This is a genomic window from Vibrio sp. KMM 9700 (assembly GCF_058545285.1).
Genome location: NZ_CM178589.1, coordinates 1960087 through 2075429, shown reverse-complemented (window position 1 = coordinate 2075429; position 115343 = coordinate 1960087). Strand labels below are relative to the sequence as shown.

Annotated in this window: 105 protein-coding genes, 9 tRNA genes and 1 pseudogene (2 of these 115 only partly in view); 61 read left to right on the top strand and 54 right to left on the bottom strand. The window is 41.7% G+C overall.

The features are described from left to right. The 7 genes from deoA to AC2VOY_RS09255 all read right to left on the bottom strand — a co-directional run. Positions 1-1159: the 5' portion of a thymidine phosphorylase gene (gene deoA / locus AC2VOY_RS09285; RefSeq protein ID WP_491831049.1), read on the bottom strand. Its footprint begins 191 nt before the window's first position; 1159 of the gene's 1350 nt are visible here — the first part of the coding sequence; the start codon lies at positions 1157-1159; its stop codon lies beyond the left edge, outside the window. A gap of 80 nt (positions 1160-1239) precedes the next feature. Further along, the gene (gene deoC, locus AC2VOY_RS09280; RefSeq protein WP_491831048.1) at positions 1240-2013 is read right to left on the bottom strand and encodes a deoxyribose-phosphate aldolase; all 774 of its coding nucleotides are present in this window, start codon (positions 2011-2013) and stop codon (positions 1240-1242) included. Between the two features lie 394 nt (positions 2014-2407). Continuing rightward, positions 2408-3670 carry a NupC/NupG family nucleoside CNT transporter gene (locus AC2VOY_RS09275; protein ID WP_491831047.1) on the bottom strand — a complete coding sequence of 421 codons (1263 nt, stop codon included), beginning with the start codon at positions 3668-3670 and terminating at the stop codon, positions 2408-2410. 216 nt (positions 3671-3886) lie between these two features. Continuing rightward, positions 3887-4723, bottom strand: a complete 837-nt coding sequence (locus tag AC2VOY_RS09270; RefSeq protein WP_491831046.1) for a TatD family hydrolase — start codon at positions 4721-4723, stop codon at positions 3887-3889. Between the two features lie 9 nt (positions 4724-4732). Next, positions 4733-4861 carry a DUF5363 family protein gene (locus tag AC2VOY_RS09265; RefSeq protein ID WP_491831045.1) on the bottom strand — a complete coding sequence of 43 codons (129 nt, stop codon included), beginning with the start codon at positions 4859-4861 and terminating at the stop codon, positions 4733-4735. Positions 4862-5016: 155 nt separating this feature from the next. Further along, on the bottom strand, positions 5017-6606 hold the full coding sequence (gene prfC / locus AC2VOY_RS09260) for a peptide chain release factor 3 (protein WP_491831044.1): 1590 nt from the start codon (positions 6604-6606) through the stop codon (positions 5017-5019). A gap of 112 nt (positions 6607-6718) precedes the next feature. Continuing rightward, positions 6719-7297: a TetR/AcrR family transcriptional regulator gene (locus AC2VOY_RS09255; RefSeq protein ID WP_491831043.1), complete on the bottom strand. Its 579-nt coding sequence runs from the start codon at positions 7295-7297 to the stop codon at positions 6719-6721. Between the two features lie 163 nt (positions 7298-7460). On the opposite strand from AC2VOY_RS09255, the gene AC2VOY_RS09250 reads away from it, so the two are divergent. After that, a complete protein-coding gene (locus AC2VOY_RS09250) occupies positions 7461-8000 on the top strand; it encodes a carboxymuconolactone decarboxylase family protein (protein ID WP_491831042.1) in 540 nt (179 codons plus the stop codon). A 138-nt stretch (positions 8001-8138) separates the two neighbouring features. Here the strand turns inward: AC2VOY_RS09250 and AC2VOY_RS09245 are convergent, their stop codons facing one another. The 8 genes from AC2VOY_RS09245 to ubiT form a co-directional block, all read right to left on the bottom strand. After that, the gene (locus tag AC2VOY_RS09245) at positions 8139-8330 is read right to left on the bottom strand and encodes a hypothetical protein (protein ID WP_491831040.1); all 192 of its coding nucleotides are present in this window, start codon (positions 8328-8330) and stop codon (positions 8139-8141) included. A 122-nt stretch (positions 8331-8452) separates the two neighbouring features. Next, positions 8453-10237 (bottom strand): ArnT family glycosyltransferase, encoded by a 1785-nt coding sequence (locus AC2VOY_RS09240; RefSeq protein WP_491831038.1) that lies wholly within the window; start codon positions 10235-10237, stop codon positions 8453-8455. 77 nt (positions 10238-10314) lie between these two features. Further along, positions 10315-11094 (bottom strand): glycosyltransferase family 2 protein, encoded by a 780-nt coding sequence (locus AC2VOY_RS09235; RefSeq protein ID WP_491831037.1) that lies wholly within the window; start codon positions 11092-11094, stop codon positions 10315-10317. A gap of 267 nt (positions 11095-11361) precedes the next feature. Further along, positions 11362-12141, bottom strand: coding sequence for a tellurite resistance TerB family protein (locus tag AC2VOY_RS09230; RefSeq protein WP_491831036.1), 780 nt, complete (start codon positions 12139-12141; stop codon positions 11362-11364). Positions 12142-12240: 99 nt separating this feature from the next. Then, the gene (gene rimI / locus AC2VOY_RS09225) at positions 12241-12711 is read right to left on the bottom strand and encodes a ribosomal protein S18-alanine N-acetyltransferase (RefSeq protein ID WP_491831034.1); all 471 of its coding nucleotides are present in this window, start codon (positions 12709-12711) and stop codon (positions 12241-12243) included. Between the two features lie 54 nt (positions 12712-12765). Next, on the bottom strand, positions 12766-13176 hold the full coding sequence (locus AC2VOY_RS09220) for a DNA polymerase III subunit psi (RefSeq protein ID WP_491831033.1): 411 nt from the start codon (positions 13174-13176) through the stop codon (positions 12766-12768). A 15-nt stretch (positions 13177-13191) separates the two neighbouring features. Then, the gene (locus AC2VOY_RS09215) at positions 13192-13707 is read right to left on the bottom strand and encodes a GNAT family N-acetyltransferase (RefSeq protein ID WP_491831032.1); all 516 of its coding nucleotides are present in this window, start codon (positions 13705-13707) and stop codon (positions 13192-13194) included. 24 nt (positions 13708-13731) lie between these two features. Continuing rightward, positions 13732-14271: a ubiquinone anaerobic biosynthesis accessory factor UbiT gene (ubiT, locus tag AC2VOY_RS09210; protein ID WP_491831031.1), complete on the bottom strand. Its 540-nt coding sequence runs from the start codon at positions 14269-14271 to the stop codon at positions 13732-13734. A 250-nt stretch (positions 14272-14521) separates the two neighbouring features. Here ubiT and ubiU point away from each other — a divergent pair, with 250 nt between their 5' ends. Both ubiU and AC2VOY_RS09200 read left to right on the top strand, forming a co-directional pair. After that, entirely contained in the window at positions 14522-15535 is a 1014-nt protein-coding gene (ubiU, locus tag AC2VOY_RS09205) for a ubiquinone anaerobic biosynthesis protein UbiU (protein WP_491831030.1), read from the top strand. A 54-nt stretch (positions 15536-15589) separates the two neighbouring features. Further along, the gene (locus AC2VOY_RS09200; RefSeq protein ID WP_491831029.1) at positions 15590-16459 is read left to right on the top strand and encodes a U32 family peptidase; all 870 of its coding nucleotides are present in this window, start codon (positions 15590-15592) and stop codon (positions 16457-16459) included. 430 nt (positions 16460-16889) lie between these two features. On the opposite strand, the gene AC2VOY_RS09195 is transcribed toward AC2VOY_RS09200, so the two are convergent. The 11 genes from AC2VOY_RS09195 to AC2VOY_RS09145 form a co-directional block, all read right to left on the bottom strand. Then, on the bottom strand, positions 16890-18425 hold the full coding sequence (locus AC2VOY_RS09195; protein ID WP_491831028.1) for a DHA2 family efflux MFS transporter permease subunit: 1536 nt from the start codon (positions 18423-18425) through the stop codon (positions 16890-16892). 12 nt (positions 18426-18437) lie between these two features. Further along, complete coding sequence (locus AC2VOY_RS09190) at positions 18438-19643, bottom strand: HlyD family secretion protein (protein WP_491831027.1); 1206 nt, start codon at positions 19641-19643, stop codon at positions 18438-18440. A gap of 80 nt (positions 19644-19723) precedes the next feature. Then, a complete protein-coding gene (locus tag AC2VOY_RS09185) occupies positions 19724-20209 on the bottom strand; it encodes a MarR family transcriptional regulator (protein ID WP_491831026.1) in 486 nt (161 codons plus the stop codon). A gap of 261 nt (positions 20210-20470) precedes the next feature. Next, positions 20471-21214 carry a 1-acylglycerol-3-phosphate O-acyltransferase gene (locus AC2VOY_RS09180; protein WP_491831025.1) on the bottom strand — a complete coding sequence of 248 codons (744 nt, stop codon included), beginning with the start codon at positions 21212-21214 and terminating at the stop codon, positions 20471-20473. Positions 21215-21348: 134 nt separating this feature from the next. Beyond that, entirely contained in the window at positions 21349-22608 is a 1260-nt protein-coding gene (gene murA / locus AC2VOY_RS09175; protein WP_491831024.1) for a UDP-N-acetylglucosamine 1-carboxyvinyltransferase, read from the bottom strand. Between the two features lie 47 nt (positions 22609-22655). Beyond that, on the bottom strand, positions 22656-22910 hold the full coding sequence (gene ibaG / locus AC2VOY_RS09170; protein ID WP_491831023.1) for a BolA family iron metabolism protein IbaG: 255 nt from the start codon (positions 22908-22910) through the stop codon (positions 22656-22658). Between the two features lie 2 nt (positions 22911-22912). Then, positions 22913-23245: an STAS domain-containing protein gene (locus AC2VOY_RS09165; RefSeq protein WP_491831022.1), complete on the bottom strand. Its 333-nt coding sequence runs from the start codon at positions 23243-23245 to the stop codon at positions 22913-22915. Beyond that, the gene (locus AC2VOY_RS09160) at positions 23245-23901 is read right to left on the bottom strand and encodes an ABC transporter substrate-binding protein (protein WP_491831021.1); all 657 of its coding nucleotides are present in this window, start codon (positions 23899-23901) and stop codon (positions 23245-23247) included. The genes AC2VOY_RS09165 and AC2VOY_RS09160 overlap by 1 nt, the downstream gene beginning before the upstream one ends. 26 nt (positions 23902-23927) lie before the next feature. Next, on the bottom strand, positions 23928-24443 hold the full coding sequence (gene mlaD, locus AC2VOY_RS09155) for an outer membrane lipid asymmetry maintenance protein MlaD (RefSeq protein ID WP_491831020.1): 516 nt from the start codon (positions 24441-24443) through the stop codon (positions 23928-23930). A gap of 2 nt (positions 24444-24445) precedes the next feature. Beyond that, entirely contained in the window at positions 24446-25237 is a 792-nt protein-coding gene (gene mlaE, locus AC2VOY_RS09150) for a lipid asymmetry maintenance ABC transporter permease subunit MlaE (RefSeq protein ID WP_491831018.1), read from the bottom strand. Continuing rightward, positions 25230-26030: an ATP-binding cassette domain-containing protein gene (locus AC2VOY_RS09145; RefSeq protein ID WP_491831017.1), complete on the bottom strand. Its 801-nt coding sequence runs from the start codon at positions 26028-26030 to the stop codon at positions 25230-25232. Before AC2VOY_RS09145 ends, mlaE begins: the two co-directional genes overlap by 8 nt. 280 nt (positions 26031-26310) lie before the next feature. Between AC2VOY_RS09145 and AC2VOY_RS09140 the strand changes: the two genes are divergently transcribed. From AC2VOY_RS09140 to mgtE, 12 genes and pseudogenes are all read left to right on the top strand, one after another. Next, positions 26311-27285 carry a calcium/sodium antiporter gene (locus tag AC2VOY_RS09140; protein ID WP_491831016.1) on the top strand — a complete coding sequence of 325 codons (975 nt, stop codon included), beginning with the start codon at positions 26311-26313 and terminating at the stop codon, positions 27283-27285. A 99-nt stretch (positions 27286-27384) separates the two neighbouring features. Then, positions 27385-28359, top strand: coding sequence for an arabinose-5-phosphate isomerase KdsD (gene kdsD, locus AC2VOY_RS09135; protein ID WP_491831014.1), 975 nt, complete (start codon positions 27385-27387; stop codon positions 28357-28359). Between the two features lie 11 nt (positions 28360-28370). Continuing rightward, on the top strand, positions 28371-28937 hold the full coding sequence (gene kdsC, locus AC2VOY_RS09130; RefSeq protein WP_491831013.1) for a 3-deoxy-manno-octulosonate-8-phosphatase KdsC: 567 nt from the start codon (positions 28371-28373) through the stop codon (positions 28935-28937). Beyond that, positions 28934-29530 carry an LPS export ABC transporter periplasmic protein LptC gene (gene lptC, locus AC2VOY_RS09125; protein WP_491831011.1) on the top strand — a complete coding sequence of 199 codons (597 nt, stop codon included), beginning with the start codon at positions 28934-28936 and terminating at the stop codon, positions 29528-29530. Before kdsC ends, lptC begins: the two co-directional genes overlap by 4 nt. Next, the gene (gene lptA, locus AC2VOY_RS09120; RefSeq protein WP_491831010.1) at positions 29511-30008 is read left to right on the top strand and encodes a lipopolysaccharide transport periplasmic protein LptA; all 498 of its coding nucleotides are present in this window, start codon (positions 29511-29513) and stop codon (positions 30006-30008) included. The genes lptC and lptA overlap by 20 nt, the downstream gene beginning before the upstream one ends. 3 nt (positions 30009-30011) lie before the next feature. Beyond that, positions 30012-30737 (top strand): LPS export ABC transporter ATP-binding protein, encoded by a 726-nt coding sequence (lptB, locus tag AC2VOY_RS09115; RefSeq protein ID WP_491831009.1) that lies wholly within the window; start codon positions 30012-30014, stop codon positions 30735-30737. Positions 30738-30792: 55 nt separating this feature from the next. Further along, positions 30793-32292 carry an RNA polymerase factor sigma-54 gene (locus tag AC2VOY_RS09110; RefSeq protein ID WP_491831008.1) on the top strand — a complete coding sequence of 500 codons (1500 nt, stop codon included), beginning with the start codon at positions 30793-30795 and terminating at the stop codon, positions 32290-32292. Positions 32293-32538: 246 nt separating this feature from the next. Further along, complete coding sequence (gene hpf / locus AC2VOY_RS09105) at positions 32539-32826, top strand: ribosome hibernation promoting factor (RefSeq protein ID WP_491831007.1); 288 nt, start codon at positions 32539-32541, stop codon at positions 32824-32826. A gap of 5 nt (positions 32827-32831) precedes the next feature. After that, positions 32832-33275, top strand: a pseudogene (gene ptsN / locus AC2VOY_RS09100) (PTS IIA-like nitrogen regulatory protein PtsN); the annotation flags it as partial. A 103-nt stretch (positions 33276-33378) separates the two neighbouring features. Beyond that, a complete protein-coding gene (gene rapZ / locus AC2VOY_RS09095) occupies positions 33379-34251 on the top strand; it encodes an RNase adapter RapZ (protein WP_491831006.1) in 873 nt (290 codons plus the stop codon). Between the two features lie 3 nt (positions 34252-34254). Beyond that, entirely contained in the window at positions 34255-34524 is a 270-nt protein-coding gene (locus AC2VOY_RS09090; protein WP_491831004.1) for an HPr family phosphocarrier protein, read from the top strand. A gap of 149 nt (positions 34525-34673) precedes the next feature. Continuing rightward, positions 34674-36044 carry a magnesium transporter gene (gene mgtE, locus AC2VOY_RS09085; RefSeq protein WP_491831003.1) on the top strand — a complete coding sequence of 457 codons (1371 nt, stop codon included), beginning with the start codon at positions 34674-34676 and terminating at the stop codon, positions 36042-36044. Positions 36045-36167: 123 nt separating this feature from the next. Here mgtE and pmbA read toward each other — a convergent pair whose 3' ends face one another. Continuing rightward, positions 36168-37511: a metalloprotease PmbA gene (pmbA, locus tag AC2VOY_RS09080; RefSeq protein ID WP_491833064.1), complete on the bottom strand. Its 1344-nt coding sequence runs from the start codon at positions 37509-37511 to the stop codon at positions 36168-36170. A 124-nt stretch (positions 37512-37635) separates the two neighbouring features. Here pmbA and yjgA point away from each other — a divergent pair, with 124 nt between their 5' ends. Beyond that, the gene (yjgA, locus tag AC2VOY_RS09075; RefSeq protein WP_491831002.1) at positions 37636-38157 is read left to right on the top strand and encodes a ribosome biogenesis factor YjgA; all 522 of its coding nucleotides are present in this window, start codon (positions 37636-37638) and stop codon (positions 38155-38157) included. Between the two features lie 115 nt (positions 38158-38272). Here yjgA and tldD read toward each other — a convergent pair whose 3' ends face one another. The 10 genes from tldD to csrD form a co-directional block, all read right to left on the bottom strand. Then, the gene (gene tldD / locus AC2VOY_RS09070; RefSeq protein WP_491831001.1) at positions 38273-39718 is read right to left on the bottom strand and encodes a metalloprotease TldD; all 1446 of its coding nucleotides are present in this window, start codon (positions 39716-39718) and stop codon (positions 38273-38275) included. A 74-nt stretch (positions 39719-39792) separates the two neighbouring features. Further along, positions 39793-40611: a carbon-nitrogen hydrolase family protein gene (locus tag AC2VOY_RS09065; protein WP_491831000.1), complete on the bottom strand. Its 819-nt coding sequence runs from the start codon at positions 40609-40611 to the stop codon at positions 39793-39795. 53 nt (positions 40612-40664) lie between these two features. Next, positions 40665-44546, bottom strand: coding sequence for a YhdP family protein (locus tag AC2VOY_RS09060; protein WP_491830999.1), 3882 nt, complete (start codon positions 44544-44546; stop codon positions 40665-40667). An 18-nt stretch (positions 44547-44564) separates the two neighbouring features. Continuing rightward, positions 44565-46034: a ribonuclease G gene (gene rng / locus AC2VOY_RS09055; protein ID WP_491830998.1), complete on the bottom strand. Its 1470-nt coding sequence runs from the start codon at positions 46032-46034 to the stop codon at positions 44565-44567. 10 nt (positions 46035-46044) lie between these two features. After that, positions 46045-46710: a Maf family protein gene (locus tag AC2VOY_RS09050; protein ID WP_491830997.1), complete on the bottom strand. Its 666-nt coding sequence runs from the start codon at positions 46708-46710 to the stop codon at positions 46045-46047. Positions 46711-46875: 165 nt separating this feature from the next. After that, positions 46876-47367 (bottom strand): rod shape-determining protein MreD, encoded by a 492-nt coding sequence (gene mreD / locus AC2VOY_RS09045; protein ID WP_491830996.1) that lies wholly within the window; start codon positions 47365-47367, stop codon positions 46876-46878. Next, on the bottom strand, positions 47360-48394 hold the full coding sequence (mreC, locus tag AC2VOY_RS09040) for a rod shape-determining protein MreC (RefSeq protein ID WP_491830995.1): 1035 nt from the start codon (positions 48392-48394) through the stop codon (positions 47360-47362). Before mreC ends, mreD begins: the two co-directional genes overlap by 8 nt. Positions 48395-48484: 90 nt before the next feature. Then, positions 48485-49528 carry a rod shape-determining protein gene (locus AC2VOY_RS09035; protein ID WP_491830993.1) on the bottom strand — a complete coding sequence of 348 codons (1044 nt, stop codon included), beginning with the start codon at positions 49526-49528 and terminating at the stop codon, positions 48485-48487. 374 nt (positions 49529-49902) lie between these two features. Continuing rightward, on the bottom strand, positions 49903-50436 hold the full coding sequence (locus AC2VOY_RS09030) for a hypothetical protein (RefSeq protein WP_491830992.1): 534 nt from the start codon (positions 50434-50436) through the stop codon (positions 49903-49905). Positions 50437-50627: 191 nt separating this feature from the next. Beyond that, positions 50628-52640 (bottom strand): RNase E specificity factor CsrD, encoded by a 2013-nt coding sequence (gene csrD / locus AC2VOY_RS09025; RefSeq protein WP_491830991.1) that lies wholly within the window; start codon positions 52638-52640, stop codon positions 50628-50630. 118 nt (positions 52641-52758) lie between these two features. Between csrD and AC2VOY_RS09020 the strand changes: the two genes are divergently transcribed. The 13 genes from AC2VOY_RS09020 (at position 52759) to AC2VOY_RS08960 (ending at position 62116) form a co-directional block, all read left to right on the top strand. Further along, complete coding sequence (locus AC2VOY_RS09020) at positions 52759-53319, top strand: SprT family zinc-dependent metalloprotease (protein ID WP_491830989.1); 561 nt, start codon at positions 52759-52761, stop codon at positions 53317-53319. A 102-nt stretch (positions 53320-53421) separates the two neighbouring features. Next, positions 53422-54207 (top strand): endonuclease, encoded by a 786-nt coding sequence (locus AC2VOY_RS09015; protein ID WP_491830987.1) that lies wholly within the window; start codon positions 53422-53424, stop codon positions 54205-54207. Between the two features lie 89 nt (positions 54208-54296). Beyond that, positions 54297-55031: a 16S rRNA (uracil(1498)-N(3))-methyltransferase gene (gene rsmE / locus AC2VOY_RS09010; RefSeq protein ID WP_491830986.1), complete on the top strand. Its 735-nt coding sequence runs from the start codon at positions 54297-54299 to the stop codon at positions 55029-55031. Positions 55032-55112: 81 nt separating this feature from the next. Next, complete coding sequence (gene gshB / locus AC2VOY_RS09005; protein ID WP_491830985.1) at positions 55113-56060, top strand: glutathione synthase; 948 nt, start codon at positions 55113-55115, stop codon at positions 56058-56060. A gap of 92 nt (positions 56061-56152) precedes the next feature. Continuing rightward, positions 56153-56716, top strand: coding sequence for a YqgE/AlgH family protein (locus AC2VOY_RS09000; RefSeq protein ID WP_491830984.1), 564 nt, complete (start codon positions 56153-56155; stop codon positions 56714-56716). 18 nt (positions 56717-56734) lie between these two features. Further along, positions 56735-57169, top strand: coding sequence for a Holliday junction resolvase RuvX (gene ruvX / locus AC2VOY_RS08995; RefSeq protein ID WP_491830983.1), 435 nt, complete (start codon positions 56735-56737; stop codon positions 57167-57169). 33 nt (positions 57170-57202) lie between these two features. After that, positions 57203-57907: a YggS family pyridoxal phosphate-dependent enzyme gene (locus AC2VOY_RS08990; RefSeq protein ID WP_491830982.1), complete on the top strand. Its 705-nt coding sequence runs from the start codon at positions 57203-57205 to the stop codon at positions 57905-57907. Between the two features lie 14 nt (positions 57908-57921). Next, a complete protein-coding gene (proC, locus tag AC2VOY_RS08985; protein ID WP_491830981.1) occupies positions 57922-58752 on the top strand; it encodes a pyrroline-5-carboxylate reductase in 831 nt (276 codons plus the stop codon). 160 nt (positions 58753-58912) lie between these two features. Then, positions 58913-59470, top strand: a complete 558-nt coding sequence (locus tag AC2VOY_RS08980) for a YggT family protein (protein WP_491830980.1) — start codon at positions 58913-58915, stop codon at positions 59468-59470. Beyond that, on the top strand, positions 59467-59760 hold the full coding sequence (gene yggU / locus AC2VOY_RS08975; protein ID WP_491830979.1) for a DUF167 family protein YggU: 294 nt from the start codon (positions 59467-59469) through the stop codon (positions 59758-59760). The genes AC2VOY_RS08980 and yggU overlap by 4 nt, the downstream gene beginning before the upstream one ends. Positions 59761-59870: 110 nt before the next feature. Next, a complete protein-coding gene (locus AC2VOY_RS08970; protein ID WP_491830978.1) occupies positions 59871-60497 on the top strand; it encodes an XTP/dITP diphosphatase in 627 nt (208 codons plus the stop codon). A 31-nt stretch (positions 60498-60528) separates the two neighbouring features. Next, positions 60529-61758, top strand: coding sequence for a radical SAM family heme chaperone HemW (hemW, locus tag AC2VOY_RS08965; RefSeq protein ID WP_491830977.1), 1230 nt, complete (start codon positions 60529-60531; stop codon positions 61756-61758). A gap of 169 nt (positions 61759-61927) precedes the next feature. Then, a complete protein-coding gene (locus tag AC2VOY_RS08960; protein WP_491830976.1) occupies positions 61928-62116 on the top strand; it encodes a hypothetical protein in 189 nt (62 codons plus the stop codon). Positions 62117-62181: 65 nt separating this feature from the next. Here the strand turns inward: AC2VOY_RS08960 and glsB are convergent, their stop codons facing one another. Beyond that, entirely contained in the window at positions 62182-63099 is a 918-nt protein-coding gene (gene glsB / locus AC2VOY_RS08955) for a glutaminase B (RefSeq protein ID WP_491833063.1), read from the bottom strand. Positions 63100-63180: 81 nt separating this feature from the next. Continuing rightward, the gene (trmB, locus tag AC2VOY_RS08950; RefSeq protein WP_491830975.1) at positions 63181-63909 is read right to left on the bottom strand and encodes a tRNA (guanosine(46)-N7)-methyltransferase TrmB; all 729 of its coding nucleotides are present in this window, start codon (positions 63907-63909) and stop codon (positions 63181-63183) included. A gap of 142 nt (positions 63910-64051) precedes the next feature. Here trmB and AC2VOY_RS08945 point away from each other — a divergent pair, with 142 nt between their 5' ends. The 11 genes from AC2VOY_RS08945 (at position 64052) to AC2VOY_RS08895 (ending at position 67126) form a co-directional block, all read left to right on the top strand. Beyond that, complete coding sequence (locus AC2VOY_RS08945) at positions 64052-65260, top strand: A/G-specific adenine glycosylase (RefSeq protein ID WP_491830974.1); 1209 nt, start codon at positions 64052-64054, stop codon at positions 65258-65260. 94 nt (positions 65261-65354) lie between these two features. Next, on the top strand, positions 65355-65627 hold the full coding sequence (locus AC2VOY_RS08940) for an oxidative damage protection protein (RefSeq protein WP_491830973.1): 273 nt from the start codon (positions 65355-65357) through the stop codon (positions 65625-65627). Positions 65628-65775: 148 nt separating this feature from the next. Continuing rightward, positions 65776-65851 (top strand) — tRNA-Phe (locus AC2VOY_RS08935). Between the two features lie 78 nt (positions 65852-65929). After that, positions 65930-66005 (top strand) — tRNA-Thr (locus AC2VOY_RS08930). 5 nt (positions 66006-66010) lie between these two features. After that, positions 66011-66086, top strand: a tRNA-Phe gene (locus AC2VOY_RS08925). A gap of 6 nt (positions 66087-66092) precedes the next feature. Continuing rightward, positions 66093-66168: transfer RNA gene (locus AC2VOY_RS08920), tRNA-Asn, on the top strand. Positions 66169-66629: 461 nt separating this feature from the next. Continuing rightward, positions 66630-66705: transfer RNA gene (locus tag AC2VOY_RS08915), tRNA-Phe, on the top strand. Positions 66706-66750: 45 nt separating this feature from the next. Next, a tRNA-Thr gene (locus AC2VOY_RS08910) sits at positions 66751-66826 on the top strand. Between the two features lie 18 nt (positions 66827-66844). Further along, positions 66845-66920: transfer RNA gene (locus AC2VOY_RS08905), tRNA-Asn, on the top strand. Positions 66921-66957: 37 nt separating this feature from the next. Beyond that, a tRNA-Thr gene (locus AC2VOY_RS08900) sits at positions 66958-67033 on the top strand. Positions 67034-67050: 17 nt separating this feature from the next. Next, positions 67051-67126 (top strand) — tRNA-Asn (locus AC2VOY_RS08895). 241 nt (positions 67127-67367) lie between these two features. On the opposite strand, the gene AC2VOY_RS08890 is transcribed toward AC2VOY_RS08895, so the two are convergent. Beyond that, entirely contained in the window at positions 67368-68297 is a 930-nt protein-coding gene (locus AC2VOY_RS08890) for a LysR family transcriptional regulator (protein WP_491830972.1), read from the bottom strand. Positions 68298-68418: 121 nt separating this feature from the next. Here AC2VOY_RS08890 and AC2VOY_RS08885 point away from each other — a divergent pair, with 121 nt between their 5' ends. From AC2VOY_RS08885 to AC2VOY_RS08875, 3 genes are all read left to right on the top strand, one after another. After that, complete coding sequence (locus tag AC2VOY_RS08885) at positions 68419-69426, top strand: NADP-dependent oxidoreductase (protein ID WP_491830971.1); 1008 nt, start codon at positions 68419-68421, stop codon at positions 69424-69426. 21 nt (positions 69427-69447) lie between these two features. Then, positions 69448-70599, top strand: coding sequence for an iron-containing alcohol dehydrogenase (locus AC2VOY_RS08880; protein ID WP_491830970.1), 1152 nt, complete (start codon positions 69448-69450; stop codon positions 70597-70599). A gap of 255 nt (positions 70600-70854) precedes the next feature. After that, positions 70855-71823, top strand: coding sequence for a transposase (locus AC2VOY_RS08875; RefSeq protein ID WP_491830969.1), 969 nt, complete (start codon positions 70855-70857; stop codon positions 71821-71823). A 134-nt stretch (positions 71824-71957) separates the two neighbouring features. On the opposite strand, the gene AC2VOY_RS08870 is transcribed toward AC2VOY_RS08875, so the two are convergent. The 10 genes from AC2VOY_RS08870 to arcA form a co-directional block, all read right to left on the bottom strand. Further along, entirely contained in the window at positions 71958-72242 is a 285-nt protein-coding gene (locus tag AC2VOY_RS08870; RefSeq protein WP_491830968.1) for a PaaI family thioesterase, read from the bottom strand. A gap of 176 nt (positions 72243-72418) precedes the next feature. Next, a complete protein-coding gene (locus AC2VOY_RS08865; RefSeq protein ID WP_491830966.1) occupies positions 72419-73012 on the bottom strand; it encodes a PqiC family protein in 594 nt (197 codons plus the stop codon). Next, positions 73013-74668, bottom strand: coding sequence for an intermembrane transport protein PqiB (pqiB, locus tag AC2VOY_RS08860; protein ID WP_491830965.1), 1656 nt, complete (start codon positions 74666-74668; stop codon positions 73013-73015). Further along, positions 74655-76148 (bottom strand): PqiA/YebS family transporter subunit, encoded by a 1494-nt coding sequence (locus AC2VOY_RS08855; protein ID WP_491830964.1) that lies wholly within the window; start codon positions 76146-76148, stop codon positions 74655-74657. Before AC2VOY_RS08855 ends, pqiB begins: the two co-directional genes overlap by 14 nt. An 8-nt stretch (positions 76149-76156) precedes the next feature. Next, positions 76157-77434 carry a sodium/glutamate symporter gene (gltS, locus tag AC2VOY_RS08850; protein WP_491830963.1) on the bottom strand — a complete coding sequence of 426 codons (1278 nt, stop codon included), beginning with the start codon at positions 77432-77434 and terminating at the stop codon, positions 76157-76159. Between the two features lie 190 nt (positions 77435-77624). Continuing rightward, positions 77625-79175, bottom strand: a complete 1551-nt coding sequence (locus AC2VOY_RS08845) for an efflux transporter outer membrane subunit (RefSeq protein ID WP_491830962.1) — start codon at positions 79173-79175, stop codon at positions 77625-77627. Continuing rightward, entirely contained in the window at positions 79172-82282 is a 3111-nt protein-coding gene (locus tag AC2VOY_RS08840; RefSeq protein WP_491830961.1) for an efflux RND transporter permease subunit, read from the bottom strand. Before AC2VOY_RS08840 ends, AC2VOY_RS08845 begins: the two co-directional genes overlap by 4 nt. Further along, the gene (locus AC2VOY_RS08835) at positions 82279-83424 is read right to left on the bottom strand and encodes an efflux RND transporter periplasmic adaptor subunit (protein ID WP_491830960.1); all 1146 of its coding nucleotides are present in this window, start codon (positions 83422-83424) and stop codon (positions 82279-82281) included. Before AC2VOY_RS08835 ends, AC2VOY_RS08840 begins: the two co-directional genes overlap by 4 nt. 215 nt (positions 83425-83639) lie before the next feature. Further along, positions 83640-84521 (bottom strand): LysR family transcriptional regulator, encoded by an 882-nt coding sequence (locus AC2VOY_RS08830; protein WP_491830959.1) that lies wholly within the window; start codon positions 84519-84521, stop codon positions 83640-83642. 370 nt (positions 84522-84891) lie between these two features. Next, positions 84892-85608 carry a two-component system response regulator ArcA gene (arcA, locus tag AC2VOY_RS08825; protein WP_491830958.1) on the bottom strand — a complete coding sequence of 239 codons (717 nt, stop codon included), beginning with the start codon at positions 85606-85608 and terminating at the stop codon, positions 84892-84894. Between the two features lie 621 nt (positions 85609-86229). Here arcA and thrA point away from each other — a divergent pair. From thrA to thrC, 3 genes are read left to right on the top strand one after another with little or no spacing between them, the layout of a single operon-like run. After that, the gene (gene thrA, locus AC2VOY_RS08820) at positions 86230-88689 is read left to right on the top strand and encodes a bifunctional aspartate kinase/homoserine dehydrogenase I (protein ID WP_491830957.1); all 2460 of its coding nucleotides are present in this window, start codon (positions 86230-86232) and stop codon (positions 88687-88689) included. A 1-nt stretch (position 88690) separates the two neighbouring features. Beyond that, entirely contained in the window at positions 88691-89734 is a 1044-nt protein-coding gene (thrB, locus tag AC2VOY_RS08815) for a homoserine kinase (protein WP_491830956.1), read from the top strand. Next, complete coding sequence (gene thrC / locus AC2VOY_RS08810) at positions 89731-91023, top strand: threonine synthase (protein ID WP_491830954.1); 1293 nt, start codon at positions 89731-89733, stop codon at positions 91021-91023. The genes thrB and thrC overlap by 4 nt, the downstream gene beginning before the upstream one ends. Before the next feature lie 325 nt (positions 91024-91348). On the opposite strand, the gene AC2VOY_RS08805 is transcribed toward thrC, so the two are convergent. Next, positions 91349-92122: a transporter substrate-binding domain-containing protein gene (locus AC2VOY_RS08805; protein WP_491830953.1), complete on the bottom strand. Its 774-nt coding sequence runs from the start codon at positions 92120-92122 to the stop codon at positions 91349-91351. Positions 92123-92140: 18 nt separating this feature from the next. After that, positions 92141-93259, bottom strand: a complete 1119-nt coding sequence (gene hisC, locus AC2VOY_RS08800) for a histidinol-phosphate transaminase (protein WP_491833062.1) — start codon at positions 93257-93259, stop codon at positions 92141-92143. Positions 93260-93644: 385 nt separating this feature from the next. On the opposite strand from hisC, the gene AC2VOY_RS08795 reads away from it, so the two are divergent. The 4 genes from AC2VOY_RS08795 to AC2VOY_RS08780 all read left to right on the top strand — a co-directional run bounded on the left by AC2VOY_RS08795 (position 93645) and on the right by AC2VOY_RS08780 (position 96398). After that, a complete protein-coding gene (locus AC2VOY_RS08795; protein ID WP_491830952.1) occupies positions 93645-94019 on the top strand; it encodes a DUF1499 domain-containing protein in 375 nt (124 codons plus the stop codon). A gap of 100 nt (positions 94020-94119) precedes the next feature. Further along, positions 94120-94815, top strand: coding sequence for a 5'-methylthioadenosine/S-adenosylhomocysteine nucleosidase (mtnN, locus tag AC2VOY_RS08790; RefSeq protein ID WP_491830951.1), 696 nt, complete (start codon positions 94120-94122; stop codon positions 94813-94815). 108 nt (positions 94816-94923) lie between these two features. Beyond that, positions 94924-95778, top strand: a complete 855-nt coding sequence (locus tag AC2VOY_RS08785; RefSeq protein WP_491830950.1) for a helical backbone metal receptor — start codon at positions 94924-94926, stop codon at positions 95776-95778. Next, positions 95778-96398: a TRIC cation channel family protein gene (locus tag AC2VOY_RS08780; RefSeq protein ID WP_491830949.1), complete on the top strand. Its 621-nt coding sequence runs from the start codon at positions 95778-95780 to the stop codon at positions 96396-96398. The genes AC2VOY_RS08785 and AC2VOY_RS08780 overlap by 1 nt, the downstream gene beginning before the upstream one ends. Positions 96399-96595: 197 nt before the next feature. Here AC2VOY_RS08780 and tyrS read toward each other — a convergent pair whose 3' ends face one another. Both tyrS and erpA read right to left on the bottom strand, forming a co-directional pair. Further along, positions 96596-97783 carry a tyrosine--tRNA ligase gene (gene tyrS / locus AC2VOY_RS08775; protein WP_491830948.1) on the bottom strand — a complete coding sequence of 396 codons (1188 nt, stop codon included), beginning with the start codon at positions 97781-97783 and terminating at the stop codon, positions 96596-96598. A gap of 242 nt (positions 97784-98025) precedes the next feature. Next, entirely contained in the window at positions 98026-98367 is a 342-nt protein-coding gene (gene erpA / locus AC2VOY_RS08770) for an iron-sulfur cluster insertion protein ErpA (RefSeq protein ID WP_491830947.1), read from the bottom strand. 355 nt (positions 98368-98722) lie between these two features. On the opposite strand from erpA, the gene hemL reads away from it, so the two are divergent. From hemL to AC2VOY_RS08715, 11 genes are all read left to right on the top strand, one after another. After that, positions 98723-100018: a glutamate-1-semialdehyde 2,1-aminomutase gene (gene hemL / locus AC2VOY_RS08765; RefSeq protein ID WP_491830946.1), complete on the top strand. Its 1296-nt coding sequence runs from the start codon at positions 98723-98725 to the stop codon at positions 100016-100018. A 223-nt stretch (positions 100019-100241) separates the two neighbouring features. Then, positions 100242-101330: an AI-2E family transporter gene (locus tag AC2VOY_RS08760; protein WP_491830945.1), complete on the top strand. Its 1089-nt coding sequence runs from the start codon at positions 100242-100244 to the stop codon at positions 101328-101330. 107 nt (positions 101331-101437) lie between these two features. Further along, positions 101438-102493, top strand: coding sequence for a 16S rRNA (guanine(1207)-N(2))-methyltransferase RsmC (rsmC, locus tag AC2VOY_RS08755; RefSeq protein WP_491830943.1), 1056 nt, complete (start codon positions 101438-101440; stop codon positions 102491-102493). A 112-nt stretch (positions 102494-102605) separates the two neighbouring features. Further along, positions 102606-106196 carry a response regulator gene (locus AC2VOY_RS08750; RefSeq protein WP_491830942.1) on the top strand — a complete coding sequence of 1197 codons (3591 nt, stop codon included), beginning with the start codon at positions 102606-102608 and terminating at the stop codon, positions 106194-106196. A gap of 675 nt (positions 106197-106871) precedes the next feature. Next, positions 106872-108536, top strand: coding sequence for an ABC transporter substrate-binding protein (locus tag AC2VOY_RS08745; RefSeq protein ID WP_491833061.1), 1665 nt, complete (start codon positions 106872-106874; stop codon positions 108534-108536). Between the two features lie 144 nt (positions 108537-108680). Then, positions 108681-109667, top strand: a complete 987-nt coding sequence (locus AC2VOY_RS08740) for an ABC transporter permease (protein WP_491830941.1) — start codon at positions 108681-108683, stop codon at positions 109665-109667. A 2-nt stretch (positions 109668-109669) separates the two neighbouring features. Further along, the gene (locus AC2VOY_RS08735; RefSeq protein WP_491830940.1) at positions 109670-110695 is read left to right on the top strand and encodes an ABC transporter permease; all 1026 of its coding nucleotides are present in this window, start codon (positions 109670-109672) and stop codon (positions 110693-110695) included. A 1-nt stretch (position 110696) separates the two neighbouring features. Continuing rightward, the gene (locus tag AC2VOY_RS08730) at positions 110697-111683 is read left to right on the top strand and encodes an ABC transporter ATP-binding protein (RefSeq protein WP_491830939.1); all 987 of its coding nucleotides are present in this window, start codon (positions 110697-110699) and stop codon (positions 111681-111683) included. A 9-nt stretch (positions 111684-111692) separates the two neighbouring features. Beyond that, the gene (locus AC2VOY_RS08725) at positions 111693-112748 is read left to right on the top strand and encodes an ABC transporter ATP-binding protein (protein WP_491830937.1); all 1056 of its coding nucleotides are present in this window, start codon (positions 111693-111695) and stop codon (positions 112746-112748) included. Positions 112749-113030: 282 nt separating this feature from the next. Then, the gene (locus AC2VOY_RS08720; RefSeq protein WP_491833060.1) at positions 113031-114836 is read left to right on the top strand and encodes a glycoside hydrolase family 9 protein; all 1806 of its coding nucleotides are present in this window, start codon (positions 113031-113033) and stop codon (positions 114834-114836) included. A 10-nt stretch (positions 114837-114846) separates the two neighbouring features. Further along, positions 114847-115343, top strand: the beginning of a protein-coding gene (locus AC2VOY_RS08715; protein ID WP_491830936.1) for a beta-N-acetylhexosaminidase. Its footprint extends 1435 nt past the window's final position; only the first 497 of its 1932 coding nucleotides appear in the window; it begins with the start codon at positions 114847-114849; its stop codon lies off the right edge, out of view.

The following is a 115343-nucleotide window of genomic DNA, read 5'->3' as shown; positions in this document are numbered from 1 at the left end:
CAACCGCATAATCTAACGTATCGCTTGGTTTAGAACGTCCACCACCCATTTTGACCACTGCCATACCAATTGCTTGGGTATCCATTGCATTTAAATTGCCAAATACTTCACTATAAACTGGACGAATAATTTGCGCTTTAGGTAAGTAAGCATCGTAATTTTGCATGAAATCACTTGGCCCACCCAAGGCTTCAACCATCTTGCCAAAGCATGCTGCCGCGCTGCCATCTTCAAGCGCAGCATTTAGTTTTGCCATCGCTTGGTCTTGATCATCGGCAAGCTTTGCTAAGATCAGCATCTCACTTGCAAGCGCCATGGTCACTTCATATAAACGCGGGTTGCGCAGTTCACGCGCGTTAACCGCTTCGCAATTTAAAAAGCGTACCGCTTCACGCACTTCCACCGCATTGCCAGCACTTGAAGCAAGCACTTGATTCATATCAGTGAGCATCGCTGTGGTATTCGTGCCCGCGCCATTGGCAACTGAGGCTATCGACTCAGCAAGTTCGATGGATGCTTCATCGGTTGGCATAAATGCGCCCGAGCCAAATTTCACATCCATAACTAAAGACTCAAGCCCTGCGGCGAGTTTTTTAGACAAGATAGATGCGGTAATCAATGAAATTTCATCCACTGTTGCCGTCACATCACGCGTCGCATAAACTTTTTTATCTGCTGGCGCCAAGTCACCGGTTTGACCAATAATCGCCACCCCGGCAGCCTTCACTACATCAGCAAAAGTTTGATTGCTTGGCATGATGTTATAGCCTGGAATCGACTCAAGCTTATCCAGTGTGCCGCCAGTATGACCTAGACCTTTGCCTGAGATCATCGGTACATAACCGCCACATGCCGCAACCAAAGGCCCAAGCATTAAAGAGGTCACATCGCCAACGCCACCGGTTGAGTGCTTATCGACAATCGGCCCATCAAACTGGCCTTGCCAATCTAAAGTCATGCCAGAATCACGCATGGCACATGTCAGCGCAATACGTTCATCCATGTTCATTTTTTGAAAGTAAATCGCCATCGCAAAGGCTGCGATTTGACCTTCGGAAACTGTTTCGTTTGCCACGCCTTGGATAAAGAAATTAATTTCTTCAGAGGTGAGCGTATGACCATCTCTTTTTTTTCGGATGATTTCTTGAGGTAAATACATACTGTTAATCTCTCGAAGTGAGCTGTTAAACATGATAAAGGCTACAACAAACAAGCTGCTGTAGCCTTAGATCTCAAGAATTAATAGCCGCCTTGCGCCGCTTCTTCGCCTTCACCTAGCGTATGCAATAGGTTTGCAAGTAGGCTTGATGCGCCAAAGCGATAGTGCATTTTATCAGCCCAATCCGCGCCTAGGGTTTCATCAGCCATTGCAAGATAAGCTTTCGCATCTTCAGCCGTACGTACACCACCTGCTGGTTTAAAACCAACTTTGTCTGCTACGCCCATTTCTTTGATCACATTTAGCATGATTTGCGCAGATTCAGGAGTTGCGTTCACTGGCACTTTACCTGTTGATGTTTTGATAAAGTCAGCGCCAGCTTCAATCGCAATTTGTGAAGCACGCTTGATTAGTGCTTCTTCTTTTAGCTCACCCGTTTCGATGATAACTTTAAGCAAAATGTCACCGCATGCTTCTTTACATTGTTTCACAAGCTCAAAGCCTGTTTTCTCATCACCAGCAATCAGTGTGCGGTAAGGGAAAACAACGTCTACTTCGTCTGCGCCATAAGCGACAGCTGCTTTGGTTTCAGCAACGGCGATTTCGATGTCATCGTTACCGTGTGGGAAGTTTGTGACTGTTGCAATGCGGATTTCTGGAGTGCCTTGTTCACGTAGCGTTTTTTTCGCAATTGGGATAAAACGTGGGTAGATGCAGATAGCAGCAGTGTTACCAACTGGTGATTTTGCAGCTTTGCAAAGATCGATCACCTTTTGATCTGTATCGTCATCATTTAAAGTGGTTAGATCCATTAATTGTAGGGCACGTAAAGCTGCTGCTTTTAAATCGCTCATTTCTTTTCTTTCTCCGAAAATAAAAATAGTCTACATCCAAGTATAGGCCATCGCTCACTTGGTGTTTGAAATGAACGGACTTGGTTCCTTGAAGACTCAGAACATGAATATTGGATTCACGTCTAATTGCTATCCTTGTCACCGCATTTTTTTAGATTGAATTTGCTCGCTATGATTGAGTTCAAGCTAAAAACATCTAAAGATGCATATGCATAAAAAGAGACTAAATTGTGATATAGCTCTCTTTTTATGATAATGCAGTTTAACATTTGCTTCAAAAAATTCGACTTAGTTTTATAAAGCAAACGTTTTACTTCTCAGTTTTTTACAAATAAAAAAGCCGCAACTGTAAAAGCTGCGGCATTTCGTTGTTCGTTATGGATAACGACTAGGATTACATTCCTTGTAAGCTAAGGAAGAAACCTGCAATTGTTGCTGCCATAAGGTTAGATAGTGTACCAGCTGCAATCGCTTTCATACCCATACGTGCGATATCAGAGCGACGGCTTGGTGCTAGACCACCTAGACCACCAAGTAGGATTGCGATTGAAGAAAGGTTCGCAAAACCACAAAGTGCAAATGAGATGATTGCTTTAGTTTTCTCAGAAAGAACAATCTCAGCACCGTCTTTTAGAAGTGGTGCAAAGTTAGAGTAAGCAACAAATTCATTTAGAACTGTTTTTTGACCGATGAAAGTACCAGCAGTCATTGCTTCAGACCAAGGCACACCGATTAACCATGCTAGTGGAGCAAATACATAACCAAGGATAAGTTCCATGCTTAGCTCAGGCATACCGAACCAGTTACCCACGCCACCTAAGATGCCGTTAACAAGCGCGATAAGACCAACGAAAGCAAGAAGCATTGCGCCAACGTTTAGAGCAAGAGATAAACCTGATGATGCGCCGCCTGCTGCTGCGTCAATCACGTTTGCTGGTTTGTCTTCTTCATCAACTAAACCTTCGATTTGCTCGATTGGCTCACCTGTCTCAGGTTTGATGATTTTAGCAAACAATAGACCGCCTGGTGCTGCCATGAAAGATGCTGCGATAAGGTACTCAAGCGGTACGCCCATTGCTGCGTAACCTGCCATAACGCCACCAGCAACAGATGCTAGACCACCACACATTACTGCGAATAGTTCTGACTCTGTCATTTTTGGAACGAAAGGACGCACAACAAGTGGTGCTTCAGTTTGACCAACGAAGATGTTTGCTGTTGCAGACATAGATTCCGCGCGAGATGTGCCTAAGACTTTTTGCAATGCACCACCAAGAACCTTGATGACAAGTTGCATCACGCCGATGTAATACAATACCGAAATAAGTGCAGAGAAGAAAATGATAGTCGGTAGTACTTTAAATGCGAAGATGAAACCACCGCCGCCGAATACTTCGAACATTTTATCAGAAACTAGGCCGCCAAAAATGAATCCAATACCTTCGTTACCAAAATCGATAACGTATTGAACACCATTTGTCATAGCATTTAGTACATCTTTACCCCAAGGGATATAAAGAACAAATGCACCCAAAAAGAATTGAATAGCAAATGCACCACCTACAGTGCGTAAGTTTATTGCTTTACGGTTGTCAGATAAAAGTACAGCTAAAAATAGCAGCGCAATCATACCAACAAGGCTCATAACCAGGCTCATGGTTTGTATCCTTATTTATTGTAAGTTTCTTGTGTAAATAAAATGTTATAGAACACATCTAAAAATTCGCGCTAATTATACGCATATAAAAAATAAAAAATACCTCTGAAATCACATTTAACCATGAAAAAAGATGATAATTTGCATTTTTTCGTGACAAATACTAAGAAGCACGAGCGATCAAGCAATCGTTTACCTTAACAGGTTAACAAAATGTTACACCAACTGAAACAAACGTTTGCTATTTTCGAGTAGTTTTTGCTGCAACTGAACTTCTTCCATCTCGTCATATTGAGTGACTAAATGGTAAAGGGCATCAAATATTTTGGGGATATGGTAAGAATGGTTGGTTTGGCCTTGATAACCACTTATCGGCATATCAGGCGCATCGGTTTCAAGAACGAGCGCATCAAGTGGTAAACGTGAAACTGTTGAACGCGTTTTTTGCGCCCTTTCATAGGTGATCACCCCGCCAACGCCAATATGAAAACCAAGATCGATAAAAGCCATCGCTTCTTGGAAACTGCCTGAAAAGCCATGAATCACGCCCTGATTGACCTTTTTACGACGTAAAATTTTTAGCACTTCATTATGGCTTTTATGACTATGGATGATTAAAGGTAAGCCAAAAAATTTAGCTAAATCAACTTGACCTTCAAATAGAGTATATTGCTTTTGAATTAAACTAGGGGTGAGCATTTCGCTATGATGCTGAAAATCTAGGCCGCATTCACCAATCGCAACACATTTAGAAGAATGATCGGCAGTGCGAGCTTGAAGTTTGGTGATTTGACTTGCGAGATCTTCGAGATCGCTCGATTTATGCATATCATTAAAATAAGGATGCATCCCGAAAGAGCAATAAACTCCTGCAAATTTATCCGATAAACCTAATACTTTTTGCCAGTTATTTTTAGCGATACTGGGCACACAGATTAACTTCACGCCAACCTCTGCAGCATCATTTACTTCTTGTGCTTGCTGATGTTGAAACGCCTCAAAATCTAGGTGGCAATGCGTATCAAAGTATTTAATATCTTGATCAAAATTCACAGTAAGTGTTTACTCCCGACTCGGATCTTTCTTATAAGGCACACATGAGCGCTTTTTCTCTGCAGTTAACCCCATCTCATCACACCATTTATCATAACGAGCAAGATAAACTTTTAGCTTTTCGATCAATCTTTTCATTTATCTTCCTATTTATCTCAACCCCAAATAGTGGCGATAAGCCTGCTTAAAAAAGCTTCTAATTAAATATAAAACCTTAATTTTAGGGATAAATAAAGAAAAACGAGATCCTAGGACCTCGCTTTGTGTTTGTTGTGTGAGCTAGATAGCCTTTCTTAGTGTTCGCGTGTCGCCCTGAACTCAACTTCTGGGAAGCGCTCCTGCGCTAAGTTAAGATTGACCATGGTCGGTGCGATATAAGTCAGGTTATCCCCGCCATCAAGTGCGAGGTTGCTTTGGTTCTTACGTTGGAACTCATCCAGCTTCTTACCATCGCTACATTCAACCCAACGCGCAGTCGCCACGTTAACGCCTTCATAAATGGCTTCAACTTTATATTCAGCTTTCAAACGTGCAACAACCACATCAAACTGCAGCACACCAACGGCGCCAACAATCAAATCATTGTTTTGCAATGGACGGAAAACCTGCACCGCGCCTTCTTCTGACAGTTGAACCAAGCCTTTTAGTAGCTGCTTTTGCTTCAACGGATCTTTGAGGCGAATGCGGCGGAATAATTCTGGCGCAAAGTTTGGAATACCTGCAAATTTAAGGCTTTCACCTTGGGTAAAGGTATCACCAATTTGAATCGTGCCGTGGTTATGCAAGCCTATAATATCACCAGCATAAGCATGCTCCGCGCGTGAGCGATCCCCTGCCATAAAGGTTACCGCATCCGAAATATTCACGTTTTTACCCGTACGTACATGATTCATTTTCATGCCTTGGGTATAAGTACCTGAAACAATGCGCATAAATGCGATACGGTCACGGTGTTTTGGATCCATATTGGCTTGAATTTTAAATACAAAACCAGAGAATTTTTCTTCTGTTGCGACGACTTCACGCTCATTCGCTTGGCGAGCCATTGGCGCGGGTGCCCACTCAGTTAAGCCATCAAGCATATGATCGACACCAAAGTTACCTAGTGCAGTACCGAAGAAAACTGGCGTGAGCTCACCGGCAAGGAAAAGCTCTTGGTCAAACTCATGCGATGCCCCAATCACAAGTTCAAGCTCTTCACGCAACTGCTCGGCTAAATCTTCACCGATTGCTGTATCAAGCTCAGGATTATCTAAACCCTTGATAATGCGCTGCTCTTGGATCGTATGCCCTTGGCCTGTGCTATATAAAATGGTTTCATCACGATGGATGTGATACACACCTTTAAACTCTTTCCCACAGCCAATCGGCCAAGAAATAGGCGCGCAAGCCATCTTCAACTCACTTTCCACTTCATCCAAAAGATCCATAGGATCGCGGATATCACGGTCAAGTTTGTTCATAAAAGTAACGATTGGCGTATCACGCAGGCGGGTAACTTCCATCAGTTTACGGGTACGATCTTCGACACCTTTTGCTGCGTCAATTACCATTAGGCAAGAATCCACAGCTGTTAGCGTACGATAAGTATCTTCCGAGAAGTCTTCGTGTCCTGGGGTATCAAGAAGGTTAACTAAGCATTCGTTATAAGGAAACTGCATCACAGATGTGGTCACAGAGATACCACGTTCTTTTTCCATTTCCATCCAGTCTGATTTTGCATGCTGAGCGCTACCACGGCCTTTAACTGTACCCGCAGTTTGAATCGCTTGTCCGAATAATAAAACTTTTTCGGTGATGGTTGTTTTACCCGCATCCGGGTGCGAGATAATCGCAAAAGTACGGCGTTTACCGACTTCTTGTAAAAAAGGAGAATTTGACATGAATTTGGCTCAAAATAGTAGTCGGCGATCGAGACAAGAGCGCTCAAGTGCCTTGAAAAATTGTTGCTATTTTACCTGTCTAAATAAAATAGGCAAATATTAGTCATTTTGCTTACAGGCTTGCAAATACTTGCTCAATCATCTGCTTAATTAAGTCTTTATCTTGCTGCAATTTGTTATAGGTTCTAAGGCCTGCGATCTGGACTTGAAAGTAACGCGCGAGCTGCTTGGGATCTTTCTCTTTATTTAAGTCACCTTGCGCCTGCGCCGTGGCAAGTAAATCTTCAAACTCAGCCTCGACTTGGCTCAAACTCGCTTTGACCTGATTTAACAAAGCTTGATTTTCAGGAGTGAGTTCTGCAAGTGTTTTCGCCAGCATACAAATACAGCTTGGCGCTTGATCCATGCTGTCTATGACTAAACTTGTGACAAATGCTTTCAAGGCTAAAATTTGATTCGTCTCTTGAGCGCGAAAACTCGCAAGACTTTGCTTGGCTTGCTCAGTGTAAGCCTCAAGGGCTAACTCAAATAAACCTTCTTTGCTTCCAAAAGCCGCATAAATGCTTCCTGGACGCATATCAAGCGCAGTTTGGAGATCGCGCATTGATGTGGCATGAAAACCTTTCTCCCAGAAAAGATTCATTGCCTTAAGGATCACATCTTGGCGATCAAACTTTATACTTTTAGCCATAATTCACGTCTTCTTAGTATATCGATAGAATTTTATTTGAACATTTGTTCAATTATAGCTTGAACGATCGTTCAAAACCAGTTATCTTAAAATCAATCGAGAAAACAGTACAAAATTCAAACCAAAAAAAGAGCTTTTTATTGTAAAGCTAAGGGAGATAGACATGAGTAAGTTTCAAATTCATACGCTAGAATCAGCGCCACAAGAAAGCAAAGCACTCGTTGAGCAATCACAAAAGCAAAATGGCTTTTTGCCAAACCTTCATGGCGTGATGGCCGAAGCACCAGGGCTACTTGAAGGTTATCAAGTGCTACATAAATTATTTAGCGAGTCATCTTTCAATGCTGAAGAGTTAACTGTTGTATGGCAAACAATTAATATTGAACATGAATGTCACTATTGCGTCCCAGCGCATACTGCAATTGCAGGCATGATGAAGGTTGACCCGCAAATTACACAAAGTTTAAGAAGTGGCGAAAAACTAGAAGATGAGAAGTTAGAAGTGTTACGTCAAACCACATTAAGCATGGTACGTAATCGTGGTAAAGTCTCAGATGCTGAAATTGAAACATTTTTTGCGGCAGGTTATAACCAACGTCACTTATTAGAAATCGTACTTGGTTTATCGCAAAAAGTGATGAGTAACTACACCAACCACCTAGCGAAAACACCGATAGATAAAGCATTCAGCAAATTTGCTTAAATTAGCTTTTAATTAAAAATCCACACAAAGGCAATGGATATATAAATTAGCCTCAACTTATTTGCGCTATCCTTATACTGGACGGCAAGCAAATAAGTTGAGGCTTTTTGCTCTTTACAGCTAAAATAATAGAAAGTTTTAATATTGAGAGTTGACCCAATCTCTTAGCGAGGATTTTTCTTTTTCAAATGATTTGATTTTCTTCATCATCACTTTTCCATCGACACAATGGGGGCAATTTGGGATAAAAACTTCATCTGATTCAAAATGATAAACCTCTTCCCAATCACACTTCTCACAATAAAACGTCACATCTCCATAAGGCTCCATGATTTCATCCTTGTATAACTACGCCTATTTTCATAGATATTATATATGATCGAAATCACGATTTAAGCACCTGATGTTTATTTTTTATACTAAATTAATACTTTTGACGCTTTATATCCTCTTTAAAGCAACTCTTTTGGCCAATCACCATAATGTTTTAAGTGATAGCGCCGCTTTTTCTTTGGTGCTTCACAGTTTGGCTGCATAGCCGATTTATCAAACAAAATATAATATTGCCCATAAGCATACCCTGCGACAATCTTTTTACTGCGATCAAAACATTTAAAGTCGAGCTTATTACTGGTAAATATATAGCGGCTTGGATCTTCTTTTAACCATTGCCACGCATTACGTTCTTGCTCTTCCTTTTTATCCAGATAACTAAAGTGAGTCAGATCCATTGGCGCAGCCAGTAAGAACTGCTCTTTAAAACCAAGCATTCCGACTTCATTCTTACCTACTATCTGCTGAACATTTTGCATGACTTTAAAATTATTTGCGCGCATAGGTTCAAGTACTGGCAATAAGACAAATCCATAGACTAGCCAAGTCAGCGCGAACACTTGTCCAAGCTGAACCACGTATCCTTGAGAAGCCTGTTTGAAAATAACCCACCAGCAAAAAAGCCCGATACTAAAGAAAGCTATACCGCCGCTTGAGGCAATCAACCCCATCACTTGAGGATCATTAAGCTCATCAAGCAATATATCCATAACAAAAGGTGCATGGAACATAAAGCACAGGCCGCCCAGAATAAAAATCACAGCCAAGGCATACAAAAGCCCTTTCAAGACCTTATCTGCCCACATAGGAAAACCAAAGTTTGTTAAATAATGACTAACAGCCACGGCTAGCATAGGTAGAGCAGGTAATAGGTATAAACTACGTTTGCCTGGTGTTGCACTAAAAAAGCAAATCACGCACAGCACCCAAATTAAAAGGGCTACAACTATAGGATGTTGCTTCGCATCTTGCCAAAAGGATTTAGCAAATAAAACAAAATAAAGAGGAAACCAAATCGTTGGGATAGTTTTAAGCACAAAGTAATACCAGGGCTGTATATGGTGCCAAGAGTGTGCGTAGCGATCCATGGTTTGACGCAGCAAAATATTATCACGATAAGCAATAAAATCTGGGTTACCTGAATGAGATGCAGCAACAAGCATAGGCACTAGCCAAGCAGCTATCACAGCGAGCATCACCAAGGGGCCAAGCCAAAGCTTTTTAGTGACTGCGCCTTGAAAGTCATGCTTAAACTTAAAGTGCAGCACAAGCACAGGAAGCAAAAAGAAAGCCGGCAAAAAGCCAACCCCTTTAGTGATAACCCCTAGCCCCATAAACCCCCAAGCTGCAAAATACCACTTCCAATTTGGCGCAACAAAAAAGTGGCGCACGAGGCCATACATAGCTAACGTGACCCAGCATGCAAGCATGGCGTCTATCTGAGCGGTTTTAGCTTGAAGAATAAACTGGGGTGCTAGCAAGAGTAACAAACTTGCTAACCGCGCAGTACGTATGTTCCAAAGCTTACTCGTCAAATCATATACGCAAGCTAAAGTGACTAGGCTAAGCAAAGCACTTGGTAGTAAAAATGCAATTTTCATATTACCAAGCAGCCAATACAAAGCGGCAATCGACCACATAAAAAACGGTGGCTTATCTGGGTATAACTCACCGCCACGCATAGGAAATAGCCACTGCCCTGACTGCACCATCTCACGGGCAACTTCGGTAAACCTTGGTTCATCTGCCGGCCAAGGCGTACGATAGCCCATACCAGCAAAAATCAAAACTCCAGCACCAATAAGTAAAAAGATAAGACTTGGCCAATAACTTTCTGAATTCCAATAATGATTATATTTATTCTTTACACAGTTAAAGCTCAGTTTTTTATAAGATTTAAACATTTAATTATTCTTTTATTATAAAGTACAACACTGAGTATTATCACTCGACTTTATTTAAACAAATAAAATCCATATAATTATGCTTGCTTAAGATTTGATTTATCATCTTGGTTAAATTTATTTCTGGATATTTTATTTGTGACGTACACTTTGGTACTATGTGTATATTTATTACGACGAATTAGCCAAGCGACACCAAACATATCAATAATCCCGACCCAAGCCCGATTCCAAGCATTATATTTTGAAGTGCCTTGTGTGCGATCTCTATGTTTCACATTATGGATAATAATACTACCATCTAAACGCTTGATTAATGCAGGTAAAAAACGATGCATATGGTCAAAATAAGGTAAGCTTAAAAAAGTTTGACGCGGAAATATTTTTAAGCCGCAGCCTGAATCAGGCACCCCATCTTGGAGGAAAAATTGGCGCACTTTATTCGCTATTTTTGATTGAAAGCGCTTCCAAGATGTATCTTTACGCTGCCAACGAAAGCCGGCGATACAAAAGTGTGGATTGGTTTGCTCATACGCAAGCGCAAGCATTGCAGGAATATCAGCAGGATCATTTTGCCCATCAGCATCAAGGGTAACAATCAACTCTCCCTTGGCATGTAATACAGCCGAATGCACCGCTGTGCTTTGCCCACGGCTTTGAGCATGAGCGACAATTTGCAACTCACAGCCCAATTCTTTGGCCATGTCGATCGCCTCTTGTACCGTTCCATCTGTTGAAGCATCATCCGTGATCACAATTTCATAGCTCACCAAACCTACTAATGCTTGATGAATTTCTTGAATGAGGCGGCCGATATTATTTTGTTCGTCTTTCGCTGGTAGTACAACAGAAATCACAATGTGTTCCTCAATTTAATAATTGCTTTCAACTTGCTAAAAAGTAATAAATAAAATTATATATATCAAGACGAATCAGGCTTTATTTTTATTTATTTTAAATTTTAGAGTTTCTTAAGAAAACATTAAGAATTAAGGCGTATCATTATAAAATTTAGATGTTAATTATTGAATTATATAAGACTAAGTAAAAACTTTAATTAAGAAAAAATAAAGCTGTAGCACTTATATATTATGCTACAGCTTGAGCTATTAAAACTTTTAAACTTATTTTAAGCTAGCTTCTAATGACTGAACTAAATCAGCATCAAGGTTTAGCGCTTGCGCTAGGCTTTGTAGATACGCAGTTTCGGCTTCGTTTTGCTCATCCACAATCATGTAAGAGGTGAGATAAACTTCAAGCGCTTCTTCTTGAGTATCCACTTCGGCTGCAAGTGTTGCAGGGTTAAGATCTTGCGCAATTTGCTCATTCACAAACTCAATCAGCTCATCACTACCACCCATAGAGCGCACAAGTGCTTGAATTTTTGCGCCTTCATCTTCACTCACATTGCCATCAGACTTTGCACCAGCAATGATAGTTTTTAAGATAAGCATTGCATGTTGCTCTTTGTTCTCAACTTTAACTTGCACATCTTTTGCTGGAGGCATTTGCATAAATTGATTCATTTGCGAGCGGTTGCTACTTGAGCTCTGCCACTGGTTAAATACTTGCATTGCAATTGAACCTAGCGCGGCAATCCCGCCAGCCGAGGCAAATTTGTTATTCGCAGCTTGGCCTTTTGAAGTGCCAAGAAGCATAGATAGCACGCTTGCACCGAGAGCGCCAATCGCATCACCGTTTGAGCCGCCTAACATATTAGACAAACCACCCAAGCCACCTTGAGTGCTCATGCCTGAGCTTTGCATTCCGCCAAGTAGACCGCCAAGCGCATTGCCAAGCTGGCCTAAATCTAGGTTTGCTGCGTTAGCGCCGGCAGAGCGACCGCTTTGGTTCATCGAACCTGTTGCTGAAATAACTTGAGTTAATAAGCTGCCAAAGTCCATCTTTTATTACCTTTATTAATAAGTTAGATTTTTAGTATACGCTTTAACCGCAGTTTTTAAACATCTATTACATTATTTTAACAAGAAAAAGAAATGACTTTAGAGGGAGAGTTGCATCACTAGTGCATCTTCACGCCCAAGTTGTGGGTGCGAATAATAATCTTTGCGCCTTGCAATTTCTTGAAAACCTAAGCTTTGATATAGCTTTACCGCAGCTGTGTTAGAAGGACGCACCTCTAAAAATGAGCAGACGGCGCAACAGGATTTGATTTCTTGAATATATTTTTCCATGAGCAAGCGCCCATAGCCTTGCCCTTGAAATTTAGGATCAATCGCAATCGTCATCAAGCTGCTTTCGTCCACAATAAATTGACTATAAAAATATCCAATCAACTCAGGCTCTTGGAGACTACCAAGCTCAGGTATTTGCCATAACGCGTAATTTTGCGCGCCAAAGGTATCTAAATTTTCAATCATCGAATATGACCAAGGCTGGATATGCGCAACTTGTTCGATTTGCCAAACTTTATCTAGATCGCTTGCGACAAGCGGAAGAAGTTTAAGGGACATAAGGGAGCTCCATAAAAACGCCTATAGTAAGGCGTTAAAGCTTATCTTAGAAGATTAACGAAGTGATTGAATCTGTTGCCATAAATCACGTTTAAAGTTTGGATTTTGCTGCATTTGCGCTAAACCAACAGATGTTAAGGTTTTAACCGATGGCGAAAGTTTATCATTTGTCACCGGCGTACTCCCCGCAAACCACAACCATTGCAATCCATCTGAGGTGATATTGGTAAAATCTGAAGTGGCAACAAAACGTGCATCCACAAGCCGAAGTTGCATGGTTTTGAGAATATTTTCAAATAGCTTTGCATCTTCACCTTGAGGTAAGGAATCCGCCACGAGAAGGAGTTTGCAGTCTTGATCAAGCGACACTGGCTGAGCTTGGTAGCCTTCAAGGTTTTCAGGCTGTACCAATTGCCAAGTCTCTATGCCAAGTTCGGCAAGATAGTCTTGTGTCGAATGCTGCATCTTAAATCCTTTAGATTAAACGAGGGAAAACTCAGGACTATACTCAATTCGGCCTTGGCGGTTATCAAAAACCCCATCCGCTAATGCTTTGACTTGAAATGCACCGGCAACATACTCATCCATTTGATGGTAAATTGAGTCAAATGCATACTCGGCTGCATCTTCAAATCCAAAACGAGTATAAAACTCTGGGCTGCCAAGTACAACACATGCTGGGTAACCAAGCTCTGCTAATGATTCAAGTCCAGATTCAATTAGTGCGCGCGCCACACCTTTGCCTTGCTGCTCTTTAGCAACCGCAAGTGGTGCAAGCCCTTGCCAACCAAGATCTTCACCATTTAAGGTCACAGGAGTAAAAAGCGCGTGACCAATAAGCTCGCCTTCATCCGTACAGGCCACCATGGAAACCGTAAATCGGCTGTTTTCACGCAGTTTTTTAACAAGCTTTGCCTCAGCAGGCGTCTCAAAGCAAGATTTAAGGAGTCTATCGACGGCGAGAATATCTACGGGTGCTTCGGTTCGGATCAGCATAATTTAGCCTTGGTTAAGTCGAGCTTAGTTTTGAGTTTGTTGCATATTTTGCGACGCCGAGTATATACGTTTGTCGGTGTGAGTTACACCTTTTTGCACAAAATCAGCCAACTTATCCATGGCAAAAGTTAGTGGTTTAGGCAGCGCATCTAGATCCACACTATCCATTAAATTTTTCACTTCAAGGCCAAGTTCAGTGTCCCCTTCAATCACAAGGCGGCGCTGGAAGAAAAGTGTATCAGGATCTTGTTTGCGCCCTGCAATTAAGACTAAATCATTCAAATTCCCAGAAAAACTCACATCTGCTTGCTGTTTTGTATCTGCCACAACGAGCTTCTCATCTTCAAAACTTATCCACCAATGTAAGTCTAAATCTTGGATGCTCACCTCTAGCCATTTACCTTCTAAAAACTCAAAATCACCATCTTCAAGCGCTTCATGAAAAACTTGTTGCAATGCTTCAAGCAAGATTTTTTTTTGAACTGGTTTTGGCGTCAATTGAGCTGGGATCTTAAAAATACTAGCAGCGTGTTCTACTAATTTTTGGTTAATTTTTTCAAACATTTTTATCTCTTTTCATCAAAGTTAGATTTACCTCTACTTTAGTGAGATAAGCAGAAAAAAACCTGTGGTGTATCAAAAAAAGGGCAAAAAAATCTAGATAGCCCGCCCTTAGATACAAAACAGAACTACCACTTTCGTAGATTTAAGCAAAAAGTTTGCCCAAAATCTGCCTTATATCAATTAAGGTTTTTAAAATACGCATACAATAATTCAACTTTTATTATTTAATTTTTAATACTTGAGTGAATACATGGAATTACTTTGCCCAGCTGGCAACCTCCCAGCCTTAAAAACAGCCATAGATTGTGGCGCCGATGCGGTTTACATTGGATTTAAAGATGATACCAATGCGCGTCATTTTGCCGGTCTCAACTTTGCTGGTAAAAAGCTAGAAAAAGCGAAGCAATATGTCTCGGATCGCGACAAGAAGTTGCACATTGCGTTAAATACTTTTGCTCACCCAGATGGCTTTAACCGCTGGACTAAAGCCGTCGATAATGCGGCCGCACTTGGCGTAGATGCCTTGATTGTGGCCGATATTGCGCTACTTGAATATGCCAGCACTCACTACCCAGATCTTGAACTACACTTATCTGTGCAAGCCTCTGCAACCAATGTGGCGGCAATAGAATATTACTTGAATAACTTTAATGTGAAGCGAGTGGTTTTGCCGCGCGTATTGTCTATCCACCAAGTGAAACAGCTTTCACGTAATATCCCAAGCAATGTTGAGCTCGAAGTATTTGCCTTTGGTAGCTTGTGCATTATGTCTGAAGGTCGTTGTTATTTATCATCTTATCTTACAGGTGAATCACCAAACACTGTGGGCGCTTGTTCACCGGCTAAATATGTGCGCTGGCAAGAAACAGATAAAGGTTTGGAGTCGCGCTTAAGTGAAGTCTTAATCGACCGCTACCAAGAAGGTGAAAATGCCGGCTACCCAACATTATGTAAAGGCCGCTTTACAACTGACTTAGATGCGCATCAAAAAAGCTTTCATGCGCTTGAAGAGCCAACAAGTCTGAATACCCTTTCAATGCTGCCAGAGCTATTTGCTGCCAATGTTTCTTCTGTAAAAATCGAAGGCCGCCAGCGCAGTCCTGCATATGTGGAGCAAGTGACGCGCACTTGGCGCGCAGCGATTGATGCTTACCTTGCGAATCCTGATGGCTATCAAGTTGAACATGCTTGGAACGCCGCACTCGCAAATGTTTCAGAAGGGACGCAAACAACTTTGGGTGCTTATCACCGTAAATGGCAATAACTCATACTTCATCGATTGAAGGGTTTTGAGTACAAGAATTAAATGGAAAACAACATGAAATACTCTCTTGGGCCGCTGCTGTACTTTTGGCCAAAACATGAAGTGGAAAGCTTTTACCAAGCGGCGATGCAAAGTGAAGCGGATATTATTTATTTGGGTGAGTCGGTGTGCTCAAAGCGCCGTGAAATGAAACCAAACCATTGGCTAGATTTAGCCAAAGAGGTTTCGCAATCAGGCAAACAAGTCGTGATTTCAACTATGGCTTTGTTAGAAGCGCCAAGTGAAGTCAACATCATGAAAAAGTATATTGAAAATGGTGATTTTGCGATTGAAGCCAATGATGTTTCAGCGATTTGGCTAGCGCAACAAAACAAACTGCCGTTTGTAGTAGGCCCTGCCATCAATGCTTATAACGCCCACACGTTAAAACTATTTGCTAGCCAAGGCATGATGCGTTGGTGCATGCCGGTTGAACTGTCACGCGATTGGCTTGCGAATACATTAAATCAATGTGAAGAGCTTGGGATCCGAGATAAGTTTGAAACCGAAGTCTTTAGTTACGGCTATTTACCTTTGGCTTATTCGGCGCGCTGTTTTACGGCTCGCGCGGAAAACAAAGCGAAAGATGACTGTGAGACCTGTTGTATTAAGTATCCAACGGGCATTCAGGTGAAAAGCCAAGAAGGCCAAGAAGTGTTTAATCTAAATGGGATCCAGACTCAGTCTGGGGATTGCTATAACTTGCGTCAAGATATTGAATCGATGCAAGGTTTAGTCGATGTGGTGCGTCTTTCACCGCTCGGTGTAGATACGCTGCAAACTCTTGAAGCATTTAAAGATCCAAATAAAGCAATGCCAGAGACTAAGCATAAGTATTGCAATGGTTACTGGCATCATATTGCGGGTATGGCGACTAAGGTTTAGCGCTTGCTGTGGATTTAACCTCTACAAACCCCACCTAGCCTCCCCTTACTAAGGGGAGGAATTGTATTGTGGGTAGCTGCAAACCCGAACTATCGACTAACAGTTACCTCAGAACTATCTCACCCTTTTCAAGGGGAGGAGCTGTATTGTGGATATTTGCAAATCTGAGCTATCGACTAACAGTTACCTCAGAACTATCAAGCTCTTTACTGGTTTATATCGATCAAAATAAAAAATGCCAGTGCCCAAGCGTAAATATTGCAATGGTTACTGGCATCATATTGCGGGTATGGCGACTAAGGTTTAGCGCTTGCTGTGGATTTAACCTCTACAAACCCCACCTAGCCTCCCCTTACTAAGGGGAGGAACTGTATTGTGGATAGTTGTCAATCCGAACTATTGTTGGAGTTAAAAACAACTAACACATCTATTAATGCGCAGCGCTCGCCGCAGAATCCGGCTTGCCACCGCCAATAAATGGCGCCTTTGCAAACCACACAATCAAGATTAGCATCAAGAATAGCCAACCTAGCATGAAGAAGTAGTCAATCGTAGACAGCATATAAGCTTGTTGATTCACCACAGCTTCCATTGCGCTCAAAGTTGTTTCATTAGCTCCACCGACTTGATCTAAATAGGTTCTCGCGGCTGGCTCATAATAACTCACATGCTCAGTTAAGGTTGCATGATGATAAGTCGCGCGACGCGTCCAGATCCAAGTGGTTAATGATGATGCAAAGCTACTGCCAAGAACACGTAAGAAAGTTGCAAGGCCTGAGCCTTCTGCTACATCTTGTGGACGCAGTTGCGACAAAATGATGGTAGTCAATGGCATAAACATAAAGGAAATACCAATCCCCATAAACATTTGCACTTCGGCGATGGTATAGAAATCCACATCAGTGTTAAAACGCGCACGCATAAAGCAGGACGCACCGATCACCATAAATGAAATCGTCACCAAGATACGCATATCCGCTTTATGCGCAAAACGTCCAACAATCGGCGTGAGTAATAAAGGCAAAAAGCCCATTGGCGCCGATGCAAGACCTGCCCAAATTGCTGTATAGCCCATATAAATCTGCAACCATTGTGGCAAAATAATATTCACCGCAAAGAAAGCTGAATAACTAAAGACAAGCGCAATGGTGCCGATCGTAAAGTTACGCGATTTAAACAGATATAAATTCACGATTGGGTGCTTTTCAGTTAGCTCCCAAATCACAAAAGAAATCAAGGCAACCGCTGATATACAGGCCATGGTTAGGATCTGCGTATTCGCAAACCAGTCTTTATCGTTACCTAAGTCAAGCACAACTTGTAGCAAACCGACGCCCAGCACCAACAAAGCAATGCCGATATAATCAATCGGTGATTTCACTATGGTTTCAGGTCTATCTTTTAATTGCTTCCACACTGTTAAGCAGCAGAAGATCCCAACTGGAATATTAATAAAGAAGATCCAAGGCCAAGAGTAGTTATCCGTTAGCCAGCCGCCAGTAATCGGGCCAACAATCGGCGCAACCACTGTCACCATAGATAAAATAGCTAGCGCCATGCCCCGCTTCATTGCTGGGAAAATCGCAAGCAACAAAGTTTGACACATTGGAAAAAGTGGCCCAGCAAAGAAACCTTGTAGTGCGCGGAAAACGATTAGCTCAGGCATGTTACGCGCGATACCACACAAGAAAGACGTGAGGGTAAATAGCGTTACCGAGAGTAAAAAGAGTTTTAGCTCACCTAAACGTCTTGCAAACCAACCTGTTAGCGGCAAGGCAATCGCGTTACTGACCGCAAATGAGGTAATAACCCAAGTACTTTGCTCTGAACTTACACCTAAGTTACCAGCAATTGTTGGCAAGGCAACGTTTGCAATCGTACTATCTAGCACCTGCATAAAAGTCGCAAGTGCTAGACCAATACAAGCAAGCGCAAGACTTGGCGGCGTGTATTGTTTATGCTCCATAAGTTCGCCTTATTAGTTTGCGTCTGCTGAGCTAGTATTTGTTTTACCAAGATTTTGGCTCATGATTTGAGCAACTAAATCATCCGCATCAGCAAGCGCATCTTGGTATACATCTGTCACATAACGGCTTTGCGCTGGCGTTTCTTTCGCCAGTAGGTGACCTTCAGCTTGGTGCAAGTCAACCGTTGCAAGCATAGATAAACCAATGCGTAATGGATGCTGCTCTAATACTTCTTTATCTAGAAGACGGATTTTAACTGGCACACGTTGCACAATTTTAATCCAGTTACCTGATGCATTTTGCGCAGGCAATACAGAAAAAGCACTCCCCGTACCAATGCCTAGGCTTTCGATTTCGCCTTCGTATATCACATCATCGCCATAAAGATCAGCAATGAGCTCAACTTTTTGACCAATGCGCATCTTATGCATTTGGTTTTCTTTAAAGTTTGCATCCACCCAAACTTCATCCAGAGGCACGATAGACATTAAGGTTGCACCAGTTTGCATTTGTGAACCAAGTTGCACGATACGTTTCGCAACATGACCACTTACAGGCGCACGCACTTCGGTACGTTTTAGGTTTAAGTAGCTTTGACGAAGTTTTGCCACTGCTGATTTGATTTGCGGATTCGCTTCTAACACATCATCATCAACGGCTGCCAATTGAGTTTGCAATGCTTTTTGCGCAGAGATTAACTCGCTTTTTGTCGATTTCACGGCATCACGATAGTGGATCAAATCTTCTTTTGAAATGGCGCCACGTGCAACTAAGTTTTTACGACGCTCATAGTTTGCAAGTGCTTGAGTATAAAGCACGTTTTTCGCATCGACTTGCGCACGATAATTATCAACATTGCTATATAAACCACGTACATCACGGATAGCGTTCGCAAGGTTTGCCTCGGCTTCTTGCAGCGCAATTTGTGCATCGCTTGGGTCAAGTTTTACAATCACTTGGCCTTTTTCAACATAGTCACCATCATCCACTGCAACTTCAGTTACACGGCCAGAAACTTGTGGTGAAATTTCAACAAGATTACCATTGACGTAAGCATCATCAGTCTCTTCATAGAACTGCCCATACTTTTCATGGTAAACATAAACACCACCACCTATCGCTGCCACAAGCAAAAATAAAATGAAAAACGAAAATTTGCGTTTGCTTTTTGGTGCTTTCGTTGGGGTTTGGTTTGACTCTTCAATCGTGTTACTCATGATCTCTCCATAAAAAGCGAGGTTTCGCTTCGGTATTACTTATAAATTGGGTCTAGTGAAACTAAAAATAGGTTAAAGAATTAAACTTTAGGTAGATGCTCAATGCCCAAACAAGGTAAATCATCAGGCAATAAGCGAATCAAAAGTTGCGCTAGCATTTCCACTTCTTGTTCGGATAATTTGTCGGTAAAGCGAACATTAAACTCAAGATCTATCTTCTTTTTGCAGTCAAGGTAAAGCTCAAAACCAACTGGGGTCAGCTCAATCAAAACGCTGCGTTTGTCATCAGGATTGGGTACCTTTTTGATCAAATTTTTATCCAGTAAGCGTTTCAGCATTCGCGTCATCGCCCCTGCATCTAAAGATAAATGCTGGCAGATACTTGCCGGTGAAAGTGCGCCACCATAGCTGTTATTCGGCGTACAAGGCTCAAATCCGAGTACTGCTAAAACTTTAAATTGCGCAGCCGTAATATCTATATCTTCAAAAACTTGGGTTAATAAACGATCTTTTTGTTGATTCACTAAGTGAATTAAGCGCCCAAGTGGAATGGCTTTATCTTGCATTAATCATTCAACCTATAAATTCAAAATAGCCATACAGATAAAGCTCGTTTTCACATAAGCCTTATCCATCACAAGGTATATACTTGCCTAGGCAATAAGATTGAGAAGAATAATACTGCCTAGGCAAGTAAAATGCAAATATTTTGTTACAAACAAAAAATCCCCCTTGCTAAGTCTAATAACAAGAGGGATTTATAAGTTTATGATTTTGATGTGTTTAATTTAAATCTATCGCGACACTTTAAATCTGTTGCAATAAGGTTATTTTTTATTGGTAACAGTTTCTTGATTTAAACTTTCAACTTCTTGATTTAATTCATCAAGTTTTTTACTCATGAGAGAGTGGCACGTTTGTGACAGTTCACGCACTTGGGACTTTTCATAACCTTCAATGGAAACCGGATCTAGCATCTCAACAATCACATGACCATTATTCCAACGGTTAAGTTTGATCCCATCTGTTGAGCTACATACGATTGGAATAATTGGCACCTCTGCTGCTAGCGCTGCATGAAATGCACCGGTTTTAAAAGGCAGTAAACCGCGACCACGCGAACGCGTACCTTCTGGGAACATCCATACAGAGACTTGGCGCTCTTTAATTTTTTCAGCCACTTGGCCGATGGTGCCTTTAGCTTTCGACTTGTTGTCTCGATCAATTAAGATATTGCCACTTAGCCAGTAAAGCGCGCCAAAAAGCGGCACCCATGCCAGACTCTTTTTACCTACAGTTACCACGCCTGGGGTCACTGCGCTAGAAATAGTAAATAAGTCCCAGTTACTTTGATGGTTACCGATATAAATATGTGCGCCACGTTTATAAGCATTTTCTGGAATTCTAAGCTCTAGCTTATAGCCAAAAATAGGCGCCATTTTGCAAAATAAACGCGCCACGTGGAATAAATTTTGTGGATCTCTTGGTTTTAAGAGGCAATAGCCACAACCAAAAATAAACATGCCAATCGCAAAGATTAAACCGCAAAAAATACGCAATAAGGCGATCATAATCATCTCCAATAAGAAGAGAAACTCTCTAATAAAAAGAAAATGCTAATCAAACACAAAGAAGCCGAAATCAACTGACTTCGGCTTGGCAGTGAGCGATGAGCTCTTTGAATCTTGGTAATCTAACTTACTTTTTAGATTCGTTCAATATTTGCACCAAGTGCATTCAGCTTATCTTCGATATGCTCATAACCGCGATCAATGTGATAGATACGATCAACGATAGTCTCGCCTTTCGCAATACAACCTGCAATCACAAGGCTCGCTGAAGCTCGTAAGTCTGTTGCCATCACTTGCGCGCCAGTTAAGCTCTCACTGTCACCACAAATAACCGTATTACCTTCGATTTCAGCTTTTGCGCCCATACGCATTAACTCAGGCACATGCATGAAGCGGTTTTCAAAGATAGTTTCAGTGATAACGCCGCCACCTTTTGCCATCATATTTAATAGCGTAAATTGGGCTTGCATATCGGTTGGGAAACCTGGGTGTGGCGCCGTGCGAATCGTTACAGCTTTTAGCTCACGACCAGTCATATCTAGGCTAATCCAGTCATCACCGGTTTCAATTAAAGCGCCCGCTTCTTCAAGTTTAGCCAAAGCTGCTTCAAGAAGAGAGGCTTTCGTGTTACGGCAAACCACTTTACCGCCAGAAACCGCAGCAGCAACAAGGAAGGTACCTGTTTCAATGCGATCAGCAACCACAGTATGTGCGCCAGAGCCTAAGCTCTCAACACCTTCAATCGTGATAGTGCCAGTGCCTGCGCCAGTGATTTTTGCGCCAAGTGCATTTAAAAATGCCGCGGTATCTTCGATTTCAGGCTCACGCGCTGCGTTTTCAAGCACAGTTTTACCTGTCGCAAGGGTTGCTGCAGACATAATCGTAATGGTTGCGCCAACAGAGACTTTATCCATCACAATATGCGCGCCAGTTAAACGACCATCAACTTTTGCTTTGACGTAGCCATCTTCAAGCGTGATTTGTGCGCCAAGCTCTTCCAGACCTTTAATATGTAGGTCGACAGGACGTGCACCAATCGCACAACCACCAGGTAATGAGACTTGTCCTTCACCAAAACGTGCGACTAATGGACCTAACGCCCAAATGGATGCACGCATGGTTTTTACTAATTCATAAGGTGCGCAGTAGTTATCAATTGGGGCCGCATCGACAACAAGATCATCCTTGTCATTACGCGATACTTTGGCGCCTAAACACTCAAGAAGTGCGGCACTGGTATTGATATCTCTTAGATGAGGTACATTTGATAGCGTGACTTCACCGTCGGCTAAAATCGCGCTAAAAAGAATAGGTAGCGCTGCATTTTTTGCGCCAGAAATATTAACTTCGCCAGAAAGCGGACGGCTTGAGCCTGTTACTCGGAACTTTTCCATTATTGACCTACAAGAATTAACCTACAAGGAATTGTCTAAAAGATATCTTATAAAGACATCAGTTTTTTATTACGGGCCCACTCATCAGGAGTAAAGGCTTTAATTGAAACGGCATGGATATCATTACGCTGAATATATTCCATTAATGGCGCGTAGATAAACTGCTGCTTCTTCACTCGGCTCATACCATCAAATTGAGCATCCACGGCGATGACTTCATAATGACTGCCTTCGCCTTTCACGTGGATCTCTTGTAAGTTTAATGCATCTTGTAGAAGCTGTTGTACTTGTGTGCTATCCACTTTTACCTCTTTTTTAAAAACTTGCTAATGTCATCAGCGACATGTTCTCGATATATGTTTGCGACATTACTTAGCTCAAGCAAGGTGACCAACTGTCTTGGTACCCCTGAGACTTCAACATGGCAATTGTGTTTTTTTTCAAACTCAATCAGGTGCATTAACATCACCACACCAGCCGAGTCGATTCTTTCAATCTTAGAAAGATCTATTAAGCATTTTTCAGGATGAGTCGATTTTTGTTTCCACTCATCCCAAAGCGCCATGACGGTTCCACGCGAAAGTGGTCCTGTTATCGAAGCTTTACCTTGAGAAAATTCCCAATCCGCTCGTAACATTACTTCACCTCTTTCTTAATTGGCGCTTTTGCAAGTTTAGCCATCTCTGTGCTTACGCTTGCAATACCTTGTTGGCGGATCTTGGTTTGCCATTCTGATTGCTTACTTGATAGCAAGCTAATGCCTTCGCCGATGATATCATAAACTTTCCAGTCGCCTGTTTTTTTATTTTTAATCAGCTTAAAATCCACAGCAACTGGTGGTTTACCATCTTGCAGAACGTCCACGCGAACAGTTTCAATACGCGCATCATCGGCAACCGGTTTGCCGTCATTGATACGGATAGTTTGACCTGAATACTCAGTAAGTGCTTGTGCCGCTGAAGTCACTAAGTACTCACGAAAAGTTGTGATGAACTCTTGAACTTCTTTCTTATCTGCGCCGCGCAGGCTTGGACCTAAAATTTTCAGCGCCGCATATTGATAGTCCACATAAGGCATCAACTCTTCTTCAAACATTTGTTTCAAGTAGTTTGGATCAGCATCAACCTTAGCTTGCTCAGCTTTAAAGCGGCTAAATGCTTTTTCAGCCACAGTGTTCATCATTTTATATGGGTCTTTTGCATCCACTGTCGCAGCTTGTGCTGAAACAGAAAGCATCATCAGTGCCATTGCAAGCATTGTTATGTATTGGCGCAATTTAAGTAATTTATGCATTTAGATAATCCTTTATATCATTGAATTTATTGAACAGCTTCATCTGCTGCAGCATCACTTGAGCCGCCTTGATCATTACTTGATACACTAAACAAGAATTGACCGATTAGATTTTCAAGTACGATTGCAGATTTCGTATCTTCAATTTTATCACCATCAGCAAGCATCTCGGTATCATCTAAGGTAAAGCCTGGGACGATACTAATGTACTGCTCACCAATTAAACCTGCTGTTAAAATTTCTGCGCTAGAGTTATCCGGAAATTGATTAAATTTGGTATCAATATCCATTTTCACAACTGGAGTAAAGCGCTCAGGATCAAGCTCAATCGAGCTCACACGACCAATCACTACACCGCCTACTTTGACAGGTGATCTAGCTTTTAGTGTCCCAATATTGTCAAAAGTTGCACTTAGGCTGTAGGTTTCACGTGCCGTTAAGCTGCTCACATGCGCTACTTGAAATAAAATAAATAAAATAGCTAAAACGCCAAGTAGCACAAAGCTACCGACCATAAGTTCCATTCGTCTAGTCTGTTGCATGATTAATTCCCAAACATCAAAGCAGTAAGTACAAAATCCAATCCTAATACAGCTAAAGACGAATGCACAACGGTACGCGTTGTCGCTTCACTTATTCCTGCTGAAGTAGGTGTTGAGTCATATCCGTTAAATAAAGCAATCCAAATAATAGTGACAGCAAACACGATTGATTTAATCACGCTGTTGCCTATATCGTATCCTAGCGTAACGCTCGATTGCATCGCCGCCCAAAAGCTCCCTGAGTCGATACCTTTCCACTCAACCCCAACAAGTTGGCCACCAAAAATACCAATCGCAATGAAAATGAGCGACAAAATTGGCATACAAACCACACCAGCCCAAAAACGCGGTGCAATAATTCGGCGTAAAGGATCGACAGCCATTACTTCTAGGCTTGAAAGCTGCTCAGTGGCTTTCATCAAACCGATTTCAGCGGTTAAAGCTGAGCCGGCGCGGCCTGCAAATAATAACGCAGTGACCACAGGCCCAAGTTCACGTAAAAGCGTGAGTGCAACCATTTGTCCAAGGCTGCTTTCTGCGCCGTAATCGACTAAAACAATATACCCTTGCAAACTTAAAACCATGCCGATAAACAGCCCTGAGACCATAATAATCGCCATTGACTGGACGCCAACGGTATAAAATTGTCGCAGTAAAAGCGGCATCATTTTGCGACCTTGCGGACGACCGACTAACGCGCCCCACAACATAAAAGTTGCGCGCCCCCAAGTTTCGCAATTTGCAAGCACACGCTGGCCAGTACGTGCGATAAAATCAACAACTAAATTAGCCATGAGCAAATAAATCCTTTTCTATTGGCGCAGAAGGAAAACGAAACGGCACAGGCCCATCCGCCAAACCAGTTAAAAACTGAACCACTAATGGGTCTTTATTGGCGCGTAGCTCATCAGGGCTACCTTGTGCAATGACTTTACCTTCAGCCAAGATGAAGACATGATCGGCAATTCCCATCACCTCTGGCACATCGTGAGTGACAATAATCGAAGTAGTGCCAAGTGCTTGATTTAAGCGGCGTATCAATGTTACCAAAACGCCCATCGTAAGTGGATCTTGCCCTGCAAACGGCTCATCATACATAATTAAGCAAGGATCGAGTGCAATCGCTCGCGCAAGTGCTGCACGTCTTGCCATACCGCCGGAAAGTTCACTTGGCATTAACTGATGTGCGCCACGAAGTCCAACCGCTTCCAATTTTAACATGACTAAAGTGCGAATAAAGTCTTCGCTTAAATTGGTATGTTCGCGCAATGGAAAAGCAACATTATCAAATACATTCATATCTGAAAACAAAGCACCAGATTGAAACAACATACTCATGCGTTTACGCAACTGATATAACTCTGAACGTGACGCTGACGTGATATCATTGCCTTCAAAGTTGATACTGCCGTTTTCTGGATAAATCTGACCTGCAATCAGGCGCAGCAAGGTTGTTTTACCTGTACCAGACGGTCCCATGATGGCAGTAATTTTCCCTTTTGGGATTTCTATACTAATGTCATCAAAAATCACTCTTTCTTGTCGATTAAAAGAGAGGTTTTTGATTGATACTGATGATGTTTCCATACATATCCTTGAAATCATTTCATCTGAATGTTTGCATGATAAGCGCAATTAGTTGATAGTTCAAAACATTCAACCCAATAAAGTGATCTTAAAACTTGCGCATTTCCACCAAATTTGTAAGAAAGTCGTGAAACAAATGTGAAAAGATGCATAATAAGTGGCAAATTACTTCCAATTTTACTTTGAACAAGTCAAAATTAACCGCTTAAATAATTTTTTATTTAGTCTTTAGTAGGGGAAAATTCTCTTCTACTAAATCACCAATCTTTATAGGTAATATATGCTTCTTACTCCTATTGCGCTACTTATTGTTGGCTTAGCTTTGCTCGTCTGGAGCGCTGATAAACTTGTATATGGCGCCGCTGGACTTGCGCGTAACTTTGGCATTTCTCCGCTTGTGATCGGCATGACAATTATTGCCATGGGTTCATCAGCACCTGAGATGGTCGTCTCTGCAACCGCAGCGCTTGCTGGCAAAACAGATACTGCCGTCGGTAACGTAATCGGCTCAAACATTGCAAATATTGCATTAATTTTAGGTATCACTGCTTTACTTAAGCCTTTATCCGTCAGCTCAAACGTGTTGCGCCGCGAAATCCCTATGATGTTTGGTGTGACTGCGCTAGCTGGCGTATTATTAATGAATAACTATTTAAGCTTTACCGAAGGCTTGATCTTAATGTTTGCTTTTGTCAGTTTCATTGTAATGATGTTAATGATTAGCAAAAAAGAGCAAAAAAGCTTAAAAGATGATCCTCTGACTGCGCAACATGAATCAGAGTTACCTGAAGGCTTGAGCAATGGTAAAGCCATTTTCTGGGCCGCGCTTGGGTTAATCTTACTTCCTATCGCCTCTACTTTACTTGTTAATAATGCTGTCATTATTGCGAAATACTTCGGCATGAGTGACCTTGTGATAGGTTTAACTATTATCGCTGTCGGTACCAGCTTACCTGAACTTGCGGCATCACTTGCCAGTGCTCTAAAAGGTGAAGATGATTTAGCTGTCGGCAACGTCATCGGCTCGAACATCTTTAACATCTTAGCTGTTATGGGGATCCCAGCTGTGATCAACCCATCAGCGATTAGCTTAGATGTGATGATTAGAGATTATTGGGTGATGTGCTTCTTCTCTGCCATGCTACTTATCATGTCGCTTGGACGCAACCACAGGATTAATCGTTTCGAAGGTTTATTGCTATTCTTAGGTTTTGTCGCTTATATCGTTTACTTGCTCTTCCATATGGCAAGCTAGTTTGATTTGCTTACACAAGACAAGGCGCATTTAATGATCTCTCGCCTGTCTCATGGTATAAAGGCAACAGAGATTTAAATAATTTTAGGATATACATATATGTCAGCACCATTTGATTATATTAACGCTGCAAAACAAGTGTTAAATATTGAAATACAAGGCTTAACTCAATTAGAGCAGTTCTTTAATCAAGACTTTGAAAAAGCTTGTGAGCTGCTTTTAACCAGCCAAGGCAAAGTTGTTGTCATGGGGATGGGGAAGTCTGGGCATATAGGTAGAAAAATCGCCGCCACCTTAGCGAGCACAGGTACCTCTGCATTTTTTGTGCATCCTGGCGAAGCAAGCCATGGAGATCTTGGCATGATCGCACCAGGCGATGTCGTAATTGCTATATCTAATTCAGGTGAGTCGGATGAAATCCTATCGCTTTTCCCTGTATTAAAGCGCCTAAATATTGAAATTATCAGCATGACAGGTAAGCCTGAGTCAAATATGGCAAAACTTGCGGATATTCACCTGCAAATTTCAGTCCCCGAAGAAGCTTGCCCACTTGGTCTTGCGCCAACAACCTCAACCACTGCAACCTTAGTGATGGGGGATGCATTGGCGGTTTCTTTACTCCAAGCTCGTGGCTTTACAGCTGATGATTTTGCGCTATCTCACCCAGGCGGTGCTCTGGGGCGTAAACTTTTGCTTAAACTTTCTGATATTATGCATACGCATACCGCTTTGCCGAAAGTCAAAGAAACCGCGCTGATTCGTGATGCCTTGATGGAAATCTCACAAAAAGGCCTTGGCATGACAGCCGTTGTGGATGCACAAGATACGCTTCTAGGCATCTTCACCGATGGGGATTTACGTCGTATTCTAGACAAGCGCATTGATATTCATGAAAATCGTATTGGCACTGTGATGACGAAAAATCCGAGCGTGGCACAGCCAAATATGCTTGCGGTAGAAGGCTTAAATCTCATGCAAGAGAAAAGCATTAACGGCTTATTGCTTTGCGATGAAAACAACAAGCTGGTTGGCGCACTCAATATGCATGATTTACTTAAAGCAGGCGTAATGTAAGGGACTTATTCATGACTCAAGATTCTCAATTTGTACAAACCCCTTACGGCCAAGTGGCGCAGCCAATTTATGCTATAGCAAAAGATATCAAACTATTAATTTGCGATGTTGACGGTGTTTTCTCCGATGGCTTAGTTTACATGGGCAATCAAGGTGAAGAGCTTAAAACATTTCATACACGTGATGGTTACGGTATTAAAACCTTAATGCAAGCTGGGATTGAAATTGCGATTATCACAGGGCGTAAATCTCAAATCGTTGAAAACCGCATGACAGGTCTTGGGATTCAGCTCATTTATCAAGGTCAAGATAACAAGCTGATTGCTTATCAAGATATTTTGAGCAAACTCAATATCGATCCGGCGCAAGTGGGCTATATCGGTGATGATCTGATTGACTGGCCAGTAATGGCGAAAGTAGGCTTAAAAGTTTGTGTTGCTGATGGCCACCCTCTTCTGCGTCAACGTGCCAATTATGTCACCCAAATAAAGGGCGGCTATGGCGCAGTGCGTGAAGTGTGTGATTTGATCTTACAAGCGCGCGGTGAACTAGAAGCTTATCAAGGTTTGAGTATATGAAGTTAAAAAGCTTTATTTACACACTGCTTGTCATTGTGATCGCACTTTCGACTTATCAACTTGTCAAAGATGATGACATTGCTGAAATTGTTGCTCCCTTAAGTGTGGAAGGACCAAACTTTAAGAGCCATAATTTGGTCAATACCTCATATAATGATCAAGGCCAACGCGAGTACACTTTATACTCTGATAGCATGGAATACTTCTCTGAAGAAAACCAAGGCACGATCGACGATAAAACAGGCAAAACTTATTTTGAAAATCCGATGATGAATATCTATGCAAAAGTAGACAGCAACATCATCGAATGGAAAGTAACGGCGAAAAAAGGCGTCATTGATAAAGACAAAAACTTAATCCTCACTGGAGATGTGTTGCTCGACAATCAACTTCCAGATGCTAGTTTTGACACCTTAGCCACACAAGAAATGACAATTAATCTAAATACGAAAGACTTTTATTCGAATGTCGAAGTGAAAATGAAAGGCCCATTATTTACCAACACCGGCCAAAGCATAAAAGGCAATTTCGAACAAAATATTGCAACTTTATCTAACAAGGTACAAGGTTACTATGAACAAACGACTCCTTAGTTTAATTTTTTGCTTATTGGTTGCGCCAACCTCAGCTTGGGCACTCAAAAGTGATACAGAGCAGCCTGTGTATATTGATTCTGATACGCAGACTTTAGATATGCAAAAAAACCAAGTGACCTTTGCAGGAAACGTGAAGCTAACCCAAGGCTCAATCAAGCTAGATGCCGATCGCGTAGTGGTTTATCGTGATGCCAAAACAGGTGAAATGGTCCGTGTGATGGGCTATGGCACACCTGCCCGCTTCCAACAAACTGACGATGATGGCAAGCTTTTAAAGGGCAAAGGCAACACCCTTGATTATAAAATCAAAGAAGATACTATTACCGTCACCACCAATGCCGAACTGCAACAAGATAAGAATATTATCAAAGGCAGCGAAATTGTTTATACCATTGGTAGCCAACACCTTAAAGCAAACAGCAGCAAGGGTGAGCGAGTATCAACTGTCTTGATCCCAACAAAGAAAGAGAAGTAACCGGTGGCGATTTTAAAAGCACAAAATTTAGCTAAAACATATGGGAACCGTAAGGTTGTAAGTGATGTTGGGCTGGAAGTAAAATCAGGTCAAATCGTCGGCTTACTCGGCCCAAATGGCGCAGGTAAAACCACATCTTTTTATATGATAGTGGGTCTAGTCTCGCGTGATGAAGGCACGATTTCTATCGATGACACGGATATAAGTATCTTACCTATGCACCAAAGATCGCGCATGGGAATTGGCTATCTGCCGCAAGAAGCCTCAATTTTCCGTAAGCTTTCAGTCGAAGATAATATCTTAGCTGTGCTGCAAACCCGTGATGAACTGTCACGCGAGCAGCGCCAAGATAGACTGGAAGAGCTACTCGATGAATTTAATATTGGGCATATCCGTCAAAATACAGGTATGTCACTCTCCGGTGGTGAACGCCGCCGTGTTGAGATTGCGCGTGCACTGGCAGCCAACCCTAAGTTTATCTTACTTGATGAACCTTTTGCTGGGGTCGATCCTATCTCTGTCATCGATATTAAAAAAATCATTGAACATTTAAGAGATCGTGGTCTTGGGGTACTGATTACCGACCATAACGTACGTGAAACACTAAGTGTCTGTGAGCACGCATATATTGTGAGTGCAGGCCACTTAATTGCAAATGGAACACCAGAAGAAGTTCTCAATAATGAACATGTAAAACGTGTTTATTTAGGCGAACAGTTCACGCTTTAATGCTTTGTAGAAGGATAGGTCTAAATTGGATCTATCCTTTATTTTTAGGGATATTATGAAATCTTCATTGCAGCTTAATTTTTCTCAGCAACTTTCAATGACGCCTCAATTGCAGCAGGCGATCCGACTTTTGCAACTATCTAGCCTTGAGCTTCAAGAAGAAATTAATCAGGCTTTGGAAGAAAACCCACTCCTTGAAGTTCAAGAAGCCAGCCAAGAAACGCTCGACACCGTCGCTGAGGCAAACACTGAAGCGAGTCTACCAACTGATTCAAGCTTAGAAAAAGCAAAATCTGAAGCCTTAGACACTCTTGATGAGCCTTCCAACTTAGAAGACAGTGCATCACATTTAGAGAATGCGAATTTAAGCGATGATCTTGACATTGATGCCAACTGGGAAGATGTTTACAGCGCAAATACCGGTTCAACTGGGCTAAGCTTTGATGAAGAAATGCCAATTTATCAAGGTGAAACGACTCAAAACCTGCAAGATTACCTCCTATGGCAACTTGAATTAACGCCTTTTAGTGAAACCGATCGCCATATTGCGCTAGCGATTATCGACGGCTTAAATGAGCAAGGCTTTTTAACTATTCCATTGGAAGATATCCAAGATTCCATCGAAGAAACCAATGTTGAACTAGATGAAATTGTCGCGGTATTAAAGCGTATTCAACAGTTTGATCCGCTCGGCGTGGCTGCGCGAAATTTGCAAGAGTGCCTATTACTGCAACTGGCGCACTACCCAAAAGACACGCCATGGCTTGAAAAAGCACAAGAGGTTTTGACTAAGCATATCGATTTAATAGCCAAACGCGATTACAAAGTGCTATGTAAAGTTGCTAAGCTAAACAAAGATGAACTCAAGCAATGCATGCAATTAATCCAAGAGCTAGATCCAAGACCGGGCAGCCAAATTAGTACAATTTCCGAGGCGCAATACATTACACCTGACGTACAAGTTGTAAAAATGCGAGGCAAGTGGCAAGTTGTACTTAATCATGAAAGCATTCCTAAGTTGAAGATCAATCAAACTTATGCTGCAATGAAGCCTAAGAGTTCACAAGACAATCAATACATCAAAGATCACTTACAAGAAGCCAAGTGGTTAATCAAAAGTATCGAGAGCCGTAATGATACGTTATTAAAAGTGGCACGTTGCATTGTCGAACATCAGCAGGACTTTTTTGAACATGGTCCTAGTGCGATGAAACCAATGATTTTAAATGACATCGCAAATGATGTAGACTTGCACGAATCGACTGTTTCTAGGGTGACCACCCAAAAATATATGCACACTTGTCGCGGGATATTTGAGTTGAAATATTTCTTCTCAAGTCATGTGGCAACCGATGCAGGTGGTGAGTGCTCTTCGACTGCTATCCGTGAGCAAATCAAGGATTTGATTGCCGCAGAGAATCCGGAGAAGCCTTTAAGTGACAGCAAGATAGAATCTGAGCTTAAAGCACGTGGAATTAAAGTTGCACGTCGCACTATCGCCAAGTACAGAGAGTCTCTTGGAATTGCTTCATCAAGCCAACGTAAGCGCTTATAACTAGTTCATCGAAACTAAGTCAAAGTGAAACTTCGGCTCATTTAGCAAATCAAAAGAGTAAAAAATTAAAAGTTACAAATATTTGGAAGGGAAATAAAAAGATTATTCATTCATGTGAGCTAGACTCAAAATCTGTGTCTACACTAAACTTATGTTTAGGGCAAAACCAAAAGACAAAATAAGATGAAGGGCTAGCTTGTTCAACAGAGTTTGAACCAATTTTGATAGGCAAGAAGAGGACATTCTATGCAAATTAATATTACTGGGCAACACGTAGAACTGACAGATTCAATGCAAGAATATGTGAATAATAAATTCCAAAAATTAGAGCGTTTTTTTGAACATATCACGAATACGCATGTGATTTTAAAAGTAGAAAAACTCCAACAAATTGCCGAAGCAACCTTGCATGTCAGCGGTGGTGAAATCCACGCGAGTGCAGAGGACGAGCAAATGTACGCAGCCATTGATGCCTTAGTTGACAAACTTTCGCGCCAATTGACTAAACATAAAGAAAAACTTAGTAGTCATTAGTTATTATGCAGTTAAACCAAGTATTATCACTGGATTGCACCAAATCAGCAGTCCAGTGTTCAAGCAAAAAACGCGCACTGGAAATCATTAGTGAATTAGCAGCAAGCCACACTGGCCTCGATGCCAATCAGCTTTTCCAGTGCATGTTAAACCGTGAAAAAGTTGGCACGACAGGCATAGGCAATGGGATTGCTATACCGCATGGCCGCTTACAAGATTCAGAAAATGCTGTTGCCATTTTACTTCAATGTGAAGAAGCAATTGATTTTAATGCGATAGATAATCGCCCTGTCGATATACTATTTGCACTTTTAGTGCCTGAAGATCAATGCCAAACACACTTGAAGACCTTGGCGCAAATGGCTGAGCGTTTGAATGATAAACAAACCTTAAAGCAGCTTCGTCGCGCTGAATCTGACTTGGAACTTTATGAAATAATGATTGGTGAACAAGCGGTTAGTCCATCATCGGATGTGACCCCTCTTGACGCATCGACCCAAGAAAGTTCAAAACTGGACTCAAAAACGCAGATCCCACCGAAGGCAAGCTGAAATGAAACTGATCATCGTTAGTGGCCAGTCAGGCGCTGGAAAGAGTGTGGCACTGCGTGTGTTAGAGGATTTGGGCTATTACTGTGTAGATAACCTACCGGTTAATATGCTCGATTCCTTTATTCAAAACATAGATATCAGTAAGCAAAATGTTGCGGTGAGCATAGATATTCGAAACTTACCGCAAAACACGCAAGACATTTCCCCGATTATCCAGTCCTTGAAAACCAAGTGTAATGTCAAAGTCTTGTTTCTCGATGCAGATGAGAAGACCTTGCTTAAACGTTATAGCGAAACAAGACGCCTGCACCCTTTGTCGATGCATGTTTCTGCCAATGGCAATATTCAATGCACCTTAGAGCAAGCGATTCATTTAGAGAAACAACTTTTACTTGATCTAAAAGAAGAAGCAGATCTCTTTATTGATACCACGCATCAATCTTTGCATGATCTGAGTGAAACCTTACGTATTCGCTTGGAAGGTAAACAGACCAAAGATCTCGTCATGGTGTTTGAGTCTTTTGGTTTTAAGTTTGGCTTGCCGCAAGATGCTGACTTTGTATTTGATGTGCGTTTTCTGCCAAATCCACACTGGATCCCTGATCTACGCAAACACACAGGTCTTGAAGCCCCAGTGCAAGAATACCTTGGCGCACAAGATGATGTGAACGAGTTAGAGTCCGACTTGACCCGCTTTATTGAGCGTTGGCTACCCAACTTGCAAACCAATAACCGTAGCTACCTCACCGTTGCCATTGGCTGCACCGGCGGTAAGCATAGATCTGTCTATATTACTGAGCAATTGGCTAAATATTTTAAAGCACAAGGCCAATCTGTACAGGTTCGCCATACAACACTAGAGAAGCAGACCTAATCCATGTTATGTAAAAAAGTCTTAATTCAAAACAAACTAGGTTTGCATGCCCGCGCGGCAATGAAACTCTTTGAATTAGCACAATCCTTTGATGCTAAAATTCTCGTCAGTAATGAAGAAAAACAGGTCGATGCTGAAAGCATTATGGGCTTACTTTTACTTGAATCCGCGCAAGGACAACATCTTGAAATTTGCGCCACCGGTGAACAGGCACAAGAAGCGCTTGATGCTGTGATCACACTGGTCGAGAAAAAATTTGATGAAGATGAGTAAGTTTCTTTAACTCGCGCAGTTAAATAACTTCATCAAGTGTATTTTTCGTGAATAATCAGATAAAAGCCTGACAAGCTACTATAAATTAAGCTAATATTGCCGCCATAGTTAGCACATACAAGAATTGTAATTAGATAGTAGAGGTGAGTATGGCGGAACAACAGGAATTTGATCTCACTCATCAAACCTTGAGCGAGGTGAGCGACGCACTCGAAAGCGGTCGCTTTGTGCATGTCCGCCGCATGCTTCAAGATATGGAGCCGGAAGACATTGCGCACCTACTTGAGGCTTCCCCGCATAAAAACCGTGATGTCTTATGGCAACTCACGGATCCCGAAGATTACGGTGAAATTCTAGACGAACTTTCGGAAGATATTAAAGATAGTATCGTTTCGAAAATGGAACCAGAAATGCTCGCCGAAGCAACCGAAGGTATGGATACCGATGATGTTGCTTATGTCTTACGTAGTTTACCTGACGATGTCTCACGTGAAGTGCTTGAACAAATGAGCACTGATGATAGAGAGCGTGTTGAAACCGCCCTATCTTATACCGAAGACACTGCCGGTAGTTTAATGAATACCGACGTGATCACCATTCGCTCCGATGTCGAAGTGGATGTGGTCTTGCGTTATTTGCGTATTCGCGGTGAATTGCCAGAAGCAACCGATGCCCTTTATGTCGTGGATGCAGACAACAAACTAACCGGTCATTTATCGATCACAGCTTTGCTGACAACCCAACCTGATGTGCAAATTGAAGCCATTATGGATCCGCCAGATGAAGCAATTGCCGTCGATACCCCAGATAGCGATGTGGCAAACCTGTTTGAGCGTCGTAATTGGGTGTCTGCGCCTGTCGTGGATGAAGAAGGTCATCTGGTCGGTCGTATCACCATCGATGATGTGGTCGACGTTATCCGTGAAGATGCTGAGCACTCCATGTTAAGTATGGCTGGTCTGGATGATGACGAAGATACCTTTGCCCCTGTGATGAAATCTGCGCGTCGTCGTAGCATTTGGCTTGGCGCAAATGTCCTTGCCGCGCTTGCTGCCGCATCGGTTTCAAATATGTTTGAAGAAACCTTGGCTCAAGTCGCCTCAATTGCCGTACTCATGACCATTGTCCCATCTATGGGTGGCGTGGCTGGTAACCAAACCGTCGCACTGGTTATTCGTGGTCTAGCCCTTGGTCACATTGGTGATTCCAACCAAAAATCTTTATTACTCAAAGAAGCCGCAATTGGTTTTATTAACGGTATTCTCTGGGCAACCATTATCGGTGGGATCATCGCGGTCTGGAAAGGCAGTTTTGTAGTCGGCGCGATTATAGCCGTCGCTATGATGTCCAACCTATTGGTTGCAGGTATTGCTGGCGTTGTGATCCCAATTATATTGAAGAAGCTAAATATCGACCCAGCCCTTGCAGGTGGGATGGCGCTCACGACCGTCACTGATGTCGTCGGTTTATCTGTCTTTTTAGGCTTAGCGACTTTCTTACTGCATATCAATATGTTGTAGCATACAAAAACGGGACACCACAAAGCATGGGTGTCCCGTTTTTATTTATGGCTTTTATAGACTGCTCACCGAAAAATAAAGGTGGGTGTCCTGCTTTAAAAGCTATTATTCTCTGCTTTAAAGCTACTCACCAGCCACTTTCATTGACTCAATTAAGACAGAGCCAGTTTGGATTTGAGAGCGGGTTTCCACATCAGAGCCAATCGCTACAATTTGTTGGAACATGTCTTTTAAATTGCCCGCAATGGTCACTTCTGAAACTGGGTATTGGATTTCACCATTTTCGACCCAAAAACCAGCCGCGCCGCGAGAATAATCACCCGTTACGCTATTTACGCCCTGACCCATTAATTCAGTCACAAGCAGACCTGTGCCAAGTTTTTTGAGCATGGCATCAAAATCGCCGGCATTGCTTTTCACAAACCAGTTATGAATGCCGCCAGCGTGACCTGTTGTGGTCATGTTCATTTTCTTCGCAGAGTAGCTTGTAAGAAGGTAAGTTGCTAATACGCCATCTGTGATAATTTCACGATCTTGGGTGTATACGCCTTCGTTATCAAAACTGCTTGAAGCGAGTCCGCGAAGTAGATGCGGTTTTTCTTCGATATTCAGCCAAGTTGGGAAAATTGTTTCACCAAGCTGATCAAGCAAGAAAGAGGCCTTGCGATATAAACTGCCGCCACTAATCGCCATGATTAAATGACCAAATAAGCCAGTGGCGACATCCGCTTGGAACATCACAGGATATTGACCAGTTTTGACTTGTCTTGGATCGAGGCGATCAACCGTGCGTTTTGCTGCCTGCAAGCCAACTTCTTGTGGCGTCCAGAGCTCGTCTTTATGGCGCGCAATAGTGTAGCTGTAGTCACGCTCCATATCACCGCCTTTGCCTGCACCAATCACGCTACAGCTCATGCTGTGACGACTTGATAAGTTACTTGCAATCACGCCATAAGAGTTACCATACACACGCACACCATAATGGCTGTCATAGCTTGCGCCATCACTTTGTTTGATCGAAGAGTGGTAAGACAAAGCCGCTTGCTCCGCTTCAATCGCACGCGCCGCCGCATAGTCAGGGTTTGGCTCATCAGGATGGAAAAGATCTAAATCAGGAAACTCTTTAACCATTAACTCTTCAGGTGCAAGACCTGCAAAAGGATCGTGCGAGGTGTATTTTGCAATATCTAATGCCGCATTGACGGTACGCGCGATCGCTTCATCACTTAAATCAGATGTTGATGCACTACCTTTACGGCCTTGATGATAAACCGAGATCCCAAGTGCGCCGTCACGGTTAAATTCAACATTTTCAACTTCGCAGTTATGACTCGTCACACTAATCCCAGTTGACTTAGTAATCGCAACTTCTGCTGCATCAGAGCCTTTTGTGGCTATCTCTAATGCTTTTGCAACAGCGCTTTCAAGTGCTGCTTTTTGTTCTAAAATCTGTTGTTTAGCATTCATAATTTGATCAACTTTCATTTTTATTCAATATTTTATTTAGAATACCAAGCTTGAAGGCGAATTTCTTGTTAAAATAGGAGTAATTGACCTCTAATGACAAAAAATTGTGAGAATAAAATAGATTATGGCACGTAAAAATCAAAAAGCGCCTTGGGAAGAAGAAGAGGAAATCATCTGGGTAAGTAAAACCGAGATGAAGCAAGATATGGAAGCACTACAGAAACTTGGCGAAGAGCTGGTTGAGCTGAAACCTTCTGTACTTGAAAAATTCCCGTTAGAAGATGAAATGCGTGAAGCGATTGCCAATGCGCAGCGTTTTAAGAACGAAGCCAAGCGTCGTCAACTTCAATATATCGGCAAACTGATGCGTCAGGTTGATCCTGAGCCTATCCAAGCTGAGCTTGATAAAGTGCGTAACAAGCATAACCAAGCCAGTGCGCATCTGCATAAACTTGAGCAGCAGCGTGATCGTATTATCGAAGAAGTGGATACCGCGATTAATGAGCTCATCGAAGAATATCCAGATCTTGATCGCCAGCGCATGCGTCAACTTGCACGCCAAGCGAAAAAAGAAAAAGATGGCAACAAAGCGCCAAAAGCATCACGTGAGATCTTCCAGATCTTAAAAAGCTTAGGCGAAGAATAAGATTATTTATACCCTGCATGGTTGAAACTATTTTGGGTATAGCTAACAAAAAAGCGGCATATCAATCATCACTTTGATATGCCGCTTTTCTATTTAATCAATGAGTAAGAATAACTTACTGCGTACCACCAACAGTAATAGCATCGAGTTTCAGCGTCGGTTGACCGACCCCAACCGGTACACTTTGCCCTGCCTTCCCACACACGCCAACACCTTTATCAATTGATAAATCATTACCAACCATAGACACTTGCTGCATGGCTTCGATGCCAGAGCCAACCAAAGTTGCACCTTTCACAGGTTTAGTCACTTGACCATTTTCAATTAAGTAAGCTTCAGAGGCTGAGAATACAAATTTACCTGAAGTGATATCAACCTGACCACCACCAAAGTTTGGCGCGTACAGGCCGTTTTCAATTGTTGAAATGATCTCTTCTGGTGAATGTTCACCTGCAAGCATATAAGTATTGGTCATACGCGGCATCGGCAAATGTGCATACGACTCACGACGTGCATTCCCTGTTGGCGCAACGCCCATCAGCCCTGCATTGTGCTTATCTTGCATATAGCCTTTTAAAATGCCATTTTCAATCAATACATTATATTTACCCGGAACACCTTCATCATCAACAGATAGTGAGCCGCGACGGTTATGCATAGTGCCATCATCAACAATCGTGCAGTGTTTAGATGTCACTTGCTCGCCAATCTTACCTGAGAATACAGAAGAGCCTTTACGGTTAAAGTCCCCTTCAAGGCCATGTCCAACAGCTTCATGTAGCAATACACCCGGCCAACCGCCACCAAGCACAACAGGCATAGTCCCAGCCGGCGCATCAATCGCTTGCAAGTTGACTAAAGCTTGACGCACAGCTTCATCGGCAAAGTGCAGCGCTAAGATTTTGCCATCTTCTTCAGCTAAAAATTCTTTATATGAGTGACGGCCACCACCACCTGAGCTGCCGCGCTCACGGCGATCGCCTTTTTCAACTAACACGCTAATGGATAAGCGAACCAGCGGGCGTACATCTGCTGCATAAGTACCATCACTTGCCGCAATTAAAACTTCTTCATACACGCCGCTTAGGCTAACTGAGACTTCAGAAATCAGTGGCTCTTTGGCGCGAATATAAGCATCAACTTGTTTTAATAAATCGATTTTTTCTTGTTTTTCAAGACTATCAAGCGGGTTAATAGCTTGATAATACTTTTTATAATCAACAGCTTTTAAGATAGGTTGAACAGCATTTTGACCACTGGTGGCAATCCCACGGGCAGCAATCGCACTTTGATTTAAACCGGTTAAATCAATTTGGTCTGAATAGGCAAAACCTGTTTTTTCACCGCTAATCGCACGCACACCGACGCCACGGTCGATATTAAACGAGCCATTTTTGATAATGCTATCTTCAAGCACTAAGCTTTCGTGCCAGCTTGATTGAAAATAAAGGTCGGCGTAATCGACATCACGGGTCAAAATGCTAGCAAGGCTAGATTCAAGATCGCTCGTGGTGAGGCCTGATGGCGCGAGTAGAGATTGTTCAACTTGATTGATGCTCATAATAGTTAATACTTCACCTTATGAAAAAACTTCTGTAATTATAAAATCATTCACTTAAGCATGACTCGCGTGATTTATTCAATCAACTTGGCTTGAAAGCGGCTATGCTGAGACAGTGGCATTTTTTGTGCAAGTGATTCATTTTGCTTAAGGTCTATGGTAGCGGTTATCTGGCCTGTTGTCTTTGATAAACTCGCAACAATTTCACCCCAAGGGTTAATCACCATGGAGTGCCCCCACGTTTGGCGACCATTTGGATGGGTGCCAGTTTGGCCGACACCAACAACCCAACATTGCGTCTCGATGGCGCGTGCTTGTAAAAGCGTTTGCCAATGCGCCTCACCTGTCACATAAGTAAAAGCAGCAGGCACAATCAAAACCTCAGCGCCTTGTGCTTTTAATGACTGAAACAGCATAGGAAAACGTAAGTCATAACAAATCGTTAAGCCTAAACGGCCAAAAGGCGTATCTGCTGTCACCACTTTATCACCAGCGACAAAACTATCGGATTCACGATAAGCGCCATGATCATCCGTGACGTCCACATCAAATAAATGCAGCTTGTCATAATGCGCTTGCAGCGCGCCATTGGCATCAAACAAAAGACTGCTTGTCGTGACGCCTTGCTGGGTTTGCAGCGGAAAAGCGCCGACTAAGATCCACACTCGATATTGCTTGGCAAGTTGCGCGATTTGGCGTTGAATTGGCCCATCGCCCAAAGCTTCTGCAGCTTGGTGATAGTCTTGTGTGGAGCCAAAAACGAGTGCATTTTCAGGTAATACAACCCAATCGACGCCTGTGGCAACGAGCTGTTTTAATGACTCTTCAATAAAGGCTAAATTCTCATCTGGGTTCGCACTTGAGGTCATTTGAATCAAACCAACTTGTGACATACGCTCTCCTTGCATCTCATTTATGATAAAACTAACTAATTGAAAGTATAGCCTTAGTTTTTAGCTTGTACTTCATCTTGCAATTTATATTCACCTTTAGTGCGTGAAAGCTCCGTCACTTTTGGCGAATCAAATGGCCCTTTCACCCCATATTCAACTTTAGTGATCACATCTACTACAGGATTTAATAGCTTAGTAATCGCAAATACGGCCACAGCAGTCGGCGGCGTCACAGCAAAGGCGGCAAGCACAGGAATGCTAGATGTTAAATCTGGTACAAAAGTCACCTCAGCATCCACTAAGCGTTTATATAAATCGGCGCGTCCTTTTAAGCTCATGTCACCGGCTACCGCTTCCATTTCAATATCATTGGTCACAAAGATACCTTTAGATATCTTGCCGGTCCCTGAAATAGATTTAAAGGCCAAGCCATCATCAAATACACCAGTAAAGTCCAACCGCATCTTACGCATAATCGAATCTAAACTGAAAATACCTAATAATTTCACTGCACCATTATTGACCCCAGTGATCACACCATCACTAAATTTGGTCGATAGGTTACCATTTAAACTTGGGACATCCATGCTCCATGGCGTGCCCTGCCAACGTAATTGCGCATCAAGGTTAAACTTGGCTTTTTGTAGACCGGAGCTTAAACCAAAGCGCTCCATTAACTCTGAGTTATTATCCCCAGCAATTCTAAAATTAAAGTTTGAGTTGGTATGATCGCCATTTACCTGCCAATAGCCTTTCGCTTCTAATCGATTCGAACCCGTGGTTAATTCTAACTTCTTCCAATCAAGGCGATTTTGCTCACGAGCAACGTGCATTTCAAGGTTTCCTAAGCGATACCCCTGTAGCCATAATGCTTTGATTGTTAAATTTAAATTAGGAAAAAATTCAAATAAACGACGCTCCTCTTGAGTCAAGCCAGGGTAACGACTTGGTTTTGGCGTTTGACTTGCTTTATCTTCGGGTAAATTAATATGTAAGCGCGTTAAATTAATATCTAATTGATTGTTTGGCTCTCTATTTCGCCAGAGCGCCGCCCCTTTTAACTCTTGTGAATCAGCGTTAAATTCCCAGCCTTGCGCCGTTGGTTTAGCATCTAAATTGACTTTATACCAATTTGTATTCGCGGCATTTAAATGCCCCAGCCTAGCTTCAAATTGATTTGGGGCAGGCAGGTCAAGCAAGCTCTTTTGTGTTTGCGCCTTGCTCACAGGGCCTTTTTTAGAAGTTAAAAAGCTAATCCAAGGATCAAGATGAAGCTCCCGCGCATTTAGCTCAAGCTTATGTGTCCCATTTGCCGGTAAAGATGAAGCAAAGCTGCCATTTCCCACAACCGCACGGCTCGCAGTAATATCTAAATCATCTTGAGTAAGATCCATCCGCGCTTGATATTTCAAATACGGCAGGTCTAGATTCAAATCTAAAGCTTGGGTGTCCCCTTTGACACTAAAGCCACCCTTTTGCTTATTTCCTGATGCTAAACCCAATGGGGATGGAAAATTACTCTGCACACGATTAAGATCCGCTTTCGTATTGATTTGATATTGCATCCCTACATCGCGCATCAAGAGGTCTAAATCAAGCTCCCACGGCATATCACCTTTAAGCGGTTTGAGCCATGGTTCTGGGACAGTTTTTTGCAGTTTGACTAAATCCCAAGTGGCTTTATTATTGAGTTTAACTTGATAACCTTTGGCTGTTTTTTTGCCGTTAAAAGCAATCACAACCGGCTGATTTAACCAAGTCGCGTTGAGCTTTTTCGCCGTCACCACATCATTAAGAAAATCAATTCGGCCTTTTACATCTGAAAACTGCATATCAGGCTTAGTGACATGAATTGGATTACCATCTAACAGGGCATAACCTGCAACTTTTGACTCTTTGTTATTAAACGGAATATTCAAATTCAAGCCGGCCTTAACTAAGCCATCGACCTGAACCGTATTTAACGCCGCGCCTACGGTTTCAACCAATGGAGATGCCGCCATATATTGGCGTACCGCTTGCCCTTCACCCTCTAATTTAGCTTGAAGCTCAATATGCCCTTGACCGTTTAAGTGTGGGATCACAGCTTCTAAACTCGTCGCGGTAACATCCATAGTTTTGGCATGCTTGGAGCTAAAATAAAGCGCGTCATTAATGAAATTCAGATCCAGTTGCGCATCTTCAATCGCAGGCCAAGTGGTTAAGAATGCATAACGGGTGTCCTGCAATGGAATGCTCGCCTCAAAAATCCCTTGCTTCTCTTTGTAAGGATACTCAGAAAGATCGCCCGACCAGACTAATTTAGCCGTATTTGCATAACCACCTTGAATCGAAGTAGAGAGGTAGTTCATCATGTACGGACTAATCACTTTCGCCGGTAAATAGCGCCAGATCTCGCCGATATCCATCAAGTCGGTTTCTGCGTACATAGACAAGAAAGGTGGGTGTCCCTTTTTAAACTGGACAGTAATCTCACCTAACACATTGATTTCAGGTGTTTTAATATCAACTTTAGGAAGAGTGAGAGTAAGCCCTTGCTCAGTTTTCGTTAGCGCTAACTCAATTGCAGCATGATCAACCTTAATCGGCTCTAAAAATGTCCCACCAAATGGCATGACGCTGTCTTCAAGGGCTATCAAAACTTGTGCGGATTTTTCTGTACCTGTCACCCTAGCAGATAGATTATTGACCCCTGGCGCTGATTGATATTGATTTGCTTTGACGTCATCTAAATCAAATGAATAATCCAAATGTTGTTTTTGATAGCGAAATCGTATGTCTTTAATTGAACCTTCAGGTGAGATATCTTGCAAAGGCGCCACATAATCTTGCGCAGCAGGGAGAATGCTCACTAAAGGCGTGACATCTTGGATTTGAAGTTGATTAATATTTAACAGCCAGTCTTTATCCTGACCATAAAGTTGCCAACTTAGATTCGGCCATTCTTGGGTATCGGTTTTGATTTGAAACCCTGTCGCATTAATTTTCCAAGGCGAGGTATATAAATCTGTTTTTTGGGTTAACCCTTGTGGCTGAATATCAATCAAGCCCTTTTCGATCGCAAAGCTTTGACGTTGCTGTGTCTTTGGGTTTATCCAAGAAAGTGAGGAAGGTTGCAACGCTAGGCTTGCACTTTGCATCTTGTTATCTTTTAGTGACAACCAAGACTCAAAGCTCAAGCTCGCACTTTCAATGCCTGAGTTTTTTTGAATCTCATCCGGTAGCCAAGGTAGTGCTTGCACCTCGGACGCAGCAAGGTAAACGTCCCCTGAAAGGGTTTTACCGCCGAAACTATCTTTGCTTTTTCCATCAATAAGATCAGCGATTAAGCGCACTTGGTTTAAATTGGCATCCGCAAGGCTTATCATGCCTTTTGCTTGGTGCCTTTGCTCCAGATTACGCCAAAGTAGCTCTTCAATTTCTAGATCGCGCACCTTACCATCTAAACTCATAAATTTAATATTTGAATCTAGAATCGAGAAGTTTGCCAATTGTTCAAAAAAGATATTTTGAACCCGTCTGAGTACCTTACTTACATCGGTTGACTCATCGGAATCGGCTAACACATCAAGCTGACTCGCATCAAAATAGACATTAGAGAGGACTAGATCTTTTACTTTAACTTCACGGTCCATTAAAGAACCGAGTAAATCTAAACGTAATTCGATCTGTTTGGCATATAAGTTGGCAGGAATTTTGGTCTTAAGATCGACAGAAAGATCATTTAGGACTAAAGATGGCATTAAGGTTTGCCATTTCGCATCTATTTTTCCAAAGTCAAAATCTAAACCAGTTTTATCTTCAAGATAGCTTTCAATTTGTGGTTTGTAATGATCAAGCTTTGGCAGCGTCAGACGTAAACCTATCGTAAGCAGTGCAATAACAACGCCTAAAATCGTTGCGCACAGCAAAGATAATTTTAATAGATTTTTCACCTGACGCACCCAAGTCTCCTACATCATGACAACATCAAACTGCTCTTGCACATATAAAGGCTCAGCTTTGATTTTTACTTCTTTTCCAATAAATATTTCAAGCTCACCAAGAGCATGAGACTCTTCACCTTGCAATGCATCAGCCACTGCTGGCGAGGCATAAACAACAAACTTATCGGCATCATAAGCTCGGTTTACACGAGTGATTTCACGCAAGATTTCATAACAAACGCTTTCAACAGTTTTGACACTGCCACGCCCATCACAAGTAGGACAACTCGAACACAACACATGTTCAATACTTTCTCTGGTTCGTTTACGCGTCATCTCAACTAAACCAAGTTGAGTAAAGCCATTGATATTGGTTTTCACGCGGTCAAAACTTAGCGCATACTCTAATGATTGCAGCACGCGATCTCTATGCTCTTGCTCTTGCATATCGATAAAATCGATAATAATAATGCCGCCTAAGTTTCTTAGTCTAAGCTGACGCGCTATCGCTTGTGTCGCCTCCACGTTAGTATTGAAGATCGTTTCTTCAAGATTACGTCTGCCAACAAAAGCACCGGTATTAATATCAACCGTCGTCATCGCTTCAGTTTGATCAATAATTAAATAACCACCTGATTTTAATTCAACTTTTCTATCTAACGAGCGCTGAATTTCGGTTTCAGTGTCATACATATCAAAGATTGGCTTATCGCCTTGATACAAAGAGATCCTATCGGTTAGCTCGGGCACAAACTCACTGCTAAACTCTTTGAGCTTTTCATAGGCAAGTTTTGAGTCGACTTGTAAATGACTAATTTCTGTACCGACAAAGTCACGTACAATTCGTTGTGCTAATTCAAGCTCACCGTATAGCATTGAGCGTGGTTTGCTTTTGGCCTTTCGCTCCATGACTTTTTTCCATAAACGCTTCAAGAATGCGGCGTCTTGGGCTAATTCATTATCACGCGCGCTTTCTGCTGCGGTGCGAATAATGAAGCCACCATCTTCGTCACAATACGGGGTGACGATTTTCTTCAGTCTTAGCCTTTCTGTATCATCTTCAATACGTTGTGAAACGCCAACATGTGAAGCCCCTGGCATAAACACAAGGTAGCGCGATGGAATCGTAATATCAGTGGTTAAGCGTGCACCTTTAGTGCCGAGTGGATCTTTTACCACTTGCACCACGATATCTTGGCCTTGACGAACCAGCTCTGCAATATCACGAACTTGAAACTGCTTTTGTTCATTTTCTGCCACGCATTCAGTATGTGGGACGATATCCGATGCATGTAAAAATGCTGCTTTTTCAAGACCAATGTCAACAAAAGCTGCCTGCATTCCAGGGAGAACTCGACTGACTCGACCTTTATAAATATTGCCAACTATGCCACGCTTTGCTTCACGTTCAATATGCACTTCTTGCAATTGACCTTGCTCTATCATGGCAACTCGTGTTTCACTTGGCGTCACATTAATGAGTAATTCTGCGCTCATATTTTTGCCTTTATGATCCTAAATTGAAAAAATGTTGTTTCGACACACCTAAGTGACGTAAATAATTCTGAATAAGTTCATCCGTATCAAACAAAGGCAGCCCCATGATCCCATGGTAATTCCCATCTATATGGGTCACAAACTTACCGCCAATACCCTGAATGCCATAACTGCCAGCTTTATCTTGTGGCTCACCCGTGAGCCAATAGTTAATCATTTCTTCTTCAGATAAAGTCTTAAAGCTTACTCGGCTTTCAATTAATTTAGTTTCTTGATATGGGGCGTCAAGTTGAGATTCAGCGATTAAGCTGACTGCGGTATAGACCTGATGGGTTTGACCAGATAAAAGAGATAAAATTCGTTTAGAGTCTTGAAGATCCGAAGGTTTTTCTAAAATTTGACCTTGGCTTACGACAATTGTATCTGCGCCAAGTACGGCAACTTTCGTCTCTGCTGATGTGGATGATTGCTTAAGTTGATACACAGCCTGTGCTTTTTCTTTTGATAAACGCTGCACGTAGTCGGTGGCAGACTCAGTGGCTTGCACCACTTCCTCAATATCCGAAACACAAACTTGAAATGGGTAATTAAGAAGACAAAGGAGCTCTTGGCGTCTTGGGGAGCCGGAAGCTAACCACAATTCACCCTGCAAGTTTTTCTCTAATTGTACGCTCATCAATTCACCTTATTCACTCACCATTTCAAGGTGAATTCTTAAATTTCAACTATCTATATTACTTATACCATAAAAATGATACAAAAAACGGTGACTCATTCGCCACCGTTTATATCTGTTGCTTTATTTTGAATTATTTTAGCATTCAGTGGCAATTTTATGCCGTTAACGCATTTTCCAGCGTCGTCTAAATTGGCGTAAGAATAAAAACAACCACGGCCAGAGGATACAACTGACCACTCCAGACCATAAGATGCCAGGGTTGAAACTGCCTTGATGGATATAATATTCACCACAAAATTCAATCACTTTGGCAAACGCTGCTAAAATCCCAAATACAATCGCTTGCTGCCATAAGGCAAGGTTACGTAGGACTTGAAAATTACTTGCTGCAATATAAATCAAAACCGACATGCTTAGACCGCGGATGCCTAAAGTTGAACCAGCAAGAAGATCACAAGCTAGACCAACAAACATAGCCGTTAAAACATTGGCACGATGAGGTAATGCAAGCGACCAATAAAAAAGAACCAAGAGCGCCCAAGGTGGACGATACATCTCTAAGTTGCCCGGCCAAGGAATGGTTTGTAAAATCAGCGCTAAGATTAAACTAAGCCAAATGATCAACTTGGTTCGAAAGGCGTGTTGATTATCCATTTGTTTCAGCCTCTAGTGATGTTTTCTTCTGATCTGCATCAGGTTTTTCTACCTGCACCTCCGTCACATCCGGTTCTGCATTTAAAATGGCTTCACGAACCGCATCCTCAGACGCTTGATTTTCTTGATTTTGAGCTTTAATCAACTGTTGAGTACTTGCATCTTGAGTATCTTGTGTCGCTGGAGTCTCTTGTTGCTGACTTTGATCTGGACTTGGCCAAACCAATAGCAAATAACGCAGACGATCAAGATCAACTTCAGGTTTTGCTTGGATCAAGGCAAACGGTCGATGACTATCATTTTCAACCGAAACAATCGTCGCTACAGGGTACCCTTCTGGATAGCGTCCGCCTAAACCGGAAGTCAGCAGCACGTCACCGACTTGAATGTCTGTACTGGTTGGTACATGCTCAAGTTGAAGCATATTCAAGTCACCATTGCCCGATGCAATCACGCGAATATCATTACGTACGACCTGCACAGGAATGGAGCTATTGGAATCAGAAAGCAATAAAACACGGCTATTATGCGCAGCAACAAAAGTTACCTGACCCACAATACCGTTTTCATTAATCACAGGTTGTCCTTCATAGACCCCATCAATACGGCCTTTATCAATCACAACTTGTTGAGAATAAGAGGTTGAATCCACTGCCATAACTTCGGTCACCATCTTACGCTCATCTCGAACATAAGGTGAGCCTAACAGTTCACGTAGACGATTATTTTCTTCTTTATATTGAGTAAGTAGAAGTGCATCACTTTTTAAGAGTAAAAGCTCATTTTTTAGTCTTTTGTTTTCTGATTGTAAGGTTTCACGCGAGCTAAAGCCTTGATAAAGACCATCAAGTAAGTTACGCGGAAGGTTGGCAGCATACTGCACAGGGGAAACAAATGAATTGAGGTAATAACGAACTTGCGAGAAAACATCAAGACGCGTGTCTGCTACGATGAAAGAGACTGAAATGATAATTGCAAGAAGCAGTCGAAGGTGTAGCGATGGGCCACGACCGAAAATTAGTTTCATTGAGTTAGACCGAATGAGAGTGAAGCAACTTAGTTAATAAATACAAATATACCCAAGCAAGCATACACCTACTTGGGTATTAAGGCTTTATTATTCTTCGTTAAATAAATCACCGCCATGCATATCGATCATATCGAGAGCTTTACCACCACCAAGCGCTACACAAGTTAGCGGCTCGTCAGCAACAACAACAGGAATACCTGTTTCTTCAGCCAGTAGACGATCAATATCACGTAGCAGCGCACCGCCACCTGTTAGTACCATGCCGTGCTCTGAAATATCAGACGCAAGCTCTGGTGGGCATTGCTCAAGGGCAGCCATCACAGCAGAAACGATACCAGTAAGAGGCTCTTGCAGTGCTTCTAGAATTTCATTTGAATTTAGGTTAAAGCTACGTGGCACACCTTCAGCTAAGTTACGACCGCGTACTTCAACTTCGATCATTTCTTCGCCAGGATAAGCAGATCCGATTTCATGCTTGATTTTTTCAGCTGTCGCTTCACCGATTAGGCTGCCGTAGTTACGACGCACATAGTTGATGATAGCTTCATCAAAACGGTCACCACCGATGCGTACAGATGAAGAGTAAACCACACCGTTTAGTGAGATCACTGCAACTTCAGTTGTACCACCACCGATATCTACAACCATAGAACCTGTTGGTTCTGAAACGCGTAGACCGGCACCAATTGCAGCAGCCATTGGCTCATCAATCAAAAATACTTCACGCGCGCCAGCACCTAGTGCTGATTCACGGATTGCGCGACGCTCAACCTGAGTTGAACCACAAGGCACACATACAAGAACGCGTGGGCTTGGTTTTAAGACGCTATTATCATGCACTTGCTTGATGAAGTGCTGAAGCATTTTTTCCGTCACATAAAAGTCAGCAATCACGCCGTCTTTCATTGGACGAATCGCAGAAATGTTTCCTGGAGTTCGACCTAACATTTGCTTTGCTTCATGACCGACTGCGGCAACACTTTTTGTTGAGCCCGCGCGATCTTGACGAATCGCAACAACTGACGGTTCATTAAGAACTATCCCTTGTCCTTTGACGTAAATAAGGGTATTGGCTGTACCCAAGTCAATAGACAAATCATTTGAAAACATACCACGAAGTTTTTTAAACATGACTCTTCGTTATCCTACTAACAATAGAAGAAAAATAAATTAAGCTAAATGTACCAATGCATAGGCGATACAGCAAGTATAAACGTATTTTTAAGGGGCAAACGACCAAAATAGTTGCTAGTTTGCGCTGAACCAGTGTATTGTCCAGAAAATAAACACGTCCGCAAGATCGGTAGGTCAAAATTCTGTCAAAAGATATGACTAAAAATTGGTGCATAAGTATACATAAAAACAAAGGAAGAATTCAAACGATTCATTCTAAGTTTTAATATTTTTTACTAAGTGAAATAATTTACAAACAGAAATCATGAAAATCCTTCGCTTTTATTCAACAAGACTGAAAAGAAATAAAAATCATTAGCTTTCAGTGTGCTTTATGCGCCATCACAAACCTCACCAAGCAGCTCAATTTGTGCAGGTTGCTTCATGCTTAAGGCTTCTTGATAACGTACTTGGCAGTCAATGCCTGGCAACGAATAAACAATATCGCTTGTTGAGATAGAATAGATATTTAAGGATTTCCACTCTTGTTGCAAGTCAACTGAGAGTGCATCAATCATATCTGAAAAATAACTTGCTTGCGGATAACCATAATTGAGGCGAATACGCTTTTTATTGATAGTAATGACTGCGCGAGGATCTGCCTTATCGAAGCGAGAAATACCTTTACTCGCAGCTTTTAGACGTATGATTGACATTGCACCTTGTGCATTTTTTACAAGCATCTGTAATTGTTCAGATTTTGTAGTGGTTTGATATCCCAAAAATGATGGTACTGCGACGAAAGTAAGCATAATCAAGATTAAAATGATTAACATTATTTCAATGTAAGCAAAACCAATACGCTTAACTTTAGCTTTCAAAACACCCTCAGCATAGACATCATTAAAGTGTGGGTATTTTAGCATTAGCTAGTATAAACTCGATCAAATCACTAAAAATTGAGCGACTTAAGCTTTAAGTTTGTGGGCTTTCTCAGATCTTATTTTGTAAAGAGAATAAATTATTCAAAAAAATTTGAAGTCAGACAAATAAAAACTAAACCCAAGCTTCATTGACTAACTCTAAAGCATTAGCACTAAACACAAAATGCAATGACTTACTGACGCCAACGATTACGTCTACCAGGCATGACACGTTTCACTTTATCAGTAATCTTACTTTTTTGGCTCGGATCTGGATAAACTTGCATCTCAGGGCTAAAATAACGCCCTTGTATGACATGAATGCCGACATCATTTAAGACTTTACACTCTTGTTCATTTTCAATTCCAACCGCATAAGCTGAAATTTCTATATCCTGACATGCCCCAATCAAACTACGAATAAAAAGTTGATTCTCTGAGCGTTTATCAATCTGCTTGACCAAGCTTCGGTGGATTTTAATTGCATCAACCTTGATGCCTTTTAAGTAGTGAGTACTTACAATAGTTCGCCCAACTTGCTCGATAATTACTTTTGCTCCCAAAGCGGAGATTAAGTGTAGTATCGGACGCATTTTATCTAAGTCAGCAATGATCTCCCCTTCAATAAACTCAAAAGATAAGCGTTTGAGTAAACTTTTTGGTTGTTGAAGTAAAAAGTCTCTAAACCAAGTTTTGTATTCTTTCTTCGAAAAAGGTTGGGTAAATAAGTTGAGACTATACTCCCTGTCTGATGGCGCAGTGCGAATATACTTAAATGCCGTTTCAATCGTGAGTTTGTCAAAACGCGCTTGGTAGCCAACTTGCTCTAATGCATTGCTAAAGTGGGATGCTTTAATAATCTCATTATTCTCTTTAATCCGTGCAAAGATCTCACGGCTAAAGATTTGTCTTTCATCACCTTCAACTGAATAAACAATTTGTTCAAATAAATAAATTTCTTTTTTCTCAAAGACTTGGTCAAACAGATTACGCCAGCGCACTTGCCCCTTGTATTCATCTGTTTTATTTATATTTTTCTTATACTTGCCCCAAGTGTTAACGCCTAGAACCTGAGCTTCACGCAGCGCCATTTCAGCTTCATTTAAGATCTTGCCGCGACGCTCCCCTTGACCAAAAAAGCTTAACCCAATATGGCACCAATTATCAGGGTCTTCGGGTAAGTCAGAGTTCAGTTTTTCGAGTTGTTTAAGTGATTGCTGAGCTAAACGGGTGATTTCTTTAACCGATTGGTGTGAAATAAGCAGTGCAAATTGCGCCTCATAATAACGCGAGAACACAGCTTGAGGGTAACGCTGAGATAAATTAGATAAGGTGCGCGCAACACTTAAAATAAAGGCATCACACTCCTGTGGTGTGTGCTTAGCTTTGATTTCATCCCAATCTCGGATCGCCATCACCATGACAGCGCCATTATTACCACTTTCTTGTAGCGTTGATTCAAGTTTTGAATCGAATAAAACCCGATTCGCAGCGCCTGTTAGCTGATCTAAGAAAGTATGGGTACGAATAAAGGTATCAAATCGGCTACGCTCTTGCCTTGCATCCTGAAGTTCAGCAACAAGCCGGTTTAACGCCTGACTGGCAGTATGTGGCCACTCACTTTCATCACCAACTGCATACTTTTCAAGCTCGCCAGCAAGCAACATCCGACCACGCTCCTCTAAAAGCTCAGATCCAATTAATTGCTCTTTTAACCACTTCACGCCTTTAAATAGACAAAATACGACAAAAAGTACAGCAAAGGTTAAAGATGCAAAGGCATCACTTGAATCAAACTGATCAGCATAAGGTGGTGACGCTTTAAAAGAAATTGAATAGCTCGGGTTTAATTGAAAATCATAAGATTGGGTAATAATTTTTAGATCAACTAAAGCTGTATCTGTCGCGTTGGGATCTTTGTATTGATAAAAAAGCTTTCCATTGCGCTCCATTTGCATTTCAATAATACTATGTGAGCGCATGAGCTTAGGCAGCCAGTAATCTTTTCCTGGTAGATCAGGATTGACTGAAACTTGCTCATCAATAATTTGCGTTACATCTTGAAGCTGGCTTGTCACATAGGAGACGCCCATTTTTTTTAAAGTTAACGTGCCGCCAATAAAAATAATGAACATAGCTGTGACAACAAACATAGTCACAAAGGCAACCAAGCGTGTACTTAATTTCAGCGCTGGGGTGGATTTCATTGAGTAATTCCGTTTATCTATCCAAAGTAAGATTAAGCCGCTTAATCTTTATATCCAAATAAGTATGAAGTGAACAAAGCTCACATCATAGCAATAATATCAGTAATAGAGAATATCCATGCAAACTGATTGGTTGACGAGTGCCAAACATCCTTTAATTAGCACACAAGTATTGCTTGCCTTAGAAACACGCTTATATGAGCTAATATCTAAAGCAAATAATTGTTTTAAAATAGAATTCCCATACCCTCAGATAAATTTCAAACTAAGAGGTAAAGTCGCAGGAAAAGCATATTTACAAGCCTGGGAGATACGCCTCAACCCTAAATTATTGATTGAAAATCAAGAGGCTTTTATAGATGACGTGTTAGCCCACGAACTTGCGCATTTAATCGTCTATCATAGATTTATTCAACCACATTTAACAGCAAAATCCCGCCCAAACATCAAACCTCATGGCAGAGAATGGTGCGCGGTTATGGAAAAAGTCTTTCAACGCCCAGCCCAAGTTACTCACAGTTTTGATGTAACTTCGGTACAAGGGCCTGTTTTTTCTTATAAATGTCATTGCTCAAATCACGAATTAACCAAACGACGTCACTTAAAGGTACAACGAGAGCAAACCAGATACTTATGCCGAAAATGTAATCAAAGCCTAGTCTTTACACCAGAGCTTTAGATCTTAATGTATTTTTCTTTCAAATAAGTGCAATGATACTGTGATAAAAAACAGTAAAATGTTAAGATTGTGACAATATTCTTTCATTTGTAATCTTTTTATATGTTGTCTACAAAAAAACGCTTTCAAACAACTCGTTACCATTCCAATTTAGAAACTAAAATAAATAATTCATTACGGATTATCTTTCCACTCCTAAGCTCATTAGCGCTTGTCAGTTTTTCTGCTCAAGCAGCTCGTCATCAAGAAGGGACACCCGCTTCTTCTTTTTCTCAAGCAAAACGTCTTTCTACCGATATCTACGCCGTCAGCAAACAGCCAACCTTTTATTGTGGCTGTGAGATTAAGTGGCAAGATAACAAAGGGACACCCATGCTTTCTTCTTGCGGCTATCAAGTACGCAAACAAGAAAAACGCGCCAACCGAATCGAATGGGAGCATGTCGTCCCCGCATGGCAATTTGGCCATCAACTTCAATGTTGGCAAGATGGCGGACGCAAGGAGTGTGCTAAAAACTCCCAATTTAAACGAATGGAAGCTGATATGCACAACCTCACCCCAGCAGTTGGGGAGGTTAATGGCGATCGTTCAAATTACAACTTTAGCCAGTGGAATGAAAACCGTGGTGTAAGTTATGGCAGATGTGAGATGCAGGTTGATTTTAAAGGCCGCGCTGTCATGCCGCCAGAGCAATCACGTGGCGCCATTGCACGTACGTACCTGTATATGAACTCAAAATACAAGTTCAATCTGTCACGTCAGCAAACTCAATTAATGAATGCTTGGAATAAAACCTACCCTGTCACCAAATGGGAATGTGAGCGTGATGAGAAAATTGCCAAGGTACAAGGCAACCACAATTCATTTGTGCATGATGCTTGCCAATAAAAACATGGGTGTCCTTTATCTGCCCCTTGTTTTTTGCCCTTATCGCACGCATATTAGGACATTATATATTTTTCAAAAACAGGTCTATTATGCGTAACCCTCGAATTTATCACCCCTCTCCTATTACTCAACTCGGCGCTCTGGATTTAAGTGACGATGCAGCAGGACATGTTGGTCGAGTGTTACGTATGCAAGTCGGTCAAGCATTAACTTTATTTGATGGCTCAGGGTTTGAGTTTTCAGCTGAGATTTCTCAAGTTTCGAAGAAGCATGTCTCAGTCAATCTTCTTGATTCAAAAGAAGTAAATATTGAATCACCTTTAGACTTACACCTTGGTCAAGTCATCTCTCGTGGTGATAAGATGGAGTTTACGATTCAAAAATCTGTCGAGCTTGGAGTCAATACCATTACGCCTTTAATTTCAGAGCGTTGTGGAGTGAAGTTAAACCAAGAGCGCATGGCAAAAAAACTCGATCAATGGCAAAAGATTGCAATTGCTGCGTGTGAGCAATCTGGTCGCAATAAAGTGCCATTGGTTCGCCCAGTGATGATGCTTGAAGATTGGTGCGCAGAAGAAGATCCAGAAGCTTTAAAATTAAACCTACATCCAAGAGCCAAATACTCAATTAACACCTTGCCGACACCTGTTTCAAAAGTACGTTTGTTGATTGGCCCTGAAGGTGGTCTTTCTGCAAAAGAGATTGAAATGACAGAAGAATATGCGTTTGAGGAAACCTTGTTAGGCCCACGCGTTCTGCGCACTGAAACCGCAGCATTAACGGCAATTACAGCGCTACAAGTTCGTTTTGGCGATCTTGGCTAATTTTTTATTTGCTTTGATTTGGCATAATAAGCTTTCAATGATCAAGGTAGACATTTTCGACGCATGCACAGGAGATAATTCATGCTAAAAATCGGGATCGTGATGGATCCAATCGCTTCCATCAATATAAAGAAAGACTCTAGCTTTGCGATGCTCCTTGAAGCTCAGCGTCGAGGTTATGAAATTCATTACATGGAAATGGCTGATCTTCACCTAGATCAAGGCAAACCGCTTGCAGATACGAAGATCGTTACGCTTGAGCAAAATCCTGAAAAATGGTTTGAATTCACCAGCGAGCAAACGATCAACCTAGGTGAGCTTGATGCTGTTTTAATGCGTAAAGATCCTCCGTTTGATACCGAGTATATCTATGCGACTTATATTTTAGAGCGCGCTGAAGAACAAGGAACACTCATCGTTAACAAACCGCAAAGTCTGCGTGATTGTAATGAAAAGCTATTCACAGCTTGGTTCCCAGAACTTACGCCAACCACGATTGTGACGCGCAAAGCTGAAACCATTAAAGCTTTCCAAGCAAAACATGGTGATATCATCTTAAAACCACTTGATGGTATGGGCGGCGCATCGATTTTCCGCGTCAAAAAAGACGATCCAAACGTTTCAGTTATTATTGAAACTTTGACTAACCAAGGTCAAATGTACGCAATGGCGCAAACTTTTGTGCCGGATATCTCAAATGGTGATAAGCGTATTTTAGTCGTTGATGGTGAGCCGATGCCATATTGCTTAGCGCGTATTCCTGCTGAAGGTGAAACACGCGGCAACCTTGCTGCCGGTGGTCGTGGTGAAGCGCGTCCATTAAGTGAAACGGATTGGGCTATTGCCAAAGCGGTTGCGCCAACGCTAAAAGAGAAAGGCTTGATCTTTGTTGGACTGGATGTAATTGGTGATAAACTTACCGAAATCAACGTCACCAGCCCTACTTGTATCCGCGAGATTGAAGCAGCATTTGATATTTCAATTACCGCCAAGCTAATGGATGCGATTGAAGCTCGCGTGCAGAAATAAGTCAGTGCTCGCTTTAACTCAAGCGCTAATTTTTAGTAGAAATATAGAGTTAAAGCGAGTTCCCATAAGGCTCATAAGCAAAAAGGATAAGTATGAATTTAACGAATCACTTTTTAATTGCCACGCCAAGTATGAAAGATACGCGCTTTGATCACAGCCTGATTTATATGTGTGAGCATAATGATGAAGGTGCCATGGGTTTAATTGTCAATCAAGCCGTAAACATTAATGTCGGCAAGATGCTCAAACAAATCGAAGTGGATCCTGTCCATCCACAAATTTGTTTAAAGAACTTAGAAAACCCAGTTTTTCATGGCGGTCCTGTGGCTGAAGATCGTGGTTTTATTCTGCATACTCCGAAAGATAGATATCAATCTAGCATTCAAATTAATGATCAAATTACCTTAACCACATCCAAAGATATCTTAACCGTTTTGGGGACAGAAGCTGAGCCGCAACAATATTTAGTCGCACTTGGCTATGCGGGTTGGGATGCAATGCAACTTGAAACTGAGCTGCTTGAAAACTCTTGGTTAACGGTTGAAGCTGATCCTGAGATTATTTTCAACACGCCAATACATCTACGCTGGAAAGAGGCACTTAAAGCGCTTGGGATCGATGAGATCCAATTGACTCCAGATGCGGGACACGCATAAATCAGGATAGACAAAATCATGTCAACACAAAACAACCAAACCATCATGGCCTTTGATTATGGCACCAAAAGTATTGGCTCAGCGATTGGCCAAACAATTACCGGGACAGCCAGTGCATTAAAAGCTTTTAAAGCCAAAGATGGGATCCCAAACTGGCAAGATATAGAAAACCAACTCAAAGAGTGGCAACCAGATTTAATCGTTGTCGGCCTGCCCACTGATATGCAAGGGCAAGATCTGAAAGAAATTACCGCGCGCGCACGCAAGTTTGCCAACCGCCTACATGGCCGTTTTGGCTATCAAGTGGAGTTGCATGATGAGAGATTATCAACAGCTGAAGCTCGCGCCGAACTTTTTGAACAAGGTGGCTATAAAGCGCTTTCCAAAGGAAACATTGACTGCCAATCTGCGGTGGTGATTTTAGAAAGCTTTTTTGAAAGCCTATACGAATAAAAGCCTATAAATAAGATAGATAAAGGGATGATTGTGATTGATAGTCAGGCAATACAAGAAAATTTAGCGCATATTTTACAAAACATTCGCCAAGATGAGCTAAATGCAAACAGACCAGAAAATAGTGTGCGCTTACTTGCAGTAAGTAAGACCAAGCCAATTGAAGCCATTGAAGCGGCGATTAACGCCAATCAATTTGAGTTTGGTGAAAACTATGTCCAAGAAGGCGTAGATAAAATCCTGCACTTTCAAAATCATCCCCAACATCAAGCTTTAACTTGGCATTTTATCGGCCCCATTCAATCCAATAAGACGAAGCTAATTGCTGAACATTTTGATTGGGTGCATTCTGTCGATCGCCTTAAAATAGCCCAAAGACTTAGCAATCAACGTCCTACTCAATTGGCCCCGTTACAAGTATTAATTCAAGTCAATACCAGCCAAGAAGCGTCTAAATCAGGCGTATTGTTGCAAGATGTCGCGCCTTTATGTGAAGAGATTTCAAAGCTAGAGGATATTGAACTAAGAGGCTTAATGTCTATCCCTGCGCCAACTGATGATCCTCAAAAGCAAAAGCAAGCCTTTGAATCTTTAGAAGAAGTTTTTGAATCGTTAAAAGTAAAATACCCAAATTTTGATACCCTTTCGATGGGCATGAGCGCAGACATGAGCGCAGCAATCGCCTCAGGAAGCACCATAGTTCGTATCGGCAGCGCTATTTTTGGCGCAAGAAACTAATTCAAGGAAGAAAAATGAGCACTCAACTAAACCCTCGAAAAATCGCATTTATTGGCGCAGGCAATATGGCTCGATCTATCTTTTCTGGCCTACTTGCAACCGGTTATGACGCGAATTTAATTATTGCCACTCGCACTAGCGAGCAAGGTTGCGATGAGTATAAAAAAGCTTTTGGGATCCAAGCCACCACAGATAACCGCCAGGCGATTATGGATGCAGATGTCATCGTACTTGGCGTCAAACCTCAGATGATGAATGAAGTCTGCCAAGGCTTTAGCGATTTAGATTTATCCCAAAAATTAGTGATTTCGATTGCAGCAGGGATCAATTGCACCCGCCTTACTCAAATGCTTGGGCAAACCTGCCCTTTGATCCGCGTGATGCCAAATACTCCCTCTTTAGTTGGATATGGCATGAGCGGCTTATACGCACAACCTAATGTTTCACAAGCCGATAAAGATTTTACTCAAGGCTTAATGAATGCCGTAGGTAAAAGTGCTTGGGTTGAACAAGAATCTGAAATAAATCATATTATTGCCGCTGCAGGTAGCGCCCCTGCTTACTTCTTCTTGTTTATGCAAGCAATGGAAGAAGAAGCCACTCGCCTTGGCTTTGACGCACAAACGGCGCGCACCCTAGTCAGCCAATCGGCACTTGGCGCAGCGCATATGGTTGAAGCTAATCCAGAGCTAAGTCTTGAAGCATTACGCATGCAAGTCACCTCTAAAGGCGGCACCACAGCGAAAGCGATTGAAACATTTCAAACTGAGAATCTAGAGCAAACCGTTGCCAAAGCAATGCAAGCAGCCATTACGCGCGCGCAAGAAATGGAAAAGCAAATCTAGTCAGCTTGGTCGATTTCAACTAAGATACGCAAAAATTACGACTTTAAGAATCAATCAGCGTCATGATTAAAATGCCGAAAAGATGAAGAAATCGTATTAACATTTCCTTTTTATCTTTATTCAACTAGGCATAACACCAACAATATAGGTTTTTAGATATATGAATTCATTAAATTTTTTAGTTTCTACTGTTGTAGATTTATACATTATGCTGCTCTTGATGCGTGTCTGGATGCAAGCGGTGCGCGCGGATTTCTATAATCCGTTATCGCAATTTATCGTTAAAGCTACTCACCCAATTGTTGGCCCACTGCGCCGCGTGATCCCATCGATTGGTAATTTAGATCTCGCGACACTCTTACTCGCTTTTATATTAAGCCTCTTAAAGTTTGTGCTGTTAGCGCTTATCAATTCAAAAGGCGCATTTGCCTTTGATCCAAGCTTTATCTATTTTGGATTTTTATCCCTAATTAAAGCCGCTGGCATGCTTATTTTCTATGTGCTACTTGTGATGGCAATTATGAGTTGGGTCAGCCAAGGCCGCAGCCCTGTTGAGTACGTCTTTAATCAACTGACAGCACCGCTACTTGCACCGATTCGTAAAGTGCTTCCAGCGATGGGCGGGTTTGATTTTAGCGTCTTAGTGCTCTTTATCATCCTGCAATTTATCAACTTCTTCATGGGCGATATTATTGGCCCAGTATGGTACAGCCTATGAGTCAAGCCGCATCTTTTGACGGTGATGACTTAGTGTTACGTCTTTATGTGCAGCCCAAAGCCAGTCGCGATAAGATTGTTGGTCTGCACAATGAAGAGCTTAAAATTGCCATCACTGCGCCGCCGGTTGATGGCAAAGCAAACGCACACATAACGAAATACTTATCCAAGCAATTTAAAGTTGCCAAAGGCGCTATCAGTATTGAAAAAGGTGAGCTTGGCCGGCACAAGCAAGTCAGGATCAGCTCACCTAGCCAAATCCCAAAAGAAGTTGAAGCGCTTATTTCTTAGGCTTATAAACAGTCATTTACTGCAGTAAAACATAGGACACCCATGTTTCTCATGGCTAGATTTCATAAAGTATAAATATGGGACACCCACACATTTGATTAGGTATTAGAATGCAAAATTTCTCCTCACTTGAAGCTATCTCAAAACAACTTGTCCTTGCGACAGGCAACCAAGGAAAAGTCAAAGAAATGGCTTCTCTACTCCAAGATTTTGGTTTTGAAGTGAAAGCTCAAAACGAATTTAATGTTTCAGAAGTTGCAGAAACCGGCACCACATTTGTTGAGAATGCGATTATCAAAGCCCGTCATGCAGCCAAAGAGACTGGTTTTTCTGCGATTGCGGATGATTCAGGCTTAGAAGTCGATGCATTAAAAGGTGCTCCTGGGGTTTACTCTGCAAGATATAGCGGAGATGATGCGACCGATGCAAAGAATAACCAAAAACTGCTTGAAGCAATGAAAGATGTGCCAGAAGAAAAGCGCAGCGCTCGCTTTCACTGCGTATTGGTTTTGATGCGTCATGCTGACGATCCAACGCCTATTATTTGCCACGGTAAGTTTGAAGGGCGTATTTTAACGAAGGCGCAGGGTGAGCATGGCTTTGGTTATGATCCACTATTTTGGATTGACGCTGAAAACAGCACTGCCGCGCAGTTGCCACCTGAGCGTAAAAAGCAAATCTCGCACCGTGGGCAAGCTCTAAAACAGCTGTTCGCTCAGCTTTCGAACACCCAATAATTCAAGCATTTATGCTTCTATCAGGTTCATCATGACAGCTCAAATTCAATTGCCACCACTAAGCTTATACATACATATTCCTTGGTGCGTGCAAAAATGCCCTTATTGCGACTTTAATTCACATGCGCAAAAAGGTGCGATCCCGCAAGATCTCTATATCAATGCTTTGATCCAAGATTTACAGCATGATCTTGCACGTTTTAAGCTTGAAAATGGTGTCCGCCCGCTCCATTCCATTTTCATCGGAGGGGGAACACCAAGCCTGATTGATCCTGACAAAATTGGTCGTCTGCTGCAAGAGATCCAAGCTTATATCCCATTCAAAGAAGATATTGAAATTACGATGGAAGCCAACCCTGGCACCATAGAAGCAGAGCGTTTCGCGCAATATCAAGCACATGGCGTGAACCGTATTTCAATTGGTGTGCAGAGTTTTGAAAATGAAAAGCTGCAAAAACTAGGACGTATTCATGGCGCAGATGAAGCGGTAAAAGCTGCCCAATTAGCCCATACCATTGGCTTAAATAGCTTTAATTTAGATTTGATGCATGGTTTACCCAACCAAACGCCAGAGCAAGCTTTAAATGATCTTGGGACAGCCATCAGTTTAAAACCGCCACATTTATCTTGGTATCAATTAACGATTGAACCCAATACTCTATTTTATTCAAAACCGCCGCGTCTGCCCGACGACGATGACTTATGGGAAATTTTTGAGAAGGGCCATCAAAAACTAACCGAAGCTGGATATGTTCAATATGAAGTTTCAGGCTATAGCCAACCAGGCTTCCAATGCCAACATAACCTAAACTATTGGCATTTTGGGGATTATCTAGGCATTGGTTGTGGCGCGCATGGCAAGATCACCTCCTTTGCTCATGAAGTAAATAAGTCAGAGCAAAGCGGGACACCCATGCTTTTAGATACTCCGCAACCTGTCATTATTGAGCGCACAACCAAGGTAAAACATCCAAAAGGCTATCTAAATTTACTCAAAGATTATTTGGACACCCATCATATTGTCGCACCTGATGAACTTGCTTTTGAATACTTTATGAATCGTTTCCGCTTGCTTGAAGCTTGCCCAAAACAAGAATTTGTTGCGCGTACAGGTCTTTCGTTAGCCTCTATAGCTGACCAAATGACAAGTTTAGAAAACCAAGGTTTTATTACTCAAACCTCAACCCATTGGCAAGTTACTCAAAAAGGTCGATTATTTTTCAATGATTTAATTGATGTTTTTATAACTGAAGAAGATTAATTGGTAGGAAAAATACATGGGTATCCTGTATTTATTACAGAGCAGGACTGAAAATACATGGGTGTCCCAAATTTAGTTCTAAACTTTATTTGAAAGAAAATGTAAAAAACTAGTATTTTCGATGCAAATCACATTATGATATAAATATGACTAAAAGAGGATTTATTTTATGCGCGTAATTAGCATCGTACTAATGAGCTTATTCTTAGCAGCTTGTGCACCACATCATCATCACGGTGGTAATCACCACCATTCTAAAGGCCATCACTCAAATGGGCACCATTCAAATAATGGTCATTCAAATAATGGTCATTCAAACGGTCATCATTCAGATCATGGGCACGATAAGCATCACTAAGCTTATAGGATAAAAAAGATAGATAAATCACTTCAAGATATAGAAAACCTTGAAGTGATTTTTTGTTAGAAAATTGAACGCCCAAGCTTTTTGGTTAGAAGCTCAAGCACTGCCGTGCCGGCTAAAGAATTCCCAGATTTATCAAGCTCTGGAGACCAGACTGCAATGCTCATTTCACCTGGAATAACCGCAACAATACCACCGCCAACACCAGATTTTCCTGGCATACCAACACGATAAGCAAAGTCGCCCGCCCCATCATACAAGCCACAGGTCGCAAGTAATGCATTTAGCTGCTTACTTTGGCTTGGCGTGATCACATCCTCACCACTAACAATTGAGTGCCCTTTATTTGCTAAATAGCTAAATGTTTTGGCTAAATCGACACAATTCATTTTTAGCGCGCAAGCATGAAAGTAGCTATTAAGCACGGGGATAACTTCGTTTTCAAAGTTACCAAAGGCGCGCATCAGATAAGCAATCGCGGCATTTCTGTCGCTATGCATCATTTCTGAGGCTGCAACTATCTTGTCATAGCTAATTAAAGGATCACCCGAAAGTTGCCTTGTAAAATCAAGCAGACGTAAACGTGGCGCAGATAGACGGGTTTGTAGCATATCCGCGACAACAATAGCACCAGCGTTGATAAACGGGTTACGCGGAATACCTTGCTCAACTTCCAACTGGATCATTGAGTTAAATGCATGCCCAGAAGGCTCTTTCCCTACACGTGACCAAAGCTCTTTTTCTGAATATAAACACATAGCTAGCGTCAAACTCAAGACTTTAGAGATTGACTGAATAGAAAAACGCTCATCTGCATCGCCAGACTTAATCACCTGACCATCGTTGGTAAAAATAGCGATCCCAAGCTTATCGTTTGGGACACTAGCGAGCGCTGGAATATAATCTGCAACTTTACCTTGGCCAATTAAGGGACGAACTTCTTCTAATATTTCATCAAGTAAAGCTTGAGTGGGCATTGGCATATACTATTCCTACTGTAAATCAACAAGGTATATACCCGACATATTGAACTGTTTGGGGTATAAAAATAACTACAATTAGCTTAAGCGACGGTATTTAATATCCCATACGCCATGACCTAAACGGTGACCACGGGCTTCAAACTTAGTTAATGGGCGCTCATCTGGACGTGGGATATAATCACCATCCGTTGCAATATTTTCAAAACCAGGCGCTTGGTTCATCACTTCAACCATGTGCTCTGCATAGTTTTCCCAATCTGTTGCCATATGGAAAATACCTGGATTTTCAGCATCTAAGATAAGCTTAGAGCGAATCATTGCAGCAAATTCAAGTTGCACAATACGGCGCTTATGGTGACGTTTTTTATGCCAAGGGTCAGGGAAGAATAGTTGCAATGTGTGCAAGCTTGAGTCAGGGATCATATTTTCAAAAACTTCCACTGCATCATGACACATCACGCGCAAGTTGGTTACGCCTGCTTCTTGCGCGCTCGCAAGGCAAGCCCCAACACCTGGGCGGTGAACTTCAATCCCGATATAGTTTTTGTTTGGATTTTTTTGCGCCATCTCAACCAAAGATGCACCCATACCAAAACCAATTTCAAGGACAACAGGGTTGGTGTTGCCAAAGACTTCTTGCCAGTTTAAAAGCTCAGCTTGGTAATCAACCCCCATACTTTCCCAGCATGTGTCGATTGCTCTTTGTTGTGCTTTAGTTAAACGGCCTTCGCGGCGAACAAAGCTACGAATTTTACGAATCACCTTGCCGTCTGCATTGGTTTCATTTGTGGTTACATCTGTCATGAGTCTGCCTGAGATTTTAGATTATAAAATAAAAGATCGAGAATTATCCAAAGTTATGGATAAGGTGCAAGTAAATTGTGCGTTTATTTTCACCTTATTTTGCTATGATAGCGAATAATTTATATTCAACCTATGATAAAAGATGTCTCAACACTCAAAATTACTTAGTGCGCAAACTCCACTTAATCTGCAACTTATTGATATAACTCCTAAAGAATTCCAGACAAAACTCATTCAATGGCAACAAGTACACGGTCGACTTGATTTACCTTGGCAAAAGCAGCCAAGTCCTTACGCTGTGCTTGTTTCGGAGATCATGCTGCAACAAACCCAAGTTGCAACGGTTATCCCCTATTTTGAGCGTTGGATGAATAAATTTCAGGACACCCATACATTAGCAAAAGCCAGTGAAGATGAAGTCATGCATTATTGGCAAGGACTTGGTTATTACTCGCGCGCTCGTAATTTACGTAAAGCTGCAATATATATTGAGGACACCCACCAAGGTATCTTCCCTTCCACCCTTGAGGAGATTTTAAAGATCCCAGGCGTTGGTCCTTATACCGCAGGTGCCATTATGTCATTTGCTTTTAACCAATACGGCCCAATTGTCGATGGAAACGTCAAACGCTTCTTTACCCGTTTATTTGGTATTGAGGGCGTCCCGAGTGAGCGTTTGATCGAAAAGAAAATTTGGCAAATTTCAGAATATATGACGCCAAATAAAATGCAGGACACCCATCTTTCTCAGGATGAGGTGAAAGACAAAGATCTGCAAGGGAAGATGCAGGACACCCACCTTTTGATTTTAGATACAAACATAGAAGAATCTCCTGCAAACTATACAACTGCCGCGCCTGATGTTGAGATCTCAAATCGTAGTTTTGCGCAAGGTTTGCTCGATATGGGGGCGACTGTCTGCAAAGCCAAAACACCTTTATGTGAAGCGTGCGTGTTTCAAACAAATTGCGTTGCGTATCAAGAAAATATTATTGATAAACTACCAACGCCTAAACCCAAGAAAGTCACGCCGACAAAAGAGGGTCACTTTATTTGGCTTGAAAAGGATAACCGGTTACTTTTAGAAAAACGCGCCGCTGATGGCATCTGGGGAGCTTTATGGTGCTTACCTCAAGTTTACTTACAAGCCGAAGAAATTGAACATATAGCGAAAATAAAAGGAAAGTTTAATCATGTATTTAGTCACTACAAACTAAAAGCACAAGTTTGGGAGCTGACGAATATGCCTCTTTCTGAAAACCAAAAATACTTTAGTTTAGATGAGATAAAACTGTTAGGATTGCCAACACCTATCAAGAAATTCATTGAAAAGAGCATCCGAGCAGAGTAAGGCTAATCCCGACTCAAAGTGCTGACTTTCATGACTTGAAGCACATTTAGGATGCCCTTACAATCAAGTAAATAATTCTATAAGCGAGGACGCTATGAGCCGCACAATTTTTTGTACTTATTTAAATAAAGAAGCTGAAGGCTTAGATTTTCAACTTTATCCAGGTGAACTAGGTAAAAAAATCTTTGATAACATATCAAAAGAAGCTTGGGGCATGTGGCAGCACAAACAAACCATGCTGATCAACGAAAAAAAGCTAAACATGATGGATCCTGAGCACCGTAAATTGCTTGAAGAGCAAATGGTTGCCTTTTTATTCGATGGTAAAGACGTTGTGATTGATGGATATACACCTCCTGAGAAATAATCATTACTAAACATTCAAAACAAAAACAGACGAAAACGTATAATAAAAGGCCATTACGCTTAAAATTAAGACAAACAAACACTTTTCCTGTCTTTTTTTAAAAAAAACATTGACCTTTGAACGTAAAAAACGTTTAATACGTCTCGTCGCCCGGATAGCTCAGTCGGTAGAGCAGAGGATTGAAAATCCTCGTGTCGGTGGTTCGATTCCGCCTCCGGGCACCACAATTTATTTTAAAGTGGTGCTTGACTAGATAGACAATTTTATTTAGAATTCGCATCTCTTAACGCATTAAGTGTAGTGCCGACTTAGCTCAGTAGGTAGAGCAACTGACTTGTAATCAGTAGGTCACCAGTTCGATTCCGGTAGTCGGCACCATTTATGCCTCGATAGCTCAGTCGGTAGAGCAGAGGATTGAAAATCCTCGTGTCGGTGGTTCGATTCCGCCTCGAGGCACCATATAATTCCCCCTTAGTTCAGTTGGTAGAACGGCGGACTGTTAATCCGTATGTCGCAGGTTCGAGTCCCGCAGGGGGAGCCATATTCAAATGCTTAGCATTGAAGCAAACAGCCTCACTATTGTGGGGCTTTTTTGTATCTGAAATACTTGTAAAGCCTTCCTGCTACCCGTTCATTGCACTACATGCAAATCTATTTTATCGCTTTAACCCAATCATATCGCCACTTTCTAAACCAAGCCCCATCTCTAAAGCTTATATTTTTTACTCGATTCAAACAGTTAACTTAATGATAGTAAATATGTCTTAAATAACAAAGTGAAAGACTGATTTAACTCCGTATAAGTAAACGCTATCCCCCAACATCTATAAACGAAAGCGCTAGATATCTTGTTTAAGTTGTTAAGTAAAGATATATGCAAGGTATGAATATCATCCGTTTATGCCAAAAAACGCTCAAAAAGAATAAAAAAACAACAAACAAACATTTTTTTTAAATTTATTATTGACCTAAAAGTCAAAAACGAGTTTAATACGCTCCGTCGCCCGGATAGCTCAGTCGGTAGAGCAGAGGATTGAAAATCCTCGTGTCGGTGGTTCGATTCCGCCTCCGGGCACCACAATTTATTGTTGGTGCTTATGCTTCAACAAAATAAATAAAATGTGCCGACTTAGCTCAGTAGGTAGAGCAACTGACTTGTAATCAGTAGGTCACCAGTTCGATTCCGGTAGTCGGCACCATTTATTTAAAAAGATAATTCCCCCTTAGTTCAGTTGGTAGAACGGCGGACTGTTAATCCGTATGTCGCAGGTTCGAGTCCCGCAGGGGGAGCCATATTTGAGTTACTTAGGTAACCATAGCAATTAAGATTGCCGACTTAGCTCAGTAGGTAGAGCAACTGACTTGTAATCAGTAGGTCACCAGTTCGATTCCGGTAGTCGGCACCATTTGCTAAAAAAATAATTCCCCCTTAGTTCAGTTGGTAGAACGGCGGACTGTTAATCCGTATGTCGCAGGTTCGAGTCCCGCAGGGGGAGCCATATTCAAATGCTTAGCATTGAAGCAAACAGCCTCACTATGTGGGGCTTTTTTGTGTCTGGAATATTCTCAAAACATAGAGCAAAACATAGGACACCCACTCTTTTAGCTCTGCTCTTCTCTATTAAATGCCTTTGCATTAGCGCTAAATAGAAAAAAGTGCCCTCGTTTCCCTTTCTCTAATAAAAGAAAAGAAACAGGACACCCTTCAAATTAAACCCAAACTAAATCTAAGTTATAGTGTTATAACGCTAGCCAAGACATGTCAAAATTCTTCTCAAAAGACTCTGCAATTTGACTTCTTAACCAACGATGCGCTTGATTATTATGCTGACGTGCATGCCAAACCATATAAAATTCAAAACCTTCCAACTCAACTGGAGGCGCTTTTAAGACCAAGCCAAGATCTTTTGCTAAATGCTGCGCAATACTTGCAGGCAAAGTTAAAAGTAAGTCTGTTTTTGATACTATATGCGGCGCAGCAATAAAGTGTGGCAAACGCAATGCGACATCTCTCTGATAACCTTTTTTAGCCAAAGCAACATCAACCGCCCCAAGATGATTACCACCTAAGGTAATAAGAATATGCTGATACTGACAATACTCTTCTATCGTCATCTCTTTATTGGCTAAAGGGTGGGTGTCCCGCATTACGGTGATAAGTTTATCCTGCCCAAGCTCTTGCGCATAAATATCCGCTTGAGCATCGACTTCAAGGCTGCTGAAAGCAAGATCAGCCTCCCCCTTAGCCAGTAACTCCATAAAATTTGGCGCTCGAGAAAAACACTCAAAATGAAGATTTGGAGCGTTGTTGAATAAGTCTTGATAGATCGAAGGCATAAATACAACCGCCCACAAATCATTCATTAAGAGTTTAAATGTTTTTTGCGAGTCCAAAGGGTCAAACTCTGGGGTGCTAAATAACTCCTCGGCCCTATCTAAAATAAGGTTAAGGTTAGCTTCAAGCGCTAGCACACGCTCTGTAGGCTCAAGCCCTGTACGCGTACGGATGAACAAAGGATCACCTAACTGCTGCCTTAACCTTTGCAATGTTCTGCTCATGGCTGACTGCGTAACGTTAAGTTGAAGCGCAGCTTTTGTTACGCTACGCGTTCGTAACAAAGCTTGAAGTGATATCAGCAGGTTTAGGTCAACTTGGTTTAGTTTGCTCATTTATGACTATTTCTCATAATAAAAATTTCAAATATGCATTAGTATTATACAATGAAGAAGCGTAAATTAACCTATTGATTATGTATCAAAATAAATTCCTACTACAAAAATGGAGACAGCTATGTTCACCAGTCAAGGAATCGTCCTAAAAAAACGCCCTCAAGGAAAACCTACCCAAGATTGCTTTGAAATCACTACCGAGCAAATCCCAACTCCAGCAGAAAACGAGTTTGTAATTAAAAACTTATGGCTTTCTGTTGATCCTTATATGCGTGGGCGCATGTCTGAGGCAAAAAGCTATATTCCTCCATTTGAATTAGATGCAATCTTACAAGGCAGTGCAATCGGTGAAATTGTCGCTTCTAATCACCCAGATTTTCAAGTCGGTGATAATGTCAGTCACATGCTAGGCTGGCGCGAATATGCCCTATCTAAAGGTGATATGGTACAAAAGTTGCCAGCTCTTGATTTACCATTACAAAGCTATTTAGGCGCAGCCGGTATGCCCGGTTTAACGGCTTGGATTGGCTTAATGGAAATTGCAGGCCTTAAAGAAGGTGAAACTGTCCTTGTTTCTGCAGCATCTGGTGCGGTTGGCAGCTTAGTATGCCAGTTTGCTAAACTTAAAGGCTGCCGCGTGATTGGTAGTGCTGGTAGCGAAGAAAAAGTACAGTGGCTCAAATCCTTAGGCGTTGATGGCGTGATTAATTATAAAGATTATCCTGATGCTCAAAGCCTTGAAAAAGCACTTGCAGCGCATTGCCCTGATGGGGTTGATGTTTGCTATGAAAATGTTGGTGGCGCGCACCTTCAAGCAGCCTTGAATCTAATGAATCGCTATGGACGTATCAGCGTGTGTGGCATGATCGATCTATACAACGAAACCGCGCCACAACCAGGTCCAAATAATATGACTGAAATTGTGAAGAAAAGCCTATCAATTAAAGGCTTCATCGTGTCAGATCATTGGCAGCATTATCCTGAATACCTAAAGCAACTCAACCAATGGTATTTAGAAGGTAAAGTTGAATTTAAAGAAACAGTACAAGAAGGCATTTCATCAATGCCAACGGCTTTTATTGGCCTATTTGAAGGCGCCAATACTGGCAAGATGCTAATTAAATTATAAATAACGTAACGGGAAGCAATAATGAATAAATTTACTTATCAAAATACAACACGCGTTCATTTCGGTGAAGGCCAAATTGCAGCAATTGCAGCCGATATCCCGAAAGATAAAAAAGTTCTCGTCACTTACGGTGGTGGTTCTATTAAGAAAAATGGTGTTTATGATCAAGTCGTAGCGGCATTAAAAGATCACAACTGGGATGAATTCTCAGGTATTGAGCCAAACCCACAATATGACACACTAATGAAGGCTGTGGCGCGCATCAAAGAAGAAGGTTTTGATTACCTGCTTGCTGTTGGTGGCGGCTCTGTTGTCGATGGCACTAAGTTCATCGTTGCAGCGGCAAAATTTGAAGGTGACGAACCTTGGGACATACTAACAAAAAATGCTGAAGTGAAAGATGCACTCCCACTAGGTTGTATTCTTACACTTCCAGCAACAGGTTCTGAAACCAATACTGGCGCAGTTGTCACTCGCGGTAAAGACAAACTAGCATTTGGTAGTCCATTTGTGCGTCCTCAGTTTGCTGTGCTTGACCCACAAACAACACTTAGCCTATCTGAGCGTCAAACAGCAAACGGCGTTGTGGATGCGTTTGTGCATGTTATGGAGCAATACCTAACACAGCCAGTAAATGCAAAAATTCAAGATCGTTTTGCTGAAGGTGTTTTATTAACGCTTATTGAAGAAGGTCCGAAACTTCTTGAAAATCCAAATGATCTTGAAGCACGTGCAAACATCATGTGGTCAGCAACGCAAGCATTAAATGGCTCACTCGGTCTTGGCGTTCCACAAGATTGGGCTACCCATATGCTAGGTCATGAGCTAACTGGTAACTTTGGCATCGACCATGGCCGCACATTAACTATCGTATTGCCTGCGATGATGCATGTACGTCGCGATGTGAAGAAAGGCAAACTTCTTCAATATGCTGAGCGTGTTTGGAATATTACCCAAGGCACTGAAGATGAACGTATTGATGCTGCTATTCAGAAAACAAAAGACTTCTTCAGCCAAATGAAAACACCAGTATCATTTGCAGAAGTTGACCTAACTGAAGCTGACGTTGATACAATCATGGCAAGCTTAGAAGCACACGGCATGACAGCTTTAGGTGAAGACTCTAACGTTGATCTTGAAATGTCACGTAAAATCTACATGACTGCGCTATAAGCTAGATATACCTTCCAATCAAGGCCCAACTATGGTTTAGACTATGGTTGGGCTTTTTTATGTTACATACTTATGGGACACCCTAGCTTTATAATTTAGACGTTTTAAGCTCATGACAAATAGAAATATAGGAAGAAATATAGGACACCCACCTTTTTCTGCATCACTTACAGCTTATGTCTTAAAAATAAGCCAACATTCACAATTATTATTGCCCAAACTTTAACTTCATTTATAAACATTATGAGGTTAACGATGACGCAAGCCCGCTCCACTCAAATTTCCCTACAAGATACTTGTTATTACCATTGCATTTCTCGATGTGTTCGTCGCGCCTATTTATGTGGTCAAGATCCACTGACAGGAAAAACATTTAATCATCGAAAACAATGGCTTCGTGAACGACTTCACCATTTAAGCCAAGTATTTTGTATTGATATTTGCGCCTACGCTATTATGTCTAATCATTATCATCTTGTTTTATATGTAAATTTAGAAGATGCCAAACACTTATCAGATATTGATGTTGCGAAACGTTGGTGCAGTTTACAATCTATGCCTAAAGTCATTGAAAACTGGTTATTTGGTGAGAAGATGACAGCAATTGAGTTAAAAATTGCCGCAAAAATAATTGCAACTTGGCGTGAAAGGCTAACGAGTATTTCGTGGTTTATGGCGTTGCTCAACCAATATATATCTCTCAAAGCAAATTTAGAGGATGACTGTACAGGACGGTTTTGGGAGGGCAGATTTAAATCTCAAGCCTTACTCGATAAAAAAGCACTATTGCAATGTATGGCTTATGTCGATTTAAACCCTATTCGAGCAGGGATAACGGATAAGATCGAAGAAAGTGAATTTACTTCAATCTATGAACGTATCCATGAAAGGAATCCAGAAAAAGCAATAAGCCTATCCCATATTCCTTACCTTTCAAGCAAGCGATTAAAAAGCTTAGAACCTCGTCAAGATGGTGAAAGTATACCGTTTAGCTTAAAAGATTATTTACAACTGTTGAAAATGATGGTGATACTCAACACCCCTTCGACTAAAACTGAAAACTTAAACTCAAGCACTTCACAATTCCCCCAAAGGAGTTGGATGAGGTTAAAAATGCGTTTTAGTATGTGTACAGCTGTTGGGGAGCTCAAAGTCTTAACTAAATATGCTCAGCACACTGGTAGACGCTGGGTATTTGGCTATAAAAAGAGGTTAAGTATTTAGCTTTCACTAAGCGGCAATATTGTTCCTTGCGCAAGTGCGACTAATGCTTCATTGCCACCTTGGATACAAAAGATCTCACACTGGCAAACACTTTGCCGGCGACTCGTTGCGACTATTTTTGCTCTCGCTTCTAATTATTCACCAATAGCAGGTTTTAAATAGTTGATTTTGTATTCAGATGTAACTGAATCCCCCTGAACTGACGCTGCAGCAAAATATAAAGCATTATCTGCCAGATACCCGATTACCCCACCGTGTACAAAACCATGTTGCTGCTTTATCTCATTTGAAATTTTCAAACGAAGGACAGCCACGCCTTTCTTTAGTTGCAACAATTCCGCGCCCAATAACTGGCTAATTGGTTGATTCGACAAAATATCTTGGCCAAATTTAGCTAAATCCATATCATCAAACTTCATTTACAATCTGTATTTAATTAAGCAGAAAAGCTAAGAAGAACAATATTATAATTAGGTTTGTCTGAATCCTATCCAAAAGAAAAGAGCAACATTTCTGCTGCCCTTTTGATTAAACTGCATATTTAAAAATACATGGGTGTCCTTTATTAAGACACTTTATATTCAAGCTTGATGCTTTATAAGCTTGCCGCTAACTCATTTGATAAATCATCAACCGTTAAAGACAAAGCTTGCACCAAAGCATCATAGCCGTCATTTAATAAAGGCTCAGTGATCATAAACGGCTTCATTTTTACCACTTTATCTTGAGCATCTTTAATTTGCCATTGCCCAGCTAGCACCGCATTTCCATCATAGTGACCATAAAAGTCAGATACATATACAAATAATCTGTATTTTGAATCACTTTTAGTGTCAGCTAAAAGATGGGTGTCCAATACTTGGTACTTCGACTGAGCCGCTTGCATATTTGCCACCAGCTTATCTTGAATTTGATCGCTCACGTCATCTACCCAGATATTATTTTGCGCTTGAATATACTGAGTTTCCGATGTTTTAAGAACAATTCCATTACCCGTTAAATAAGCAGACATCTCCACAGGCTCAATCTCGACAATCGGTCGAACACCAAGATCTGAGCGTGTATTAGTCATACTTGGCATATCCTCAACCAAAGCATATGTCTTAATTGGATCTGGACTTGATGCGCATGCACTAAGCGCTAAGACGATAGGCAAGCCAAGCGCTGCATAAATTGATTTTAATTTCATTTAGTTACTTCCTTTTCTTGGCATTGGATCATTCGCTTGTTTTTTGCCCATAATTAAAGCATTTGGTTGTGTATTTATTTGACGTAGCACAGATTGCAACTCTTTCGTCACTTGATTTAACTGCTCCATAGTCATATTTGTATTTTGATACACAGGGCTATCAGGACCAAAGCCATCAACTGTTTGACTCACTTCTTTGAGAGTTTGTTGCATATCTTTTGGCAACTGCTGGAACTCTTTTGAGCTCATCATAGTGCCTAATTTTTCTGTCACAACAGCAAGTGAATCAAATGCTTTTTCTGTACTATTCATAGTGTTAGAGAAAGAATCTAATGCACGCTCAAGTGGCAGTTCATTCATTTTAGCAATCAACTCGCTAAATTGTTTTTGCAATTGACCCACGCCACCAAGCTCTGTCGGGAAGATTTCATATTTTCCAAATTTTGCTGGTTTATATTCAAGATCTTCGTGGAAATTAACATCCACAAATAACGAACCTGTGATAAGACTACCCGTTGCTAAAGAAGCTCTTAAACCTGAACCGAACTCTTCTTCAAACATACGTTTTAAATCATCCTTTGAAACGTCTGCTGAAGAATCAAAGATTCGTCCTAAGTCTAGTCGAACTAATACAGGGATCTCTTTTCCATGGAAAGAGCCTTTTGCGCCAAGCATTTGCAAAGGAACTTTCTTCACGCTACCAATTTGAATACCACGGTACTCAATCGGAGCCCCGACTGTTAGACCGCGCACTGATTCATCAAACATCATCACATAGTCTACGCCACGAGAATATAATTCATCATTGATTTGGTCTCGATTATCATAAAGCTTGTACACATCATGTCGACGCCCAGAATCTTCTGTTGCTTTTAATTCATCCGGCACTTTAAAGCGAACGCCGCCGCTCATTAAAGTCTCCATAGAATCAACGTTAACATCCAAGCCTTCAGAAGATAATTTGACGCGAACCCCAGAAGTGATCCAAAACTTAGTTTGATTTTTAACTAATTGATCATAAGGGGAGAAAACAAATAAACCGTATTTGGCCTTCATCTCTTTCGCATCAAAACTTACATTTTCTACGCGTCCAACGGTTGCTCCTTCAAAAATAACCGGATCACCTACTTTAAGTTTTCCCGCTTCTTTATGCTCAAGCACCAAACGGCGACCTTGATCCGTAACAGAGGACACAGGAGGGTTCTCTAATACCGTAAAAGAAGTTGCACTTTTATCGCTTGTACCGGGTTGAAGTTCAATATATGAGCCAGATAAAATCGTATCTAAGCCAGTCACTCCACCCGAACCAATTCTTGGTTTCACGATCCAAAGTTGGCTGTCCTCTTTTAGCATTCTTTCTGCTTGTGGCGTCATCCGCGCAGTAGCGATAATTGAACCATAATCATCACTTAAGCTAATACTTTGAATCACGCCAAGATTGACATTACGCGCCTTAATTTGGGTTTTTCCTGCTTCCATACCTTCAGCTGTATTAAGCTTTAAAGTAATTAAAGGCCCCTGATTCTGATAATAGGTAAATGCCATCCAAGCACCTATTAATAACGTGACAAAAGGCACTAACCAGATCCAGGAAATCTTCTTCACTGGCTTCACATTTGCACTTTGCGTCTGTGGTTGATTTTTATTCGTTGACATACGTCATTCCTTTATTGCTTTTGTTCACACTAGTCATGCTAGCTTCAAATAAATTGGTGGGCGTACTTGGATGAATTGAAAATATTTTAGGCATTACTTTGCTTTGCATTGGCTGCATAATCGCAAAGGTGTGGTTATTAATAAGAGGCTTTACTTGGCTTGTTTGACTTTGTAATGGGTGGGTGTCCTGCATTTTTTCCTGCATCTTGTGCTCATGCTGAAAGTGCCAAAGACTTCTTGGATCAAATAAATGAGCAGAGATCATAGTTAAAATAACCACTAATCCAAAACATACCCCAGCCATACCAGGTTCAATCGACATTGCACGTCCTAGTTGCACCAGAGCGGACAACAAAGCAACCACAAAGATATCTATCATCGACCAGCGACCAATAAACTCTGTAATGCGATACAGTTTAAGCTGCTTTAATGCCTCTTCTTCCGTCGTCACCTTCTGCTTTTGCGCATTCCAATATATCCCACACAAGGTCATTACCTTAGCGATTGGGATGATGATACTCACCAAGAAAATAACCATCGCCACAGGGTAAGATTTATAACTCCATAGCAATGCCACACCGCTCATAATCGTTGAAGTTGCAGTGCTCCCAACACTCGTTGTATACATGATGGGATAAAGGTTAGCTGGAATATAGAAAACTGCGGCAGCAATCAATAACGCCCATGAGAATTGTAAATTCTTCATTGGATCAAATGGTTTGAGTTTGGCTTCACAGCGAATGCAGTGATGATTTGTACCTTCATGAATAGGTGAGACTTGCGAACAAACAGGACACTCATCATATTTATCACTACGATGCACCTCAAGATCCGGCTTATCTGTAAGCAAACGCGGCTTAAATTTATCCCACAAACTGACAATATCTACCATGCTCATAAATTTAACGAGTAGCACTGTATAAATGCATAACGCCCAAAAAGACATCCCAAAACTTACCTTCGCAAGCGAAAGAATTTTCACTAAAGCAATTAATACGCCAGTTAAGAATACATCCACCATCAACCAAGGTTTGGCGTGGTGAATAAATGACGTTAAGAAGCGTAAAAGCGGTAAGGATAAAGTTGGGTGTCCTTGTTTTACACTGCGCTCACTTTGATTGTATAAAAACATCACAATCAAGATAAAAACGATCGGCAGCACAAACACACAGATAATGGTGAGGACAGACAAGATATCATAATTAAAATGCGCCATACTCACAGCCGCATCCCACAAATGAATCTTACTCACCAAACCTTTGGCGTTGAAGTCCATAAATTGAAACGCAATACTCATCGCAAAGGCAATTAAACAAGCAATACCATAGGCATTAATTTGCTGCGTTGCCTGTGCGACTTTTTGCGTCAAGGTATGTGAACAGCGTGGGCAAACGGCTTTAGTTGAATCATTTAATTCTACAGTTTGCACCACTAAGCCACATTCTTCACAACTAATATAAGTCCCTTGCTTATCTGTCATGCCCACTCCTAAAACGCATTTAAGAAGTAAGGGATCATAAAGGCGTTAGCAATATCAATGAAGAAAGCACACACCAAAGGCACGACAATAAATGCAATCGTAGATGGACCATAACGCTCTGAAACTGCAGACATATTAGCCATTGCTGTAGGTGTTGCTCCAAGCGAGATACCACCAAAGCCAGAACAAATCACAGCAGCGTCATAATTGCGCCCCATCAGCGGGAAAATAACCCAAAGTACCATCAAAATGGCAACAATAAACTGTGCGCCCATAATCGCAAAAACAGGCCCAGCCATCGCAAGCAAATCCCAAAGTTTCATACTCATCAATGACATAGCTAGGAAAGTACCTAAGCATACGTCTGCAATTAAGCTAATTGCTGGCGAGCGTGTTGGCCATTGACGACCGGTAAAGGTTGGGAAGTTTTTGGGCACCACATTGGTAATCAGCATGCCACCAAATAAACAAGTGACAAATAAAGGTAAATGAATACCCGCTTGCATCAAACTTTCATATAAAGCAATGCCGAGGATCCCAGCTAAGTGGATCGCTAAGATAGCATCAAGAAAATCGAAATGATCGATGCCTTTTTCTTTTGCAGATACGTGGGTGTCCTGAATTTTATTCTGATTTTCAGTCTGGCTTGAAGTTGCTTCTAAAGCATGGGTGTCCTGAGTTGGTTTTGATTCATTTGGCACCAACTGGTGCTTTTTGATCAAATACTTGGCAATTGGACCGCCCATTAAACTGGCAAGGATAAGACCAAGTGTGGCGCAGGCAATCCCAAGTTCCATCGCATTGGATACACCATACTCTTGCGCAACGCGTGGTGCCCAAGCAATGGCTGTCCCGTGTCCACCAATCAATGACATAGTGCCACCAATAACCCCTACTTGCGGCGCCATACCAAATAGGCTCGCAACAGTGATACCAGTTAGGTTTTGGATCACCATGTAGCCAATGGTTGCAGCAAGTAGAATAATTAAAGGCTTACCACCTTTTTTAAGGTCCGCAAAGCTTGCGTTAATCCCTATCGTGGTAAAGAAATAGACTAAAAGGCTATCACGGGCACTTAAATCAAATTCAACAGAATATCCGGATGCCAGATAAAGAATAAAGAAAAGGATGGAGATGCATAAACCGCCGCTTACAGACTCGGGGATACTGAACTCTCTTAAGAAGTTTAATTTTTCATTTAACCTTTTACCTAAGAAAAGCACAATGATCCCAAGCGTGACGGCGGTAAAGCTATCCACTTGTAATACAGAATCAACTAATGTCATAAAACCTACCTAAACAAAGGCCTTCCTTGTTAGTGACATATACAGCATATATTTCTAAAGAAGGCCTATGATGTAAAAAAAAGGGTTTTGCTCAAAGAACTTTTTCGAAAAAACATTGCTACCGGGAGCGACCTCACAATGAATTTTGTCAAAGTAACAAAACCCTTAAACTTTATTTACTTATCTGCTACTAAGCTTTGTCTTTCGACTCTGCTGTAGCGTCACCTTGCTGTGCATTTGATGTTTCAATGGGTGGGTGTCCTGCTTTTGCATCTGCTTGTGCAGTTTTAGCATCAGCATCCTTGTTTATTTCCCAATCCCCACCAAGTGCCTTTTGCAGCATGACTAAATTGGTGACTGTCCCGAGTCTTGCTTGCACCTCAGCATCTTGCAATTGATTACGTTGGCGCTGCGCATCGAGCACAGATAAGTGATTCACAAGACCTGCGCGATATAAAGATTTCGCTTTATCAACCGCAGTTTGGGCTTGTAAATCTGCTTCCAAAATATGGGAGTGGTAGGTTTGGCTGTTCCCATATGCTGAAAGCGCCGTCTCAACCTCACTAAAGGCTGAATTGACTGTATTTTGATAACTTAAAACCGATTGTTTGAAGCTTGCTTTTTGCATATCAATCATGGCTTGAGTACGGCCACCATCAAAGATATTCCAGCTGACGCCAGCGCCTAATGTCCAAGCACCTGAGTCTGAATCAAACAAGTCACCAGAGTTACCTGAAATCAGGCTTGGCGCACCGGTTAGATAGAACTTAGGATATTGATCGGCAATGGCTGCGCCGACTTCTTCATTGGTTGCTTCGATTTCTTTCTCGGCAATCGCAATATCAGGGCGACGTTTCAATAGATCCGATGGTAAACCTGTCGGCACGAGTGCTTCCATACGTGGTAATTCACGTGGCTGCACTTTATCTTGCATTGTCGCCACGTTTTCACCTAATAAGATAGCAAGGCGTCCTAAGTGGACACTTTTTGCGGTCTCAAGCATAGGTAACACAGCTTTGGTTGCAGAAAGCGCGGCTTTCGCATTCGCGACATCAAGCTCAGAGCCGTAACCATATTTATTCAAAGACTCGACAAGATCTAAAGTATCTTGCTGATCTTTGACGTTATCTTGGGCAATTTGAAGACGCTCAATTGCACCTTGATACTGCAAGTAGTTGTTGATCACATCCGCTGTGATCGCGGTATTAATCGCAGTTTTCATCACTTTCGCTTCTTCTGCGCGGATGCTTGCAGCCTTTGAAAGGCTATCAATGCGGCCAAAGAGATCGAGCTCCCAGCTTGCATTGAGCCCAACAAAGAACTCTTCTGGATCACGGTTATCTAGTAATTTTTGACCATTGATTTCAGGCTCTATAATGCCGCCAAACATGGCCTCATTTTTACTTAGATATAAGTTTGCATAACCTGCACTCACTGAGACAGTTGGCACCTTAAACGATGCCACTGCTTTGTGGTACGCCTGCGCAGACTGAATACGCTGGCTGGCGATTTGCAAAGTAATGTTTTGCTTTTGCGCCGCTTCTACCAATTGGTTCAATTGCGGATCATTGAGTGCTTTCCACCATTGATCTTGCATTTCACCTTGACGAATGGTGCCATTTGCATCTTGATTGACATAAATATCACTCACTGCAACCGTTGGCATTTCATAATCAGGTGCCATAGAACAACCAGATAGGATGAGCGCACTCGCAATTACACTTAATGTTAACTTTCTCATTTTGCGCTCTCCTCTGTTAGATCTTCACTATGATCTTCTAGCTCAACCATAGGTTTTCCTGCTTCTTGCTCTATACGCACTTCTTTTCTAAAGAAGATCATGTAGAACGCAGGCATCACGAACAAAGACAGCACAGTTGCGACCGACAAACCACCGATAATCGAGGCTGCCATTTGGTCAAACAACAAGTCAGTTAGTAGTGGGATCATACCCAGCGCGGTAGTTAATGCCGCCATAGAGATTGCCATCGTACGGTTAATAGCCGCTTCTTTTACAGCGTCCCCTATGGTTGCTCCATTTGCGCGCTCAAGGTTGATTTGGTCCATCAGAACGATACCGTTTTTGATGATCATCCCCGATAGGGTAATGGCACCTACTAAGGCCATGAAACCAAACGGCTTACCAAAGGCAACCAGACCCCAAACCACACCGATAACCGCAAGTGGTACCGTTGTCATGATAATGATAGGTGGACGATAAGCGTTAAATAGCGCCATCAATAAAATCACCATCAATACCGTTGCTTTCGGGTTTTGAACTAAGATATCTTGCACAGAACGGTGCTCATCATAGTATTCACCACCCCATTTCATGCTATAGCCTGGTGGCAAAGCAATCGCTTCAATTGCCGGTGCGACTTCTTTACGCACTTGTGACGCTGTTTCGCCAAACACGCCAGCTTGAGCTGTGATTTCTGGAACGCGGTTACGGCGCCAGATCATAGTCTCTTCACCTTTGACTTCAAATCCATCCACAACTTGACCAAGTGGCACGCTGTGTCCGCCCAATACAGAGCGCACTGGAATGTTATCTAGGTGCTCAAGTGAAGCATTGTTACTGCGTAGTTTAATTGGGATCATGTCATCATTTTGACGCATGGTTCCAATTTGTAGACCTTCTGTTGCGCGGTTAATAGCCATGGCAATATCAGAGCGGTTTACACCTGCGCGACGCGCTTCTTCTTCGTTAATAATTGGCACAAGAAGTTTACTTTCTTGGCGACGGTTATCACGAACATACTCAGTATGTGGATTCGCACGCAAGATCTCTTGAGCCTCGTCCGATAGTTTGTGTAGTACTTTTGGATCTGGTCCTTCAAAGCGCGCTTCGATACTAAACTTATCTTTGGTTGCAAGTTTTAGATCTCTAAAGCGAGGCTCTGCATATGGGAAGTTTTCCTCAAGCCATGGTTTACCACGTTCTTTTAGCTTAGCGATGCCAGCAAAAGTCTTAGTATTAATCAAGATTTGACCATAACTAGGATCATTTGGCTCAGGCTCAACCGTTACTGAGAAGCGTGGCGCACCCTCACCGATATAACTTGAAATACTTTCGACTTCAGGTTGCTCTAAAAGCCAATCTTCGATTTTTTTCATATCTGTTGAGACTTTATCGATACGTCCACCATTTGGTAGCCAGTAATCGAGGAAAACAATCTCACGGTCAGATGATGGCATGAAGTTGATTTTTAATGTCATGCCTGCAAAGACAGTCACAGCAATAAGCGGCACAAGTAAGGTTAAGGCTTTTTTAGGATTATCGACTGTCCAGTGAATAGCCTTACGATACGCTGCCATCGCCTTGCCATCTTCATGCACAGTGCCATCTTCAGGTGCTTTGATAAACATCCAGCACATGATAGGTGTCACGAACATCGCGACAACCCAAGATAGAATCAATGAGCTACATAGAACTTGCACCACTGAGATCGCAAATTCTGCTGAGTCGGTAGTCGAGAACAGAACTGGCGTTGTACCTAAGGCTGCAATCACTGTCGCGCCAAGTAATGGCATTGACATTTCTTTGATTGATTCAATCACGGCGTGGTTACGATCAATCCCTTTCTTGAGTTTGGCTGCGAATAAATCCACCACAACAATGGCATTATCCACCAGCATCCCGAGTGCAAGGATAAATGAACCTAGCGATACACGTTGTAAGTCAACGTTTGTGATGTTCATATAAACCAGAGTACACAAGATAGTTAGAAGCAAACTTGCACCAACAATCAAGCTACTGCGTAGCCCCATGAAGACCAGTAGTACCGCCACAACAATCACGATACTTTCAACTAAGTTCATCACAAAGTTGTTGATTGAGTCTGTTACTTCATCTGGTTGGAATGCAACAATCCCGACATCTGCGCCAACAGGTAGCTCTGATTTAAACTGATTAATCACTCCCATCAGTTCATCACCGATACTTACCACGTTGATGCCGTTCTCTGGGCTTACGGCTAACGTGACAGCTTTATGGCCATTAAAGCGACTTAAGGTTGAAGCCGGATCGACATAGCCCATACTAATGTCTGCGACATCACCAAGACGAATGGTCCCTGCGCCATCACCAATGCCATTAACACCTGTGCTAATGAGCAAGTTTTTAATATCTTCGATATTGCGATATTGGCCAGTTTGGTCAACACGTAAGTTTTCATAACCTAAGTCAAAGTCACCTGAGGTTACAGGCATGTTTTGGCTATTTAATTGGTCAACTAATTGTGCAAGTGAGATGTGTGATTCTGCTAAGCGCTCATCAGAGATTTTAATTTTAACTTCTTGTTCTTGGATACCATGAAGTTGAACTTTTTTGACCCCTGAAACGGCTTTAATACGACGTTGCAATTCACGCGCATAATCTTTTAAATCATGCATTGGAATATCATCGCCATACACAGAGAACAGCATGCCGTACACTTCTGAGAACTCATCTTGTACGATGCTGATTTGTGCTTGCGCTGGCAGTTTAAGCTTCACATCTTGGACTTTGCGACGCAATAAATCCCATTCTTGTGGCAACTGCTCAGAGCTATATTTCTCTTGCAAGTCGACAAAGATCATTGAAACGCCAGGACGCGAAAGTGAACGTAGTTTCCACAAAGAGCCCATGGTTTGGATCTCTTCTTCCACTTTATCTGTGACTAGTTTTTCAACTTCTTGCGCCGTTGCGCCGGGATACATGGTCACAATTACAGCTGTTTTTACTGTAAATGATGGATCTTCAAGCTTACCTAAATCAAAATATGAGTAGATGCCAGCAATCATCATCAGCACAGTAAAAAACACGATGAATGTTTTTTGGCGTAATGCAAATGTTGATAAATTCATGATCTTGCTCCTGGAGTATTCAGTACTGAAATTTCCTGTCCTTCTTTCAAGAAGTTACTTCCAGCTGTGACCACTTTATCTCCATTTTTAAGTGCGCCTTCAACACACATGTCCGACTCACGTACTTCAATTACTTTCACCGGTACATGGACGGCTTTTTGATCGCGCACTGTCACCACTTGGTTTTGTGACTCAAGTGATTTCACGGCGCTTGCAGGTAAACAATAAGTGCTGGTGCTTGCTGCTGAGCTTAATTTGGTTTCCAATTCAACATTGACGGCTTTGCCTGGGAATAAATTCTCTGGCGCAGCATCAAGTTTAAATGTGACTTCATAGGTGCGCTTTAACGTATCTGGTAAAGTCGCCACTTCAGTCACTTCCGCTGGCACGCCATCTGTATGTTGATACCAAACAACACTGCCTTTTAAGCCTTTTGAAAACTGACCAATTTGTTTTTCTGGTACATCCACCACAGCTTCTAAGTTATTTGGCTGCTGAATCGAAACCACTGACAAGCCTGGTGATGTTTGTTCATGCTCATCGACAAAACGTTGACCAATCACACCATCAAACGGTGCTTTAAGGCTGGTATAACGCAAGGCATCTTGTGCTTTTTTAAGTGATTGTTTTAGCATTTCGACGCTTGCAGCAGCGCGCGCCTCACCACTCACCGCTCGGTCAAGATTCACACTTGCGACCGCATTATCTGCCGCCGCCATGCGTGTACGTCTTAATTCAACTGTCGCTAATTTATGCGCAGCTTTCGCTTCATTAAGACGAGCAGTAAGCTCATTCACACTCACTTGATAATCATGCGGATCAAGCTTTGCGATAACCTGATCTTTCTTTACGACATCTCCTTCTTTGACGAGGATTTCATCGATAGTGCCAGGGACACGAAAAGCTAGGTTCGCAGTTTGGTGAGACTTAATCACCCCACTAAAGCGAAACGCTTGCAGATTATCTTGAGTCGACAACTCAATCACATTCACAGGACGAGCGGCAATCTCTACTTTTTCTTCTTCTTGCGCGCCACAGGCTGTCAATAGACTCGCGGCAATAATAACTGCGAGTGAGTTTCGTATGAGTGGAAATTTTTGAATCGATGTGTTGTTTTTCAAACTAGATGTATAGTTTTTCACGGTAGATGCTCCCTAAGATTCAATGGATCTTGAATATTGGAGAATATTAGAGGAATTTGTGCAATAAATAAGCATGCAAAACATGTTTTCATTGTCATGAAAAACGAGACAATCAAAGGTTTGAGCAAAAAAAAAGCACAAAAAACGCTCAAATCATCAAAAGTGATTGCGATTTTTGTACTTTTTTTAGATGCTTTATAAAGTTTAAAGTGATCTTATGACAATACTTGAACCCTATCTAAGACATAGTTCACAAACAGTCGCGCGGCGTAAGATAACCCTTGGCGACTCGGGTACACCAGCCATGTATCATCAAGTGTCATATGATGATCAGGCAAGACTTCGACTATCTCTCCGCGATCAACATAAGGCTGCATTATCACCTCAGGAAGTAGCCCTATCCCTCCACCGTGGAATACAGCATGGCGAACATAGTAGGAGCTATTTGAAATCAAACGGCTATCAACAACTATATCCCCTTTATTAAACTCCCAACGGTTTTCTAAGCGACCGTCTGGCCAACGGATGATAAGTAAAAAATGCCGATGTAAATCAGAAAGCGTTAACGGCATCCCCTGCTTCTTTATATAGTCAGGACTGGCATAGAGCTTACGCTTAAAGCTAGCAATAGGTCTTGCGATGACAGAGCCATCATTAATCGGCCCAATATGCACACACGCATCTAAGCCATAATTCATGATATCGTGATAACCAATACTACTTAGATGGGTTTCGACTTGAATATTTGGATATTCATTTAAAAAGCCATAGAGGATTTCATGAATTAAAATATCCGTTTCATTAAGTAAGCCAATTTTTATTTTGCCAACCGGACTATGGCTCTGAGTACGAATCGCCTCATGGGTTTGGTCGAGCTGAGGGATTATATTTTGTAGGTTTTGATAATACTCTTTACCTGTTGGCGTTAAAGTTAAACGACGTGTAGTACGGGTTAAGAGTTTTACATTTAACTCATCTTCAAGATCATTAATACGGCGACTGACATTTGAGCGAGGTAAATTAGATGCGTCAGCCGCTGCGGTAAAACCGCCCAACTCCACAACTAACATAAAGAGTTTCAAATCATCAATCTTCATTACTTACCTTTCGTTAAGTTATTTGCGATAGAGTGCTACTTTATCAAAGGATAATATCTTTGCTTATGATGTAAATCAAAAATAATTTCAAAGAATAAAATAATCATTTAAATTATTTAAAATTCAATTTCTTAAAAATATTACCAACTGATATTGAGCCTAAGAATAAGGTCTAATTTTTCATTCAATAACTGAGATAATAAACATTATTCGAAGGACGAAATAGATATGTGTAAGTCGCTCTCAGTAAACATATTATCTCAACTTAAATCAAGTAAAGAGATAAAAAAACGAGACACTACATTTAGGTCTCGTTTTAAAGTTTACTGTTAGCTTTTCGCGTCAATAGATACAGCTCGCGTTCTGATGATTAAAGCTCTAAATCACCACAAAAACGATAGCCTTCACCATGAATAGTCGCGATAATTTCAGGCGTATCAGAAACAGATTCAAAATGCTTACGGATACGACGAATTGTCACATCAACCGTACGATCATGCGGTTTTAATTCACGACCAGTCATTTTCTTTAATAAATCTGCACGGGTTTGGATTTTCCCTGGATTCTCGCAAAAATGTAGCAAAGCACGGAACTCAGAACGAGGCAATTTATAGCTTTCGTTATTTGGATTAATTAAAGAACGGCTATTAATATCCAATACCCAACCGTTAAATTTATACTTATCAATAATACGTTTTTCTTCTGGTGCATCAGAAAGCGTCATTGAACGTTGTAATAAATTACGCGCACGAATAGTTAATTCGCGAGGATTAAATGGCTTAGTGATATAATCATCTGCACCAATTTCTAAACCTAAAATCTTATCCACTTCATTATCACGCCCTGTTAAAAACATTAGCGCGACATTTGCTTGCTCACGTAATTCACGAGCAAGTAATAACCCATTTTTACCTGGTAAGTTAATATCCATAATGACCAGGTTGATTTGATTTTCAGACAATACTTGATGCATGCTGTCGCCATCACTTGCCTCAAACACAGCATATCCTTCTGCTTCGAAAATACTCTTTAGCGTATTACGTGTAACTTGTTCGTCTTCGACGATAAGAATGTGGGGAGTTTGCATAAGAAGGTACCTAATTCGTAAGCTTATTTTCTGTAGTTTACAGCGTTAACACCCTGCTAACAACAACCTATTCTATATAAACAATATCTTTGTTGATTTATATCAAGTGCTCATTTTTTGTGTATCTAAATGAAACTTGCTATCTATTAATATAAGTACCTCTATATTTGACAAATATTAAACATAATTAAGCAGTGAAGTTTGACCAAGGTTTCAGCCTAGAAACTAAGTCAAAATACACATCTGAAAGTAATTTTCATTGAATCTGTTGTTTTTGCAAAGTTTTGATTGACTCAAAGCCTCAAATCGGTAAATCTAGAACCTAGTTACTTTTTAAGCGATTCGCTCATAGCGGACTCACATATAGATAATTTTAGCCTAATGGATAAGGCATTCAAGACACAAGGATATAGTTAGATGCAACACACTGCCCTCACCTCAATCATTATCACCATGACCATGATTATTACCGACATGACTTAGTTGGGGCAGGCGCATACATCACATTTCTTAAAGCCTGCATCCAATAAGCGATGCGGGCTTTTTTATTATTTACGACTTTAAAATAACGAATTAACACAAAATTATTAGATGAATTAAAGACTTGACCAAGGAGTAAGGATGCGAGTATTAAAATTTGGCGGCTCATCATTAGCAGATGCAAATCGCTTTTTGCGTGCAGCAAACATTATTAGCAACAATGCCAAACAAGAAGCCACTGCAGTTGTGCTATCAGCGCCGGGAAAAACAACCAATAAACTCGTTGCAATTATCGAGAGTGCCAGACAAGGCATTGACGTTAGCAAAGATGTGCAAGCACTAGAAGAATCCTTTATCGATTTGTACAACAATCTTGCACATGAATTGCCTAAACTTGACCGCCGCAGTTTTGATGACAAACTTGCTAGCACCATGACTCAGCTGATTGCCTTTGTACAAGGGATTAGCTTACTCCAAAGTTGTCCTAAAAAAGTTGAAGCGCGCATTATCAGTAAAGGTGAGCGTATTTCAATTGTGTTAATGCAATCTGTCCTTGAAGCCCTTGGCTTTCCTGCCAAAATTCTTGACCCAACCAAATACCTACTTGCTCATGGCTCACACTTAGAAGCTATGGTTGATGTGGACGCTTCAACACAAAACTTTGTTGATAATCCGCTTGAAGAAGGCTTTATTCATATCATGCCAGGCTTTACGGCGGCAAATCCAGAGGGTGAACTCGTCACGCTTGGGCGTAATGGCTCGGATTACTCAGCCGCCGCACTGGCAGCATGTGTACGCGCCTCTTGCTGTGAAATCTGGACGGATGTAGATGGCGTATATAACTGCGATCCGCGTCTTGTGGATGATGCGCGCTTGCTTAAATCCTTGAGCTATCAAGAAGCGATGGAACTCTCTTACTTTGGCGCATCAGTTTTGCATCCAAAAACAATTGCCCCGATTGCTCGCTTCCAGATCCCTTGCTTAATCAAAAACAGCTTTGATCCGCAAGCGCCTGGCACTCTGATTGGTCAAGACACAGGTGAAGATGGTCTAGCAATTAAAGGCATCACGACGTTAGATAAACTCACTATGGTTAACGTTTCAGGCCCAGGCATGAAAGGCATGGTTGGTATGGCAAGTCGCGTCTTTGGCGCCATGTCTGCTGCAGGCGTATCAATCGTTTTGATCACTCAATCATCTTCAGAATACAGCATCAGTTTTTGTATTGAATCTGCAGCGAAAGGCAAAGCCAAACAAGCGCTCAATAATGTATTTGAGCTCGAGCTTGCCAATGGCCTGCTTGATCCGGTTGAATTTACTGACAATGTTGCGATCGTTACCTTAGTTGGCGACAAGATGCGTACGGCGCGCGGCGTTGCCTCTCAGTTCTTCTCGTCACTGGCAGAAGTAAACATCAATATCGTGGCCATTGCGCAAGGCTCTTCAGAGCGTGCCATTTCAGCCGTGATCCCAGAAGATCGCATCTCTGTGGCGATTAAAGCTTGTCATGAAAACCTATTTAACTCGAAGCACTTCCTTGATGTATTCTTAGTCGGTCTTGGCGGCGTAGGTAGCGAGCTTGTGGATCAATTTGCCCGTCAGCAACCAAAACTGGCTGAAAAAGGCATTGTGCTACGTGTTTGCGGTCTTGCAAACTCAAAAGGCATGCTGCTAGATGCCCAAGGTCTTTCACTTGAAAACTGGCAAGATCGCCTAAGTAACAGTTCAGAAAGCTTTAGCTTAACCGGCATGAAAGCCTTGGTTGAGCGCAATCATATCATCAACCCTGTCTTTGTTGATTGTACGTCAAATCAAGAGATTGCTGATCAATACGCAGATTTCCTTGCAGCTGGCTTCCACGTCGTGACGCCAAACAAAAAGGCTAACACTGCAAGTATGGAATATTATCGTCAGCTGCGTTATCAAGCACGTGCATCACGCCGTAAGCTGATGTATGAAACAACCGTTGGCGCAGGCTTACCTGTCATTGAAAACTTGCAAAATCTCATTGCAGCGGGTGATGAGCTTGAAAAATTCAACGGCATTTTATCTGGCTCACTTTCTTACATCTTCGGCAAATTAGATGAAGGACACTCACTCAGCCAAGCAACGCTACAAGCAAAAGATAATGGCTTTACCGAGCCGGATCCTCGTGATGATTTATCTGGTATGGATGTGGCACGTAAACTACTTATTCTTGCGCGTGAAGCTGGCATGGATATCGAGCTTGAAGACGTTATCGTTGAAAAAGCCCTGCCACCTGAATTTGATGACAGCGGCTCAGTTGAAGAATTTTTATCGCGCCTGCCTGAGGCTGACAGTTACTTCAAAGATCTCATGGATAAAGCTGCAAGCGAAGGCAAAGTGCTCCGCTATGTCGGCCAAATCATTGATGGACAATGTAAAGTAGCCATTGCTGCGGTCGATAGTGATGATCCTATGTTTAAGATCAAAGATGGTGAAAATGCCCTAGCATTCTACAGCCGTTACTATCAACCTATCCCACTTGTTCTACGTGGCTATGGCGCAGGCAGCGAAGTAACAGCTGCTGGCGTATTTGCTGATGTCATGCGTACTCTTGGCTGGAAATTAGGAGCGTAAAATGCAGGACACCCATGTTTTAGATCCAAATAATCCAGACCAAAGTGTTGTCGTATACGCACCAGCATCCATTGGTAATGTTAGCGTCGGCTTTGACGTTTTGGGCGCTGCGGTTTCACCTGTTGATGGCACACTGCTTGGCGATCGCGTTAAAGTTGCGCTTGGTGAAAGTGAGTTTACGCTTGACGCCGTCGGTCATTTTAAAGATAAGCTGCCAAGCGATCCGAAAGAGAATATCGTTTATCGCTGCTGGCAAGTCTTTGCGCGTGAATTAAAGAAAAAACATGACGCTGCATTGAAACAAACTCAGGACACCCATGCTTTAGTTACCCAAACAAAGCTCAAACCTGTTGCCATGACGCTCGAAAAAAATATGCCAATTGGTTCAGGGCTAGGCTCAAGTGCATGCTCTATTGTCGCAGCGCTTGATGCCTTAAATCAGTTCCACCAAAACCCATTGAGTGAAACTGAACTGCTTGCATTAATGGGTGAAATGGAAGGAGAGATTTCTGGCGGCATTCACTATGACAATGTTGCGCCATGCTACCTTGGCGGCTTGCAACTTATGGTGGAAGAACTTGGGATCATCAGCCAAGGCGTGCCATGTTTTGATGACTGGTATTGGGTCATGGCCTACCCAGGGATCACGGTTTCCACCGCTGCTGCGCGTGAGATCTTACCTGCTCAGTATCGCAAACAAGATATTATTGCCCATGGTCGCCACCTTGGCGGCTTTATCCATGCCTGTTATTCAGGCCAAAGCGCACTCGCGGCCAAAATGATCAAAGATGTGATCGCCGAACCTTATCGCCAGTCTTTACTCCCTGGTTTTAAAGAGTCGCGTGAGCAATTGATGACTATGGGCGCATTAGCTTGTGGGATTTCTGGATCAGGCCCAACTTTATTTGGGATTTGTGATAACTTAGAAACAGCTGAGCGTGTTAAGACTTGGCTGTCCCAAAATTACTTACAAACCGATCAAGGCTTTGTGCATGTCTGCAAACTTGATCAAAAAGGTTCAAAATTAACAGGAAGTGAATTATGAAGCTGTATAACATTAAACACCCACAAGAGGTTGTCGATTTCGCACAGGCCGTCCGTCAAGGTTTAGGTCAAGATCAGGGCTTATTCTTTCCTGAAAAAATCCCAACATTTGAAGATATTGATGCGCTACTTGAAAAAGACTTTATTACTCGCAGCACTGAGATTTTAGCTAGCCTCATTGGTGATGAGCTTTCTGTTCATACGATTAATGAGATGGTGAGCAATGCGTTCCAATTCCCTGCGCCAATTCAAGCGGTGAAAGATGGGGTCTATGCGCTTGAGTTATTCCACGGCCCAACACTAGCATTTAAAGATTTTGGTGGCCGTTTTATGGCCCAATCTCTTGCCGCAGTCACGGCAGATAAAGAAGGCAAAATCACAATTTTAACCGCAACGTCAGGTGACACTGGCGCAGCAGTGGCGCATGCTTTTTATGGCATGGAAAACATCAATGTCGTGATTTTATATCCAAAAGGCAAGATCAGCCGCCTGCAAGAAAAACTATTCTGTACGCTCGGCAAAAACATCTACACACTAGCTGTGGATGGCGATTTTGATGCTTGCCAATCTTTGGTTAAAGCAGCATTTGATGACCAAGCACTACGCCAAGAAATCGGCTTAAACTCAGCAAACTCAATTAATATCAGCCGCTTAATGGCGCAAGTTTGTTATTACTTTGAAGCTGTTTCGCAACTACCGGTTGAAAAACGTCAAGATCTTGTGATTTCAGTTCCAAGCGGTAACTTTGGTAACTTAACTGCAGGTTTAATCGCGAAAGCAATGGGATTACCTGTGAAACGCTTTATCGCTGCAACCAATGCCAATGATACTGTGCCGCGCTACCTTGAAACCGGTAAGTGGGATCCAAAACCAACGGTTGCAACAACCTCAAATGCGATGGATGTGAGCCAACCAAACAACTGGCCACGTATCGAAGAGCTTTGCAAAGTTAAATCTTGGGGACTTGATGAGCTAGCGTCAGGTAAAGTGCTGGATAGTGAAAGCGCAGAAAGCGTACAAAAGCTTGATAAGTTAGGTTATCTCTGTGAACCACATGGCGCCATTGCTTATCGCGTGTTAGAGCAAAACCTAAGCGAAGGCGAAACAGGCTTATTCTTGTGTACCGCTCACCCTGCGAAGTTTAAGGAAGTGGTTGATGAAATCTTAGGCAAGGACATTGACCTACCTGCACCACTTGCAAAACATGATGCGATGGAGCTACTTTCTGGCGACCTAGCAGATGACTTTGATGCCCTAGCTGGTGTGTTACGTGAAGTGAATGCGAAATAAGCTTAGCCTATAAAGCTAAACAGCTACACCATTAAAAATACCCACAGTTCATTGAATTTGTGGGTATTTTTATTTCTGGCTATAGATAGTAAATAGAGGACACCCATCTTTTAAAACCTCTATCCCATAAAGTAAATAAAGAGAGTAAATAAAAGACACCCACCGTTTTAGTATTTAGATCTTTGCCTAAATTAATTTAGTAACAAATAGAGGACACCCATCCTTTTGAACCTCTTCCCTAGCATAAATTAAATTTGTTTTAAGGCGCAAAAAAGCCCTAGATCAACTTGATCATAGGGCTTTAAGCTTTCAAAAAATTTAGACTTTAGTTGCCATAAATATCAAAGGTAAAGTATTTATCTGCTATTTTATCGTAAGTCCCATCCGCGCGGATCGCATCAATCGCTTGGTTAAAGTCCTGCGCCAATTGCTTGTCTTGCATGCGTAAACCAATCGCCATACCTTGGCTTAAATAAGGAACATCCGTCACAGGATCACCAGCTAACTTGCCATTTTTACCATTCTCTTTATCAAGATAAGCTAACTGTAGTTGATCTGTATTACCAAAAACGATATCAACAGTGCCTTTATCAAAATCTAAAAAGACTTCATCTTGTCCAGTATAACGTTTGATATTTGCTACATCACCATAGGTATCAGTAACATAACGGTCATGAATGGTACCAATTTGGACACCAATAGTTTTACCTTTAAAGCCTTCTTTACTGATTTCAATATTCTCATCTTGATGGATCATAAAGCTAGCTGTGGTTTGATAGTATTTATTGGTGAATAAGATCTTACGCTTACGCTCTTCTGTTGCACGCATTGAAGCTAAGATCGCATCTGCTTTACGCGATAATAATGCAGGGATCAAACCATCCCAACTTTGGGATACCCATTCACATTCACGATTCATTTCTTGGCACAATGCATTACCAATTTCAATATCAAAACCTGCTGGTTGACCTTTTTCATCTTTATAATTAAAAGGAGGATAAGTAAAATCTGCAACTAAACGTAGTGGCTTTTGGGCTGCAAAACTGGTCGTAGAAAAAGTTGCTGTCAGCAGCGCGATAAGAGTGATAATTTTTTTCATGTTAAATTCCTTTTAAGCTTATTTATTTGTACTTGAATAATCTTGCAGCGCCTGCAATGTTTCGCCCATGCTCTCTTCACATCCAATTGAAATTCTTACGCAATTTTGTAAGACGAGTTCATGCGCTTGATTACGAGTGACAATCTCTTTTGAAAGCAGATACTGATAAAAACAAGTATCTGGTTTAAATTTAATCAAGACAAAATTTGTTGCCGAAGGATAGACTTTTTCAACGATAGAAAGGTTTTCGAGCCCTTCGATAAATTTGTTTTTGATTGCAATTAACCCTTTCGTTTTTGCTTGCATCTTTTGAACGCCCTCATTATCGAGCGCATTTTTTGCAATCTTCGCTGCGACATCCGCTAGTGGATAAGGCGGGATAACCTTACTCACGACAGCCATCACCTCTTCACTCGCGATTAAAAAACCACAACGCACAGAAGCCAAACCAAAGGCTTTTGACAAAGTACGAATGACCACAAGATGCGGGTATTTGGCCATCAAATCTAACACGCTCGCCTCTGGAGCAAATTCAATATAAGCCTCATCCACTACCACAATTGCCTTGTCTTGTGATTTTTCAAGTAAGGTTTCAATATCTTGCTTATTGATAATGTTGCCAGTTGGGTTATTTGGCGAACATAAAAATACAAGGTTCACCTGATCTAACTTTGGAATAATCGCATCCAAATCCAGTTGAAATTCTGAATTTAGCGGCACTTTATGCGTATTGATAGCCATTGCATCAGCGCAAAACTCATACATGCCATAAGTTGGCGTACAAATCAAAATGCTATCTTGAACTGGCGCGCAAAAGCCTCTCACCAACAAATCAATTGCTTCATCAGCGCCACGCACAGCCACTGCCTGTGACTTTTTTCTTTCTTGATTATTAAAAGAAAAATGCTTTTCACAATAGGCTAAATAGTCATCTGCGACTTCATGTGGTAAAAAGTCAGGATAACGATTTGCATCCAAGGTACTGACATCTTGTTGCGTCTTCGCAAACTCAATACCTTCTTCTAACTCATTCGCATTGAGCCAAATTCTACCCTTACCACCAATACGACGTGCGGACTGATATGGCTCTAGCTTTTGAACATGTGTTGGAACAATTTTTTCGAGCAATGCGTGGATCATAACTACCTTTAACTTTCGAATTAGTGCTTGAGATACAAGTTAATATTTATTCATTAAAAATGCAATAAAATTCATTTAAAATTTAAATTTTTCTTTATTTTAACTTCGTTGAATAAAATACATAGATTTATAGCCTTAAGGATTAGATACTAAAGAGGGATAGAGTCTTGCTTGTCAGTCATACCAGTGCTTTTGAGCATAGCTCCCAAGGATAAACGACAAACTAGCAGTTCATACCTATTTGGGTGTAAACTTGAACTTATCAGGATATATTTTGTTACATTTGAACTTAAGAACTTGGAAGTTATGCTTAAGCTGTTTATGCATCAGCACTTGTTCCATGCAAGCTTGGGCCGACACAACTGAAACAAGGATGAACAATATGGAAAATGAAAACAAAGCTGTTTTATTATGCAGCTCAAAACCTAATTGCGTTTCAACCGATGAGATCCGCGAAAGCCATAAAGTCGCACCATTTGAACTCGTCTCAGAAGATATTTCTCTTTCCCAAATTGAAGATGTCATCTTGACCTTTGATCGCAGTAAAACTGAATCAAAAACAGAAAATGAGTTGCATGTCACCTTCACCAGCCGCCTATTTCGCTTCGTCGATGACGTACATATAGTCAAGACAGGTAAAATTCTGCACATCCGCTCAAAGTCTCGCGTTGGATATTCTGATTTTGGTGTAAACCGCGAACGTATGGAGCAATTTCGCCAAAAGCTTGTGGATGCAAATTTAATTATTTCTCAATAACAAGCTTACGACTCTATGTTAAACTTGGCGCCAACAAACCTATGCACGTTCAAAATTAGTACATGGGTGTCCCAGATTCGTAATTAAGAGAGAGAATAAAATGAAACTTGGCATTATTGGCGCAATGGAACAAGAAGTTGCGATCTTAAAATCAGCATTAGACAACTTAAGCACACACACGAAAGCAGGTTGCACTTTTTATACTGGTGAATATCAAGGTGTTGAGTTAGTCTTACTTCAATCTGGCATTGGTAAAGTGGCTGCAAGTGTTGGCACAACTTTGCTTTTAGAGTGCTTTGATGTTGATGCTGTGATCAATACAGGTTCTGCTGGCGGCTTTGATCCAAGTTTAAACCACGGTGATGTGGTGATTTCAACTGAGGTTCGCCACCATGATGCAGACGTCACAGCTTTTGGTTATGAAATCGGCCAAATGGCAAGCCAACCTGCAGCCTTTATTGCTGATCCAAAACTAATGGATTTAACTGAGAAAGCACTCAATGCACTCGAAGATCAACATGCTGTACGTGGTCTTATCTGCACCGGTGATGTATTCGTCTGCACGCCAGAGCGCCAAAATTATATTCGTCAAAATTTCCCAGGCGTTGTTGCTGTTGAGATGGAAGCTGCCGCAATTGCGCAAACCTGTCACCAATTTAACGTGCCTTTCGTTGTCGTACGCGCGATTTCTGATGTTGCAGATAAAGAATCACCAATGAGCTTTGATGAGTTCTTGCCTCTTGCAGCGAAGACATCTTCTGCAATGGTATTAAAAATGGTTGAATTGATTAAATAATTTGCCTTTAAAATAAAGGACACTCACCTTTTTGTTTAGCTTTAAAATAGATGGGTGTCCCGTATTCTATCCCGTATGACAAAACATGGGTGTCCCACATTTATTCCTATGAAAACCTCATTCTCATCCAAACTCATTCGCTTGTTATTACCTGGCTTTTGTCTTTTCCTAAGCTTGCATACTTTTGCCCAAGAAAAAGCCAAACCAAAGCGTATCATTACCTTAACCCCGCACACCGCAGAGCTCGCTTTTAGCGCAGGTTTAGGTGATAAACTCATTGCAGTTGGCGAGGCCAGCGACTACCCCGAAGAAGCAAAGACACTTGAAACTGTCTCAAATTATCAAGGCGTAAATTTAGAGCGTATCATTGCTTTAAAACCTGATCTAATCATTGCTTGGCAAGAAGGCCCTGCGCGTTCACAGCTTGAGAAGTTAGACAAATTTGGGATTCAAGTGGTGTGGATCGAAGAGAATCAACTTTCTGATATAGGCTTAAATATTCAAAAATTAAGCCAATATGCAGACGATCCTTCCATTGGTCTTGCTTTAGCTCAGTCATATCAAGCTAAACTTGCTGAATTCAAAGCACAGAATCAGGCAAAGCCAAAACTCAAGTACCTGTATTTACTTAGCGAAAGCCCAATGATGAGCATTGCAGGAAAAAATTGGACCACAGAAATGTTTGAACTTTGTGGAGGTGAGAATATTCTTCAGTCCGATCTCGTCGCTTACCCACAAATCAATAAAGAGCAGATTTTAAAAAATCCACCGGATGTTATTTTTTACTCATTTGCAGAGAAATTAGATGTACAAAATTTAAATTGGGGTAAAATGCTGCCGCAATCTGTTTTGCACAATACTTACTCACTTAATCCAGACTGGATCAGCCGCGCAACGAGCCGCACCCTATCTGCGATCAACCAAATATGTACCGATTTAGATAAAGCAAGGTCAACCAAGTAATGAGTTTATTATATTTTTTTGATATTGCAGGCACTGCTGTGTTTGCGATTTCTGGCGTGCTACTCGCTGGACGCTTAAAAATGGACCCTTTTGGCGTTGTCGTTTTGGCAAGTGTCACTGCGATTGGTGGCGGGTCAATTCGCGATATGTTACTTGGCGCAACGCCTGTCTTTTGGATAACCGATACCAATTATATCTGGATGATCATCATCACTTGTGCATTAACCCTTGCGCTTGTCAGTCACCCGAAACGCATGCCTTGGTATGTTTTGCCCGTTTTAGATGCAATTGGGCTGGCTGCATTTGTAGGTATTGGGGTAGAAAAATCACTTAATTATAATGACTCGATGACGATCGCTGTGATCATGGGCGTTATCACCGGCTGTGGCGGTGGGATCATACGTGATATTTTAGCTCGTGAGATCCCTATGGTGTTGCGAAGTGAAATTTATGCCACAGCTTGCATTGCAGGTGGTATCGTCCACACCTGCGCTTTATACTTTGGCCTTGCTTCATCCGCAGCATTTTTATGTGGCGTCGTCGTAACCTTATCGATTCGCCTTGCTGCCATTCGCTGGCACTTATCTCTACCTACTTTTTCTTTGATCTCAAGTAATTAGACCTTATATAAAACAGGACACCCACTTTTATTGCAGCAAATAAATACATGGGTGTCCTAAATTAAAAGTAACTTTATTGCAACGATAAAACTCATGGGTGTCCCATATTAAAAAGGTGGGTGTCCTGCATTAAAAGCAAAAAAATCCCCTACCAAATTTGATAGGGGATACTCTTTTTAGCTTATAGCTCGCAAGCTTTATTTAAGCGTGATACGTGCAAACTTACGCTTACCAACTTGATATACAGCAGTGCCAGCTTCTGGAACAAGTTTTGTATCTTCAATCTTGTCACCATCAATTTTCGCAGCGCCTTGGCGGATCATACGCATCGCATCTGATGTTGAGCCCACAAGGTTTGCTTCTTTTAGAAGGTTTGCAATTGCCATGCCTTGCTCAAATTCAAGTTCAGGCATTTCATCAGGCATTGCGCCTTTTTGGAAACGGTTGATAAACTCTTGCTCAGCAGCCTCAGCAGCAGCTTCATCATGGAAACGTGCAATGATCTCTTTTGCAAGCAAGATCTTAATATCACGTGGGTTGCGACCTTCTGCCATTTCTGTTTTAAATTGCTCAATTTCAGCAAGTGGACGGAAAGACAATAGCTCATAGTAGTTCCACATCAGATCATCAGAGATCGACATGATTTTACCGAACATTTCAGAAGGTGCTTCACTTACGCCAATGTAGTTGTGCGCAGATTTAGACATCTTCTTCTCGCCATCAAGGCCAACCAGAAGAGGCATAGTCAACACAACTTGAGGTTTTTGACCATTTGCTTTTTGCAGCTCGCGACCCATCAGAAGGTTGAATTTTTGATCCGTACCACCTAGCTCAACATCCGCTTCAAGTGCAACAGAATCATAACCTTGTAGCAGTGGGTACATGAACTCGTGGATCGCAATTGGCTGACCATTGCTATAACGCTTTTTAAAGTCATCACGCTCAAGCATACGCGCAACAGTTTGGTTTGCCGCCAAACGGATCATCCCTTCAGCGCCAAGCTCACTTAACCAACTTGAGTTAAAGACAACTTTAGTTTTTGCAGGATCTAGGATCTTAAAGACTTGTTCTTTATAAGTTTCAGCATTCGCTAGGACATCTTCACGAGTAAGTGGTGGACGTGTGGTGTTTTTACCCGTTGGATCGCCAACCATACCTGTAAAGTCACCAATCAAGAAAATGACTTCGTGACCAAGCTCTTGGAAAGCACGAAGCTTGTTTAGAATTACAGTGTGTCCAAGGTGGATGTCAGGAGCAGTTGGATCGGCGCCTAATTTGATGCGTAGTGGACGGTTTTCTTTTAGCTTTTCAATTAGTTCCGCTTCAGGAATTAATTCATCAACACCACGTTTAATTTCAGCTAATGCTGCTTCAATGCTCGCCATTTATTTTTACTCCAAGAATTAATTTGCGCCAAGTGACGCCGAATCTAGCCATAATACAAAATTTGATCTGGATATAATACAAAATCAAGCTTTGAAAACCAATAAAAAAGCCCTGTTATCTCCAATTTGGACACAACAAGGCTAATATAAATATAATAATGGCTATTTGATTCAAAATCATTGGAGTGAGCACAAGGCAAATAACATAAGAAACGCTGTCATCACTTCAAAGATGAAGAATATTAAACGCTAAATGATGCCCCACACCCACACGTAGTCGTCGCATTTGGGTTATCAACAAAAAAGCGTGAACCTTCAAGACCTTCAGTGTAATCCACGGTGCCGCCAATTAAGTATTGCAGGCTCATAGGATCAACCACTAGGGTCACAGTTTCTTTTTCAATGGTGGTATCGCCTTCATTAACGTTTTCATCAAAAGTAAAGCCGTATTGGAAACCACTACAACCACCACCTGTGATATATACACGTAGTTTTAGGTTTGGATTTTCTTCTTCTTCAATCAAAGTTTTCACGCGTGCTGCTGCCGCTTGTGAAAATTGCAAAGGTAATTGCTCGTCAGACATGACAACCTCTTTCATCTGTCTATACGTCTACACTGCAAGTTGGCAATAGACGTGAAAATTAATCTAAATTGTATATCCAAATAATTTGTCATTTCAAATCTCAAGGATATATCTCTAGGCATGGAGGTATTATCGGATACCTTACTAATGGATTCAAGTATTATCGAATCTTAAGCATTTTGCGGCTTTTTTGCTGAATAAATACATGAAATTCGTCTAAATCCAAAGAATTTGATTGAAGTTAAGATGCAAAATATAAAGATTGATATACAATGCCTGAACTTATTGATGCGAAAAGCAATTAATTTCAAGTATCCCTAGACTTGTGAAGGGATAAAATCCCAAAGGAAACCTTATGAGTAAGTCAGCAGAACTTTATCAAGAAGCACAACAAACTATCCCAGGTGGTGTTAACTCACCAGTACGCGCATTTAACGGCGTAGGTGGTCATCCTCTATTTATTAAACGTGCCGATGGGCCATTAATTTTTGATGCGGATGATAAGGCTTATATTGATTATGTTGGCTCATGGGGCCCAATGATTTTAGGCCACAACCACAGTAAAGTTCGCCGCGCAGTACTAAAAGCTGTCGAGCGAGGTTTAAGCTTTGGCGCGCCAACAAAAATTGAAATTGAAATGGCAAACCTTGTTTCTCGCCTTGTTCCTTCAATGGAGCAGCTTCGTATGGTGAACTCTGGCACAGAAGCAACCATGAGCGCGATTCGCCTTGCGCGTGGCTTTACTAGCCGTGACAAAATCCTAAAATTTGAAGGTTGTTACCATGGCCATGCTGATAGCTTATTAGTTAAAGCAGGCTCAGGCGCCCTAACTCTTGGGCAACCAAGCTCACCTGGCGTTCCTGCTGATTTTGCTAAATATACCTTAACTGCAACTTATAACGATCTTGACTCTGTACGTGAGCTTTTTGCTGCGAACAAAGATGAAATCGCTTGTATCATTGTTGAACCCGTTGCCGGCAACATGAACTGCATTCCACCGGTTGAAGGTTTCCTTGAAGGTCTACGCGAAATCTGCGACCAAGAAGGCGCATTGCTAATTTTTGATGAAGTCATGACAGGTTTCCGTGTTGCACAAGGTGGCGCGCAAGAGTTTTATAACATCAACCCAGATCTAACGACTCTTGGCAAAATCATCGGTGGCGGCATGCCAGTGGGCGCCTTTGGTGGCCGTAAAGATATTATGCAATACCTTGCGCCAACAGGCCCAGTTTACCAAGCTGGTACACTTTCTGGTAACCCAATTGCGATGGCGGCAGGTTTTGCGTGCTTAACTGAACTTGAAGGCGAAGATAACGAAGCACGCCTTGCAAAACGCACCAAGCAATTGTGTAAAGGTTTACGTAAAGCGGCAGAGAAACATAATATTCCGTTTACAACCAACCGCGCTGGCGCAATGTTTGGCTTCTTCTTTACCGATCAAAAGAAAATCACTTGCTATGAAGATGTGACCAAGTGTGATGTCGAACGCTTCAAGCGCTTTTTCCACTTAATGCTTGAGCATGGTGTTTACCTTGCACCGTCTGCATTTGAAGCAAGCTTTATGTCTTTGGCGCATACGCCACGCGAGATTGAAGCAACAGTTGATGCCGCCGAGCGTTGTTTTGCTATCATTGCAAAAGAAGCTAAATAATTAATTTTATTTAACATCTCAAAATTGGCTAGCTCATTTTATTTTAAACAAAGTGAGCTGGCCTTTTTTATGTGATTTTTTTAACTTAATTGGCAGAATTTTAGTTTTAATGCCACACAGATAGACTAAAATATCCCTTTTCTAGCCAGCACCTTAACCAAAACGCTGTCACAGGGTAATTGGTTAAACGAATAGATACTCAAACTTGTATAAAGGAATATCCATGTCAAACCGAGAATTTCAGATGACCAATAGCCATTGGATCATCGTTGTCTTTTTACTTATAGCGGCCTATGCAAGCTTTCTATTGGTTCAGCCTTATATCAATCCGATCATCATGGCATTTATTATCGCACTGCTTATTTTGCCGCTACATGAGCGCATTGATGCCAAAATGCCAAAACATCCAAACCTTGCATCCTTAATTTCCTGCTTGATTCTCACCTTTGTGATTGCAATCCCTTTATTTACCATTATTGGCGCGGTGATCAACCAAGGGGTTGGCTTTACCCAAAACGCATATGATTGGGCAAGTACCGGCGGCGTGCAAACCTTATTGCAGCACGATCTTGTAAGCAAAGCGCTTGATATTGTAAATAATTACCTACCTTTTGATAATTTAGATGCGCAGCAGATTGCCCAACGTGTGGCGAAATTTGTGTCAAGCTTTGGCTCTCAACTGGTTGCCATTAGCGCCAAAATTTTAGGGGATGTAACGGGCGTTTTAATGAGCTTTTTCATGATGCTTTTCGTGCTTTTCTTCTTCTTACGTGATCATGACAAAATCATCGAAGCATTCCGCCATGTGCTACCTTTCTCTCGCTCGCAAGAAGATCGCCTATTAAATGAAATTGAAGCCGTGTCTAAATCAGCGGTTTTAGGTTCGTTTTTAACCGCCTTGGCGCAAGGTGTTGCCGGTGGTTTTGCACTTTGGATTGCAGGCTTCCCTGGCTTTTTCTGGGGCAGCGTGATGTGCGCTGCATCTTTTATTCCAGTTGTGGGCACAGCCCTAGTTTGGGTTCCGATTGCAATTTACCTTGCGCTCGTTGGAGATTTTATGATGGCAGGCTTTTTAACCCTATGGGGCATAGTGGTGGTTGGTTCAATTGACAACCTATTGCGACCGCTACTAATGCAAGGCAGCGCTGGCATGAATACCTTAATGATTTTCTTCTCTTTATTAGGTGGTCTACATTTATTTGGCCTAGCAGGTTTAATCTATGGTCCGCTAATTTTTGCGATTACCTTGGTTTTATTTAAGCTTTATGAAGAAGAATTCTCAAACTTTTTAAACCAGCAGGATAATAGCTAGTAAGATAATAACTAAAAACTGAAGGTTCCCAGATGAGGCGGTTTGTGAGAAAATCGCCTTTTCTTTTTGTGCTTGTTTATTTTGCTCTTATCTACGGAAACCCCTCTATGTCTTTAGCTTCACTTACCACCCCGAGTCAAATCGCAGAACGTCAGCTTGAATTTTTTGAAAACCGTCATGTACTGCTTGCAGGTGAAGTGGAAGATAGCTTTGCACTAAACCTTTGCCAGACGAGCGCATCGGTCAGCCTTTTTAGTACTAATTATTCACACTATCAAGCAATCAGCAAACACTCGCAAGTTGATTCCTTCTTCGGCGCAAATTACGCAGATTTTAAGCCCAAAAATCAACCAGATATGGTGCTTTTTTATTGGCCAAAAGCCAAAGCTGAAGCCGAGTTTTTACTTGCAATGCTGTTTGCGCACCTTCCTATTGGGACTGAAATTTGTGTGGTTGGTGAAAACCGCTCTGGCGTAAAAAGCATCGAGAAAATGTTCAAGCCTTATGGCACTATCAAAAAATATGACAGTGCGCGCCGCTGCTCTTTTTATTGGGGTGAATATCAAGAGCAAGCACCAAGCTTTAACTTTGAGTCTTGGTTTAAAACCTATCATCTTGATTTAGGTGAAGATAGCATCACGGTAAAAAGTTTACCTGGCGTCTTTAGCCATGGTGAACTTGATTTAGGCTCACAGCTTTTAATCGAACATTTACCCAAATTATCGGGTAAGTGCCTAGACTTTGGTTGTGGCGCTGGCGTCATTGGCTCAGTAATGGCAAAACGCTTAGCAGCCCAAGGTCAAACCAAAGCACAAGTAGAAATGTGTGATATTAGCGCACTGGCAATCGCCTCTTCAAAGGCAACCCTTGCTGCGAATCAATTAGAAGCAAATGTTTTTGCGAGTAATGTGTATTCTGATTGCGACAATAATTACCAATTTATTATTAGTAATCCACCGTTTCACTCAGGTTTAGATACTAGCTACAATGCCACTGAAACCTTACTTGAAGCTGCCCCCGTACACCTTGCTCGCAATGGTCAACTTTGCATTGTTGCCAATAGCTTTTTGAAATATCAGCCAATTATTCAAACTAGCTTTGGCCTTTGCAACACCCTTGCGAAAACCAACAAGTTTGTTATCTACCAAGCGCAAAAAGTGTGATGTTTTTAGTACTTTTCATCTAAAGATTCATGCTTGCCACTGTAAAACATGACTTCCCTTATTAAATCTAGTAGAAATAAGCCTCTAGGTCACAAATAAGGGAAGTACTTACATGAGTTTTAAGCTAAAAAGTTGTTTTCAAGCAAGTCGCTTCAAACGAATCCAAAGCCGTTTACGCCTTGCTTTTTTAGCTCTAAGCTTAATCCCTTTAACTGTAATGGCAGTGTTTTTTTTCAACAGCCATACCCAAGATCTAAAAAATCAAAGTACGGCCTATCTGATCTCTATTCGAGAGCATCAAAAACAGCAAATTCTTAATTATTTCCATACTCAAGATGAAAAAGTCAAAGGCATGGTGCGCTCTGAACTCGCTTACGCCACAGGTGGACGATTTTATGGCCTAATCAATGCTTTTCAAAATTTAGGCGAAGATATCCAAAGCTCAAGAGAATATGCGCAACATTTAGAGTTCCTAAACCTTTCAAGTCATGGCCTAGATGAAAGACATGAAGGGAATCAAAGCATCGTCGATAAAAATGCAGCAGAGCGGTATCGACTCCTGCATAAGCGGTACCATGAATCATTTTTAGATTGGCTTAATCGCAGTGATTTCAGTGATATCTTGCTCGTTGATTTACAAGGAAATGTTGCCTATTCAGCGCAAACATCAAATGAATTTGGCAAAGACTTAACTCAAGGTAAACTAGCAGATTCTGAGCTTGGCAAAACCTTCGCCAAACTAAAACAAACCACGCAAGATAAGTCTAAAAAAGATGCGGACACAAGTATAGTCTACTCATCTGTGATTGAGTATTACACTCAAAATGAAGCCCCACCGGCATTATATATCTGGATTGGAGCACCGATTATTAAGCAAGGTTATCTGCACAGCTACATGTTGTTCAAACTGCCATTAGAGCGCTTTAGCCAAATTTTGCTTGATGCAGAAAATGATAAAAACATTCAAAAAATCTTAGTTGATCAAACATTTAAAAATAAAATTCAAGGCCAACAAACTAGTGTCGTTGAAAGTAACCGTAATATCATCGACATTGCTTTTCAAGGTGATGGCGTAGGTAGCTTAACCAATGATGCCAAACAAACCTTCTTTAGTGCCTTTACTCAAGTTAAGTTTCATCAAAATAACTGGGCCTTCATCGTTCAAACGCCTGAAGAAAAGGCCTTTGCACAAATTAACCACTTGAAAAAAGTATTTTTCACGACATTTTTTATCGCCATTCTACTCGTCTTTTTACTCTCTCATTATTTATCCAACTTTATTACTCGACCGCTTTTAAAGCTTAGTTGGATAGCTGAAAGCATCTCTGCAGGCGATTTAAACCAAACGGTTTTACATACCGAACGCGAAGATGAAGTTGGCCGACTCGCGAAAAGTTTTGCACGCATGCAAACTGCCTTAAAAGATAAAATAGAAGTTATCAATACACAGAATCGTTCACTTGAAAACCAGATAAAAATCATTGAAGCGCAAAACCATGAATTGCAACAAGCCGATGAGCTCAAAGATAAATTCCTCGCCACGACATCCCATGAATTAAGAACACCGTTACATGGCATGATAGGTATTGCTGAAGCCTTAACAGATAAGAAAAACGGCAAACTCAATGCTCATCAAGCGTATCAATTAGAAATCATCATAAATAGCGGGCGTAGATTGTCAGGTTTAGTCGATGACTTATTGGATTATCATAAAATGCGCTATGGCCACCTTGATGTGGATATCAGCGCCGTTGACTTACATCAAAGCTTCGATCATATTCTCGAGATGAGCTCACACTTGATTGGGCAAAAGAATCTCAAGGTGCATAACCTATTGCCACATCAACTCCCTTTGGTCGATGCTGATCCGCAACGTCTAGAGCAAGTGCTATATAACCTAATTGATAATGCGATTAAATATACAGCTTCGGGGTATGTTCATCTTATTGCTCAAACCTACCCTCACAGTGTGCGCATTCAAATTACCGATACAGGCCAAGGCATCGAAGATGACATGCTGCCACATATTTTTGAGCCCCTCACTCAAGCCAAAGTTCAAGGCATGGGCTATCGCGCGGGCGCAGGTCTTGGTTTATCGATTTGCTGTCAGCTAATTGAAATTATGGGCGGACATTTGTTCGTTTCAAGTCAAGTTGGGCAAGGTACTAGCTTTAGCTTCCACTTGCCGATTGCGGCTTCTCAACCACAAATACAGGACACCCACGCATTTATCACGCCGTCATCCTACAACAAAGCCCAGTCAGAAGAAGCTATCAGTACAGATAAAATACGGGACACCCATGAACATTCGCAAGCGCTAGAAGTAAGCACAGATCATGCTAACACTCACCATGAGAGTCAGGACACCCATGTATCTCACGCTCATCATGAGAGTCAGGACACCCATGTATCTCACGCTCATCAAGTTAAGAGCTTAGAAAGCACAACAAGCCTAGTCTTAGTGGTGGATGATGAAGAAGTGAATCGACAAATCTTAGCTGAATTCTTACAACTTGAAGGATACCAAAGCGCCTTTGCGACAAACGGCCAAGAAGCGATTCAATTTGTTGAGCATACCAAGCCAGATCTTGTCTTGCTCGATATCATGATGCCGGTGCTAGATGGTTATCAAACCTGTGAAGCCCTGCGTTTGCAATACAGCGCGAATGAATTACCTGTTATTATGCTCACAGCCTTAAGCCATAGTCGCGATCAAATGAAAGGCTTTGAGCTCGGCGCCAATGACTATTTAATTAAGCCGTTTGAACGTCATATTCTGGCAGCTCGGATGAAGGTTCACTTGCAAGCCAGTCAAACTCACCTTAAGCAAGTCGAGAATACTCAGCTTGCATATGAATTGCGCTGGCAAGAAAACAGTCGACAAAAATTGATTGAAACGCAGCAGCAATTACTCAGCTTATTAAACTTAATCGATGAACCAATTTTAGCTTTCAATCAGCAAGGTAAAATTGACTTTGCTAACCCTGCGCTCGAACCCCTGATGCAAGTTCCACTGGATAAACTGATGCAAATGGATGCCGCGCAACTCATTGCAAGCCCATACCTGGAGATCAAACAAAGCCAATCACAAGTGGAGATTGAAATTTTCAGTGCGGATGAGAGACGCAAGATATTGGCCGATATATTTATCTTATCCCAACATTCAGGCATTCAAACCATTTATGTTTTTCACCCTGTGAGTCCAGAAAAAGCGCGCATTCAAACCTTAGAAAAAGCCATTGAAGCCCTTTCTCGTTATGCCTTTAATGGTGAGGTCAGCCAACTTGAAGCTTTGCCAAACATCAGCCATGAATTTGTTCCTTTGGTGAAAAAAGTGACTCAATCAGCTCAAGATCCACAGCTAGCATTGCGCGAGCACTTGGTTGATACAATGAACCTAGGGTTAGAATACTGGCAAGCAGCCACTGGCATGAATAAGTTTGATCTTGCTAAGCAAAGTGACTTATGGCGTGTATACCTTGATCGCAGCAGCTTACAAACTCGAACTTTAGATAAGTATCTACATATTGAAACCCTACCTAAAACGCCACGCTGGAAAACGGTAATGAGTACTTTAGACTATATTTTAGAGCACACGCAAACAACAGTCACGCCAATGCAAGCACAGAACCACCAACTTAAGTTAAAGCTTCAAGCTTATAAACATAAGCTACAACAAATGATGGAACAAGCAAAGAAATAACCCTCCAAGCGATTAGCTATTCACATAAAATAATGGCTAATCGCCACAGCTTCAGCCTTATGACTTTTCATCTAACATTAATTATCGCACCAAATTAAGATTAATTTGCACTTAAAAAATGCACCAAATTGGTTCAAATAAAACCTTATAAAAACAATGTTAGATTACAATTCCATCAACATAAGCAACAAATTGCGACTTATATCACACTACTAAATCCGCCTTTTTTAAAAAGATAAAATAAGTGTAATTTGCCACCAGTGATCTTTCTCACAAAAAACCAGAAACAAAATAAAATCCTTTAAAAACAATAAGTAATAAAAATAATAAAAATAAAAGCAACAAGATTATGTGATATTAATCACCCATAATAAGCACATTTAAAACATGTCTTTAAGGGCGTTTTTTAACGATTTTGACAGTAAAACACAATGTTTTAACGTTTTTAACGTAAGCAAAAATTGACGAACGCCGATCTTAGGTGTTTTCTTGATGATATCAGTTGATTCAAACGCGCTGAGTATCGATATAAAAAACTTGGCACTATGTTTGCTTAGCTTTTCACTGACACCACAGGCAACAAATTAGTTATAAAAAATAATGAGTCAGACAAGTTATACCTGAGCAAGTTGAAAGGTATATGACAAAACATAAAAAGGAATCTATATGTTAAAGATGAATAAAACACTACTCGGTCTTTGCATTGGTGCAAGCCTAGTCACTGGAACAAGCATGGCCGCCGAGCGTAGTGAATTAACCGTTGTCCCAGACTTTTATCCTACTATGGTGCGCAACTTTAACCCATATTTAGGTGCAACTAACTTAAAAACAACCCGTGACTTCATTTATGAGCCACTTGTTATTTTTAACGAAATGAAAGGCAACACACCTGTGATGCGCCTTGCCAAAGACTATAAACTTGCTGACGATTTAAAAAGCGCAACCTTTGATTTAAGAGAAGGTGTGAAGTGGTCTGATGGTGAAGCATTTACTGCCGATGATATTGTGTTCTCTTATGATTTATTAAAGAAAAACACAGCGTTAGATGAAAGCGGAATCAATAAATGGATTGCAAGCGTTGAGAAAGTTTCCGATACCCAAGTGAAATTCAACTTCACCGAAGCAAATTCCAATGTGCCTTATGAAATTTCAAAAGTGCCAATCGTTCCTGAGCATATTTGGAAAGATGTTAAAGATCCAACTACATTTACCAATGAAAACCCAGTCGGTACAGGGCCATTTACTGTTATCGATACGTTCACCCCACAACTTTATATTCAATGTAAAAACCCAAATTATTGGGATGCTGACTCTTTACACGTAGATTGCTTGCGTGTCCCACAAATCGCGAACAATGATCAACTTCTGACTCGTCTTGTAAACTCAGAGTTAGATTGGACCTCATCTTTTGTTCCTGATATCGACAGAACGTACGCATCAACCAACCCGAACCACCACTATTGGTATCCAGCATCTGGCACGCAATCTTTCATGCTTAACTTTAAAGATCCGGATGCTGCGAAAAATGAAGCGATTAATAACTTAGATTTCCGTCGTGCATTCTCGATGGCAATCGATCGCGAAACCATTATCGACATCGCGTTTTATGGCAATGGTACAGTCAATGATTTTGGCTCAGGTCTAGGCTATGCCTTTGAATCTTGGTCAGATGAAAAGGTACATAACGAGTTTAAACCTTATAACACATACAACCTAGATGGCGCGAAAGAGCTGCTTGCTAAAGCTGGCTTTAAAGATGTGGATAGCGATGGTTTTGTTGATACCCCATCAGGCAAATCTTTTGAGCTATTAATTCAATCACCAAATGGTTGGACTGACTTTAACAACGCAGTACAACTTGCGGTTGAGCAATTAGAAGAAGCAGGCATTAAGGCGAAAGCACGTACCCCTGAGTTTGCGGTATATAACCAAGCAATGCTAGATGGGACTTATGATGTTGCCTTTACTAACTACTTCCATGGTGCCGATCCATACACTTATTGGAACTCAGCATATAGCTCAGCGCTTCAATCTGGTGAAGGCATGCCACGCTTTGCAATGCACTTCTTTAAAAATGAAGAGCTAGACACATTGCTTGCAAGTTTCTATAAAACTGCTGACAAAGATGAACAACTTGGCATTGCGCATAAGATCCAAAAAATCATTGCCGAAAACCAAGTGACAGTTCCTGTCATGTCTGGCGCACAAACGTATCAATACAACACCACACGCTTTACCGGTTGGTGGAATGAGAAAAATCCAAAAGGTCGTCCAAGCATTTGGCAAGGTATTCCTGAGCGTTTACTGCATGTCTTAGACTTGCGTCCTGTTGCAAAATAAATCATAAGAAGCTGATTTATTTATGATATTTAGGTGCATCGAACAAGATACCAATAAAAGGTGCACCTTTTTAAAAACTTTTAAAACCATAACAAAAATACGGACTTATTCATTCGAATACACGTATAGGAAGAAGGTGTTGCTATGGGTTTTTTCTTACGCCGCTTAGGCTTTTATTTAATTGCACTGCTTGTCGCTGCAACCATTAATTTTATTATTCCACGCGCAATGCCAGGCGACCCTGTGACCATGATGTTTGCCAACGCAGGCGTCCAAGTTACCCCTGAACGCATCGAAGCGATGAAGCAATTGTTAGGCTTTGTAGATGGCCCAATTTGGCTGCAATACTTTGCTTATATGAAGAGTATTCTTAGCTGGGATCTCGGAACCTCTATCCAATTTTATCCACTCCCTGTTTCTGAGTTATTAGCTGGCGCTTTTGGTTGGTCACTCTTCTTAGCCGGTACAGCTGTACTATTGTCTTTCACTCTTGGCTCTGTTTTAGGTATTTTTGCCGCTTGGAAACGCGGTTCTAAATTCGACACAATTTTCTCACCTGGCATGCTTGTGATCCAAGCTGTGCCACAAGTGGTCATCGCCATGTTGGTGATGTTTGTCTTTGCCGTCGGCTTGCGTTGGTTCCCAACCGGTTACGCCTACACACCAGGCCTAACTCCTGACTGGACCAGTTGGACTTTCATCAAGGATGTTGCGTACCACGCTGTACTGCCTTTATTTTGCGCATCTATCGTTCAGGTCGGCGGCTTTTTAATTAATATGCGCAACAATATGATCAACTTACTTGGTGAAGACTATATCACCATGGCAAAAGGCAAAGGCTTAAAAGAAAACCGTGTGGTCTTCAACTACGCTGCGCGTAACGCCATGCTACCAAGTGTGACCGCTCTATCTATGTCCCTTGGGATGGCTATTGGTGGTCAACTTATTGTTGAAATTATCTTTAACTATCCAGGACTTGGCACCGTTTTATTCAATGCAATTAAAGCCCGTGATTACCAAGTGCTTCAAGGCCAACTTTTAATTATGACGCTCTTTATGCTCTTCTTTAACCTAGTTGCCGACATGCTATATGTATTCCTTGATCCGCGTCTGCGTAAAGGAGGGAAATAAGAATGAAAGCTTTAATTAAACTACTCCGAGGCAATACCAAGGCCATGATAGGTATGGCGATTCTAGGTATCTTCTTATTTATCGCAATTTTTGCGCCACTTTTAACTAGCTTTGAACCAGATAAACGCAGCGGCCGTCCACATGAATACCCTGCCCCTGTGGTGAAAATGGCGCAAGCAAATCCTGAAGGCTGGGTTGCAACAAACCTTGCTGATGACGCACGCAAACTGCGTATGTCTAAAGATGCAGAGCACACCTTAGGCACGACACGTATGGGACGAGATATTTGGTCACAGCTTGCGTATGGCGCGCGAACCTCGCTTGCCGTGGGCTTTGGCGCAGGGCTTGTGGTGTGCTTTTTGGCAACCGTCATTGGCGTCTCGGCGGGTTATTTTGGCGGTCGAATTGATGACATCCTAACCGCAGCCATGAATATCATGCTAGTGATCCCTCAATATCCATTACTCTTTGTTTTGGCAGCATTTATTGGGGAGGCGGGGCCAGTCACAATTGCAGTTTTAATCGGCTGTACTTCCTGGGCTTGGGGCGCTCGTGTGGTACGCGCACAAACGTTAGCGCTAAGAGAAAAAGAGTTTGTCAAAGCGGCTGAAGTATTAGGCGAATCCTCATTTAGAATTATTTTTGTTGAAATTCTGCCAAACCTTATCTCGATTGTCGGTGCAAGTTTTATCGGCTCTGTGATGTACGCAATTATGATGGAAGCAACAATTTCATTCCTCGGCTTAGGCGACCCAAGCACTGTCAGTTGGGGGATCATGCTCTATAACGTGCAGACCTCATCTTCTATCTTAATCGGCGCTTGGTGGGAGCTGCTTGCCCCTTGCTTTGCCTTAACTATGCTGGCGATTGGTCTTGCACTGCTTAACTTTGCCGTAGATGAAATTGCTAACCCGCAATTACGTTCACACAAGGGTATGAATCGTTGGAAAAAACTCGCAGCAGAGAACCAAAAAGAACGTACCCCTGAACTACCGCCACAAAATGCACTTTGGAGTGGAGATAAATAAAATGTCAGAACCTTTAATTCAAATCCGCGATCTGTGCGTTGACTATATTACTGATGCGGGCGATGTTCGCGCCGTCAATCATGTAAACTTTGAGATTGGCCAAGGCGAAGTCTTTGGTCTCGCTGGCGAGTCTGGCTGTGGTAAATCAACCGTCGCTTTCTCTTTGATGCGCCTACATAAGCCGCCTGCATTTATTACCGGTGGTGAGGTAATTTTCAATGGCGAAAATATCTTATCTTATAGCGATTATAAGATGTCTAATTTTCGCTGGCGTCAAATGTCTATGGTGTTTCAAAGTGCGATGAATGCACTCAACCCAGTATTGACGATTGAAGAGCAATTTTGCGATGTGATCATGCGTCACACCAACCTGAGCCGATATGAAGCCATTAAGCGCGCGCAGGGTTTACTCGAAATAGTAGACATCCACCCAAGCCGCTTAACCGATTATCCACACCAATTTTCAGGTGGCATGCGTCAACGCTTAGTTATCGCGATTGCTTTGGCGCTCAACCCTAAAATGATCATCATGGATGAGCCAACCACTGCGCTTGATGTGGTGGTGCAGCGCGAGATCCTACAAAAGATCTATGCCCTAAAAGAAGAGTTTGGATTTTCGATCCTCTTTATCACCCATGATCTCTCACTAATGGTTGAGTTCTCTGATCGCATTGGCGTGATGTACTCAGGTGAGTTGATTGAAGTGGCGCCATCTAAAGAGATCTTAACCTCACCTTATCATCCTTATACCGAAGGTTTGGGGAACTCCTTCCCATCCCTCACAGGGCCGAAAAACAAACTCCAAGGGATCCCAGGTAATCCATTGAATTTACTTGAAATCCCTCAAGGTTGCCGCTTCCAAGCACGCTGCGCGAAGGTGCAGGATATTTGTAAAACTAAGGCGACAAACTTGCAAGAAATTGAGTCTGGGCGTTTTTCAAATTGTCATTTATATCAAGCTCAAGCAATTGATGTTGCACAGGTTTAAGGAGAAGTTATGAGTATTTTAGACCAAGAAGTCACGGCAACATCACAAGCTGCAAACGAAGCACCACAAACCAAAAGCGATCCAAAGCGTGGTCAACTATTGGTTGAAGGGAAAAACCTTGTCAAAGACTTCCCGATTTCAAGCAATGCGTTAAAACAACCTATGATGCGCGCGCTTAATGATGTGTCTTTTAAAATGTTTAAAGGTCGCGGCCTCTCTGTTGTGGGTGAATCCGGATCGGGCAAATCAACCACAGCTAAGATGATCGCCAAGATGTATGCACCAACCTCAGGGGTGATTGAATACAAAGGCCGAGATATTGGCGAGATCAAGAAAAAAGCAGATTTGATGCGTTATCGCGAAGGCGTACAAATGGTTTGGCAAGATCCCTTTGGATCCCTTAACCCAACCCATAATATTTTCCATCATATTGCCCGCCCTTTGCTGATCCATAAAAAAGTTAGCGGCAACCATAAGGAACTAACCGAGCGAGTACATGAACTGCTTGAGCAAGTTGGCTTAAACCCTGCGCATGAAACCGCAGAAAAATTCCCGCACCAGCTTTCTGGTGGGCAAAGACAAAGGGTGAATCTGGCGCGAAACATTGCTGTTGGCGCAGAGGTGGTACTGGCTGATGAGCCTACCTCAATGCTCGATGTTTCGATTCGTGCGGGTGTTCTTAATTTGATGGAAGAGATGAAGTTTGAAAAGCAAATGTCACTGCTTTACATCACCCATGACATTGCAACAGCGCGTTATATCGCTGAAGATCTTTGCGTCATGTATGTTGGGCATATGGTGGAATGGGGCGACACAGATGAAGTGATCCATCACCCGCAGCACCCATATACGCAACTATTGGTGTCGGCAGTGCCCGATCCAAGCAAGTCGATTCACGAAAAGCTTAAAGGTAACAAAGGTGAAATTCCGCTGTGGACACCTGATTCGCTCGGTTGTCCTTTTGCTGGTCGCTGCTTACACGCTACGCCAAAGTGCCAAGAAGCACTTCCGCCTGTGACTAAGCTTTCTGAGAACCACTTTGTTCGCTGTTATTTATTTGAATAAAAATACTCAAAATAATTGGAGTTGCTGCAAGGCAACAAGCAATGAGACCCGATGAGCATATAAGAATATGTGATTCGGGCGAAGTCGCGCAGTTAACGCAGATGCAACTTCAAGTATGAAGAGTATAAGGTTTTGGCTCTTTTTGTTCGTTTAGTTTAACTCCTAAGTATTTTAGATGCATTTGCAACTTTAAGTATTAAGGTATAAATCCCCTACAAACTAATGTTGTCGAACTAAAAAGAGCCTTTTTCTTTCATCTTAATGAGCAAAAGGTACATGATGATCCAAATCCTCACCAATCATCTTGGGTATGCACCAAAGGATTCAAAAACGGCAATTTTCTTTGCTCCCGAAAAGCATCTTTTTAACGCTCAACTCATTGATGCCAAGACGCACCAAGCTATTTGCGATCTTGATGTTCAGCCGTGTGGATACTGCGAAGATTGGCTCTTGGATGATCCCTTTCATCGTGGCCACATGTATCAAATAAACTTTTCAAGCTTTTGTATTTTAGGGAAATATCAGATCCAAATTAAAGGACACTCATCTATTTTAGATCCCAAAGCTGAGCTTCTTGGGCACTCTCACGAATTTGAAATCAAAGATAATATTTTATTCAAGCGTTGCGCTTCTGATCTCGTCCATTACTTTAAATCTCAACGCAGCTCTGGGATCTGGGATGAAGCAGATAAACATGCGCCAATTTTTGAGCCTGATTCAAGCCAAGGTTCAGAGCCCAAAACCAAAGATGTTCACGGCGGTTGGTTTGACGCATCAGGTGATGTGAGCAAATATTTAAGCCACCTCTCCTATGCCAATTATTTTAACCCACAGCAGATCCCTATGTTGGTCTGGGTGTTATCCAATAGCTTTCAACGTTTTGAAAAGCTTATGGATAATCCAAACAAGAAACAGGACACCCATGTATTTCCGAGCTTTTTAAACCAACGCATCCAAGATGAAGCTTGCTTTGGCGCCGACTTTTTACTGCGCATGCAAGATGAATCTGGCTTCTTTTATATGACTGTGTTTGATAAATGGAGCAAAGATCCTACGCAACGTGAACTATGCAGCTATAAAACCCAAGACGGTCACAAACAAAACAGCTATCAAGCAGGGTTTCGTCAAGGTGGTGGCATGGCCATTGCTGCGTTGGCAGAAGCCGTTTGTCTTAAAACAGATAAAGCAACAAGCTATTGGCAAGCGGCACATCTGGGTTATCAGCACCTAAAAGAAAATAATCTCAAATACTTAGATGATGGCAAAGAAAATATCATCGATGTGTATTGCGCATTAATGGCAAGCATTAGCCTTTATAAAGCCCAAGCGCGCAGCAATACCGACTCTGGTTATCAAGCCGAAGCCAAGCAATGGGCACATGAGCTATGTGATTATTTTCATCAAGCTGAGTCAGGAAACAACTACTGGCTAGCAGATAAAAGCACCAAGCGACCCTATTTTCATGCAGCAGAAGCTGGACTGCCCTGCCTTGCATTACTCCAATATTCATTAATATTTGAAGATCCTGAGCCTTATATTCAGGACACCCTAGCACTTGCCTTGCAAGCAGAGCTTGATGTCACCGAGAGCGTCAAGAACCCATTTGCTTACCCAAGGCAATTCGTGAGGCCGCTGCACGAAAAAACGCAAGCAAGCTTTTTTATCCCCCAAGACAATGAAACCTTATATTGGTGGCAGGGTGAAAATGCGCGTTTAGCTAGCCTTGCAGCCGTGGCATGGGAGGCACAAAAGCTTGCCATACCCGATGTACTCAAAGCCCGACTCAGGTGTTATGCAAACCATAATGTGGACTGGATTTTAGGTCGAAATCCTTTTGATATCTGTATGTTAGACGGACATGGCTACAACAATCCAGAGTATCTTAGTGAGCTTGGTTTTTTTAATGCTAAAGGCGGCGTATGCAATGGGATCACAGCAGGATTTAACAAGGCGTCAGAGGTAGCATTTAACCCAGAACCTTATGCGCAAGACATGGCACAAAATTGGCGTTGGTCAGAACAATGGCTGCCTCATGGTGCATGGCTATTTTATGCCTTAAGCAGTCAATTTATTCAAAATAATCAATAAGAAGGTCAGTATGAGTATTCAATTAGGATTTAAAGTACTCGCTCAACACGAAGATCGTACATCCGTGTGCGTTAGCTTAACCAACCATACCAATCAAAGCATACAAGGTTGGCAGTTAAATTTTGCGTTTCGCTATTATATATATCCTGATTCTGTTCGCCTTGAGGGATTAGAGGATTCATTTAAATTCGAACAAGTGGGCAGCTTTTGCCAACTTAAGCTACCAAATACATTCAATCCCAAACAAGTGATTCAGCTTTATTTTGATGTCGAGGCCGCCTCGCTCACCCAGTATGATGATGGCATTAATGAGGCTATCCTAGTGCAAGGAGAGCAATTATTAAGTGTGGAATTGCTGACACCTCAACTCATTAGTAAGCTTGACGACGACTCACAAATGGATTTAGAGACAGGTGGGTGTCCCAAGTTTAATGACTCAGAAAATGATGGGTGTCCCGAGATTCAAAGCCCAATTATTCCAAAACCGCTGGCGATTAAAGCTCAGTC

Coding starts and splice junctions, on each gene's coding strand:
- AC2VOY_RS08865 (WP_491830966.1), bottom strand. CDS start 73,012: ATGAAATTAAAATCAATTTATGCAGCGCTTGGCTTGCCTATCGTCTTA.
- arcA (WP_491830958.1), bottom strand. CDS start 85,608: ATGCAAACTCCCCACATTCTTATCGTCGAAGACGAACAAGTTACACGT.
- trmB (WP_491830975.1), bottom strand. CDS start 63,909: ATGACAGATGTAACCACAAATGAAACCAATGCAGACGGCAAGGTGATT.
- rapZ (WP_491831006.1), top strand. CDS start 33,379: ATGAAACTGATCATCGTTAGTGGCCAGTCAGGCGCTGGAAAGAGTGTG.
- tldD (WP_491831001.1), bottom strand. CDS start 39,718: ATGAGCATCAATCAAGTTGAACAATCTCTACTCGCGCCATCAGGCCTC.
- AC2VOY_RS09190 (WP_491831027.1), bottom strand. CDS start 19,643: ATGAGTAACACGATTGAAGAGTCAAACCAAACCCCAACGAAAGCACCA.
- AC2VOY_RS09165 (WP_491831022.1), bottom strand. CDS start 23,245: ATGTTACGAGCGGATTGGGAATTTTCTCAAGGTAAAGCTTCGATAACA.
- lptA (WP_491831010.1), top strand. CDS start 29,511: ATGAACAAACGACTCCTTAGTTTAATTTTTTGCTTATTGGTTGCGCCA.
- AC2VOY_RS08960 (WP_491830976.1), top strand. CDS start 61,928: ATGCGCGTAATTAGCATCGTACTAATGAGCTTATTCTTAGCAGCTTGT.
- hemW (WP_491830977.1), top strand. CDS start 60,529: ATGACAGCTCAAATTCAATTGCCACCACTAAGCTTATACATACATATT.
- AC2VOY_RS08885 (WP_491830971.1), top strand. CDS start 68,419: ATGTTCACCAGTCAAGGAATCGTCCTAAAAAAACGCCCTCAAGGAAAA.
- thrC (WP_491830954.1), top strand. CDS start 89,731: ATGAAGCTGTATAACATTAAACACCCACAAGAGGTTGTCGATTTCGCA.
- yggU (WP_491830979.1), top strand. CDS start 59,467: ATGAGTCAAGCCGCATCTTTTGACGGTGATGACTTAGTGTTACGTCTT.
- gltS (WP_491830963.1), bottom strand. CDS start 77,434: ATGACATTAGTTGATTCTGTATTACAAGTGGATAGCTTTACCGCCGTC.
- AC2VOY_RS09265 (WP_491831045.1), bottom strand. CDS start 4,861: ATGAAAAGATTGATCGAAAAGCTAAAAGTTTATCTTGCTCGTTATGAT.
- AC2VOY_RS08875 (WP_491830969.1), top strand. CDS start 70,855: ATGACGCAAGCCCGCTCCACTCAAATTTCCCTACAAGATACTTGTTAT.
- AC2VOY_RS09220 (WP_491831033.1), bottom strand. CDS start 13,176: ATGCAGCATTCGACACAAGACTATCTTGCCGAACTTGGCATAGAGACT.
- AC2VOY_RS08840 (WP_491830961.1), bottom strand. CDS start 82,282: ATGAATTTATCAACATTTGCATTACGCCAAAAAACATTCATCGTGTTT.
- AC2VOY_RS09185 (WP_491831026.1), bottom strand. CDS start 20,209: ATGCAAGATAAAGCCATTCCACTTGGGCGCTTAATTCACTTAGTGAAT.
- prfC (WP_491831044.1), bottom strand. CDS start 6,606: ATGTCAAATTCTCCTTTTTTACAAGAAGTCGGTAAACGCCGTACTTTT.
- AC2VOY_RS09275 (WP_491831047.1), bottom strand. CDS start 3,670: ATGAGCCTGGTTATGAGCCTTGTTGGTATGATTGCGCTGCTATTTTTA.
- AC2VOY_RS08785 (WP_491830950.1), top strand. CDS start 94,924: ATGAAAACCTCATTCTCATCCAAACTCATTCGCTTGTTATTACCTGGC.
- AC2VOY_RS09000 (WP_491830984.1), top strand. CDS start 56,153: ATGAATTTAACGAATCACTTTTTAATTGCCACGCCAAGTATGAAAGAT.
- AC2VOY_RS08940 (WP_491830973.1), top strand. CDS start 65,355: ATGAGCCGCACAATTTTTTGTACTTATTTAAATAAAGAAGCTGAAGGC.
- AC2VOY_RS09145 (WP_491831017.1), bottom strand. CDS start 26,030: ATGGAAACATCATCAGTATCAATCAAAAACCTCTCTTTTAATCGACAA.
- AC2VOY_RS08970 (WP_491830978.1), top strand. CDS start 59,871: ATGCAAAATTTCTCCTCACTTGAAGCTATCTCAAAACAACTTGTCCTT.
- AC2VOY_RS09195 (WP_491831028.1), bottom strand. CDS start 18,425: ATGGAGCATAAACAATACACGCCGCCAAGTCTTGCGCTTGCTTGTATT.
- AC2VOY_RS09160 (WP_491831021.1), bottom strand. CDS start 23,901: ATGCATAAATTACTTAAATTGCGCCAATACATAACAATGCTTGCAATG.
- hemL (WP_491830946.1), top strand. CDS start 98,723: ATGAGTAAGTCAGCAGAACTTTATCAAGAAGCACAACAAACTATCCCA.
- AC2VOY_RS08795 (WP_491830952.1), top strand. CDS start 93,645: ATGGAAAATGAAAACAAAGCTGTTTTATTATGCAGCTCAAAACCTAAT.
- mlaE (WP_491831018.1), bottom strand. CDS start 25,237: ATGGCTAATTTAGTTGTTGATTTTATCGCACGTACTGGCCAGCGTGTG.
- lptC (WP_491831011.1), top strand. CDS start 28,934: ATGAAGTTAAAAAGCTTTATTTACACACTGCTTGTCATTGTGATCGCA.
- murA (WP_491831024.1), bottom strand. CDS start 22,608: ATGGAAAAGTTCCGAGTAACAGGCTCAAGCCGTCCGCTTTCTGGCGAA.
- erpA (WP_491830947.1), bottom strand. CDS start 98,367: ATGTCTGACGAGCAATTACCTTTGCAATTTTCACAAGCGGCAGCAGCA.
- AC2VOY_RS08740 (WP_491830941.1), top strand. CDS start 108,681: ATGGGTTTTTTCTTACGCCGCTTAGGCTTTTATTTAATTGCACTGCTT.
- pqiB (WP_491830965.1), bottom strand. CDS start 74,668: ATGTCAACGAATAAAAATCAACCACAGACGCAAAGTGCAAATGTGAAG.
- rimI (WP_491831034.1), bottom strand. CDS start 12,711: ATGTCCCTTAAACTTCTTCCGCTTGTCGCAAGCGATCTAGATAAAGTT.
- AC2VOY_RS09240 (WP_491831038.1), bottom strand. CDS start 10,237: ATGTTTAAATCTTATAAAAAACTGAGCTTTAACTGTGTAAAGAATAAA.
- AC2VOY_RS09250 (WP_491831042.1), top strand. CDS start 7,461: ATGAGTAAGTTTCAAATTCATACGCTAGAATCAGCGCCACAAGAAAGC.
- AC2VOY_RS08855 (WP_491830964.1), bottom strand. CDS start 76,148: ATGACAGATAAGCAAGGGACTTATATTAGTTGTGAAGAATGTGGCTTA.
- mtnN (WP_491830951.1), top strand. CDS start 94,120: ATGAAACTTGGCATTATTGGCGCAATGGAACAAGAAGTTGCGATCTTA.
- AC2VOY_RS09110 (WP_491831008.1), top strand. CDS start 30,793: ATGAAATCTTCATTGCAGCTTAATTTTTCTCAGCAACTTTCAATGACG.
- yjgA (WP_491831002.1), top strand. CDS start 37,636: ATGGCACGTAAAAATCAAAAAGCGCCTTGGGAAGAAGAAGAGGAAATC.
- AC2VOY_RS09050 (WP_491830997.1), bottom strand. CDS start 46,710: ATGAGCGTACAATTAGAGAAAAACTTGCAGGGTGAATTGTGGTTAGCT.
- AC2VOY_RS08845 (WP_491830962.1), bottom strand. CDS start 79,175: ATGAGAAAGTTAACATTAAGTGTAATTGCGAGTGCGCTCATCCTATCT.
- AC2VOY_RS09215 (WP_491831032.1), bottom strand. CDS start 13,707: ATGCTGATCCGAACCGAAGCACCCGTAGATATTCTCGCCGTCGATAGA.
- mgtE (WP_491831003.1), top strand. CDS start 34,674: ATGGCGGAACAACAGGAATTTGATCTCACTCATCAAACCTTGAGCGAG.
- AC2VOY_RS08945 (WP_491830974.1), top strand. CDS start 64,052: ATGTCTCAACACTCAAAATTACTTAGTGCGCAAACTCCACTTAATCTG.
- pmbA (WP_491833064.1), bottom strand. CDS start 37,511: ATGAATGCTAAACAACAGATTTTAGAACAAAAAGCAGCACTTGAAAGC.
- AC2VOY_RS09200 (WP_491831029.1), top strand. CDS start 15,590: ATGAAATACTCTCTTGGGCCGCTGCTGTACTTTTGGCCAAAACATGAA.
- ruvX (WP_491830983.1), top strand. CDS start 56,735: ATGTCAACACAAAACAACCAAACCATCATGGCCTTTGATTATGGCACC.
- csrD (WP_491830991.1), bottom strand. CDS start 52,640: ATGAAATCCACCCCAGCGCTGAAATTAAGTACACGCTTGGTTGCCTTT.
- AC2VOY_RS08725 (WP_491830937.1), top strand. CDS start 111,693: ATGAGTATTTTAGACCAAGAAGTCACGGCAACATCACAAGCTGCAAAC.
- AC2VOY_RS09020 (WP_491830989.1), top strand. CDS start 52,759: ATGCAAACTGATTGGTTGACGAGTGCCAAACATCCTTTAATTAGCACA.
- AC2VOY_RS09030 (WP_491830992.1), bottom strand. CDS start 50,436: ATGCTAAAATACCCACACTTTAATGATGTCTATGCTGAGGGTGTTTTG.
- AC2VOY_RS08830 (WP_491830959.1), bottom strand. CDS start 84,521: ATGAAGATTGATGATTTGAAACTCTTTATGTTAGTTGTGGAGTTGGGC.
- AC2VOY_RS09180 (WP_491831025.1), bottom strand. CDS start 21,214: ATGATCGCCTTATTGCGTATTTTTTGCGGTTTAATCTTTGCGATTGGC.
- AC2VOY_RS09140 (WP_491831016.1), top strand. CDS start 26,311: ATGCTTCTTACTCCTATTGCGCTACTTATTGTTGGCTTAGCTTTGCTC.
- hpf (WP_491831007.1), top strand. CDS start 32,539: ATGCAAATTAATATTACTGGGCAACACGTAGAACTGACAGATTCAATG.
- mreD (WP_491830996.1), bottom strand. CDS start 47,367: ATGGATAATCAACACGCCTTTCGAACCAAGTTGATCATTTGGCTTAGT.
- rsmE (WP_491830986.1), top strand. CDS start 54,297: ATGCGTAACCCTCGAATTTATCACCCCTCTCCTATTACTCAACTCGGC.
- kdsC (WP_491831013.1), top strand. CDS start 28,371: ATGACTCAAGATTCTCAATTTGTACAAACCCCTTACGGCCAAGTGGCG.
- tyrS (WP_491830948.1), bottom strand. CDS start 97,783: ATGGCGAGCATTGAAGCAGCATTAGCTGAAATTAAACGTGGTGTTGAT.
- AC2VOY_RS08780 (WP_491830949.1), top strand. CDS start 95,778: ATGAGTTTATTATATTTTTTTGATATTGCAGGCACTGCTGTGTTTGCG.
- AC2VOY_RS08890 (WP_491830972.1), bottom strand. CDS start 68,297: ATGAGCAAACTAAACCAAGTTGACCTAAACCTGCTGATATCACTTCAA.
- AC2VOY_RS08880 (WP_491830970.1), top strand. CDS start 69,448: ATGAATAAATTTACTTATCAAAATACAACACGCGTTCATTTCGGTGAA.
- AC2VOY_RS09065 (WP_491831000.1), bottom strand. CDS start 40,611: ATGTCACAAGTTGGTTTGATTCAAATGACCTCAAGTGCGAACCCAGAT.
- ubiU (WP_491831030.1), top strand. CDS start 14,522: ATGGAATTACTTTGCCCAGCTGGCAACCTCCCAGCCTTAAAAACAGCC.
- AC2VOY_RS08760 (WP_491830945.1), top strand. CDS start 100,242: ATGTCAAACCGAGAATTTCAGATGACCAATAGCCATTGGATCATCGTT.
- AC2VOY_RS08980 (WP_491830980.1), top strand. CDS start 58,913: ATGAATTCATTAAATTTTTTAGTTTCTACTGTTGTAGATTTATACATT.
- AC2VOY_RS09015 (WP_491830987.1), top strand. CDS start 53,422: ATGTTGTCTACAAAAAAACGCTTTCAAACAACTCGTTACCATTCCAAT.
- gshB (WP_491830985.1), top strand. CDS start 55,113: ATGCTAAAAATCGGGATCGTGATGGATCCAATCGCTTCCATCAATATA.
- mreC (WP_491830995.1), bottom strand. CDS start 48,394: ATGAAACTAATTTTCGGTCGTGGCCCATCGCTACACCTTCGACTGCTT.
- AC2VOY_RS09255 (WP_491831043.1), bottom strand. CDS start 7,297: ATGGCTAAAAGTATAAAGTTTGATCGCCAAGATGTGATCCTTAAGGCA.
- proC (WP_491830981.1), top strand. CDS start 57,922: ATGAGCACTCAACTAAACCCTCGAAAAATCGCATTTATTGGCGCAGGC.
- glsB (WP_491833063.1), bottom strand. CDS start 63,099: ATGCCCACTCAAGCTTTACTTGATGAAATATTAGAAGAAGTTCGTCCC.
- thrA (WP_491830957.1), top strand. CDS start 86,230: ATGCGAGTATTAAAATTTGGCGGCTCATCATTAGCAGATGCAAATCGC.
- ubiT (WP_491831031.1), bottom strand. CDS start 14,271: ATGTTTGAAAAAATTAACCAAAAATTAGTAGAACACGCTGCTAGTATT.
- AC2VOY_RS09035 (WP_491830993.1), bottom strand. CDS start 49,528: ATGTTTAAAAAACTTCGTGGTATGTTTTCAAATGATTTGTCTATTGAC.
- thrB (WP_491830956.1), top strand. CDS start 88,691: ATGCAGGACACCCATGTTTTAGATCCAAATAATCCAGACCAAAGTGTT.
- AC2VOY_RS08730 (WP_491830939.1), top strand. CDS start 110,697: ATGTCAGAACCTTTAATTCAAATCCGCGATCTGTGCGTTGACTATATT.
- AC2VOY_RS08735 (WP_491830940.1), top strand. CDS start 109,670: ATGAAAGCTTTAATTAAACTACTCCGAGGCAATACCAAGGCCATGATA.
- AC2VOY_RS08805 (WP_491830953.1), bottom strand. CDS start 92,122: ATGAAAAAAATTATCACTCTTATCGCGCTGCTGACAGCAACTTTTTCT.
- AC2VOY_RS08745 (WP_491833061.1), top strand. CDS start 106,872: ATGAATAAAACACTACTCGGTCTTTGCATTGGTGCAAGCCTAGTCACT.
- AC2VOY_RS09090 (WP_491831004.1), top strand. CDS start 34,255: ATGTTATGTAAAAAAGTCTTAATTCAAAACAAACTAGGTTTGCATGCC.
- rng (WP_491830998.1), bottom strand. CDS start 46,034: ATGAGCGCAGAATTACTCATTAATGTGACGCCAAGTGAAACACGAGTT.
- AC2VOY_RS09230 (WP_491831036.1), bottom strand. CDS start 12,141: ATGGACTTTGGCAGCTTATTAACTCAAGTTATTTCAGCAACAGGTTCG.
- deoC (WP_491831048.1), bottom strand. CDS start 2,013: ATGAGCGATTTAAAAGCAGCAGCTTTACGTGCCCTACAATTAATGGAT.
- rsmC (WP_491830943.1), top strand. CDS start 101,438: ATGTCTTTAGCTTCACTTACCACCCCGAGTCAAATCGCAGAACGTCAG.
- AC2VOY_RS09245 (WP_491831040.1), bottom strand. CDS start 8,330: ATGGAGCCTTATGGAGATGTGACGTTTTATTGTGAGAAGTGTGATTGG.
- kdsD (WP_491831014.1), top strand. CDS start 27,385: ATGTCAGCACCATTTGATTATATTAACGCTGCAAAACAAGTGTTAAAT.
- mlaD (WP_491831020.1), bottom strand. CDS start 24,443: ATGCAACAGACTAGACGAATGGAACTTATGGTCGGTAGCTTTGTGCTA.
- AC2VOY_RS08870 (WP_491830968.1), bottom strand. CDS start 72,242: ATGAAGTTTGATGATATGGATTTAGCTAAATTTGGCCAAGATATTTTG.
- AC2VOY_RS08750 (WP_491830942.1), top strand. CDS start 102,606: ATGAGTTTTAAGCTAAAAAGTTGTTTTCAAGCAAGTCGCTTCAAACGA.